The 98788-nt window shown below is 48.2% G+C and carries 93 protein-coding genes (1 of these 93 running past the window's edge); 52 read left to right on the top strand and 41 right to left on the bottom strand.

From position 1 onward, the window contains the following. The 7 genes from GWK09_RS11865 to GWK09_RS11835 form a co-directional block, all read left to right on the top strand. On the top strand, positions 1–221 hold a 221-nt coding region (locus GWK09_RS11865; RefSeq protein WP_204260440.1), incomplete at its 5' end, for a hypothetical protein. Positions 222–382: 161 nt separating this feature from the next. Beyond that, positions 383–1039, top strand: coding sequence for a hypothetical protein (locus GWK09_RS11860; protein ID WP_163693663.1), 657 nt, complete (start codon positions 383–385; stop codon positions 1037–1039). 13 nt (positions 1040–1052) lie between these two features. After that, positions 1053–1268 carry a YodC family protein gene (locus GWK09_RS11855; RefSeq protein WP_163693662.1) on the top strand — a complete coding sequence of 72 codons (216 nt, stop codon included), beginning with the start codon at positions 1053–1055 and terminating at the stop codon, positions 1266–1268. 138 nt (positions 1269–1406) lie between these two features. After that, positions 1407–1826: a tRNA (adenosine(37)-N6)-threonylcarbamoyltransferase complex ATPase subunit type 1 TsaE gene (gene tsaE / locus GWK09_RS11850; protein WP_163693661.1), complete on the top strand. Its 420-nt coding sequence runs from the start codon at positions 1407–1409 to the stop codon at positions 1824–1826. A gap of 747 nt (positions 1827–2573) precedes the next feature. Then, positions 2574–2837: a hypothetical protein gene (locus GWK09_RS15040; RefSeq protein WP_239530921.1), complete on the top strand. Its 264-nt coding sequence runs from the start codon at positions 2574–2576 to the stop codon at positions 2835–2837. A gap of 161 nt (positions 2838–2998) precedes the next feature. Further along, complete coding sequence (locus GWK09_RS11840; RefSeq protein WP_163693659.1) at positions 2999–4198, top strand: alanine dehydrogenase; 1200 nt, start codon at positions 2999–3001, stop codon at positions 4196–4198. 1 nt (position 4199) lies between these two features. Beyond that, positions 4200–4589, top strand: a complete 390-nt coding sequence (locus GWK09_RS11835; protein WP_163693658.1) for a DUF4258 domain-containing protein — start codon at positions 4200–4202, stop codon at positions 4587–4589. Here the strand turns inward: GWK09_RS11835 and GWK09_RS11830 are convergent. After that, positions 4586–5752 carry a proline dehydrogenase family protein gene (locus GWK09_RS11830; protein WP_163693657.1) on the bottom strand — a complete coding sequence of 389 codons (1167 nt, stop codon included), beginning with the start codon at positions 5750–5752 and terminating at the stop codon, positions 4586–4588. The genes GWK09_RS11835 and GWK09_RS11830 overlap by 4 nt on opposite strands. 106 nt (positions 5753–5858) lie before the next feature. On the opposite strand from GWK09_RS11830, the gene aroB reads away from it, so the two are divergent. Together aroB and GWK09_RS11820 are read left to right on the top strand one after the other, a co-directional pair. Next, the gene (gene aroB, locus GWK09_RS11825; RefSeq protein WP_163693656.1) at positions 5859–6920 is read left to right on the top strand and encodes a 3-dehydroquinate synthase; all 1062 of its coding nucleotides are present in this window, start codon (positions 5859–5861) and stop codon (positions 6918–6920) included. Between the two features lie 113 nt (positions 6921–7033). After that, on the top strand, positions 7034–7351 hold the full coding sequence (locus tag GWK09_RS11820; RefSeq protein WP_163693655.1) for a hypothetical protein: 318 nt from the start codon (positions 7034–7036) through the stop codon (positions 7349–7351). A gap of 2 nt (positions 7352–7353) precedes the next feature. On the opposite strand, the gene GWK09_RS11815 is transcribed toward GWK09_RS11820, so the two are convergent. The 3 genes from GWK09_RS11815 to GWK09_RS11805 form a co-directional block, all read right to left on the bottom strand. Next, positions 7354–7869, bottom strand: coding sequence for a DinB family protein (locus GWK09_RS11815; RefSeq protein ID WP_163693654.1), 516 nt, complete (start codon positions 7867–7869; stop codon positions 7354–7356). A gap of 36 nt (positions 7870–7905) precedes the next feature. Then, complete coding sequence (locus tag GWK09_RS11810) at positions 7906–8385, bottom strand: Lrp/AsnC family transcriptional regulator (RefSeq protein ID WP_163693653.1); 480 nt, start codon at positions 8383–8385, stop codon at positions 7906–7908. A gap of 81 nt (positions 8386–8466) precedes the next feature. After that, a complete protein-coding gene (locus GWK09_RS11805) occupies positions 8467–9594 on the bottom strand; it encodes a M14 family metallopeptidase (protein WP_163693652.1) in 1128 nt (375 codons plus the stop codon). A gap of 275 nt (positions 9595–9869) precedes the next feature. Between GWK09_RS11805 and GWK09_RS11800 the strand changes: the two genes are divergently transcribed. From GWK09_RS11800 to GWK09_RS11790, 3 genes are all read left to right on the top strand, one after another. Next, the gene (locus tag GWK09_RS11800) at positions 9870–10220 is read left to right on the top strand and encodes a helix-turn-helix domain-containing protein (protein ID WP_163693651.1); all 351 of its coding nucleotides are present in this window, start codon (positions 9870–9872) and stop codon (positions 10218–10220) included. Between the two features lie 72 nt (positions 10221–10292). Further along, positions 10293–10670 (top strand): DNA topoisomerase IV, encoded by a 378-nt coding sequence (locus GWK09_RS11795; RefSeq protein ID WP_163693650.1) that lies wholly within the window; start codon positions 10293–10295, stop codon positions 10668–10670. Between the two features lie 2 nt (positions 10671–10672). Continuing rightward, on the top strand, positions 10673–11524 hold the full coding sequence (locus tag GWK09_RS11790) for a TerC family protein (RefSeq protein ID WP_163693649.1): 852 nt from the start codon (positions 10673–10675) through the stop codon (positions 11522–11524). Positions 11525–11532: 8 nt separating this feature from the next. Here GWK09_RS11790 and GWK09_RS11785 read toward each other — a convergent pair whose 3' ends face one another. The 3 genes from GWK09_RS11785 to ychF form a co-directional block, all read right to left on the bottom strand. Further along, positions 11533–14181: a DNA gyrase/topoisomerase IV subunit A gene (locus tag GWK09_RS11785; protein ID WP_163693648.1), complete on the bottom strand. Its 2649-nt coding sequence runs from the start codon at positions 14179–14181 to the stop codon at positions 11533–11535. Positions 14182–14212: 31 nt separating this feature from the next. Then, positions 14213–16066: a DNA topoisomerase IV subunit B gene (locus GWK09_RS11780; protein WP_163693647.1), complete on the bottom strand. Its 1854-nt coding sequence runs from the start codon at positions 16064–16066 to the stop codon at positions 14213–14215. Positions 16067–16213: 147 nt separating this feature from the next. Further along, positions 16214–17308 (bottom strand): redox-regulated ATPase YchF, encoded by a 1095-nt coding sequence (gene ychF, locus GWK09_RS11775; protein WP_163693646.1) that lies wholly within the window; start codon positions 17306–17308, stop codon positions 16214–16216. A 123-nt stretch (positions 17309–17431) separates the two neighbouring features. Here ychF and GWK09_RS11770 point away from each other — a divergent pair, with 123 nt between their 5' ends. From GWK09_RS11770 to GWK09_RS11760, 3 genes are all read left to right on the top strand, one after another. Beyond that, positions 17432–20122 carry a TonB-dependent receptor gene (locus tag GWK09_RS11770; RefSeq protein ID WP_163693645.1) on the top strand — a complete coding sequence of 897 codons (2691 nt, stop codon included), beginning with the start codon at positions 17432–17434 and terminating at the stop codon, positions 20120–20122. A gap of 64 nt (positions 20123–20186) precedes the next feature. Then, entirely contained in the window at positions 20187–20972 is a 786-nt protein-coding gene (locus GWK09_RS11765; RefSeq protein ID WP_163693644.1) for an agmatinase family protein, read from the top strand. Positions 20973–21057: 85 nt separating this feature from the next. Next, positions 21058–22542, top strand: a complete 1485-nt coding sequence (locus GWK09_RS11760) for a carboxypeptidase-like regulatory domain-containing protein (RefSeq protein WP_163693643.1) — start codon at positions 21058–21060, stop codon at positions 22540–22542. Here the strand turns inward: GWK09_RS11760 and GWK09_RS11755 are convergent. Beyond that, positions 22539–22892 carry a 4Fe-4S dicluster domain-containing protein gene (locus GWK09_RS11755; protein ID WP_163693642.1) on the bottom strand — a complete coding sequence of 118 codons (354 nt, stop codon included), beginning with the start codon at positions 22890–22892 and terminating at the stop codon, positions 22539–22541. The genes GWK09_RS11760 and GWK09_RS11755 overlap by 4 nt on opposite strands. A gap of 117 nt (positions 22893–23009) precedes the next feature. On the opposite strand from GWK09_RS11755, the gene GWK09_RS11750 reads away from it, so the two are divergent. The 6 genes from GWK09_RS11750 (at position 23010) to GWK09_RS11725 (ending at position 27767) form a co-directional block, all read left to right on the top strand. Continuing rightward, a complete protein-coding gene (locus GWK09_RS11750) occupies positions 23010–24050 on the top strand; it encodes an acyl-CoA reductase (RefSeq protein ID WP_163693641.1) in 1041 nt (346 codons plus the stop codon). A 77-nt stretch (positions 24051–24127) separates the two neighbouring features. Beyond that, positions 24128–25192 (top strand): 3-phosphoserine/phosphohydroxythreonine transaminase, encoded by a 1065-nt coding sequence (gene serC, locus GWK09_RS11745; protein WP_163693640.1) that lies wholly within the window; start codon positions 24128–24130, stop codon positions 25190–25192. Positions 25193–25233: 41 nt separating this feature from the next. Further along, positions 25234–26190, top strand: coding sequence for a D-2-hydroxyacid dehydrogenase (locus GWK09_RS11740; protein ID WP_163693639.1), 957 nt, complete (start codon positions 25234–25236; stop codon positions 26188–26190). Positions 26191–26230: 40 nt separating this feature from the next. Continuing rightward, on the top strand, positions 26231–26863 hold the full coding sequence (locus GWK09_RS11735; protein ID WP_163693638.1) for a DUF937 domain-containing protein: 633 nt from the start codon (positions 26231–26233) through the stop codon (positions 26861–26863). A 73-nt stretch (positions 26864–26936) separates the two neighbouring features. Beyond that, positions 26937–27410: a DUF6146 family protein gene (locus GWK09_RS11730; RefSeq protein WP_239530920.1), complete on the top strand. Its 474-nt coding sequence runs from the start codon at positions 26937–26939 to the stop codon at positions 27408–27410. A gap of 30 nt (positions 27411–27440) precedes the next feature. Continuing rightward, positions 27441–27767, top strand: a complete 327-nt coding sequence (locus GWK09_RS11725) for a DUF6787 family protein (protein WP_163693637.1) — start codon at positions 27441–27443, stop codon at positions 27765–27767. Here the strand turns inward: GWK09_RS11725 and GWK09_RS11720 are convergent. Then, entirely contained in the window at positions 27764–28069 is a 306-nt protein-coding gene (locus GWK09_RS11720) for a hypothetical protein (protein ID WP_163693636.1), read from the bottom strand. The genes GWK09_RS11725 and GWK09_RS11720 overlap by 4 nt on opposite strands. Positions 28070–28139: 70 nt before the next feature. Then, positions 28140–28739 carry a GTP cyclohydrolase I FolE gene (gene folE / locus GWK09_RS11715; RefSeq protein WP_163693635.1) on the bottom strand — a complete coding sequence of 200 codons (600 nt, stop codon included), beginning with the start codon at positions 28737–28739 and terminating at the stop codon, positions 28140–28142. Between the two features lie 243 nt (positions 28740–28982). Here folE and GWK09_RS11710 point away from each other — a divergent pair, with 243 nt between their 5' ends. The 4 genes from GWK09_RS11710 to GWK09_RS11695 all read left to right on the top strand — a co-directional run bounded on the left by GWK09_RS11710 (position 28983) and on the right by GWK09_RS11695 (position 31627). Beyond that, positions 28983–29648, top strand: a complete 666-nt coding sequence (locus GWK09_RS11710; RefSeq protein ID WP_163693634.1) for an ABC transporter ATP-binding protein — start codon at positions 28983–28985, stop codon at positions 29646–29648. Next, positions 29645–30190: a CPBP family intramembrane glutamic endopeptidase gene (locus GWK09_RS11705; protein ID WP_163693633.1), complete on the top strand. Its 546-nt coding sequence runs from the start codon at positions 29645–29647 to the stop codon at positions 30188–30190. Before GWK09_RS11710 ends, GWK09_RS11705 begins: the two co-directional genes overlap by 4 nt. Further along, positions 30187–30966, top strand: a complete 780-nt coding sequence (locus tag GWK09_RS11700; protein ID WP_163693632.1) for a TIGR02757 family protein — start codon at positions 30187–30189, stop codon at positions 30964–30966. The genes GWK09_RS11705 and GWK09_RS11700 overlap by 4 nt, the downstream gene beginning before the upstream one ends. Positions 30967–31261: 295 nt before the next feature. Continuing rightward, positions 31262–31627 carry a hypothetical protein gene (locus GWK09_RS11695; protein ID WP_163693631.1) on the top strand — a complete coding sequence of 122 codons (366 nt, stop codon included), beginning with the start codon at positions 31262–31264 and terminating at the stop codon, positions 31625–31627. Positions 31628–31636: 9 nt separating this feature from the next. Here GWK09_RS11695 and GWK09_RS11690 read toward each other — a convergent pair whose 3' ends face one another. Continuing rightward, a complete protein-coding gene (locus tag GWK09_RS11690) occupies positions 31637–32761 on the bottom strand; it encodes a Gfo/Idh/MocA family protein (RefSeq protein ID WP_163693630.1) in 1125 nt (374 codons plus the stop codon). A 137-nt stretch (positions 32762–32898) separates the two neighbouring features. On the opposite strand from GWK09_RS11690, the gene GWK09_RS11685 reads away from it, so the two are divergent. From GWK09_RS11685 to GWK09_RS11655, 7 genes are all read left to right on the top strand, one after another. Further along, complete coding sequence (locus tag GWK09_RS11685) at positions 32899–34386, top strand: S10 family peptidase (protein WP_163693629.1); 1488 nt, start codon at positions 32899–32901, stop codon at positions 34384–34386. Between the two features lie 167 nt (positions 34387–34553). Further along, positions 34554–35414, top strand: coding sequence for a hypothetical protein (locus GWK09_RS11680; RefSeq protein WP_163693628.1), 861 nt, complete (start codon positions 34554–34556; stop codon positions 35412–35414). 109 nt (positions 35415–35523) lie between these two features. Next, a complete protein-coding gene (locus GWK09_RS11675) occupies positions 35524–36210 on the top strand; it encodes an SGNH/GDSL hydrolase family protein (protein ID WP_163693627.1) in 687 nt (228 codons plus the stop codon). A gap of 134 nt (positions 36211–36344) precedes the next feature. Next, a complete protein-coding gene (locus tag GWK09_RS11670) occupies positions 36345–38261 on the top strand; it encodes a BatA domain-containing protein (protein ID WP_163693626.1) in 1917 nt (638 codons plus the stop codon). Then, on the top strand, positions 38258–39520 hold the full coding sequence (locus GWK09_RS11665; RefSeq protein ID WP_163693624.1) for a dihydroorotase: 1263 nt from the start codon (positions 38258–38260) through the stop codon (positions 39518–39520). The genes GWK09_RS11670 and GWK09_RS11665 overlap by 4 nt, the downstream gene beginning before the upstream one ends. 7 nt (positions 39521–39527) lie before the next feature. Further along, on the top strand, positions 39528–39857 hold the full coding sequence (locus tag GWK09_RS11660) for a hypothetical protein (RefSeq protein WP_163693623.1): 330 nt from the start codon (positions 39528–39530) through the stop codon (positions 39855–39857). Between the two features lies 1 nt (position 39858). Continuing rightward, complete coding sequence (locus tag GWK09_RS11655) at positions 39859–40518, top strand: alpha/beta hydrolase (protein WP_163693622.1); 660 nt, start codon at positions 39859–39861, stop codon at positions 40516–40518. Here the strand turns inward: GWK09_RS11655 and GWK09_RS11650 are convergent. Together GWK09_RS11650 and GWK09_RS11645 are read right to left on the bottom strand one after the other, a co-directional pair. Continuing rightward, positions 40515–41009, bottom strand: coding sequence for a hydrolase (locus tag GWK09_RS11650; protein ID WP_163693621.1), 495 nt, complete (start codon positions 41007–41009; stop codon positions 40515–40517). The genes GWK09_RS11655 and GWK09_RS11650 overlap by 4 nt on opposite strands. A gap of 2 nt (positions 41010–41011) precedes the next feature. Then, the gene (locus GWK09_RS11645; RefSeq protein WP_163693620.1) at positions 41012–41776 is read right to left on the bottom strand and encodes an MBL fold metallo-hydrolase; all 765 of its coding nucleotides are present in this window, start codon (positions 41774–41776) and stop codon (positions 41012–41014) included. A gap of 86 nt (positions 41777–41862) precedes the next feature. On the opposite strand from GWK09_RS11645, the gene GWK09_RS11640 reads away from it, so the two are divergent. Beyond that, on the top strand, positions 41863–43314 hold the full coding sequence (locus GWK09_RS11640; RefSeq protein WP_163693619.1) for a TonB-dependent receptor: 1452 nt from the start codon (positions 41863–41865) through the stop codon (positions 43312–43314). Positions 43315–43368: 54 nt separating this feature from the next. On the opposite strand, the gene bcp is transcribed toward GWK09_RS11640, so the two are convergent. Beyond that, the gene (bcp, locus tag GWK09_RS11635) at positions 43369–43818 is read right to left on the bottom strand and encodes a thioredoxin-dependent thiol peroxidase (protein ID WP_163693618.1); all 450 of its coding nucleotides are present in this window, start codon (positions 43816–43818) and stop codon (positions 43369–43371) included. 35 nt (positions 43819–43853) lie between these two features. Between bcp and GWK09_RS11630 the strand changes: the two genes are divergently transcribed. After that, on the top strand, positions 43854–44516 hold the full coding sequence (locus GWK09_RS11630) for an endonuclease III domain-containing protein (protein WP_163693617.1): 663 nt from the start codon (positions 43854–43856) through the stop codon (positions 44514–44516). Between the two features lie 226 nt (positions 44517–44742). Here GWK09_RS11630 and GWK09_RS11625 read toward each other — a convergent pair whose 3' ends face one another. The 3 genes from GWK09_RS11625 to GWK09_RS11620 form a co-directional block, all read right to left on the bottom strand. Then, the gene (locus tag GWK09_RS11625; protein WP_163693616.1) at positions 44743–45327 is read right to left on the bottom strand and encodes an RNA polymerase sigma factor; all 585 of its coding nucleotides are present in this window, start codon (positions 45325–45327) and stop codon (positions 44743–44745) included. Positions 45328–45645: 318 nt separating this feature from the next. Beyond that, positions 45646–45789: a hypothetical protein gene (locus tag GWK09_RS14970; RefSeq protein WP_204260439.1), complete on the bottom strand. Its 144-nt coding sequence runs from the start codon at positions 45787–45789 to the stop codon at positions 45646–45648. Between the two features lie 69 nt (positions 45790–45858). Then, positions 45859–46440, bottom strand: coding sequence for a sigma-70 family RNA polymerase sigma factor (locus GWK09_RS11620; protein WP_163693615.1), 582 nt, complete (start codon positions 46438–46440; stop codon positions 45859–45861). A gap of 243 nt (positions 46441–46683) precedes the next feature. Here GWK09_RS11620 and uvrA point away from each other — a divergent pair, with 243 nt between their 5' ends. Both uvrA and GWK09_RS11610 read left to right on the top strand, forming a co-directional pair. After that, positions 46684–49464 (top strand): excinuclease ABC subunit UvrA, encoded by a 2781-nt coding sequence (uvrA, locus tag GWK09_RS11615; protein WP_163693614.1) that lies wholly within the window; start codon positions 46684–46686, stop codon positions 49462–49464. A 205-nt stretch (positions 49465–49669) separates the two neighbouring features. Further along, complete coding sequence (locus tag GWK09_RS11610) at positions 49670–50899, top strand: hypothetical protein (RefSeq protein ID WP_163693613.1); 1230 nt, start codon at positions 49670–49672, stop codon at positions 50897–50899. Between the two features lie 96 nt (positions 50900–50995). On the opposite strand, the gene GWK09_RS11605 is transcribed toward GWK09_RS11610, so the two are convergent. The 4 genes from GWK09_RS11605 to GWK09_RS11590 are packed head-to-tail and all read right to left on the bottom strand — an operon-like array spanning position 50996 to position 56444. Next, positions 50996–52456 (bottom strand): oligosaccharide flippase family protein, encoded by a 1461-nt coding sequence (locus GWK09_RS11605; RefSeq protein WP_163693612.1) that lies wholly within the window; start codon positions 52454–52456, stop codon positions 50996–50998. Beyond that, positions 52447–53727: a glycosyltransferase family 4 protein gene (locus GWK09_RS11600; RefSeq protein ID WP_163693610.1), complete on the bottom strand. Its 1281-nt coding sequence runs from the start codon at positions 53725–53727 to the stop codon at positions 52447–52449. The genes GWK09_RS11605 and GWK09_RS11600 overlap by 10 nt, the downstream gene beginning before the upstream one ends. Next, complete coding sequence (locus GWK09_RS11595; protein WP_163693608.1) at positions 53724–56162, bottom strand: YfhO family protein; 2439 nt, start codon at positions 56160–56162, stop codon at positions 53724–53726. The genes GWK09_RS11600 and GWK09_RS11595 overlap by 4 nt, the downstream gene beginning before the upstream one ends. A gap of 18 nt (positions 56163–56180) precedes the next feature. Beyond that, positions 56181–56444, bottom strand: a complete 264-nt coding sequence (locus tag GWK09_RS11590) for a DUF4834 family protein (protein ID WP_163693606.1) — start codon at positions 56442–56444, stop codon at positions 56181–56183. Positions 56445–56531: 87 nt separating this feature from the next. On the opposite strand from GWK09_RS11590, the gene GWK09_RS11585 reads away from it, so the two are divergent. Together GWK09_RS11585 and GWK09_RS11580 are read left to right on the top strand one after the other, a co-directional pair. Then, complete coding sequence (locus GWK09_RS11585) at positions 56532–57569, top strand: transporter (RefSeq protein WP_163693604.1); 1038 nt, start codon at positions 56532–56534, stop codon at positions 57567–57569. A 103-nt stretch (positions 57570–57672) separates the two neighbouring features. Further along, complete coding sequence (locus tag GWK09_RS11580) at positions 57673–58791, top strand: GTP cyclohydrolase (RefSeq protein ID WP_163693596.1); 1119 nt, start codon at positions 57673–57675, stop codon at positions 58789–58791. 28 nt (positions 58792–58819) lie between these two features. Here GWK09_RS11580 and GWK09_RS11575 read toward each other — a convergent pair whose 3' ends face one another. From GWK09_RS11575 to GWK09_RS11565, 3 genes are all read right to left on the bottom strand, one after another. Then, positions 58820–60079: an aminotransferase class I/II-fold pyridoxal phosphate-dependent enzyme gene (locus tag GWK09_RS11575; protein ID WP_163693594.1), complete on the bottom strand. Its 1260-nt coding sequence runs from the start codon at positions 60077–60079 to the stop codon at positions 58820–58822. 120 nt (positions 60080–60199) lie between these two features. Beyond that, entirely contained in the window at positions 60200–61240 is a 1041-nt protein-coding gene (locus GWK09_RS11570) for a PLP-dependent cysteine synthase family protein (protein WP_163693592.1), read from the bottom strand. Positions 61241–61306: 66 nt separating this feature from the next. Next, entirely contained in the window at positions 61307–63364 is a 2058-nt protein-coding gene (locus GWK09_RS11565; protein ID WP_239530919.1) for a S9 family peptidase, read from the bottom strand. Positions 63365–63498: 134 nt separating this feature from the next. Here GWK09_RS11565 and GWK09_RS11560 point away from each other — a divergent pair, with 134 nt between their 5' ends. Then, on the top strand, positions 63499–63825 hold the full coding sequence (locus GWK09_RS11560; protein ID WP_163693587.1) for a YbaB/EbfC family nucleoid-associated protein: 327 nt from the start codon (positions 63499–63501) through the stop codon (positions 63823–63825). Positions 63826–63842: 17 nt separating this feature from the next. After that, on the top strand, positions 63843–64166 hold the full coding sequence (locus GWK09_RS11555) for a YegP family protein (protein WP_163693586.1): 324 nt from the start codon (positions 63843–63845) through the stop codon (positions 64164–64166). Here the strand turns inward: GWK09_RS11555 and GWK09_RS11550 are convergent. Both GWK09_RS11550 and GWK09_RS11545 read right to left on the bottom strand, forming a co-directional pair. Next, a complete protein-coding gene (locus GWK09_RS11550; protein ID WP_163693584.1) occupies positions 64152–65183 on the bottom strand; it encodes a threonine aldolase family protein in 1032 nt (343 codons plus the stop codon). The two genes, GWK09_RS11555 and GWK09_RS11550, sit on opposite strands and share 15 nt — an antisense overlap. An 11-nt stretch (positions 65184–65194) precedes the next feature. Beyond that, on the bottom strand, positions 65195–67591 hold the full coding sequence (locus tag GWK09_RS11545; RefSeq protein WP_163693583.1) for a zinc-dependent metalloprotease: 2397 nt from the start codon (positions 67589–67591) through the stop codon (positions 65195–65197). Between the two features lie 195 nt (positions 67592–67786). On the opposite strand from GWK09_RS11545, the gene GWK09_RS11540 reads away from it, so the two are divergent. The 7 genes from GWK09_RS11540 to GWK09_RS11510 all read left to right on the top strand — a co-directional run bounded on the left by GWK09_RS11540 (position 67787) and on the right by GWK09_RS11510 (position 75700). After that, entirely contained in the window at positions 67787–69250 is a 1464-nt protein-coding gene (locus GWK09_RS11540; protein ID WP_163693581.1) for a circularly permuted type 2 ATP-grasp protein, read from the top strand. A gap of 4 nt (positions 69251–69254) precedes the next feature. Beyond that, entirely contained in the window at positions 69255–70202 is a 948-nt protein-coding gene (locus GWK09_RS11535) for an alpha-E domain-containing protein (RefSeq protein ID WP_163693579.1), read from the top strand. 25 nt (positions 70203–70227) lie between these two features. Further along, positions 70228–71085: a transglutaminase-like domain-containing protein gene (locus tag GWK09_RS11530; protein WP_163693578.1), complete on the top strand. Its 858-nt coding sequence runs from the start codon at positions 70228–70230 to the stop codon at positions 71083–71085. Positions 71086–71148: 63 nt separating this feature from the next. Beyond that, positions 71149–72247, top strand: a protein-coding gene (prfB, locus tag GWK09_RS11525) for a peptide chain release factor 2 (RefSeq protein ID WP_163693577.1) whose coding sequence is annotated in 2 segments (ribosomal slippage) — positions 71149–71211 and positions 71213–72247 — 1098 coding nt in all. Because the reading frame shifts where the segments join, the coding sequence is not laid out codon by codon here. A 3-nt stretch (positions 72248–72250) separates the two neighbouring features. Beyond that, positions 72251–72595 carry an arsenate reductase (glutaredoxin) gene (gene arsC / locus GWK09_RS11520; protein WP_163693576.1) on the top strand — a complete coding sequence of 115 codons (345 nt, stop codon included), beginning with the start codon at positions 72251–72253 and terminating at the stop codon, positions 72593–72595. 132 nt (positions 72596–72727) lie between these two features. Beyond that, the gene (locus GWK09_RS11515; protein WP_163693575.1) at positions 72728–73186 is read left to right on the top strand and encodes a hypothetical protein; all 459 of its coding nucleotides are present in this window, start codon (positions 72728–72730) and stop codon (positions 73184–73186) included. A gap of 45 nt (positions 73187–73231) precedes the next feature. Continuing rightward, on the top strand, positions 73232–75700 hold the full coding sequence (locus GWK09_RS11510; protein WP_239530918.1) for a TonB-dependent receptor domain-containing protein: 2469 nt from the start codon (positions 73232–73234) through the stop codon (positions 75698–75700). A 51-nt stretch (positions 75701–75751) separates the two neighbouring features. Here GWK09_RS11510 and GWK09_RS14965 read toward each other — a convergent pair whose 3' ends face one another. Next, positions 75752–75925, bottom strand: a complete 174-nt coding sequence (locus GWK09_RS14965; protein WP_204260438.1) for a hypothetical protein — start codon at positions 75923–75925, stop codon at positions 75752–75754. A 132-nt stretch (positions 75926–76057) separates the two neighbouring features. Between GWK09_RS14965 and fumC the strand changes: the two genes are divergently transcribed. Next, positions 76058–77458: a class II fumarate hydratase gene (fumC, locus tag GWK09_RS11505; RefSeq protein WP_163693572.1), complete on the top strand. Its 1401-nt coding sequence runs from the start codon at positions 76058–76060 to the stop codon at positions 77456–77458. Positions 77459–77511: 53 nt separating this feature from the next. On the opposite strand, the gene GWK09_RS11500 is transcribed toward fumC, so the two are convergent. Next, positions 77512–78399, bottom strand: a complete 888-nt coding sequence (locus GWK09_RS11500) for a hypothetical protein (protein WP_163693570.1) — start codon at positions 78397–78399, stop codon at positions 77512–77514. Between the two features lie 136 nt (positions 78400–78535). Here GWK09_RS11500 and GWK09_RS11495 point away from each other — a divergent pair, with 136 nt between their 5' ends. Together GWK09_RS11495 and GWK09_RS11490 are read left to right on the top strand one after the other, a co-directional pair. Further along, positions 78536–79015, top strand: coding sequence for a GNAT family N-acetyltransferase (locus GWK09_RS11495; RefSeq protein ID WP_163693569.1), 480 nt, complete (start codon positions 78536–78538; stop codon positions 79013–79015). Between the two features lie 61 nt (positions 79016–79076). Continuing rightward, on the top strand, positions 79077–79880 hold the full coding sequence (locus GWK09_RS11490; RefSeq protein ID WP_163693567.1) for an MBL fold metallo-hydrolase: 804 nt from the start codon (positions 79077–79079) through the stop codon (positions 79878–79880). A 9-nt stretch (positions 79881–79889) separates the two neighbouring features. Here GWK09_RS11490 and ettA read toward each other — a convergent pair whose 3' ends face one another. The 3 genes from ettA to GWK09_RS11475 form a co-directional block, all read right to left on the bottom strand. Continuing rightward, positions 79890–81581 carry an energy-dependent translational throttle protein EttA gene (gene ettA / locus GWK09_RS11485; protein ID WP_163693566.1) on the bottom strand — a complete coding sequence of 564 codons (1692 nt, stop codon included), beginning with the start codon at positions 81579–81581 and terminating at the stop codon, positions 79890–79892. A 58-nt stretch (positions 81582–81639) separates the two neighbouring features. Next, positions 81640–81822, bottom strand: a complete 183-nt coding sequence (locus GWK09_RS11480) for a CAL67264 family membrane protein (protein ID WP_163693565.1) — start codon at positions 81820–81822, stop codon at positions 81640–81642. Between the two features lie 67 nt (positions 81823–81889). After that, entirely contained in the window at positions 81890–82870 is a 981-nt protein-coding gene (locus tag GWK09_RS11475; protein WP_163693564.1) for a Gfo/Idh/MocA family protein, read from the bottom strand. Between the two features lie 78 nt (positions 82871–82948). Here GWK09_RS11475 and GWK09_RS11470 point away from each other — a divergent pair, with 78 nt between their 5' ends. After that, on the top strand, positions 82949–84577 hold the full coding sequence (locus GWK09_RS11470) for an acyl-CoA carboxylase subunit beta (RefSeq protein WP_163693563.1): 1629 nt from the start codon (positions 82949–82951) through the stop codon (positions 84575–84577). Positions 84578–84586: 9 nt separating this feature from the next. Here GWK09_RS11470 and GWK09_RS11465 read toward each other — a convergent pair whose 3' ends face one another. From GWK09_RS11465 to GWK09_RS11430, 8 genes are all read right to left on the bottom strand, one after another. After that, positions 84587–85723 carry a carboxypeptidase-like regulatory domain-containing protein gene (locus tag GWK09_RS11465; RefSeq protein ID WP_163693562.1) on the bottom strand — a complete coding sequence of 379 codons (1137 nt, stop codon included), beginning with the start codon at positions 85721–85723 and terminating at the stop codon, positions 84587–84589. Between the two features lie 6 nt (positions 85724–85729). Then, positions 85730–87481, bottom strand: coding sequence for a hypothetical protein (locus GWK09_RS11460; RefSeq protein WP_163693561.1), 1752 nt, complete (start codon positions 87479–87481; stop codon positions 85730–85732). A 208-nt stretch (positions 87482–87689) separates the two neighbouring features. Beyond that, on the bottom strand, positions 87690–89444 hold the full coding sequence (locus GWK09_RS11455) for a TonB-dependent receptor plug domain-containing protein (protein ID WP_163693559.1): 1755 nt from the start codon (positions 89442–89444) through the stop codon (positions 87690–87692). Between the two features lie 80 nt (positions 89445–89524). Further along, the gene (locus GWK09_RS11450) at positions 89525–91720 is read right to left on the bottom strand and encodes a TonB-dependent receptor plug domain-containing protein (RefSeq protein WP_163693557.1); all 2196 of its coding nucleotides are present in this window, start codon (positions 91718–91720) and stop codon (positions 89525–89527) included. Position 91721: 1 nt separating this feature from the next. Continuing rightward, positions 91722–93062 (bottom strand): M24 family metallopeptidase, encoded by a 1341-nt coding sequence (locus tag GWK09_RS11445; RefSeq protein ID WP_163693556.1) that lies wholly within the window; start codon positions 93060–93062, stop codon positions 91722–91724. Positions 93063–93205: 143 nt separating this feature from the next. Further along, complete coding sequence (locus tag GWK09_RS11440; RefSeq protein WP_163693555.1) at positions 93206–94297, bottom strand: AMP-binding protein; 1092 nt, start codon at positions 94295–94297, stop codon at positions 93206–93208. After that, positions 94281–95216 carry a CPBP family intramembrane glutamic endopeptidase gene (locus tag GWK09_RS11435; protein ID WP_163693554.1) on the bottom strand — a complete coding sequence of 312 codons (936 nt, stop codon included), beginning with the start codon at positions 95214–95216 and terminating at the stop codon, positions 94281–94283. The genes GWK09_RS11440 and GWK09_RS11435 overlap by 17 nt, the downstream gene beginning before the upstream one ends. Before the next feature lie 5 nt (positions 95217–95221). Continuing rightward, a complete protein-coding gene (locus tag GWK09_RS11430) occupies positions 95222–96259 on the bottom strand; it encodes an o-succinylbenzoate synthase (RefSeq protein WP_163693673.1) in 1038 nt (345 codons plus the stop codon). 52 nt (positions 96260–96311) lie between these two features. Here GWK09_RS11430 and GWK09_RS11425 point away from each other — a divergent pair, with 52 nt between their 5' ends. After that, positions 96312–97103: an SDR family oxidoreductase gene (locus tag GWK09_RS11425; protein ID WP_163693553.1), complete on the top strand. Its 792-nt coding sequence runs from the start codon at positions 96312–96314 to the stop codon at positions 97101–97103. Here GWK09_RS11425 and GWK09_RS11420 read toward each other — a convergent pair whose 3' ends face one another. Both GWK09_RS11420 and GWK09_RS11415 read right to left on the bottom strand, forming a co-directional pair. Beyond that, positions 97104–97784 (bottom strand): metal-dependent hydrolase, encoded by a 681-nt coding sequence (locus tag GWK09_RS11420; protein ID WP_163693552.1) that lies wholly within the window; start codon positions 97782–97784, stop codon positions 97104–97106. It abuts the gene before it with no gap. 24 nt (positions 97785–97808) lie between these two features. Next, a protein-coding gene (locus tag GWK09_RS11415) for a sensor histidine kinase (protein ID WP_239530916.1) crosses the window boundary here: on the bottom strand, positions 97809–98788 show its 3' portion. It continues 1063 nt past the right edge of the window; 980 of the gene's 2043 nt are visible here — the last part of the coding sequence; its start codon lies beyond the right edge, outside the window; it ends in the stop codon at positions 97809–97811.

Raw genomic sequence — 98788 nt, 5'->3', positions numbered from 1 at the left:
TTGAACGAAAAAGGATTGCAAAAAAATGGCTTTATAGAAAGGTTAGCCCGAAGAAGACCCTTCAAAACGGGATAGAAACTGGGACTACAGGAACTGTTATGGAGTTGATTGATAACAAAACTGCAATTGTAGAATTTTATGACCGAAATGGGGAATTAATTGAAATTGATAATGAATTAGCATTTAAAGTGGATTTGAAAAATATAAAACTTAAAAAATAACGTGTTACAACAACGGCTATGGTTTATCGCCCTCTGAGGTCTAGGATTATTTGCTATTTTAGAGATTAACAAAACAATACGGAAAGGTTGGCGCCTCCAGGCGTCAAACCATAGCCGAGACCGTTAGCAGTATTTTCTAAAACGACAGAGTTAAGACTAAAATGGACTATAGGATATTTATAAAACAACTTGACACATTGCTGGATATTCATCGTGATATGCAAAATAAATCAAAGCACAATGATTTAAGTGACTTACCAAAAACTGATAGACAGAGTTTGGTAACAAGAGCAATTTCAGCGATTAATAGGATTACAGGAATAAATTCAACATATAGCCAAGAAATAGAACGAATTATTATAAAAGACCCTCATTTGCATTTACATACATCATCTGTACTTGGTGTATTACTTGCTCTTCGTGACGACATTGCAGATGGTTATATGCAAAATCTTGCTGAGTTAGTTCACGCAGACATATTTGCTGACTTTTTAGAAATGGCTCAACATCTTTGCGATAACAAATACAAAGACCCTTCTGCTGTATTAGCAGGTTCAACGTTGGAAAGCCATTTAAAAAAGTTAGCTATAAAAAATTCTATTCCAGTTGAAGTTAATGGCAAACCAGTTAAAGCCGACAAACTAAACGCGGACTTAGCAAAAGCAAATGTTTACTCCGTGCTTGATCAAAAAAACGTGACGGCTTGGCTTGACCTAAGAAATAAAGCAGCTCATGGCAACTACAAAGAATACAATATTGACCAAGTAATATTATTAATTGCGAGTATTCGAGAATTCATTTCAAGAATTCCTGCATAGTAAAAGATAAAATATGCAATATAAAGCAGGCGACAAAGTTCAACTTATTTCTGGTGGACCAGAAATGACAGTAAAAGGCGTTTTAGGAACTGATGAACTAACAAAAATGGAAAATTTTGCCCTTAGAAATAGTGGTGGTAGCGATGGAGATGTATATTGTCAATGGTTTAATGGAACTAAATTAGAAGGTGGTGTATTCAAACCAAAAATGTTAAAGAAATTAGAGTAAAAACTACTGCTAACAATGGCTATAAGTAATTGCTTGTTCTTGACTATTTCTGAAAATCTGCGAGGATTTTCAGTTTGGTGTGTACTTGCAAAGCTAAGTACTAACCCACACAACTACTAATAGCCGAGACCGTTCTTAATGCAAAAAAAACGCTATACAAAAGGCGAGATTTCAACAATTACGGAGCAGATTTTTTCTCTTCTTCCTAAAATGAGCATCTTATGTTTTATAGGTGTAATGGGTTCTGGTAAAACCACATTGATAAAAGAGATGGTAAAGCACCTCGGAGGTCTTGAGGAGGGAAATAGCCCCAGTTTTGGCATTGTGAACGAGTATACCTATCCCGATGGGGAATTATTAGGATATCATTTCGATTTTTACCGGATCGAGAATACCGAAGAGGCTCTCGACCTGGGCCTTGAAGATTATCTTAATAAGGACGTTTGGATCTTTATAGAATGGCCGGAAAAGATTGAACCCCTCCTTCCTGAGGAGCGAACGAATATAAAGCTCGAGATCCTGGGCCCGGAAACCCGACAGCTCACCATCCTTCCCTGATCTTTTTTCCCCAACTGAAACCTCAAACAGTATCGACGAAATGCAGTTTTCTTCGGTGATCGGTAATTTTTTATCGATAAAATGTATTTTATCTCGGATCAATTCCCTATATTTGAATTGAAAATGAAATGATTCCTGAATTTTAACTCAGACTACGATGAACACTAAGAAGATCCTATTTGCTATTGCAGCTATGTTAATATTAGTTGCTTCTGCCTGCACTCCTAACACCGCCGAAGACGATCAACTCTACGAACAGGGAGTTAAAAAAGATAAATTGGTGAAAATTTAATTGCTATTAATTTTACCATCTTCACTCCCCTAAGGCCAATATTTTAGATCTTTTATCGTTAGGTTTTTAAAGATTCCTAACATATGAGTTCTAATAATAGTACCGCTAGGCGGAGATTCTTCCTGGAGTCCTTGGGTTTGATTCTCATTGCTCTATCCCCCTTTTTGTATAAGTTACATGACTATATTCCGGAAGACCCTGAGGCAACTATAAACCTATTTGGTTTTGTGCTCGACAAAAATGGGTTTGACGACGTCAGTACTTATGTTTGGTTTCTTCTGAGCAAACTCATCCCACTTTATTTATTTATTATTTGGTTTTTTACCTGTAAGCACTGGTGGTATCATATCATACTGATACCCTTATGTATGTACGCATTTCAAATTTTCGAAGTTGTCTACTATTACAGTGATTCTGTTGATACAGAAAATGTTTTGTGGTTATTACCAATATGTATGGTGGTCATTCCCTTCGTTTATTTTATTAGGATCAAACTCTACGATAAATACGTCCATGGGATCGACCTGGAAGCCATGGAGGCCGAATTGCAGGCCTTTAAGGAGAAAAATAACAAGTCCATCTTACCCAGGTCATTGGATGCTCAGCAAGACGTACCTGAAACTGAGGTCGATCTTTCTGAAAACGTCTCCAAAAGAACTTTGTCCAAACTATTCCGGGAATTTCGCCTGTCGCTTAAAAATCTTTTCAATTTTATGTAAGTCGGCATTCGATCTGAAAAGCATCGTTTTTTTTAATCGGATTTGTCTTGTATTCAACACTTTGGATTCAACCAAGTGAAGGAACCCAAAAGTCCCCCTTTATCTAAATTTATTGTATTTTTGAGTTCGGCAGGGAGACCATCTTCCCGCCAAAACAACGTATGAACCAGCCAAGATCCCCCTTCAGCAAGCAGGAACTTATCCCCCAGGAGGAGACCCTTGAGATCCTGAGACAAAAAGGGGAATTGTTTATAGGGATCCCCAAGGAGAACCAGTTCCAGGAAAAACGGGTCTGCCTGACCCCCGATGCCGTAAATGCCCTTACCGCCAACGGCCACCGCGTGCTCATAGAATCCGGAGCCGGGGATGCAGCCAATTTTACGGACCTCGACTATACCCAGGCTGGGGCCACCATCACCAAAGACACCAAAAAAGTCTTTTCCTGCCCCCTATTGCTTAAGGTGGAACCCCCTACACTTTCGGAGATACAGTTCATCAACCCCCAGACCACCATCATTTCTGCCCTGCAGATCAAGACACAATCCAAATCTTATTTTGAGGAACTGGCCAAGAAAAGGATCACCGCCATCGCCTTCGAATTTATTCGGGACGAGGACGGGAACTACCCCGCCGTTCGATCCCTCAGTGAGATCGCCGGGATCTCCAGCGTACTGATCGCGGCGGAGATCATGGCAGCCACCAACCAGGGCAACGGCCTGATGTTCGGGAATATCACCGGGGTTCCTCCCCTGGAAGTGGTCATCCTGGGTGCCGGCACCGTGGGAGAATTCGCCGCCCGTTCCGCGATCGGACTGGGCGCCAATGTGAAGATCTTCGACAATTCCATCACCAAACTGAGGAACGTCCAAAGCAACCTGCAGCAGATCGTCTACACCTCCACCCTCCAGCCTAAAAACCTGCTGAAATCCCTTAAACGCTGCGATGTGGCCATAGGCGCCATGAGGGGAAGAGACCGATCTCCCGTAGTGGTCTCACAGACCATGGTGGAACAAATGAAAAAGGGCTCCGTAATCATCGATGTCAGCATAGACATGGGCGGGTGTTTCGAGACCAGTGAGCTCACCACCCATGACAAACCCCTGATAAATAAATTTGGGGTGCTCCACTACGGGGTGCCCAACATCCCGGCCCGATATCCCAAGACCTCCTCGGTCTCCATCAGCAATATCTTTACCCCATACCTCCTTAAGATAGGGGAAGACGGCGGACTCGAAAATTCGCTGCGGTTCGACAAAGGCCTGAGGAACGGGCTCTACCTCTACCACGGGATCCTGACCAACAAAACGGTCGGGGATTGGTTCGACCTGAAACACAGCGACATCAATTTCCTAATCTTTTAGCATGGCATTTCTCAAACGCCTGGGGTATTACATGATCGGGCTTACCATAGGGATCATCTTTCTCGCTTTTTTCCTGAAGAAAAAGACCTCGGAAACGGGGACAGAATTCTGCTATTTCCCCAACTGCCGGGTGCTAAAAGAACTGCGTTCCAAACCCCTGGTTTTTTCCGAAGAAATGCAGGCAACCCTGCGCGACGGCATTGCAGATAGCACAGCGTTGAAATTGTTCTTAAGGGAAGGTTCCGTAAAATTCAGTGAGAGTGAAGCCCAGGGCAAACCCTGCCCCTGGTATGTGATTTATTATGAAGTAGACGGCAAAGACGCCTCCCTGAGGGCCACCAACTGTGAATCCCAGGTCACCCTCTCCGAATTCAGCTTCACAGAGGATTAGATCTTCCTTCTCTTTCGTTCCTTTTTAAGCAGCTCGAGTTCCCGGTTGGTTTGGCCGGCCACGGAAGTGTTTTCCTCGGCCCTGCGTATCAGATAGGGCATCACGTCCCTGACCGGCCCAAAAGGCAGGTATTTGGTGACATTGTACCCTTCAGCGGCCATATTGAAGGTGATGTGGTCGCTCATCCCGAACAACTGCCCGAACCATATCCTGGGATCTTTCCGGTCTATGTGGCGTTCCTCCATCATCTGCATCAGGAGGTAAGAACTCTCCTCGTTGTGGGTGCCGACGTAGACGGAGATCACGTCCAGGTGGTCCAGGATATAAGCGGCCGTCTTATTAAAATTGTCGTCCGTTTCTTTTTTACTGGCACAGATCGGGCTTTTGTATCCCATTTCTTCGGCCCGTTCGTTTTCCTTTTCGAGATAGGCGCCCCTCACGATCTTGATCCCCACCTTAAATCCATCCCTTTCAGCCCTTTCCACGAGGCCTTTTAAATAATCGAGTCGATCCCAACGGTATAATTGTATGGTATTAAAGACGACGGCCTTTTTCCTGTTGTACTTCCGCATCATCTCCTCTACCAGTTCATCGGCTGCATCCTGCATCCAGGTTTCCTCAGCATCGATGAGCAGGCTTACATCCAGGTCGTACGCCTTCTTACAGCTCGCTTCATATCTGCCTACTACCCTCCCCCATTCTTCCTGTTCGGCCCTGGTCAGTTTTTTTCCCGCCCCTATCTTCTCGTACAAATAAAAGCGGCCATATCCCGTGGGCTTGAAAACAGCGAAAGGAATTGCTTCCTTTTCCCTGACAAAGTCCAGGATCTTGAGGGTCATCTCCAGTGCATCATCCAGGGGATCCTCCGTATCCTTGCCTTCAATGGAATAATCCAGGACCGAACTCACCCCGGCCTGCCATAATTTATCTACGGTTGGCATACAATCCTTCTTGCTGATACCCGCGCAGAAATGGTCAAAGACGGTTGCCCTGATCAACCCTTCCACAGGGAGATGGGTTTTGATGGCGAAATTGGTCACAGCCGTACCTATCCTTACCAGGGGTTGATTCGCGATGAGTTTGAATAAAAAATACGCCCTTTCCAATTCAGCATCAGATTTCAGGGCGAAAGCGGTTTTCGTGTTCTCAAAGAGCTGAGGCATTGCCATTGATTTTATCAGTCCCAAAGATAATCACTGAATTCTTAACCAATTGCAGAAAAATTCCCTTTAATTTGTGTGGAGAATCACGCCAAGACACGGAACTTTCATGGATGCGATCATTACCGATACCTATTCTGTTTATTTCAATAAAGAGGGCTACAAGGCACTCAATCAACACCTTAAAAAAGAAAGGTATTCCAAATTGTTTCTGCTGACCGACGAGAACACCCACAGGGACTGCCTGCCTCTGTTCCTGTCTTCCCTGGAGACCGACCTCGAGGTGGAGATCATCGAAATGGAAGCCGGGGAAACCCATAAAACCATAGACACCTGCGTGCAGATCTGGTATGCCCTATCTGAGTTGGGAGCCGATCGAAGGAGCCTTATGATCAACCTGGGGGGTGGCGTGGTGACCGACCTTGGGGGATTTGTGGCCTGCACTTTTAAAAGGGGGATCCCTTTTATCAATGTACCCACCAGCCTATTGGCTATGGTGGATGCTTCGATAGGCGGCAAGACCGGGGTCGACCTCGGGAACCTCAAGAATCAGATCGGAGTGATCAGGCAGCCGGAAATGGTGCTGGTCATGGTCGACTTCCTAAAAACTCTGGAGAAAAGGCAGCTCAACAGCGGTTTTGCCGAGATGTTCAAACACGGCCTGATCAGCAGCGGGAAGTATTGGAGCGATCTGAAGGACCTCAAAGCCAACGATCCCCTGGAATCCCATATCTACCGGTCTGTCCAGATCAAGAATAAGATCGTCCTGGAAGACCCGACGGAAAAAGACATGCGGAAGATCCTGAATTTCGGGCATACCCTTGGGCACGCCATCGAATCCCATTTCCTGGATAAAGGGGAAAACAAAGCCCTCCTTCACGGAGAGGCCATTGCCGTAGGGATGATCCTGGAAGGGTATTTGTCTCACAGACTCAGCAGCCTGGGACTCCACCAGCTGGAGGACATCAAGAACACCCTTCTGGAGCGGTTCCGGAAAGTAGATTTTACGGAAGAAGACAAGCATGCCATCCTCGCCCTCCTGAAATTCGACAAAAAGAATTCCCACGGATCCATCAACTTTGTGTTGCTGAAACGGATAGGGGACGCGGTTATAGACCAGCAGGTTCCCGAAGATCTGTTCATGGAAGCCTTTACTTACTACGAGGAATAAAGGTTACGTATACTAAATCTCAGCTTTTACAACTCTTTCATACCCCGGGGAAAAAAATATTCTAGATTAGGATTGTGTATGTAGCGAATCCAACACGCTAAATCGACCAACCTATGAAACGAATATTGATTGACCACAAAAAACTGGATCACACCCTGGCCGCCAGACTCGTAGACACCTATCCTGATGGATACGGGGATGACGATATCATTTCATTCAGGAACCACAAGGGAGAGTACATTGAGGCCGTAGAGCTCAGGACAGAAGACGCCCTCTATCTGGTAAAGATCAGCCAGAGCCTGTCTCACTTCATCGCAAATTTCGAAGTGGAAGACGAGGATGAAGCCGATGAAATGGTAAAGCCCGTTACCGAAGAACCCGAACTGGAACTGAATCTGGAATCAGAACTGGAAGAGGAGGAATTTGATTGAGATCAGAGATAACGCTCTCTGATAATATTCCGATGGTGTTTCTGGTGACCACAGATTATGAATCCCAGTGCCCCTACACTCATTACCGAGTTACTGGCTACCCCTTTTCGTTTCAGGGTGCCTTCTTCAAACGACTCGTAAAGCGCAATGGTCGAATTCCTGATCGCCCTGTACTCCTCAATAATTGAACCGATACTCCTTTGATTCGCCCCAGAAGTGGGCACGTACTTGTCCTGGTCGAACCCGGGTAGCGGGGTCTCATCCCGCCTGGCGAACCTCACGGCCCTGTATTGAAAAACCCTTTCGGAATCCAGAACATGGAGCAGCACCTCGGCCACGGTCCATTTGCCTTCGGCATAGCTGTAATAGAGTTTCTCCTCAGGGATGCTCGCAAGAAACTGGGGGTAATTCTCCACCTGCTTCTTAAGCGCTTTCATAAGGTCGACTTCCCCAAGCGCCTCAATATAAGCCTTGTAATAAGGATTGTAATCTGAGGCTTTTAATTCAGAGGTCTTCATATGTGGTCCGCGGTAATGTCTGAAGGGTGTCCCTGATCAGAGTTCGTTGAATATAGTATGCATCAGCCTTTTCTTGTCGTTGATGCTCTCCTCCAGGGAGATCATGGTTTCGGTGCGACTGATCCCGTCTATGTCATCGATCCTGAAAATAATATTCTTGGCGTCATTGGTGTCCTTAGCCCTGATCTTACAGAATATGTTGAACTTGCCCGTAGTGATGTGGGCCACGGTTACGTTCGGGATCTGATTCAGCCGTTCGATCACGAATTTCGTCTGATGGGTCTTTTCCAGGAAAATACCCACATAGGCGATAAAGGCATATCCCAGCTTCACGTAATCTACTGTCAGGGAAGAACCCTGTATGATCCCAGCCTCCTCCATTTTTTTGACCCTTACGTGCACCGTACCGGCAGAGATAAGTAATTTCTTGGCGATGTCTGTAAATGGAGTTCTGGTATTGTCGATGAGCATATCCAGGATCTGGTGATCTATTTCATCCAATTTTACTTTTCCCATAGTAAGAATATTTTGAGCAAAAATAATCAATTAAGAAAATAAACGTAATAGATGAATGCTTTTTTTGAAAGATACGCAATATTATCCCGTTTTTTTGGGCTTCCCCTCAGCGAGGAGGGTTGTGATTTCCTTCATGGACCTCAATCTCTGCAGGTCGGCCTCCTTCAGGCAATCGAACTCCTGGTGGCCATGATAACCCTTCAGACCGCCTGTTTTCTCTATTTCGGGCCTGAAATGAACAGAGCCGTTCCGCAGTTCCTCCCTGAACAGGATCCCGGCATTATAGGGGGGTTTCTCCTCCCCCTTGACTTTCTGAGCGTTTCGGATCAGGATGTCGAAAAAGGTCTTCTGATTCTCGGGGATATTCTCGTACCCAGCAGACGCTTCTTCCTTGTAGCCACCGGATGCGATGTACTCCAGGGCCATCCACATGGCCATAAAAACGTATTTGCGGGTTTCTTCCCTCTCGTAATCCCCGGAGAAATGCCCGGCTTCTACAAGGATCGTCGGGGTAGAGAGCATCTGGAAGGTGTCTCCCACGCAATTGGGGTTAAAGGCGTCGTCATAGCGGCCGATCTGCCCCGGGATCAATCGCTGTAATTCCCTGTTGATTGCGGAAATGAGACTCATGGAGGTGAGCCGGCTTTCCGTCAGGGACCCGGGAGCGTCTGCAGCGGGAGCAAGGAAGGACAGGGTGGCCGGATGTGGTCCGGAGCCCGCACTAAAGATCGTACGTTGATCGTGGAGATTGAAACAAAATGCAGGGGCGTGTTTCCTAAAGGTCTCCCTCAATATTTTGCTTTCGGGCTGTGTAAGCGCCTGGGCATCCCGGTTCAAGTCGACCCCCGCCGCATTCTCTCTGGTATACGCCTGTGCCCCATCCGGGTTGAGTTGTGGAATAATGATCAGGGTTAGCTTCTGCAGTAGAGCATCCGATTTCCCATATCCATTATGAAAGGCGTTCATCAGGTCGAGTACCGCCTTGGTGGTCGTGGATTCGTTCCCGTGCATCTGGGACCACATCAGCACCGTGACCGGTCCGTTTCCTAAAACGAATTTTTCGATCGCCCTGCCTTCCACAGAGATCCCTGCCTTTTCGGCTGGAAATTTTTTTCCGAGCTGGTCGAGGAAAGGTCGAAGCATTTCGGGAGGGAGGTAGCGTCCCTTTACAGAACCCTCCTTTATCTCCTCATAGCTTTTTTCGATCATCGTGGTTTGCGCTTGGTCTCATTCACAAATGTAAGGGGTAAATTAATAACAATTGTCCTAAGTTTAATTACATTTGTAAATGAAATTTCTCCATCAGCAGGGGTCGATAATACACAATTGTATACAAATCTTAAAAAAATAGTAAAATATAATTTATATTACTCTATTTCAGTATTATAAAATAGATTATATCAAGTTTTAATTTTATATTTTATTGCAATTTCAAGATCACTATTCACAAAATTCAAAGGAGATCACCTAAGAATTAAATTACAATGGTAAACACTGGTGAATTCATTGCCCGACTCGAAAAGATCCTGGAATATTACAATGTTTCGGCATCAGTTTTTGCAGATAAGATCGGGGTGCAGCGATCGAGCATTTCTCATGTTCTCACCGGCCGCAATAAACCCAGCCTTGAGTTTGTGATGAAAGTAGTGCGCTCCTACCCCGATGTGAATCTGTACTGGTTGCTCAACGGCAAGGGGGAATTTCCCTCCCGAAACCCAAATACAGCTCCTGTGTCCATGGAAGAAGCGATGGACGCCTCAAAGGCCGGAAAAGGCAAGAAGATCAAAAGGGTGCTGATCCTTTACGAAGACGGAAGCTTTGAGGCCTTTGAATGACCTTCCGGCTCATACCCTTAACTTCCTCACCAGATATTACTCCTAATTTCCAGAATTCACTAATTTGCATTCATGTTAAAAAAATGGGTATTGCTGCTCAGTGCCTGCGGGATGACCATCGCCTGTTACAACCCCCCAAGGAATTGCGAGGATTTTAAGGTGGGTTCCTTCCGTTATACGGATATGATAGACGGAAAGGAACAAACAACCACCTTTGTGCGAAATACGGAGATCGAGATAGGTACTTTTGAAGGGAGGGTAGACACCTCCTCCATACGCTGGATCAACGATTGCGAATACGTGCTCAGAAATCTCAATCCCAAGTCCAGGGAGGAAGAAAAAGCAATACTTATAAAGATTCTCAGTACGACCGATAGTTCCTATACCTTTGAATTCGGCCAGGTAGGCAGCGCCAATAAATCAAGAGGAACAGCCATTAAAATGAACTGATCATGTTCGATATACTCTCAAGTCCGGATGCATGGGTAGCTCTGCTTACCCTTACCTTCCTGGAGATCGTTCTGGGTATTGACAACATCATCTTTATTTCAATAGCGGCGAATAAACTCCCGGAAAAACAGCAAAAGAAGGCGACTTTCTGGGGACTGGTGCTGGCCATGGTACAGAGGATCCTTCTGTTGTTCGCGGTTTCCTTACTCATAGGCCTGAAAAACCCATTCTACTTTGTAGAGACCACCTGGTTTACAGCCGGTATCAGCGGCCAGGCCCTGATCCTGCTTCTGGGAGGCCTCTTTCTCTTGTACAAAAGCACCACAGAGATACACGAAAAAGTGGAATTGCCTGAGCACGAAGAGGAACTGTTGGAAGCAAAAAATATTACGAGCTTGAGAAGAGCGCTCTTCCAGATCCTTATCATCGATTTCATCTTCTCCATAGACTCCATCCTGACGGCTGTGGGTATGACCAGCGGGATAGGTGACAAACCCCAGGACGCATTGGTGCTCATGGTCATTGCCGTGGTCATTTCCATCATCATAATGATGGTTTTTGCCAACGCGATACGGGTTTTTATCAACAAACACCCTTCCATGCAACTCCTGGCCCTTTCCTTCCTGATCCTGATAGGGTTCATGCTTATTGCCGAAGCAGCACACCTGAGCCACGCGAGCTTCTTCGGTTCGGAGGTAGGCTCAATACCGAAAGGATACCTTTATTTTGCCATTTCCTTCTCTCTCCTGGTAGAATTTCTCAATATGAAATACCGGAAAAAAGAGGAGATCATAGAAGACCTGGAAGAAAAAAAGGAGGTTCACAAAGTGAAACCCCCTGCTAAAGACCCCTAGTGTGAATGTCAGAACAGTTTGATCTGTCCATCCTTATCTTCGTCCTCGCTTTTCTCCCCCGCATTTGATTCTGCATCATTTTTATCGGCAGTAATGTCTTCCTCGTCCACAACCTCGATATCCTCAGCTTTGTTCTTAGAAGGTTCCTCGTAAGGCAGGGGATCCAGGGCATTGATCTCAAGGACTTTCTCCTTGGTCAGCTGGTTACCCATGGCAGTAATCCCTTTTACGGCGATGAATTCCTCGAGATTGACGACCATATTTTCCTTTCGCTCATGCCCCCGCTTCTTGGCGAAGACCACTTCTGCCATGGGACGGTAATCCGTAAAGATCTTTTCGAGGTACGATTTAGGATGGTCGGTGATGATGACCTCTTCCCTGTCGGGATTCTCAACCAGGAAACGCTTGACGTAGAAGAGCTCCTTTTCTCCTTCCCAGTAGATGGCTGAAAGGGGTTTTTCGGGTTTCCATTTTTCGAGAACGATCATATCGTCATCGAATCGCATGATCAGGTCGGGTATGGCTGTCTTTACCGCGCCTTTCTGGTTGATGATCAGCAAGCGATCCTCACTGGTGAATTCACCCAGCAATTCTCCCCTGCCGTCCACATTCAGTCTTTGTATGGTATCGTCGAACCAGATCTTCCTGGGTTTCAGGGTAGAGAGACCTTTTTCCTTGAGTTCGATCCGCTTGACGGGGTACTTGGTCACGATATTTCCTTTGGAATTCCTGCCCTTGATCAGCACATCCGCAAAATCGAGATCCCATTTCAACTTCTTAATACTGCCGGATTGTCTGAGGTTAACGGTGACCACTTCGGCCTCCCCATTGGGGTTTGCCGTAAAATATAGGACTTCTGACTGAGGTTTTCCGGCGGTGAGGTCGTACATCTTGTCCCTGGTAATTCCTGTGACATTAAAACGCTTCACATAGCTGGCCCCACCCCTGCCGTCCTTGTAGATCATGTTGTAAATAGTGCGTTTGTCCTTCTTTTTAAAGACCGCTACATGGATGATATTCTTTTCCACAAAAGTTTTGGCATCCACCTTGGTGACCATCATGTTTCCACTTTTTGTGAAAATGATGATGTCATCTATGTCACTGCAATCTGTCACGTACTCATCCCGTTTCAAGGAAGTACCAATAAATCCTTCTTCCCTGTTGACGTACAATTTGGTATTTCGGATCACCACCTTGGTGGCCTCGATCTCGTCGAAGATCCTGATTTCCGATTTCCGTTCCCGCCCCTGGCCGTATTTGCTCTTTAATTCTTTGAAGTAATCGATGGCATATTCTACCAGGTTCGCTAGGTTGTTCTTCGTCTGGGCGATCTTTTCCTCCAGGCTTTCGATGAGTTGCTGGGCTTTGTCGATATCGAATTTTGAGATCCTTTTGATCCGAATCTCGGTGAGCTTTACAATATCTTCCTCCGTGACCGCCCTCTTTAAATTCTTGACATGGGGCTCCAGACCCTTGTCTATAGCACTGATGACCCCATCCCAAGTCTCCTCCTCCTCAATGTCGCGGTAGATACGGTTTTCTATGAAGATACGCTCCAGGGAGGCGTAGTGCCACTGATCTTCCAGTTCGCCCAGCTGGATCTCCAGCTCTTCCTTTAACAGCTCAACCGTATGCTCCGTAGACCGCTCCAACATCTCCTGCACCCCGATGAAGAGGGGTTTGTTGTCTTCTATGATACATCCCAGGGGAGAAATAGAGCTTTCACAGGCAGTGAAGGCATACAGGGCATCTATGGTCTTATCCGGGGAAATACCCCCTGGAAGGTGGATGAGGATCTCGACTTCTGCTGCCGTATTGTCCTCTATCTTTTTGATCTTGATCTTCCCCTTTTCATTGGCCTTCAGGATAGAATCTATCAGGGAAGAGGTGTTGGTGCCATAGGGGATCTCCGTGATCATCAGGGTATTTTTGTCGACCTGGGAGATCTTGGCTCTGATCCTGATCCTGCCTCCCCTCATCCCGTCATTGTAATTGGTGACATCGATGATCCCGGCTGTGGGGAAATCGGGAAACAATTTAAACTTCTGCCCTTTCAGATGTTTGATAGAGGCGTCTATGAGTTCATTGAAGTTGTGAGGAAGAATCTTTGTGGACAATCCTACGGCTATACCCTCCGCACCTTGCGCCAAAAGCAGGGGGAATTTTACGGGAAGGTGGACGGGTTCCTTTTTTCTTCCGTCGTACGAGAGCTGCCATTCTGTGATCTTCGGGCTGAAAACCACCTCCAGTGCAAATTTGGAAAGACGGGCCTCGATATATCGGGAAGCGGCCGCCCCGTCACCGGTGAGGATATTCCCCCAGTTCCCCTGGGTGTCGATCAGCAGGTCCTTCTGCCCTATCTGCACCATGGCATCAGCAATGCTGGCGTCACCGTGAGGATGGTATTGCATGGTGTGGCCCACGACGTTGGCGACCTTGTTGTATCGTCCGTCATCGAGCTCCTTCAGAGCGTGCATGATCCTTCGCTGAACAGGCTTGAAACCATCTTCGATCGCGGGAACTGCCCTCTCGAGGATTACGTAGGAAGCGTAATCAAGGAACCAATCCTTGTACATCCCTGTGACCCTGGTAAGTGCCTCCTGTTGCCCTTCCTTGCCTTCTTCCTGTTCTAATCGCCCATCTTCATTCTCTTCCATATAAAGAGGCTCCTATTTACTTGATTTAGAATTATTCCTGATCAACCAGATCAACTTCAACTTTAAGATTATTTATAATGAATTCCTGCCGGTCAGGGGTGTTTTTTCCCATGTAGAATTGTAGGAGTTCCTCTATGGAGAGGGCCTTGTCCAGCATCACGGGCTCCAGCCTGATGTCGTCCCCTATAAAATGCTTGAATTCATCCGGTGAGATCTCCCCCAGCCCTTTAAATCGGGTGATCTCAGGTTTGCCGGACAATTTTGTCACAGCCTCTCTTTTCTCCTCCTCGCTGTAACAGTAAATGGTCTCCTTTTTGTTGCGTACCCTGAAAAGAGGGGTTTGCAAAATATACAGGTGATTCTCCTTGATGAGTTCCGGGAAGAATTGAAGGAAGAAAGTGATCAGCAATAGGCGTATATGCATCCCATCTACGTCAGCATCCGTGGCGATCACAATATTGTTATACCTGAGGTCTTCCATGGATTCCTCTATATTCAGGGCAGCCTGCAATAGATTGAATTCCTCGTTCTCATACACGATCTTCTTAGACATCCCATAGGAATTCAGAGGTTTCCCCCTGAGACTAAAAACGGCCTGGGTGTTAACATCCCTTGATTTGGTGATAGAACCGGAGGCCGAATCCCCTTCCGTTATGAAAAGTGTACTTTCCAGCCGCCTGTCGCTCTTCATGTCGTCCAGGTGGATGCGGCAATCCCTTAGTTTTTTATTGTGAAGGCTCGCTTTCTTAGCTCGCTCTCTGGCCAGTTTGCGAATGCCGGACAACTCCTTGCGCTCCTTTTCTGCCATCATGATCTTGCGCTGGATCTTTTCGGCCGTATCGGGGTTCTTGTGCAGGTAATTGTCCAGTTGCTTGCCGATGAAGTCATTGATGTAGGTCCGGACGGTGGGGAGATCCCCACCCATGTCTGTAGAACCCAGTTTGGTTTTGGTCTGACTTTCAAAGACGGGCTCCATAACCTTGATGGAGATGGCAGAAATGATGCTTTTGCGCACATCTGAGGCGTCGTAGTTCTTGCCGTAGAAATCGCGTATGGTCTTGACCAGGGCTTCTCTGAACGCCGCCTGGTGGGTCCCTCCCTGGGTCGTATGCTGCCCGTTCACAAAGGAATGGTATTCTTCGCTATACTGGGTTTTGCTATGAGTGATCGCCACTTCAATATCCTCCCCTTTGAGGTGAATTATGGGGTAAAGCATGTCCTCGGCACTGTTGTTGTCTTCCAAGAGGTCCTTCAGGCCGTTCTCGGAATAGAATTTCTCCCCGTTGAAAAGAATGGTAAGGCCTGGATTGAGATATACGTAGTTCCTGAGCATGCGCTCCACATACTCATTCCGGTACTTGTATTTCTTGAAAATGGATTCGTCAGGGGTGAAGATCACCTTGGTTCCCCTTCTCCGGGAGGTTTCCTCCAGGAATTCTTCACTGACAAGATTCCCGGTTTCGAAGTCGGCCGACTTCGACTTTCCGTCACGGGTAGATTCCACGCGAAAATAAGAAGACAACGCGTTTACGGCCTTTGTACCGACCCCGTTGAGTCCGACTGATTTCTTGAATGCACGGGTGTCATACTTACCGCCCGTGTTCATCTTGGAGACCACATCCACTACCTTTCCCAGGGGGATACCCCGTCCATAGTCCCTCACGATAACCTTATCGCCTGGGATGGATATCTCAATGGTCTTCCCTGCACCCATTACAAACTCATCGATACAGTTATCGATCACTTCCTTGAGCAGGATGTAGATCCCGTCATCCGCCGAGGATCCGTCACCCAATTTTCCGATATACATCCCAGGGCGCATACGGATGTGCTCCTTCCAGTCCAGAGACCGGATGTTATCCTCTGTATATTGTGTTTGCGCCATAGTTTTTGGGGTATATCCCTGCTAATATAAAATTTCAATGCAGAAATCAAAATGCACCAAAAAGAAAGTAATCAACAATGAAACAGGCGTATTGTTAATAGCTAAAATGGGGCCTGGAGCGGGAAATTAAAGGAAAAGTGGCTTCTTTCAGACATTGAAACGGAAGTGCATCACATCACCGTCCTTAACGACGTATTCCTTGCCTTCCACCCTCATTTTCCCGGCTTCCTTTACTTTGATCTCACTTCCAAAGGTAACATAATCCTCATAAGAAATGACCTCGGCCCTGATAAACCCTTTCTCAAAGTCGGTATGGATGACTCCTGCTGCCTGGGGAGCAGTAGCCCCGACCGGGATGGTCCAGGCGCGGACCTCCTTCTCCCCGGCCGTAAAGTACGTGTGAAGGTTGAGCAAATGGTATGCAGCCCGGATCAGTTTTGAAGATCCCGGTTCGTCTAGTCCCAGATCTTCCAGGAACAATTGCCGCTCCTCATAGGTCTCGAGCTCTGATATATCGGCCTCCGTCCCAACAGCTAGCACCAGGATCTCGGCGTTCTCCCCGGAAGTGGCCTTCTTTACCTGCTCCACATACGCATTTCCTGAAGCGGCCGAGGCCTCATCCACATTACAGACATACATGACTGGCTTGTCAGTGATCAGCTGCATGGGCGCGATAAATTCCTTTCGTTCTTCATCGCTTAACTCAATAGCCCTGACGGAAATACCGGATTCTAATTTCTGTTTTACTTTAAGAAGTATTCCTTCCTCCTTTATAGCATCCTTATTGCCCGTTTTGGCTGCGCGTCTTGCCTTTTCAAGTTTTTTCTCAACGCTTTCCAGGTCCTTGAGCTGGAGTTCAATATCTATGGTCTCTTTATCCCGTATCGGGTCCACGGATCCATCCACATGGACCACGTTGTCATCGTCAAAACAGCGTAAGACGTGCAAAATGGCATCGGTCTCCCGGATATTTGCGAGGAACTGGTTGCCCAGTCCTTCCCCTTTACTAGCCCCTTTGACGAGTCCGGCGATATCCACGATATCCACGGTAGCCGGGATAACGCGTTGGGGATTGACCAGTTCTTCCAATTTCTCCAGTCGCTTATCAGGCACGTTCACAACACCAATATTGGGTTCTATTGTGCAAAACGGAAAATTAGCGCTCTGGGCCTTAGCGTTAGACAAACAATTGAACAAGGTCGATTTGCCGACATTGGGGAGTCCTACGATTCCTGCTTTCATAGTGGATAGAATAATAAAGCCGCAAATATACGGCTATTGCTTAATTGATAATTCTAAATCTTTCAAGGAAGGCTGACCAGATTTTACATACATTTAACTCAACAACCTTAAAACCCTGAAAACATGAAAAATGTGTACTTACTGATTCTGATATTTGTATCAGGTGCGTTTTCCGTATTTGCCCAGAAAACGGTCACCGGGACCGTAACAGACCAGGAGGGCATTCCCCTGGTGGGTGTCAACATAGTTGAGAAAGGCACCAGCAAGGGGACTACGTCCGATTTTGACGGTAATTTTTCCATTACCGTTGCCGATTCAGCCACTCTCGTCTTCAGCTATATCGGCTATGTAACCAAAGAGGAGGCGGTTGCAGGCAGGTCATCCTTTGTGGTGGTCCTTTCAGAAGGTTTGCAACTCGATGAGATCCAGCTGGTAGGTTCCAGGAGCCCCAAGCGAACAGCCACCAATACGGCCGTGCCTGTGGATGTGATCGACGTGGCTGCCGTTACTACCCAGAGCGGTCGGATTGAGGTGAATGAAATGCTGCAATTTGCAGCTCCTTCCTTCAACGCGAACAAACAGTCGGGTTCTGACGGCGCAGACCATATAGATCCTGCCACTCTCCGCGGTCTGGGACCTGATCAGACCCTTGTGCTCATCAATGGCAAGCGCAGACATCAGTCGAGTTTGATCAACATTTTTGGAACCAGGGGAAGAGGAAATACAGGAACCGACCTGAATGCCATCCCGGCCACCGCTATAAAAAGGATAGAGATCCTGAGAGACGGAGCCTCCGCCCAATACGGTTCGGACGCCATTGCTGGGGTGATCAATATCGTGTTAAAGGACAATACGGACGGGGTTAGCGGTCTGATCAGCTATGGGGCCTACAGCACAAACGCGGATGTGGATACAAGGGATTTCCAGGCTGATAACTACGGAGTCTGGAATACGGATGGATTCCGACTCGACACCGAGAGGGACGGAAACCAGATAGGGGAAGATCAGAATTTTGACGGAGGATCCCTGAAAGCAGCCGTCAATTACGGAATTGGGATCGGGGAACGAGGTTATGTCAATTTCACGACAGAATACATCAGCAAGAACAAGACCCTGAGACCTGCCTTCGATTTTCGTAAAGGCTTTGGAGAAGCTGCCATAGACGGGTTTAATTTTATGGTCAATGCAGTGGTACCCCTGGGCGATAAGGCAGATTTCTACGCCTTTGGCGGAAGGAATTACAGGGATACAGACGCCTATGCCTTCACCCGTAATGGAGGGGCACGTGTAATCCCTTCTATTTATCCCGATGGGTTTACCCCCAGGATCACTTCCAATATCACGGACAACGCGATCACCGCAGGCTTCAGGACAGAACTGAACAATGGCTGGAAGGCAGACCTTAGCAATACCTACGGAAAGAACAACTTCCATTATTTTATCAAGGGAACCCTGAACGCTTCCCTCGAAGATGTTTCCCCGACCGACTTCGACGCCGGGGGCCATAGTCTAAGTATGAATACCCTAAACCTCGATTTTTCCAAATACTACGATGATGTTCTGAGTGGAATGAACCTGGCATTCGGTGCGGAGTACAGGACAGAGAACTTCATCATCTTTGCGGGAGAGGAAGGATCATGGGGCACCTATGATGTGAACGGCCTGCTGATCACTGACCCGGCCAACCAGGTGCAGCCAACAGACCCGGATTCCGGGGACGTCAGGCCCGGTGGATCCCAGGGGTTCCCGGGGTATAGCCCCGCCAACGAGGTAGACCGCAGCAGGAGTAACCTGTCTCTGTATGCCGATGGCGAATTCGACCTGTCAGAAAGCTTCCTCCTGAGTGCTGCGGCCCGTTTTGAAAATTACAGCGACTTCGGAAGCACTCTCAATGGCAAACTGGCCATGAGACTCAAGGCCACGGAAAATGTAAACCTAAGGGGGTCCATCAGCACAGGATTCCGCGCTCCCTCTCTGGCCCAGATCTACTACAATTTGAGGTTCACCAATTTTGTCGGCGGCCAGGCACTGGAATCCCTCCTATCACCGAACAACAGTCCGGTGACCGCCTCTTTCGGCATTGAGCAATTGACCGAGGAAAAGGCATTTAATGCCGGGCTGGGCCTAACTGCCAATTTCGGACACTTTTCCGCTACGGTCGACGGGTATTATATCGATGTAAAGGACAGGATCGTCTTGACCGGCAATTTTGACGCCCCACAAATTCCGAATGTGGAAGCTGCCCAGTTTTTTGCGAATGGGGCAGACACGAGGACGATCGGTCTCGATGTGGTCTTGTCCTGGAAGAAATATTTCTCAGACAGCAACCTCTCAGCCACGTTCACGGGAAATATCAACGATATGAAGATCAAGGATGTCAAAAATGGCTCCCTGGATGAGCAGACCTTTTTCGGGGAAAGGGACAAGGCCTTCCTGCTGGCGTCGGCTCCTGCCAGTAAACTGACGCTCAATGTGAACTACGACAAGAATTGGTTTGACGTCGGTCTGGCTTTTACCCATTTCAGCAAGATCGAACTCCTGGATTTCCAGATGTTCGAGGATCCTGCGGATTACGGGGGATTTGCCAATCAGGTGATCGCGGCCACCGACACTTATGATCCTAAGTTGGTCACAGACCTCGTCTTTGGTTTTGACCTGGATGAGGACCTCAAATTAAATATTGGTGCGAATAACCTCTTTAATGTATATCCAGATCAGCAGGACGACTGGACGGAAGCAGGTGGTTATTTCGACTCAGTGCAAATGGGATTCGGCGGGGCTTTCTTTTACGGCCGCCTTACCTTCTCCCTGTAGCCCAAATGATCAAATACCTGAAAAAAGACTGGTGGGAATCCACCGGTCTTTTTAATTTCACAATATGAAAATAGCAATACAAGGAATCTTATTCGACGAAAAATCCTCCTTCCTGCAAGGCGCTGCCAAGGCTCCTCCTGAGATCAGATCTGCCTATCACAGTTCTTCTGCGAATTATTTTTCAGAGAATGGGCTGGAAACAGACCCCGGGGTTTTTGAGGACAAAGGGGATTTCAGACCGGCGAGCTATTTTGAGATCGAAAGCATTACCTCAGGCAATTTACAGGGTCAGGACGGGATCATCAGCCTTGGCGGGGACCACTCGGTCTCCTACCCCATTCTCAAGGCGGTCTGCGCAGCATTTGGCCCTGTGGACATCCTGCATATCGATGCCCATGGCGACCTGTATGACAGCTTTGATGGAGACACCTACTCACATGCCTGTCCCTTTGCCAGGATCATGGAAGACAAGCTGGCCAACAGACTGGTACAGGTGGGTATCCGGACCCTGAATACGCATCAGAGGAGGCAGGCCGAAAAATTTGGGGTGGAGATCATAGAGATGAAGGACCTGGATCTCAAAAAGCTTCCCGAATTCAAGGCTCCCCTGTATTTGTCTGTGGATATAGATGCCCTGGACCCCAGTTGCGCCCCGGGAGTCTCTCACCAGGAACCAGGAGGTCTTTTGACTAGAGACCTGTTGCACATCATACAATCCATCAACGTTCCTGTCGTCGGTGCGGATATCGTGGAATACAACCCTGATCGGGACTTGAACCGGATGACGGCCATGGTCTGTGCCAAGATATTTCGGGAAATTCTATCAACCATGATCTCGAACCAGGCCTGATATAGTATTTATTGGTATGATACACTTTATAAATCATCGTAACAAAAGGATGCCCTGATCGTCTACTGACTAAACCTGCTCTGCATTGACAAAAAGAATTGCATTTCTATTGCTGTTATCCCTTTTGCCCGGATTATACCTCCAAGGTCAGACCCTAAGTGGTTATGTCAGGGATATGGACACCAAAGAAGCCATCCCTTACGCCACGGTGCAGATCGGGGCCTCTTACGGGACCATCGCCAATGAAGAAGGAGGATTCTCCCTCTCATTGACGGGTATTCCCAGGGACAGTGTACTGGTCTCATCCCTTGGATATGCCCAGAAACGCATCCCCTATCCGGATTCCGGCCTGGAGGTCGTGATCTACCTCGAACCCTCGGCCATCGCTCTGGATGAGGTCCTCCTGAGGGACCGGCAGCCTACCGCAGAGGAGATCGTGAGAGAAGTGCGAAAGGCCTATCCCGTGAACTATTCCAGTACCAACCAGAAATACCAGGTATTCTACAGGGGAACCTCCTATATGCACTTTGATGACCTGAAGGTGGAGATAGAAAAGGCGACCGGTATCCCCAGGGAACAGATCGGCAGGGCCAGTAAAAAACTTGACTCCCTGGCCAGGGCGGTCATGGAGAGTCGGCTGATAGAATTCAGGGACTACAGCGGGACGGTGCTGATGAGAGAAAGGGATTCGAGCAAGATCTCCATTGCGCGGGCGACCAAGCTACTCGACAGCCGTAAGGATTTCTCCATGGATGGAGTGCAAAAACAGGCACAAGGCATCATCCTTCAATACCTGGATACCAGCATGACTTACAAGTTAAAAACCGGGTTGTTCAAAATTGAGGATTCTCTTGCATTCGACCGGAAGGTTTTTATGAGGGATGAAAAGAAAAATGAGTTCTCAAAGGGTGAGATCCGATCCTCCGTCCTCCGCACAATAAAATTGTCGCAATGGCATGAGCTGTCATTCCTGGAAAAACTCCTGGATGGGGATGACTATCGCTATGCACTTAAAGGGGCATCCTATTTCCAGGGTACTCCTATCTATGTGGTCTCCTTCAGTCCGCGCAAAGCGAGTTCGAAGTACGCCGGCACCCTGTTCGTATCAGCACGGGATTTTGCGGTTTTGAAAGCAGATTATGCCTATGGAGAGGGAAAAAGGGGGAAAAAATTCAATATGAAGCTGCTTCTGGGCATCAAATACATCGAAAATAAGAACAGAGGAACCGTGATCTACAAGGCTTCAGAAAATGGAGTTTATCAGCCCTATTATATTACGAGGGAAGAAGGGAACTACATCTATCTGCACAGGCCGCTCAAATTTATAGAGAACAGTTCAAAGAGGGACAAGGTTCTTTTTGATTTTAGCCTGGAAGGTGAAGGACGTGAAAAGCAGGAACTGCTGATCTTATCTACACAGCAGTTAAACCCAGCCGAATTCCAAAGCCTGGTGGAGGCCGAGAAGGTGCCTTATACCCAACTGAAACAGTTTGAACCTTCCATCTGGCAGGACCAGCAGATCATTCAGCCATTGGAGGAAATGAAAAATTTCAGGGTTACGGAGAATTAGTCTTCCGGATGCATGAATCGCTGCTTGGAAAGAAGGGTTTCCTCACTCTCCACATGGTCCTCATCAGGCACGCAGCAATCTACGGGACAAACGGCGGCACACTGGGGTTCTTCATGAAAACCCATACACTCGGTACATTTATCGGGAGCGATATAGTAGATCTCATCACTGATAGGTTCCTGAACCTCATCCGCATTTACCTTGCGCCCATCAGGCAGGACCACTTCTCCTTTCAGGGAAGTACCGTCACTGTAGCGCCATTCATCGGCACCTTCATAAATGGCCGTGTTCGGACATTCAGGTTCACAGGCACCGCAATTGATACATTCGTCAGTTATAATGATAGCCATAATTCTCTTTTTCTTTTAGCGAATTGAATAAAATAAGTTCCGGGCCTAAGCCTTAGTATTACATTTGCCCTATTTTTGCCGCAAAGGTAAAAGGCGATCTTATTTTCTACAAATATAATGGGCTCACAGGAACAAAGAATACAAGCATTTGTTAAACTCGGCCAGTTGCTGAGGGATTTCAAATTCGATAGCCCTTCATACAACACCCAGGAATGCGAATTCCGGAACGCGGTACAGCGTGCAGGCAGCAAGAATGGGTGGTTCACCAGGGAAAACCTGGAATATGCCATTACTGCCTGGGGCCGGGAACTCACCGAAGACAAGCTGAGATCGTGGATCTCGGCCTATTCAATCCCCGAAAGGGATCCCAGATGTGTGGCTGTCATCATGGCGGGAAACATTCCCATGGTCGGGTTTCACGACCTGCTCTGCGTCCTGATGACGGGGCACAGGGCCCTGGTTAAGCTGTCTTCTGGAGATACCGAATTACTGCCTGCCCTCATCAGGAAACTCGTGGAATATGAGCCCCTTATGGAAGGCATTATAACTGTTTCAGATGGAATAATGAAAGGATTCGATGCGGTGATCGCAACAGGAAGCGACAATACTTCACGCTATTTCGAGTACTATTTTGGGAATAAACCCCATATCATCAGAAAGAACCGGAACAGTGTGGCTGTGCTTACCGGAAAGGAAACCCCCGAGCAACTAAAAGCCCTGGGAAATGATATTTTCATGTATTTTGGCCTCGGGTGCCGCAACGTAAGTAAATTGTTCGTGCCCCAGGGCTACTCGTTTGAGAGTCTTTTTACCTCCCTGGAACCTTTTGAGTCAATTAAGAACCACCATAAATACCACAATAACTACGACTACAACAAGGCCGTCTACCTTATGAGTGAGTTCCCGTTCTTAGACAATGGGTTTCTGATCCTGAAAGAGGATAAAGGGTATGCTTCGCCCATCGGTACTGTCTATTATGAGACCTATTCCACCTTGCAAGAGCTCGGAGGTAAACTGGAGGCCGAAAAAGAAAGGATCCAATGCGTGGTGGCAGATGGGTTCTCGGCCGGTGAGGTCCCTTTTGGACGAACACAAAACCCCTCCCTTTCGGATTATGCGGACGGGGTGGATACTGTTGAATTCCTGTTAAAAACCTGAAACAATTAATCCGGTTTTGCAACTCCTTTCTCAGGTTAATTTTCGACCTTTACAGCTGCAAAAAAGTACCCTGACATATGAAAAAACACAATTTTAGTGCCGGTCCATGCATCCTGCCTGCCGAGGTCATGAAGAAGGCTTCGGAGGCTGTCCTCGAATTGGACGGCATAGGGCTTTCCCTGATCGAGATCTCCCACAGGAGCAAGGAGTTCGTGGCCGTTATGGAAAAGGCCAGGTCCCTGGCCCTTGAACTCCTTGGACTGGAAGGCAAAGGATACCAGGCTCTCTATCTACAGGGAGGAGCCAGCCTGCAGTTCCTCATGCTGGCTTACAACCTGCTGGAGAACAAGGCAGGGTATCTGAATACAGGAACCTGGAGCTCAAATGCCCTGAAGGAGGCTAAGTTTATCGGGAATGCCATAGAGATCGCTTCTTCCAAGGATAAGAATTTCAACTACATTCCCAAGGATTTTGATATTCCGACGGACCTGGATTACCTGCACCTGACCTCCAACAACACTATTTTCGGCACACAGATCAAGAAATTTCCCAAAACGGGTGTTCCCCTTGTCTGTGATATGAGTTCCGACATCTTCTCCCGCCAGCTCGATTTTTCATCATTCGACCTTATCTATGCCGGGGCTCAAAAAAATATGGGTCCGGCAGGAACGACCCTGGTGGTTATCAAAGAAGACCTGCTCGGCAAGGTTAGCAGGCAGATCCCTTCCATGCTCAATTACAAGGTGCACATCGGGAAGGACAGTATGTTCAACACACCTGCGGTATTCCCGGTCTACGTCTGCATGCTCACCCTGCAGTGGTTAAAAGACATGGGAGGCATTGCTGCGATTGAGGAGATCAATGAGAAAAAGGCCAAGCTTATCTATTCGGAGATCGACCTCAACCCACTTTTCCAGGGATTCGCGAATAAAGAAGACCGTTCCAGTATGAACGCAACCTTTACCCTAACTGACGAAAAACTCAAAGACACCTTTGATGCCATGTGGAAGGAAGCTGGGATCAATGGCCTGAACGGACACCGTTCTGTAGGTGGTTACAGGGCATCCATGTACAACGCACTTACCCTTGAGAGTGTTGGCGTGCTGGTAGATGTGATGAGCGACCTGGAACGCAAGGCCTGAAAAGCCCCCCAAATGAAAATCGGAACTGAATCAAAGTATTTATGAGTAAAAAGATCCTTGCCAATGACGGCATTTCAAAAAGTGGCATTGAAGCATTGGAATCAGCCGGTTTTGAAGTACTGACCACCAACGTGGCCCAGGAGCAACTGGCGAAATACATCAACCAGGAAAACATCTCAGGCCTGCTGGTACGCAGCGCGACCCAGGTTAGAAAGGAGTTGATAGACTCCTGCCCCGGACTTAAACTCATCGGAAGGGGTGGCGTAGGGATGGACAACATAGACGTGGAATACGCCAGGGAAAAAGGTTTGCACGTGATCAATACACCTGCCTCCTCATCAGCTTCCGTTGCAGAACTCGTCTTCGCGCATTTATTTGGTGGAGTGAGGTTTCTCTATGACGCAAACCGGAACATGCCTCTGGAGGGGGACAAGAATTTCAAGAGCCTTAAAAAGAGTTATGGGAATGGATCGGAACTCAGAGGGAAAACCCTGGGTGTTCTCGGCTTTGGGAGGATAGGCCAGGCTACCGCTAAGATCGCCCTGGGTATCGGGATGAAAGTGATGTATTGTGACCCGAACTATGAGGAGACCGAACTGAGTATCTCCTTTTTCGACGGACAGATCACTACCTTTTCCCTCAAGTCGAGTTCCAAGGAAGAACTCCTGAAAGAGGCAGATTTCATTACGCTTCACGTGCCAGCACAGAAAGAATACGTGATCGGGAGAGCAGAGTTTGATATGATGAAGAACGGTGTGGGCCTGGTAAACGCCGCACGTGGAGGTGTCATCGATGAAGTGGCTCTTCTGGATGCCATAGACCGCGGTAAGATCGCTTTTGCCGGGCTTGATGTGTTCGAAAGTGAGCCTCATCCTGAAGTGCGTATCCTGATGCATCCAAAGATCTCCCTTTCGCCCCATATTGGAGCTGCCACAGGGGAGGCCCAGGACCGTATAGGTACAGAACTGGCCGAACAGATCATCAAACTCCTCAATTAGGGAGAAAAAACAGTATATTTCTACCAAAATTAATAAGACAATGTCAGGACTTTTAGATTTATTGGGTGGCCCGATGGGCAAACAACTTATTGACGGGGTTTCGGAACAGACCGGACAACCTGCTGATAAAACAGCGGATGTCCTGAGCATGGCGATGCCACTGCTCCTCGGGGCAATGAAAAAGAATGCCTCTGATCCTCAGGGTGCATCCGGTTTGATCAACGCATTGAATTCCAAGCACTCAGGAGGCATTTTGGATAACCTGGGCGGACTTTTCCAGGGTGGGGTGAACGATTCCGTTCTTGAGGACGGTGCCGGGATCCTAGGACATATCCTGGGGAAGAAACAGCCTTTGGTTGAAAATGCCTTGAGCCAGAAATCGGGCGTGGATGCGGGCACTGTGGCCCAGATCCTGAAGATCGCGGCCCCTATCGTCATGGGTTACCTGGGCAGACAAAAGGCCCAGAGCAATGTCAGTGATTCTGATGGTCTGACCTCCTTGCTGGGGTCCATGCTGGGAGGACAACCCAAGCAGAATCAAAGTCTGATCACCAGCCTGATCGATGCAGATGGGGATGGCAGTGTATTGGACGACGTGGCCGGGATGGTCCTGGGGACAAATAAGAAAAAAGGCGGACTCGGCGGTATGCTGGGTGGACTCTTTGGAAAATAACAGCCGGGATTACTTAAGGATTTTTAACAGGACCACCGGGACAACACCGGTGGTTTTTTTGTATCTTCTTAGTATGGATAAAAAGATATATAAAGGAACGATACGAACAGGGATGTTTCTTTTTTTCGGTCTGCTCATCCTCATTACAAGCTGTACCGGATCAAAGGTAAACACCCCTGTATCCGAACAGGAAAGAAAAGCTTTTAATACTTCGGAGGCAGATACCGTTGAAATATCCGATGAAGAATCGAACTATGAGATCATCATCATTGAACCCGGTTTCAATGTATGGTTGCAGGCTGTGGCCCGTCCTCCGGGATACTATTCAAAGTCTTTCCTGGAAAACCGCAACCGTTTGTTCGTGATCGAATGGAATAACCGCGTGATCAATAACCTGCAATTCGACCCCCAACTCTATCAACTCCAGATCGACTACGACCCGGCCATAGATTACGGGTATGACGTAAACTACAAGCTCTATAATTATTTCATTTATTTCCAGAGGAAATATAACCAGCGCCTGGGACCTTTTGCTCCCCGCATTTAATTTATAACTTTGCGGCTTTAAAAGAAGGACGTGACGGACAGGCTGAAAAAATACTGGGGCATCAGCTCCAACTGGCAATTACTAGTAATTTTCTGGGTTTTTGCGATCACCGGTTCGGCTTCGGTCTATGTGGCCAAGCCATTTTTGAACTTTATCGGTCTGTCCCGGGAGGCCTTCCCGGAGGTCTGGTGGAGCGGCTGGGTGTACTGGTGCCTGAGGATCCTGCTTATCTTCCCCTTCTACCAGGTCTTGCTGGTGTTATTCGGGTGGCTCTTCGGCCAGTTCACCTTTTTCTGGAATTTTGAAAAGAAAATGCTCACCCGTATGGGCTTAGGGCGCTTTTTTTCAGGAAGTTAATGAGATTCTCCGGACTCGACGACCTTCCCAGTCTTTTTTCTGGAAAGGACATAGGTATAGATCCACATCAGGGTAAAGCTGGGAACGATATCAAGGCCCGGGACCAGCTCCTCTATAAAAGTTACTACCCCGGCTATTTGCCCTATTCTGCCCTTGTACAAACGGGTCATCAGCCAGGCTGCCACTGGGGCCCAGATCACATCTGAAAATTCGCCAAGGCCGGGGATAGCAAAGGAAAGCATCCCTATTCCATCAAAGAGAAGCCCCAACAACAGGTATTTTATTTTGGATCCCTTTTTCATTTGCAGATAAAAATAAAGAAAACCCGTCTGTTCGCACAGACGGGTTCCTTATAAATATCGTTAAAATTCCTTAGGACAGCTTGGAACTAATCAATTTTAAGAACTCATTCCTGGTCTCTATCTTTTCGAACTGACCCCTGAAGCCGGAAGTAGTGGTTACGGAATTTTGTTTTTGAACTCCCCTCATCATCATACACATGTGGGAGGCTTCGATCACCACAGCCACACCTTTGGGTTTCAAAGTAGTATTGATGCATTCCAGTATATCGTGCGTAAGGCGTTCCTGAACCTGTAATCTTCTGGCGAAGACATCCACCACCCTGGGGATCTTACTCAACCCTACGATATACCCATCAGGGATATATGCAATGTGAGCTTTGCCATAAAAAGGAAGCATGTGGTGTTCACAAAGGGAATAAACCTCTATGTCCTTGATGATCACCATCTCGTCATAATCCTCAGCGAACATGGCGCTCTTCAAGATCTTCACTGCGTCCTGCTTATACCCCTGCGTTAAGAATAACATGGCTTTCGCAGCCCTTTCCGGGGTTTTCAAAAGGCCTTCCCGCTTAACGTCCTCCCCTATCTCATCGATGATCTTGGAGTACCGTTCCTTTACTTCGTTGGTAATTGTTAAGTTGTATTCTTCCAGGTTCTGATAAGGTGCCATAGGAAAGTTATTATGTAAAAACGCTCAGCGTTTTGATTTGTTTAGTATTTCAATTATAAACTTAAACAAAATTAAGCAATTCTCTAAGGCCACCTCGACTTTAACGTATAATTAGCAGAAGGAGGAACCATCAAATGGCATAGAAGCCATTTATGCCGCTAGTATTCTCTGATTACGTGGCGAATGGTTCCCATTTTGTAATGAACGCGCTTATGTGTACTTTCGACCTTTAAAAGGTTTGGGATGATCACCGCCAGAAATATTCAGAAATACTATGGGTCCCTGCAGGTTCTAAAAGGCGTTGACCTCCATATTAAGAAAGGAGAAATCGTCTCGATCGTCGGGGCATCCGGAGCCGGAAAGACTACCCTCCTGCAGATCCTTGGAACGCTGGACCACCAGTCAAATCCGGGCGAAAGCGACCTGGAGGTAAGCGGGGTCGAAGTGACCCGTCTCAACGATAAAGCTCTTGCTCAATTCCGCAACGAGCACATCGGTTTCATCTTCCAGTTTCATCAGCTTTTACCAGAGTTTACAGCTTTGGAAAACGTTTGTATACCTGCTTTCATCAAAAGAACACCCCCGGGGGAGGCCGAGAAAAGAGGGGCAGAACTTCTCACCTTTCTAGGCCTGGGAGATCGGCTGCACCACAAGCCCAGCGAGTTGTCGGGAGGTGAACAGCAGCGGGTGGCCGTCGCCAGGGCCCTGATCAACAACCCTTCGGTAATACTGGCAGACGAGCCCAGCGGTAACCTAGATTCGGAAAGTGCAGAGGTTCTCCACAAGCTCTTTTTCAGTTTAAGGGAAGAGTTCGGTCAGACCTTTGTCATCGTGACGCACAATGAAGAACTCGCCGATATGGCGGACCGCAAACTGACGATGATCGACGGACTTATCGTAAATCAATGATCCTTAAACACCTTTGGTCGTTTGCCCTCAAACCTGAATACACCGCGTACAGAGGAATTTCTACTGATGTCAGAATTAAAGTACTGGCCTCTGCGGTCTTTTGGAACCTCTTGTTAGGGATAGGCCTCGCTATTTTGGCCGAAGGCATTTTTATTTCTTTAGGCATAGAACAGGGAGAACATAAGACCGTTGAGATGTTCTCTTCATACTCCCTCCCACAGGTATTCCTCCTGATGGTGATCCTGGCCCCTCTGATCGAAGAAAGCCTCTTCCGTGGCCCTTTGGTTTTCTTCAGGAAGTCGCCCTACTTCCCTTTCGCCTTTTATATGTCCTGCATACTTTTCGGCCTGGTCCATCTTGGTAATTTTGAAAATAGCGATCATTTGCTGCCTTGGACGCCTCTGTTGGTGGCCCCCCAGACCCTGATGGGGTTCTTTTTGGGTTTCCTCAGGGTAAGGCTTGGCCTGGAATACGCTATCCTTATGCACATGGCACACAACGGGTTACTTTTTTTGCTGATTTCTTTTACCGAGCTGCCATGAAAAGCAAACGAAAAAAGATCGAAGGACTGAGGGATTTCCTGGATCTGAAGGTAGAGCAATACAACCGGCCCGAATTCCTGGAATCTGATCCCATACAGATCCCCCACCTGTTCTCTGACCGCAGGGATATTGAGATCAGTGGGTTTCTCACGGCTACCATCGCCTGGGGGAACAGAAAGAGCATCATCACCAATGCCAGTCTCATGATGGACCTCATGGACAGGTCGCCTTACCAATTCATCTCCCAGCACGAGGAATCGGACCTGAGCAGGCTGGACGGGTTTATACACCGCACCTTTAACGGTACCGATATCAGGTATTTTGTGAGGGCACTGCAGCATATCTATACCCACCATGGCGGAATGGAGGCCGTCTTTTGCAAGTATGCGGAGAAAGATTCACTGCAAAGGTCGATATCCAGATTCCGTACCCTGTTCTTCGGCCTGGATCATGAAAAACGTACGGAGAAACATATTTCGGACCCCCTGAAGGGATCGGCCGCTAAGAGGATCAATATGTTTCTGAGATGGATGGTTCGGGATGGGAAATCGGGAGTGGATTTTGGCCTTTGGAAGGGTTTGAAACCCTCTCAGCTTTCATGCCCGTTGGATGTGCACTCGGGCAAGGTCGCCAGAAAACTGGGACTTCTTACAAGGAAACAGAATGATGCAAAGGCTGTCAATGAACTCGATAGCAGCCTTCGCCTGCTCGACCCGAACGACCCTGTGAAGTACGATTTTGCCCTGTTCGGACTCGGAGTCTTTGAAAGGTTCTGAGTTGTTTTCCGTTTTGAGCTCTCAGTTCCTCTTCGGTCTATTATCCTCACACGCGAGGGTTGTCCCAGAGATCTGCCTCTTAAAATTCCCTATTCAGTTTCTTTAATAGTAGATACATTTGCAATGGGCAGCTGTATTATTTGACAACTCTTTAACCATTCACATTAAAACACAAAAATTTTGAAATGTTAAAATAAGACTAATAGACATGATTAGGCTTTCTCACTGAAGGAAAATTCCTATTTTTAAACGACAACCTGACTAATTACTATGGCCCTGATGCAACTCGGAGTGAATGGTAAGTAGTTACACTATCCTAAAAAAGAAAGAGTACCTTGAAATGACCGTTGAGGGTACCTATGATTACTGGGAATTCCTCGAATATCCCCGGTATATCAAAAACTCCTGTGAGGAACACCGTTGTTCAAGGATGTTGATCGACGTGACACCCGTGAAAGCTGAGGAGGTCTCCCTTATCGAACTTTTCTTCCTGGGTGAACAGATCGCCAAAGTGATCGGAGAAAAGATCATGATTGCACTGATCTGGAAACGCGAATCTCTTTCCGACTTCCTTGTGGATGTGGCCACCAACCGGCACGCCAACCTGAAAGTCTTTGACGATCCCAAAATGGCCCGTTACTGGCTTACCCAAAAATACTGAACTTACCCCCTATACCAGGCCCATATTTCCCAGATCCAGGGAAATGGATTTATTCCCCTCGGCAATAGAACGGTATATGGCTTCCACGATGATCAAATCCCGTTTGCCCATCTCCCCGGGTGCCCTGTTCTCGGTTCTATACAGGATGTGGCTGGCAAAATCATCCATCTGAAGTTTCTGTTGAGACTGGTGCGGGAATGTAAGGATCCCGTTTGCCGATTCCCCTGCCAGTGGCCCGTAGTTATTGGCAGGCTTCAAAGAAAACCATCCGCGGGTGCAGGAAGCGTAGAGGCTATTCGCATTCGCATTGTGGGAAGTGAAAATATTTCCTACCGCGCCACCTGGAAACTGAAATTGGGCCGTAATGGTCTCGTCCGTGTCCCTGAAATAATCGGGCCGGGTACTGAATTCCTGAGCGGTCACTGCCACCGGGTTCTGCCCTGTGCTGTAAATAGCGCTCTGAATGCTGTACACCCCCATGTTCATCAGGGCACCGCCCCCGGATAATTCCCTGTTCAACCTCCATTGATCCGGGTTGCCCACAGAGCGGTACGCCGCCTCTGCAGATACATACAAGACCTCCCCAAAGGTCTTTTCCTTCACAAATCGTTTTACTTCCTGGGTATACGGTTCCGAATGCAGTCGGTACCCAACGGCCAGTTTTACACCTGCGTCTGTACAGGCCTTTATAATCGCATCACATTCCTCCACCGATAAGGCCATGGGCTTTTCGCAGATCACATGCTTCCCTGCCCTGGCCGCCCGGATAGAAAACTCCGCATGCATGCTGTTAGGCAAGACCACATAAACGATATCGATGTCTTGGTTATCCCTGATCGTGTCAAAATTGTCATAATTATAGATGTTCTTCTCAGGAATACCGTATTTCTCTGCCCATATCTTCTCTTTTTCCTTGGTACCGGTCACGATTCCGGCGAGGTGGCAGTTGACCGTCTCCTGCAAGGCGGGAGCGAGCTGATAGGTACTGTAACTCCCAAGTCCCACAAGTGCGATCCCCAGTGAGCCTTTCTTTCCGCCGTCCCCTCCCATGGCACAGGCCAGAGGAACCGAGGACACCAGAGCCGTACCTGCCAGTCCCTGTGTCAATCTTTTGTTGAATTGCCTTCTGTTCATTTTATTTACTTTTAGAGAGATTCTCTAGTCCCTTGAATGTTGCCATTAAGATACTAAATCGTCCCGGATGAGCTCCCCGGATTTTCGCCTGTCTTACTCTTTTTATTTTGCTATTTTTAGAGGCTAAAATTGAAAACATGAAAAAATTACTACTCCTTATTGCGCTTTCAATAATTACTTTCTCAACGACCTATTCACAGGAACGCTCTATCCCTGTAGATACCACCGTGATCACACAGCACAGCGTTACCATCAACGGCACCAATTTCAGCTATACCGCAGAAACCGGGACACAACCCGTATGGGACGACCTGGGTAAGCCCATCGCTGCCCTTCACTACACCTATTACACCCGGAATGACGTCAAGGACAGAAAATCCAGACCACTGCTGATCTCATTCAATGGCGGACCCGGTTCGGGTTCAGTCTGGATGCACCTGGCCTACACGGGTCCCAGGATCCTCAATATAGACGATGAGGGCTATCCCGTTCAGCCTTATGGGGTGAGCCAAAACCCTTATTCCGTGCTCGATGTCACTGACATTGTCTATGTGAACCCAGCTAACACGGGCTATTCCCGCACCATTCCCGAAACAGGGAAAGAAGTGGACAGGAGTAAGTTTTTTGGGATCAATGCCGATATCGAATATCTGGCCGAATGGCTCAATACCTTTGTCACCCGCCACAATCGCTGGAGGTCACCTAAATACATTGTAGGTGAAAGCTATGGTGGGACGCGGGTCATGGGATTATCCCTGGCTTTGCAAAATGAGCAATGGATGTACCTGAACGGGGTCATTATGGTGAGTCCGGCCGATTACAAGGTCCTTCGCACGGGAGGGCCTGTAAGTGACGCCCTAAACCTGCCTTATTTCACAGCGGCCGCCTGGCATCACAAGGCGCTTCCCGCCCCACTTCAGAGCAAGGACCTGCTGGAGATCCTCCCGGAATCGGAGGATTTTACGGTCAATACACTCATTCCCGCCCTGGCCAAAGGAGGATTCATCGAGGAAGAAGAACGCAACAAGGTGGCAGAACGTATGGCCTATTTATCAGGCCTTTCAAAAGAGGAAATCCTCAACAGAAACCTGGTCATCCCTACCTCCTACTTCTGGAAAGCCCTGCTGAGGGACAGGGGATATACCGTAGGCCGACTCGATAGCCGATACCTTGGGATAGACAGGCAGATCGCGGGAGAAAGACCTGACTACAATTCAGAGATTACCTCGTGGTTACACAGTTTCACCCCGGCTATCAATTATTACCTGCAGGAAGAACTCAAGTTTAAAACCGACATCAAGTACAATATGTTCGGCCCGGTTAGACCCTGGGACAACGATAATGACAACACCAGGGACAACCTCAGGCAGGCCATGGCCCAAAATCCCTACCTGAACGTATTGATCCAAAGCGGATATTACGACGGGGCGACCACTTATTTCAATGCCAAATACACCATGTGGCAGGTAGACCCCAGTGGAAGGATGAAAGACAGGTTCGAATTCAAGGGGTATCGCAGCGGACATATGATGTACCTCAGGCGAGAGGACCTGAAACAGGCCAACGAGGACATCCGCGCTTTTATACTGAGGACACAGGCCAATGGAAAAAGTGCGAAGTACTGATGCCTTTGGGATGGCCCTGAAGCATTTCATTTGGTGATCGGAACATACAGTCAGGGGTACAGAAAACCGATTTTGGACCTCCTTACTGAGACCACTCCATTGAAGGACATACTTTTATTGGAAGGATTTCGTTATAACCAACGTAATCTTATATAAAAAATACCCCAATGAAAAATGTAAAGCTATCAGGTTTGATCCTGATGATGATGGCCCTGTTTGCTGTCTCCTGTGAAAAATCCTCTGAACCTTCGGAACAATCGCTCTCTCCTGAATTGCCTCCGGCAGAATCCATGGCTCTTGATCTGGACGCCTTTGAGGACAATGGAACCTCCGGGAAGTCGGCCAGTCTTCTCGATGCGGAAAAAGCCCCGAACGGAAACTGGGTATTCTCACGTGTGGTGGTGGGTGTTTGGAGTACTGCCCTGTATTCCACCTTATCCGTACCTGTTACTGCATTCCACGCAGCATTTACTCAAACTCCAGAAAAGATCTCCGAGGATACCTGGCAGTGGAGCTACAGCGTGGACGGATTCACGAGTGAATACACCGCAAGGCTTACGGCCCAATTGACTTCAGAGGCCGTGCTGTGGAATATGTATATCACCAAGAACGGCATAGAGGGATTCGATGAATTCCAATGGTTTTCAGGGAGTTCTGCTCTTGATGGAAACAGCGGATTCTGGATCCTCAACCAGGGACCCGACCGGCCTGATCCTATGCTGCGCATAGACTGGGAAAGGACGGGGGATGAGATCGGAAGCATCCGCTATACCTGGGTCAGGGAACTCGACGACCAGGGGAATGATGACCTGTTCCGAAACAGCTACCTGGAATACGGTTTGCAGGATGCTTATTTTGATGCCTATTTCAATGCGAATGTATACGACGTGAACATGCAGGCATTTGCCCAGGTCGACATCGAATGGAGCAGGACAACCTTCGAGGGCAGGGTGAGGTCATTCGCCTATTTTGAAGATGAAATGTGGCATTGCTGGGACGGCAATGGGGATGATGTGGCCTGTGAATAGCCCTGACCTAATAAACGATATGAACCCTGCCTTTAAAAAGCAGGGTTTTTTTATGGACCAGGGATCCTTATTTACTATCTTTTCAACCTTCTATTCATTGAAGTGTCCTATGAAGAGAACCCTTATTTTCATTACTCTGGCTGTACTCCTTTGCGGACATGTCTATGCCCAGGACTGGGCTCAACTGGAAAAGTTCAGATCTGCGAACCAAACACTGAAAGAAACCATGAAAGAAGAAGGCAGAGTCGTTTTCTTTGGGAACTCCATTACGATCGGCTGGTTGCACACCATGCCTTCCTTTTTTGAAGGAAAGCCCTACGTAAACCGCGGCATCGGTGGACAGACCACTCCCCAGATGCTCGTCAGGTTCAGACAGGATGTGATCGACCTCCATCCACAGGTGGTCGTCATTCTGGCCGGAACGAATGACATTGCCGGGAATATAGGTCCCATGACCCTTGAGGAGACCCTTGGAAATCTGATTTCCATGACAGAACTGGCCCGGGCCAATGGCATCGCGGTGGTCCTTAGTTCCGTTTTACCGGCCTCGGACTACCCTTGGCGTCCCGGACTGAGGCCCGATCTTAAAATCCCTCAACTCAACGCCATGATCCGGGAATATGCGAAGGAAGCCGGAGTGGTCTATCTCGATTATTTCTCCGCCATGGTCAATGAGGAACAAGGATTGGATCCGGAACTTGCTCGTGATGGAGTTCATCCCACAGCAAAAGGATATGAAGTGATGGCGCCACTGGCCGAATCGGCCATCCGGGAGGCCTTAAGCAATAAAGAATAAAGGGCAAAATCACTCTCTTAAAAAGCTTTGTTCTTTCTTCTTTTGCCGAATTTGCATTAGGCCCTTGTAACTGTGCAAAAAGACGAACAGGCACCTTGGAAAGATTGATTATATTTGTCAAATGAATTCAGGACATGCTGTTTAAATACCCGCAACTCCTCTGGTTTCTTTGGTTGCTCCTAATCCCTGTCCTTATACACCTCCTGCAACTTCGGAGGTTCAAGACCACCCCATTCACGAATGTCAGGCTCCTCAAAAAGGTACAGGCCAAATCTCAAAAGAGCCAAAATCTTAAGCGCTGGCTGCTTCTCCTCACACGGATAGCTCTTTTTACTGCCTTGATCCTGGCATTTGCCCAGCCCTTTACAGCCAGCGAATCGGCATTCAAAGAGCAGGAAATCGCAGTATACCTGGATAATTCCTTTAGTATGCAGGCGCGACAGGGACCAAGTTTACTCCTTGAGGAGGCCACCCAGGGACTCGTTCGTTCAGTTCCCGAGGGTCTTACCTTTTCCCTCTTCACCAATGATTCGGAATACAGGGAGGTGACGATGGAAGAAGTGAGAAATTCGCTCCTGCAAATTCAGTATTCCAGTGATCAGCTCACCCTGGAGGAGATCAGGCTCAGAGGAAAATCCTTTTTCAGCGGGGAATCGAATGTGGAAGCCAAAATGGTGATCCTCTCAGATTTTCAGGAATCTATGGGAACCTTAAACATCCCGGAGGATGAAGAGCCGGAGATATTTTATGTGCCCATGCGAGCAGATGAACTGATCAATGTCTCCATTGATTCGGTCTATTTCGATGCGTCTACTGGAAATGACAACGGACTTCATATCCTGGTTTCCGGGAATACGGATTTTGGATCTGTTCCGGTCTCCTTATTCAACAAAGGTTCTCTGATCGCTAAGTCGGCCGTAGCCTTTAATCCAAGCGGTGTTTCTGAGATCGTTTTTTCCCTCCCTCCCGGGGAGGATATTGAGGGCAGGGTCTCCCTGGAAGATACGGGTCTGTCCTATGACAATGATCTCTTTTTTAATCTCAGCACAAAGGAAAAGATCAGGGTATTAGGTATCGGGACACGAGACGAATTCCTTCAGAGATTATTCGGGGACGAAACTTCCGAATACCGGTCGGTGGCTTCCATAGAACAGGCTTTGTCTCTCCTGGCTAATCAGGACCTTGTTATTCTCAACGAACTGAGTTCACTTCCTGAGGTTGGGGTGCAGCCTTTAAGGGATTATATCGACCTCGGTGGCAGTCTGCTACTGATCCCCTCCTTGGAAATGAATGCAGGCGATTTTAACCGTCTCATTACCCCATATGGATTGTCCATAGCTAAAAAGATCTCAGCGCCTCTGGATATTACAGATATCAATTACAGACATCCTTTATTTACCGATGTCTTCAAGGATGAAGTAAAAAATTTCCAGTATCCCTCGGTCAGGGAATATTTTACCCTCAACGGTAATTCGGATAAAATACTCGGGTTTGCCAACGAGGCTCCCTTTCTCGCAGGTCGTGAAAAACTCTATGTATTCACTGCATCCCTACAACCTGAAAATACAAATTTCACGACTTCACCCCTGGTAGTCCCAACCCTTTACGCCATGGCTATGAGAAGCAGAAGCCTTCCCTCCCTCTATTATCTTCTGGGGTCTGACAGTTCAGAGGATGTCCCGGTACAACTGGAGGAGGATCGGATCCTCAGCCTTAGAAAAGGCAACATGGAAGTCATCCCCAGACAACAGGCTGTTGGACGAAACACCCGTCTCTGGTTTTCAGGCGGACCTACGGAAGCAGGCGCCTATAGCCTGGAAAATGCGCCTATAGGCAGGTCGTTCAGCTTTAATTTTACAAGGAAAGAAAGTGATCTCACCTACATCGATCTGGAAGATATGAACGACGGAGTGATCTTGGCAAGCTCTATAGAAGACTTGTTCTCGACGATTGAAAATGACCGCAGGGTAACAGGCCTTTGGAAATGGTTTGTTATTTTAGCGGTGCTGTTCTTACTGGCAGAGATTATCATTCAAAAGGCAATGAAATGAACATTCTCCTTAAATCAGCTCGCATCCTGGACGATCAGAATAAGAGCTTGCACGGAAAGGTCAGGGATATCTGGATCAAAAACGGGGTCATAGAGAAGATCGCCACCTCGGTTACCCCGGATTCAAGGACCAAGGTCATCGAATTGCCAAACCTCCATATTTCACCGGGATGGATAGACAGCAGTGTGAGCTTCGGCGAGCCCGGATATGAAGAAAGGGAGACCCTGGCCCATGGTGCCAGAGTTGCTGCCCTTAGCGGCTTTACAGACATCATCCTGAACCCGAATACAAACCCCGTACCTGATACAAGTGGGGATATCGTCTTCGTCAAAAAAACGGCTGCGGGAAAAGGGGCCCACGTCCACCCTTTGGGAACTCTGACCCGTTTGTCTGCCGGAACCGATCTGGCTGAAATGTACGACATGCAAAAGGCAGGTGCAGTCGCTTTTTACGACTTTAAGTCGCCCGTCACCCATGCAAACCTTCTTAAGATCGCCTTGCAATACGCTCAAGGATTCGGAGGTTTGGTGTTTTCCTTTCCCATGGATGCATCCATTGCCGCTACCGGGACAGTCAATGAAGGAGATACGTCCACCAAACTGGGATTGAGGGGTATCCCTGCCCTGGCTGAAGAGATACAGATCGCAAGGGACTTGTCTATTCTCGAATACACAGGGGGCAAATTGCATATCCCGACGATCTCCACAGCGAGAGCGGTTTCCCTGATAAGCGAGGCCAAAAAGAAGGGTCTGGATGTAAGTTGCAGTGTAGCCATCCACAACCTCTTCCATACAGATGAAGTCCTTCATGAATATGACACCCATTTTAAGGTCATGCCCCCCTTGCGAACGGCAAAGGACCGGGAAGCATTGCGCAAAGGGGTCAGAAATGGAGTGATCGACATGGTCACGTCTGACCATATGCCAATCGACATAGAAGAGAAACGAGTGGAATTCGACAGGGCGGCCTATGGGTCCCTCGGTCTCGAATCCTTCTTTGTGATTCTGAATTCGATTTTCGGTCCGGAATTGGCCGTAGAAATCCTTACCAGGGGTAGACAGCGATTTTCACTGGAGTCGCCGGTCCTGAAAGAAGGAGCTCGGGCTGGACTGAGCCTTTTCAATCCGGAAGGAGAATATTTCATTTCCAAAGAGGGACTCCTGTCCACTTCCAAAAACAGTATGTATATAGGCAAAAAAGGCAAAGGCAGGGTGTACGGAAGTGTGACAGAACATCAGGTTTACCTCCACAAAGCATAAGGAATTCATGGACCCGCAAGAAATCAACGAAGGCAAGACCACGGCTATAATTGCCTACATCACGATGGTAGGGGCCCTGATTGCGATCACCATGAATCTGGAGCCTAAGAATTCCTTTGCCAGGTTTCACATACGACAGGCCTTTGGGATCCATTTGCTGTTCCTCGGTGTGGCTCTGTTTCTAAGTGTATGGTTCTACGAATACGCACTCCTTGCCCTGTATGTCTTCTATTTTGTGATGTGGCTTTACGGTTTTCTGGGAGCCATAAGCGGGAAGGCCAACGCGATGCCTGTGATCGGGAATTACTTCCAGAAATGGTTCACCTTTATACAATAGCATGACCACACAGCACCTGAGTTTGGAGCATCTCATCAGGCCGCCTGCAAAGAGCACGGTCAAATCCCCGGCGATTTTTCTGTTCCACGGTTACGGGAGTAACGAGGAAGACCTTTTTTCCTTTGCCCCGGAATTACCCGAAGAGTTGTGCGTTATTTCTGCAAGGGCACCATACCGTCTTCCCCCCTATGGCTTCGCCTGGTACCAGATCGATTTTGATGCCAATTTCGGCAAATGGAGTGACACCGAACAGGCGCGTGCGTCAGTCCAGAAAATGATGCTCTTTATCAAGGAAGCCATAGATGCCTACTCCCTTGATGAGACCAGGATCAGTTTACTGGGTTTCAGCCAGGGTACGGTACTGAGTTTCGCCCTGGCGCTCTCCTATCCGGAAATGATTCAGAATGTGGTGGGATTAAGCGGATACGTAGATGAAAATATCCTTTCGGCGGGTTATGACAAAAAAGATCACAGCCACCTTAAGATGTACGTCTCTCACGGACAATTAGACCCTGTCATCCCCTTATCCTGGGCGAGCAGAACACCGGCCATTCTGGATCGGTTGGGGATCTCCTATGCCTTTGAGGAATTTCCCACAGGGCATGGGGTCTCAAGGGAAAATTTTTACTCCATGAACACCTGGCTGGCCAAACACCTCTAATTGCTGCGGGTATAGAGGAGATGGTCTAAGAGGGTGAAATCCACAGAAAGGTCATCCTTGAGCTCATATCTGATGAAGAGTTCTCCCCAGAATCTACCATCTGAAAAATCGGCAATGATCCATCTGTGGTTCAGGATCTGTATCTTGTTGATCTTGAAATTGCTCTCCATCCCTTCATAGGGGATCAGCGGATTGTCCCCTTTGCGCTCATTGGTCTCAAGCAGTTTATCGGCAATATAGCGGGAAGGATCTGCCAGGGAAAGATGATCGTAATACGCCAGGGCGTCATCGTTGTTCTCCAATGAGAAATACTGGAGGTCGAGTACTTTGAGCCTGGAGGTTTTTAGGGAATCCTCAAGCTGCTGCTTTTCCAACTCCAGAGATGATATCTTTTCCTTCCCCACCTCGACCTGACTCGAATAACTCACATAGATATACAAGGCGATCAGGGAAGAAAAAATAAAGAGGTATAAAAATATTCGTGCTTTCATTCTTAGAGATTTACCGTTAAATTGTCATAGGCCAGGTGTACGTGCTCCGGAAGGCTATTCTCCACTTCGTCGTGAAAGCCCATATGATGGCTAATGTGCGTAAAATACGCGGTTTGAGGCTGTACCTTTTCCACAAAGGAAAGGGCTTCCTCCAAATTGAAATGGGAGTGATGTGGTTCCTTTCTCAATGCATTAACACACAATACTTTAATGCCTTTTATCTTTTCTATTTCTTTATCTTCAATGCTTTTGACATCGGTCAGGTAGGCCACTCCGCCAATGCGATATCCGAACACCTGTAAGCGGTTGTGGAATGCCTCGATCGGATGTGCTTGCAGATCCCCCAGGGAAAAAGGTATTCCCTTCTCGACCACATTCACTTTAACAGCAGGGGCGCCAGGGTAACGGTTGATATCGGAAAAGATGTAGTCGAACCTCTTCTTCAGGTTGTCCACTACTCGCTGATGGGCATAGATAGGGATGTCGCCCTGTCTGAAAAAGAAGGGCCTGATATCATCTATCCCGGCGGTATGATCTGCGTGCTCGTGGGTAAATAGGATGCCGTCGAGTTTTGTCACCTCGTTCGTCAACATTTGCTGGCGGAAATCAGGGCCACAGTCGATCACAAAATTGTAATTCCCCCAGGAGATAAGAACGGAAACACGGAGCCTTTTGTCCTTGGGATTTTTACTCAGGCATACCGGATGCGTACTCCCGATTACGGGGATCCCCTGAGAGGTTCCGGTTCCCAAAAAAGTCAATTTCAACGGCTCGTCTATTTTATTCAAATTTATGACATATTTATTTAAAAGATGTCCCATTCTTATTAACTTTGAAGCGAAAACCCTGAGGAATGGCGTCCGTTTTAAATCAAGATCCTGCTTTCGAAAATATACCTTCCATCAAGGCCAAAACTCTTCGCATCAACCTGAATCCTGTGATCTATGGAACCTTTGCTGAAATTGGGGCCGGGCAGGAAACAGCGAGGCATTTTTTCAGATCAGGGGGCGCATCGGGAACCATTGCCAAGGCGATGAGCGCTTACGACAAGAATTTCAGTGACGCGATCTACGGCACCGAAAAGGATGGAAGATATGTGACCCAGAGCCGACTGAACAAAATGCTGAAGCACGAGATGCAACTGATGGAGGAGCGCATCAGCAGGAAGGACCATCCGGACCGCCTCTTCTTCACTTACGCCAACACGGTAGCCACCATAGATTTTTCCAAGCGGTACAAAGGTCATGGCTGGGTAGGGATCCTATTCCAACTCGACCCTAACCAGAAGGAATACGATGAGATCATCCTCCACCTTCGCTTCAAGCAGAACGAGGCACGACTTCAGCAGGAGACGCTGGGGATCGTCGGGGTCAACCTGATATACGGGGCTTTTTACAAATACAATAAACCCAGGAAATTACTGAAGTACCTGTACGACCATATCGACAAGGATACGGTTGAAATAGACATGGTGAATTTCTCGGGGCCCAATTTCAAGAATGTAGACAACAGGCTGATGAGCCTTCAGCTCATCAGAAATGACATGACCGACGCAGTGATGTTCGGTCCGGACGGGAACAACCTCCTCCCGGCTGCGGTCCTGTACAAGAAAAATATCCTGGCACTCAGGGGTAGTTTCCGCCCTGTGACCAAGGTTAACATGGACATGTTCCAGAAATCCTATGACATCTTCGTACGGGAACAGACCGTGGAGGAAGAGAATACCGTGGTCATGTTCGAGATCACCCTGGCTAACCTCAAGGCTTCCGGGGAAATAGACGAACAAGATTTTATGGACCGCGCGGAATTGCTGTGTTCCCTCGGTCATACGGTTCTGATCTCCAAATTCCAGGAATATTACAAACTCGTTGAGTACCTGGGCAACTATACCAAGGCGCGAATCGGCCTTACCATGGGGGTCAACAACCTGGTGGAGATCTTTGATGAAAAATACTACAGGCATCTGAGCGGGGGTATCCTGGAAGCTTTCGGAAAGTTGTTCTTCAAAGATCTGAAGGTCTATCTCTATCCCATGAAGAATCCGGAGACCGGGCAGATCATGACCAGCAACAATATCAAGGTACACCCCAGGATGAAGGAACTCTACAAGTTCTTCAAATACAATGGAAAGGTCATGGACATTATAGATTACGATCCCGAGATCATGCATATTTTCTCAAGGGACGTCCTCAAGAAGATCATGAACGGAGAAGATGGATGGGAAGAAATGCTGCCGGAAGGGATCGCAGATATCATCAAGAAGAAAAAGCTCTTTACACGACAGGAGGAGATCGTGGAGAAATAAAAGTCATAAAAAACCCTGATTCTGGTCAGGGTTTTTTCTTAACGATTAGAATCCTCAAAGGATCTGTGCCGCATGGTCCTTGGTATTCACCTTATCTATAACCTTTTCCACCACGCCTTTCTCATCTATGATAAAGGTCATCCGATGGATCCCATCGTATTCCCTGCCCATGAATTTTTTTGGCCCCCACACCCCGAAGGCATTGATGACCGTATGGTCTTCATCGGCCAGCAAGGGGAATGGAAAATCGTATTTGTCCCTGAAACTGGCCTGTTTTTTCTGGGAATCCTCGCTGACCCCTAAGAGGGAATATCCTTTTTCCTTCAAGGCGGTATAATTATCCCGGAGATTACAGGCTTCTGCCGTACAACCGGGAGTATTGGCCCTGGGATAAAAGAACACGATCAGCTTTTTCCCATTGTAATCCGAAAGCTTTATTTCGTTCCCATCTTGGTCTTTTGAGGTAAATTGAGGTACTTTGTCCCCTTCCTTAAGTGTTTTCATACGCATTTTTTTAGTGAGCATAAAAGTAATCATATATGACCAAATCTGAAAAGGTAACCTTTGCGATAAACACCCTGGGCGAACTCTATCCTGAGATCCCGGTTCCCCTGGAACACAAAGACCCTTATACCCTGCTTATTGCAGTCCTTTTGTCTGCACAGAGCACCGATGTGAGGGTGAACCAGATCACTCCCCTCCTCTTCAGTCGGGCTGATAATCCTTATGACATGGTCAAATTATCTGTGGAGGAAATCAGGGAGGTCATTAAACCTGTGGGCTTGTCACCCATGAAATCAAAGGGAATACACGGGCTTTCTCAGATCCTTGTCGATCAATACGGGGGTACGGTCCCCCAGGAAATAGAACTCCTGGAAGAATTACCGGGGGTGGGCCACAAAACGGCAAGTGTGGTGGTTTCCCAGGCATTCGGTATACCGGCCTTTCCCGTGGATACCCATATCCACAGGTTGATGTATCGATGGGGATTTTCCTCGGGTAAGAACGTGGTTCAAACAGAAAAGGATGCCAAACGCCTGTTTCCCAAGGAATTATGGAATGACCTGCACCTTCAGATCATTTGGTACGGAAGGGAATATTCACCTGCACGCGGATGGGACCTCGAGAAGGATGTGATCACGAGGACTATTGGCAGGAGGTCGGTTATAAATGAATACCTCAAAAAGAAAAAGGCCCGCTGATGCGGGCCGTGGTTTTTAATTCAGGATCAGATCAAAACTGAACTGCCTGTGTTTTGTGATTCTGAGTGCTCTCGAATAGTCTAGCAGAAACTTGATGGTTTCCGGCCCAGCTTTGGGGATCTCGCAAGCGTTTTTCTTTGTTGAGTAAATTTTTTCCATAGGATTGCGATGTCGTTATGATAAGATAACGCAAGGCCTATGGAAATATTGTGAAAATTGTTGCGAACTATGAATTTGTCAGAACTATATTATGCCTGTCAATGATCTTTCTGAGATTGATCAGTGCGTATCGCATTCTTCCCAGGGCTGTATTGATACTGACCCCTGTATTCTCTGAGATCTCTTTAAAGCTCATGTCCTTGTAAATCCGCATAAGCAGGACCTCTTTCTGGTCGTCTGGCAATTCCTCGATAAGGAGGGTAAGGTCGCTGTCTATCTGATCCTTGATCAGTTGCTTCTCGGCGTTGAGTTTATCGTCCCCGATCACAGAGAAGATATTAAAATCGTCGTTCCCTTCGAACTTGGGCATTCTTTTGTTCTTCCTGAAATGGTCGATGATCAGGTTGTGTGCGATCCTCATCACCCAGGGGAGGAATTTCCCTTCCTCGCTGTAATTGCCTTTTTTCAGGGTTTTGATAACCTTTATAAAGGTGTCCTGAAAGATATCCTCGGTAACATCTCTGTCGAGTACCTTGGAATAGATAAAACTGCTGATGCGTTGGTTGTGTCGGTTGATCAGAATCTCCAGTGCCTTTTCTTCCCCGCTGATGTAATCCTGAACTAGTAGTGAGTCGTCCCTTTGTGGTTCCATAGTTAGAGTATCTTTTTGGTTTTTGTTAGTTCGTCAGCCAGGCTAAAGAACTAAGGTTATCAGAACAATTTGAGTTACTTGTTTTTCAATGACATTCTAAAAGTACCCAAAGACCCTTCCTCGGGAAAAACATTGTTGTCAAATGCCCGATTCTTGATGTGAAAGTCGGAATTGGCCAATGGCAAGGATTTTAAGATCTTCTTAAGAGTCGTGCTGCCATCAATTTTGGAGAGTGGGAAAGGCCATAAAAAAAGCACTTTCCGAAGAAAGTGCTTGTACACATAAACAAATTTGGAACTTCCTAATTAAACGCCTTTATCAATTCAGGTTCTGCTCTATGGTCATGCCCTTGAATTCACGCATGTGAAGTGACCTGGAATAGTCCAGTAGGAATTTGACCGTTTCTGGCCTGCTTGTGATCAGCCTGCATTGAGTTTCCGGGCTAGAGTAAATCTTTTCCATATGATCTCTTGTTACATCTAAATAACGACAGAGATACAGGATTGATGGATTTCCTCGACCTAGGGCCGATTAATTCGTTAAAACTATTTGATTTTTCTCGATGAGTTTCCTCAGATTGATGAGGGCGTATCGCATGCGTCCCAGGGCGGTATTGATACTGACCTCGGTGTTCTCTGCGATCTCATTGAAACTCATATTCTGATAGATCCTCATCTTCAGCACTTCCAACTGATCCTTGGGCAGCTGTTCTATAAGAACTTCCAGGTCCTGGTCTATCTGGTCCTTTATAAGTTGCCGCTCCGCATTGGGTTTGTCATCAGTGAGAACAGAAAATATATTGAATTCCTGGTTCCCCTGATATTTGGGCATGCGTTTGTTTCTGCGGAAATGATCGATGATCAGGTTATGGGCGATGCGCATGACCCAGGGCAGGAATTTCCCTTCCTCATTATAGGTACCCCGTTTAAAGGTACTGATGACCTTGATAAAGGTATCCTGGAAGATATCTTCGGTTACCGTCATATCCTTCACCTTGGAATAGATATAACTGCTAAGTCGTTGATTGTGTTTGTTGATCAGGAGCTCAATGGCTTTCTCATCACCATTGATATAATTTCGGATAAGTGTGGCGTCGTCAATCGTCGTGTGCATACAATTACTTTTTTTGGTTCAATTCAGGGGTCGCGGGGGTTATTCAGAACGCGACAAAAAATCTAAAACTTCAAAAAGTAATGTTGCGGTATAGGCGTATTTCTTGACGATTAACACTTCAAAGATAGAAAAAATATGAGTCTTGCATCCCTTGATGGTTTTTTTAACATTTTTGGGGACGGGCCCAAATGAGGCTGGTTATTGGTGTTTTCATATCGTATCTTTGCTGCTTTCCAGAAGAATATGAACACGCTTGCGGAGGTCAGTCCGAAGACCAATATCATCATTAAAGGAGCCAAACTCCACAACCTGAAAGACATTGACGTGGTGATTCCACGCAACCAGCTGGTGGTGATCACGGGCTTGTCGGGTTCAGGGAAATCGAGCCTTGCCTTCGACACCCTCTACGCCGAAGGACAAAGGCGCTATGTGGAAAGTCTCTCCTCCTACGCGCGTCAGTTCCTGGGAAAACTGGACAAGCCCAAGGTGGATCAGATCAAGGGGATTGCCCCCGCCATCGCCATTGAGCAAAAAGTAAATGCCACTAACCCCCGCTCTACCGTCGGGACCAGTACGGAGATTTACGACTACCTCAAACTGCTTTTCGCCAGGATCGGAAGGACATTTTCTCCTATTTCAGGTGAAGAGGTAAAAAAGCACACGGTAACCGATGTAGTATCTTTTGTAAAAGGGTTCGAAGAGGACACAAAACTCCTCCTGCTGGCGCCTATTACCATCCCCGAGAACCGGGATAAGAAAAAAACGCTCCAACTCCTCTCTCTCCAGGGCTATGCGAGAGTGAAATACGGTGGGGAAGTACACCGGATCGACGAGGACCTGCATCAGGCTGTAGGGGACCAGTTGTACCTGGTGGTCGACAGGATCGTGAAGAAAGAGGACGAGGACTTTTATAACCGACTGGCCAATGCGGTTGATTCCGCCTTCTTCGAAGGAAAGGGTACCTGTATCATTGAGGAGATTGCCACAGGGGAACAAACCACCTTCAGCAATATTTTCGAGCTAGACGGCATGGGCTTTCTGGAGCCCAACGTACACCTGTTCAGCTTCAACAATCCTTACGGGGCCTGTCCTAAATGCGAGGGATACGGGGATGTCATCGGCATCGATGAGGACCTTGTGATCCCTAATACCTCCCTCTCAATATACGAGAATGCGGTTTTCCCCTGGAGGGGTGAAAGTATGAGCTGGTACAGGGATCAACTCGTCAACGCCGCCTACAAATTCGACTTTCCCATCCACAAACCCTGGTACCAGCTATCAGAGGATCAGAAGAACCTGGTCTGGGAGGGAAATAGCCATTTTATCGGGATCCACAAATTCTTTCAGCAGCTGGAGGATAAGAGTTACAAAATTCAGAACCGCGTCATGTTGTCGAGGTACCGCGGTAAGACCCGATGTTCCCTTTGCAAGGGGAAACGCCTCAGGAAGGAAGCAGATTACGTAAAGATCAATGGCATGTCCATTTCCGATCTCGTAGAGCAACCTATCACCTCTCTGATCCGCTTTTTCGGGGATCTTACCATCACGGATCACGAAAAGGCGATCGCAAGTCGATTGTTGAAGGAGATCAATACCAGGCTTGGGTTCCTGGAAAAGGTCGGGCTGGGTTATCTCACCCTGAACAGGAAATCGAATACCCTTTCAGGAGGGGAAAGTCAGCGTATCAACCTCGCCACCTCCCTGGGCAGCAGCCTGGTGGGATCCATGTATATACTGGATGAACCCAGTATTGGGCTTCATCCAAGGGATACAGAAAACCTGATCAGTGTGCTCAAATCTCTGAGGGATCTCGGAAATACGGTCATTGTTGTAGAACACGACGAGGACATCATGAAGGCTGCAGATCGGATTATCGACATAGGGCCCATGGCGGGAACGTTCGGTGGGGAGGTCGTGGCCAGCGGAACCTACGATGAGATCCTGGCAGCCGAAACCCTCACGGCGGCCTATCTTAATGGAAAGGAAAAAATAGAAGTGCCCGAAAAACGCAGGCGAAGCCCAAATTTTATCAAGGTATTAGGTGCCAGAGAGCACAACTTAAAGAACATTGATGTTACCTTCCCCCTCAACATGCTGACGGTGGTTACGGGTGTGTCAGGAAGTGGCAAGAGCACCCTGGTGAGGAAGATCCTATATCCAGCCCTTCTGAAGGAATTAGGGGGCTATGGCGACAAGGCCGGGCAGCATACCGGCATCGAAGGAAAATACAGGGACATCAAAAGCATTGAATTCGTGGACCAGAATCCCATCGGGCGGTCCTCAAGGTCTAACCCCGTCACCTATATCAAGGCCTATGACGATATCAGAAGTCTGTTCGCCTCCCAGAAACTCAGCAAATTAAGGGGTTACCAGGCCAAGCATTTTTCCTTTAACGTAGAAGGGGGCCGGTGCGAAAAATGCAAAGGCGAAGGTGAGATCACCGTTGAGATGCAGTTCATGGCCGATGTGCATTTGGAATGCGATACCTGCCAGGGCAAACGCTTCAAGAAAGATGTGCTGGAAGTGCGATTCGAAGGCATGAACATAGACGATGTACTGAATATGACCATCGACAACGCCCTGGAATTCTTTAAAAGACACAAACAAAATAAGGTAATAGCGAAACTCAAACCCCTTCAGGATGTGGGATTGGGTTATGTAACCCTGGGGCAATCTTCATCTACTTTATCCGGAGGGGAAGCTCAGCGCATCAAACTGGCCACGTTCTTAGTGAAAGGGGCGTCAAAGGACAAGGCCCTGTTCATTTTCGACGAACCTACCACAGGCCTGCATTTCCACGACATCAAAAAACTTTTGAATTCCTTTGAGGCCCTGCTGCAGGCAGGACATTCCGTACTGGTCATCGAACACAACCTCGATATGATCAAATGTGCCGATTACCTGATCGACCTGGGACCTGAAGGAGGGGAAAACGGAGGTTACCTCGTCTCCGAGGGTACCCCTGAAGAGGTCGTATCTGAAGGGAAAGGGCATACTGCCAGGTACCTCAAATCAAAGATCTGACCTCCCTTTAACACTCACCATTTATCCGTTTATTCATTGCCTGGCGCATCTAAGTTGCATAGACCTCGCTGCCCTGGTGATCTTTTAATGTTTATAACTATCTGTTTATCATTGTATTAAGTACGTCTCCTGATTTTTGGCACGCTGTTTGAATACTGAGTACATGAATGTAAATAGTTGCATTCAGAATTTAAATACTTGTGTCATGAAAAATCTTTTACTCATCTTAGGAGCTTTTGTACTGAGCAGCTCAGTAGAAGCCACAACGCTGGACAAGAACACGATGGTCAGCAGCGTGTTCGGGTATAACAATTCTGTCATCTTTGTAGAAAACGGAATTACATTTTCTGTATATCCGGATGGTGAGTTCGATTTTTACATCGACAACAGGGTAAATTTTGGAGCCAATATCAACTTCAGAAGGAGCAATATCACCTTCAACAGTGGATTTGATTACAGCCCCTTTGTACAGTACGACGATTACGGTGCGGTGATCCAGATAGAAAACGTGCCTGTCTATTACGACTACTACGGTCGTGTTTCACAGATCGGCGGGATCAATATCTGGTACAACAATGGCAGGCTGAGACGTGTTGGCGGACTCTACGTATACTATAACAACCGAGGGTTCTTCCACAGGTTCAACGGATTTGTGAATGTGTACAACAGACATTATATCTACAGCCCGTTCCACGATTACTTTGCCAGACCTGCCCTTGGATTCTGCCTGGTGTATAACAGGCCTTACAGAAGGTATTATGCCCCCATACGGTATACCTATTACGGGCCTTATATAAACAACAACAGGAGATTCTATGCCCAGGTGGGAAGGAGCTACCGATACAACTACAGACCGGAAAGGGAAAGAGTGTATCGAAATGACAGAAGGGTAGTTGCCCGTGATAACAGAGGACGAAGGGATAACGGATATACACGCGACAACGGTCAGTTCAGAAATTCCGGAAAAAGCGTAAGGTCTAATCAGGCCACACCTGTCTCGAGGACCAATACCCGGTCAGAAGGGTATCGCTCCAGCAGAAATACTGAAAAGGCCAGGGTTGGAGAGCGATCCGCAAACAGATCTACAGACTTTGCCAGAAATAATGAGAAGGCAAGAGTCAGTGAGAGGTCCAATGGCAGATCGACCGGTGTCACCAGAAGTGCGGCCCCTGCAGAGACAAAAAGGAGTACTTCCAGATCTTCTGATTACCGAAAAGACGGAAGGACTGTTTCGAGATCGGCGAACACCGGGAACGAAGTGCGAAACTCTCAGGGATCCAAGTCCTACAAGCGAAGTACTTCAGAGTCAAATCGCCCTAAAGTGATCAGCAGAACGCCGGTAACCCGAAAGGCGGTAAGTACGAGATCCGGTAAGGAAACAAAAGCAAGGTCCACTTCACGGACCGCTACAACCCGAAGCAAAAGGGTACAGTAAAGATAGTTTTTAGGTTGGTTAGTTGGTTAACCCCGCGGAGGATTCGTCCCCGCGGGGTTTTTCCATTCGAGTGCCGAGAAAAATGTCGTCCTAACTCTATCCTATTCTTTTGAAGTATCGGGACAGAAGCGCATACACATCCTCGGAGATCCTAAAGCGATAGAGTACCCCTACATATACCAAGGTGATCAGCAGGCTTTTCAGAGCGATATTGATCACGGGGTGAAATGGAAATTGCACGTACAAGAACAAAAGCACCACTCCGGCAAGGAGAAAAAATACCTTAAAGGTTTCCCTGCTGAATGGCTGTAATCCCAGTCTCGACCTTACATAAAGCAGCTTTAGCAGGTTATATAGAAAGACCGCCAGAAACGTAGCCAGGGCAGCCCCTGTGATCCCTGTGATTGGGATAAGCACCCAGTTGAGGATGATCGTAAGTACGGCCAATAGTACCCCGAGCCACAGAATGGCCCGGTAGTGGTCCGAATTGTACAGGATGGCATTGTTGTTCCCCAGGAGGGCGTCAAAAACCCTCGCCAGGCCAATAAGCAGTACGATGTAAAATCCTCCCCGGTAATTCTCCGGCAATAACAGGTAAAGGTCGCCCAGGTTCAGGAGGACAAGAATGAAAATCAGGCCAGAGACGATAAACAGGGTCAGGGAGCTCTTGCGATACAGCACGGCCAGTCCTGCATGGTCCTTATTGTTCAACAGGGAGGCGGTCATGGGATAGGTGATCTGGTGCATGGCCCTGGAAGGAACCGCGATAACTGTGGCGATAAAAACAGCCACCGTATAGTAGGCCACCTTCTCGATCTCTATGAACTGATTGATCATGAATTTGTCTACCTCCAGAAGAACCACGGCCGTGGAGCCACCCAGGATGATCAGCAGACTGTAGGTGAGGATGGATGAGAAATTAGAGGGAAACAGCAAGGACGGTTTCGGCATACGCAGGGAAAAGGCGTAGAATTTCATGATCAGGGTCCTTAGCAGGTATACCCCAACCAGGGCATGCATAAAGGTGATGACCGAAATATAGTTGAAGTGGACCGCAAAGAGGAGCAAAAAAATGACGAGTCGGCCAAAGATCTCCTTCATAAAATTCCCGAAGACCGACCTCATATGGATCCTGGACCAGGAATAGAATATTTCAAAATAGGCCATAGCCATGGCAATGAGGAATATATGCCACACATAGTCCTCCACGATAGCATTCTTTTGCCCGATAAATGAGCCAATCGCTTCGTTGGCGAGGTAACTGAAAAGACCCAAAGGAACGATAAAGGCCAGGGGCAGGAGCAGCATAAGAAAGAGGAAGCCGTCCTTCGACCTCTCGTCCGTGTAGGCAGAATAAAATTTGATCAGGGTATTGGGAACGCCCAGGGCCAGGAGAGGCATGAGAATGGCTGAGGTGGCCAGGATGACACCAACGAGGCCGTAATAGGTATCGGTGAGGAATCGCGCATACAGAAACAAGGTATTGACCGCCCCAATGGCGAAACCGATATAGGTTATGATCAGGTTACTGAAGGATTGTTTAAAGACTACGCCCATAGGACCTCCTCGGTTAGTTGCCTCGTTAGTGACTTTCGGCTGTATGGCTCTATGTCCGGGGAGGAAAGGACCAGTCTACCCTTCTGGAAATCCCCAAACCAATCCAAGACAGTCTTTTTCAGCTCTGCTTCCATTCCATAGGTAAACACCCTGCCCGAGCCCGTCTCTCTGACCAGCGTACCTGCCTCCCAGCCTTCAGGCCCAATGGCTAAAACAGGCCTTCCGGCGGCCATGTATTCAAAGAGCTTCCCGGGTATGATCCCCCTGGTATCTTCCGAGTTGATCTCGATCAGCAGCAGCACGCTTGCACTTTGCTGCATCATCACGGCTTTATTGTGTGGAAGATAGGGTAGGATTTCAAGGACCTCCTCCAAACCCTGTCCCTTGATCGCTTCCACGACCTCATCGCTAACGATGCCTGTCAACCTTATACGAAGGGCTTTCCGGAATTCCGGAATCTCACCTGCCAGTTCAGACAACACCTTCCATAGTACCCTTGGATTACGTTCTGACAGAAGGGAACCTATATGGGAAATGCTGAAGTAGGGATCCTTTTCAACAGAAAGTTCATTTCTTTTCTCAAACCCGTTGGTGATCACTTTTATGGGTTTACTGGTGAGTTTTCTAAATTCCTCAGCAGTGGTATTACTGGTAGTCAGGATCTGATCGGCCCCTGATAATACCCTTTTTTCCAAAAGAAGGTGTTTTTTCGCAGAAGCCCTCGTTAACTTCAGGGATTTGTGATAGCCTATGCTTGTCCAGGGATCCCGGAAATCGGCGATCCATCTTATGTTTTTCTTTTCCTTCAGGCCAAGACCGATAAGATGAAGGCTGTGAGGTGGCCCTGTAGTGATCACGGTACCGATGTCCTCCTTTTCCAGAATCTTTGTTAGATATTTCACAGAAGGGGTAACCCAGAATTTCCGAGCATCCGGGATAAACAGGTTTCCTCTGATCCACAAAAGCATCTTCTCCAGCAGTGAAGGACTGTCAGTCGGTACAATCCCGGAACTGATCCTGTTCGTTTTCTTCTTGGAAAGCCTGGAGGCCCATCCGTAAGGTTCCCATATCGGCCTCCGGTATATGGTAAGACCCTCCGGAACTTCCTCAGAAAGGCTTTGGTCTACTATGGGATAGTGCGGGTTATCAGGAATATAAAGGATGGGTTGAATCCCATACTCGGGTAGGTATTTGACAAAACTCAGCCATCGCTGTACTCCCGGCCCACCCGCCGGAGGCCAATAATACGTGACGATGAGCACTTTTTTCATTCCTGCTGATTCTTTCTCCTTCGCCTGAAAATCTCAAACAATCCGCCGCCTAGCAATACCAGGCCCAATAAGATGGATGCGGCCAGGCTGATCTTGCTGCCCTGGGCAATGACCTCAGGTTCAAAGGCAAAGACGATGCTATGCTGGCCGGCAGGGACCCTGATCGCCCTCAAACCGTAATTCACGCGGAAATAGGATGTTTTCTCACCGTCCACATAGGCATCCCAGCCTTTGGGATAATAGAGCTCGGAAAATACGAGGAGTCCATCGTGGTCGTTCCGGGTCCTGTAGGTAAGTCGGTTGGGCTTGTATTCCGTAAGACGTACTGACGAGGTGGAATCCACTGTAAAGCGAAATTGATTGATCAGGGGAAAATCAGACCGGTTGAAAACGGCCTCGCTTTTCAGATCAAGGCTGTCCAGGGCCATTATCTCCTCATCAGCAGACTCCTCAGGTAACAGCAGTTCCACGAACCAGGCATTGCCAAAAGCTTCCGGATTTACAGAAGCTACTTTTTGTCCTTCTTCATTTTGCTGAATGACGTATTTGACATTGAGCATATTGAGTACCTGGCGGTTGTTGCGGTAGATATGATAGTCGAACAAGTCCTGTATCACTGCCGGTTTTGCCGCGTGGTAACCGCCAATCGACTTGTGGAAATAGGAGGTCCTTGCCCCGTTCAGTCCTTCTCCAGTATCGTAGACGCGGTATACCGAAGTATCGGCCTGAATCTGTCTGTCGACATTCGTCAGCTGGAAGGGTTGGTTCATAATGCGCCTGGAGACAAAATCATCCGAATCCACATAGCGCAGCGCTACGCCAACCAGGTCAAAACAGATAAGAACGCCCATGAAAAGCAGGAAAAGATTTTTTTTCAATTTCCCTTTAACATAGAACCAAAGGACCCCGGCTGCCAGGATCACATAGACCATAGACCTGAGGGTATCATTGATGTATACAGCTTCCCGGTCTCTTTTGATCATGGCCAGTACTTCATCCCCGAAATAGCGCTGGTAAAGGGCATCATTGAGTCCATTGAAATCGAACATCCCCTTGATCAGGAAAATGACAACACCCAGTCCGGCGGTAATGAAAAAGGAGAGCTTCAGCGCCCTTATCTTCTCGGAATCCGTCCTATGAGTACCGAGCAAAGCCGCAAGCCCCATCACGCCCAGGACGGGAACGCATAATTCCAGGACTACCTGTATGGAAGAGACTGCGCGGAATTTGTTGTACAATGGAAAATAATCGATCATAAAATCCGTGAGTACCCCGAGGTTTTTGCCCCAGGACAGCATCAACGAAAGGATCACCCCTCCAAGCAACCACCATTTATTTCGTCCTTTGACCAGGAAAAGCCCAAGGATAAAGAGGAAGACGAGGATGGATCCTATATAGGCCGGGCCTGCCACTATGGGCTGAGAGCCCCAGTACAGTGGGAGTCCGCTTGCGAATTCAAGGGCCTGAGTGCGGGGAACTCCCTGTTCTACCAGAAAGGCATAGGCCTTGGAGCCCGTTCCGAGATCCTCGTTGTTCGAGCCTCCGAATAACCTCGGGACGAAGAGGTTCAGGGATTCCGAAAGGCCGTAACTGTATTCTGTTATATATTCCCGATCTAACCCTTTGGTAGCCTCTTTGGGGGAACCGTCCGGGTTTACCGTGAGTTGAGAAACACCCCTGGTACTCCAGTCGGCGTACTCCTTGGTTGCCAGCAGTGCCGTGGTGTTGATGGCTACCCCAATCAAGGCGGCTAAAATAAGGGTGCCGATTGATTTAAGGAAAGGCAGGTAGGTCCTTTGTCTGATCGCATCGACGAGCATCACCAGCCCGAGGACCATCACCAGAAGCAGGAAATAATAGGTCATCTGGTAGTGGTTGGCGTTGATCTCCAGGGCCGTGGCCAGGGCTGTGAGTACGAACCCCCAGAAATACTTCCCCCTGAAAGTGAGAAGGATGCCTCCCAGAACCATGGGCAGGTAAGCAATGGCGTGGGCCTTCGCATTGTGTCCCACTCCCAGAATGATGATGAGATAGGTTGAAAAACCAAAGGCCAGGGCCCCCAGTACGGCCAGTCGATAGTCTACCTTCATACAGCAGAGAAGGATATAAAAACCCAGGAAGTACAAGAAGAGATAATCAGCAGGTCTTGGAAGGAACCTAAGTATCCTGTCCAGTTTTTTGACGTAATTATGAGGGTAGTTGGCACCTAGCTGAAAGGTAGGCATGCCACCGAAAGCGGCGTTGGTCCAGTAGGGTTCTTCTTCGTTCTCCTGCCGGAAGTCGTTTTGCTCTTTGGCCATCCCGGTATACTGGATGATATCTGACTGGAGTATTACCTTTCCCTGTAGAACCGGATGGAAGTAAGCAAGGGCAACAACCACGAAAAAAGTGAGCGTAAAAAAATGGGTGAAAAAAGCTTTGGAGATTCCCCTCATAGAAAATGAAGTGCTTGTTTAGTCTATTTCCTCAAAATCTATATACTCCCCCACCTTATCCGGGGAATTTGGTTTTTGTTTTTTTTCAGGACCTCTGATCTCCCCATCCGACCCAGTAAAGCGGGCCTCTCCATTCTCACGGGCTTGTTCATATGCATGTCTGAATTGTTCTCCCGTCTTTTTCACTGCGTATCTGAAGAGCCAGGGGGCGAATAATCTCCCCAAAATACGCAAAAGGAAATAGACCCCGAGGATGATCAGCAGTGTCTTTAAAAAACCCATAATTTAAATTGTAATTATATCAAAAGTACAATTCCAGCGTTGTAATAGCAGTACAAATGTCATAAATCTTTGATAAAATAGCACCCGATGGATGCCGCCAGAAGAACCAACCCCCTACTCCGCTCTCTTATTTTCCTGAGTTTGGCCTTACCTGTTTTAGGCTTTTCCCAGTATACAGAAGTGATCAACTCTAACCGTCCGGGGCTTTCTGTAAGTGCCTATGCAGTAGGCAAAGGTGTATTTCAGATTGAGTCGGGATTCCTCTATGAACAAAGGGATCATTCCGACCTTTCTCAGGAATCTACCATCATGGGTGCAGAACTGGTCCTGCGATATGGTTTTTTCAAGGAAATGCTGGAGGTCACCTATGAAGGGACCTATGTACAACAGGATATCACCTTTACCGCTTTTGACCTGAATGAAAAGAGGAGCGATTTTTCGAGGAACCGCCTTGGGGTGAAGTATCTGCTCTACGATCCCTTTAAAAATCCGGAAAGGTCCAAACCCAACCTTTACAGCTGGAGGGCCAATAACAAGTTCCAGCTCAGGGACCTGGTACCTGCAGTTTCCGTGTATGCAGGGGCTACTTTTAACCTCGGTGACAATCCCTTCTATCCAGAAGACCCAATTGTAGCGCCCAGAGCTATGGTGGCAACTCAGAGCAGCCTTGGTGCCAGGCTGGTTTTGATCTCCAACCTGATCTACGACCGCATCGGAACGGATTACCCCGAAATGGAGTATCTGGTTTCCCTTTCTCATGCATTTAAGAATCCCAAATGGAGTGTCTTTGTAGAAAACCAGGGGATCAAGAGCGACCGGTATTCAGACATCCTCTTGCGGACAGGGGTAGCCCATTTGTTCAGCAAATCCTTTCAGGCCGACCTGAATGTAGGGGCCAGTTTTAAGAGTACCCCCAGCAGGATGTTCGGTTCTCTGGGCTTTTCGTATCGGTTCGACTTTCACCAGGACGAGATCATCTCCATAGACGACCAGAAAGCGGGGCAGAACGGGGCTTCCATCAAAAGAAACGCGTTCAAGGACGATTCCGACGCTGCCCTGCCGGGTATCTCCAAAAAGAAAATGCGAAAACTTCAGAGAAAGGCCAAAAAGAAGAAGAAAGACTGAAGCTGTCGCTTTCCCCTGAATCTAAATCCTCCTAAACTTAATCACTCTCGGGGTTTTTTCTGTGGCCAATTATTCCTATTATTGATCATGTAATTCCGGGTATATGATACATGTTGAACAGGCCGTCAATAAGTCTGATCTGAAGAAATTTGTCACTTTTCCCTTTTCCCTTTACAAGGACTCCCCTTATTGGGTACCCCCGTTGATTAAGGACGAAATGGAGACCTTCGATCCAAAGAAGAATCCGGTTTTTGAACACGCTGATGCCTGGTTTTACCTGGCCTATAAAGATGGAAAGATCGTAGGAAGGGTCGTCGCCATGATCAACTGGATCGAAGTCAATGAGCAAAAATTGAGGAAAATGCGCTTTGGCTGGTTCGATTTCATAGACGATACAGCTGTTTCAGAAGCCTTATTGGAGAAAGTAGCGGAATTGGGAAGAGAGCATAGGATGGAATATATGGAGGGACCTGTGGGATTCTCCAACATGGATAAGGTGGGGGTCCTCGTAGAGGGGTTCGATCATATCGGTACCATGATCACCTGGTACAATTACCCCTATTACCAGGCGCATTATGAGAGGCTGGGTTTTGTAAAGGAAAAAGGGTATGAAGAGAATAAGTTTCCGAGAAGCAACGTAGACCCTTCGCTTTTTGAGAGGGTACAACTACTAATCAAAAAGAGGTATGGCCTGCGGGAAATGAATTTCAAGAAGACTTCTGAGCTCATGCCCTGGGTAGACCAGATGTTCGACCTGTTTAACGACAGTTACGCCAAACTGGCCTCATTCGTTCCAATTACGCCCGTTCAAAAAGAATATTTCAAGAAAAAGTACATCGCTTTCATCAATCCGGAATACATCAAATTCATCCTGGATTCTTCGGACAGGATCATCGCCTTTGCCATCGTGATGCCTTCTTTTTCCGAAGCCTTGCAAAAAGCCCGGGGCAAGCTCTTCCCATTTGGATGGTACCATCTCCTTCAGGCAAAAAAGCACAACAAGGATGTCATTTTTTACCTTATTGGTATACATCCGGAATATCAGAACAAAGGGGTTACCTCCGTCATTTTCAATGAGTATCACGAGACCTTTGAGGAAAAGCAGATCGAGACCTGTTACCGAACACCTGAGCTGGAAGACAATTTCGCGATCAAACAGATCTGGAAACATTTCAGCCCTGAGGTCTATAAAAAAAGAAGGACCTATAAAAAGGCCCTTTAATTATTATTTACGCGGTATTTTTTCCGACTTATTCACCCATGGCGGCGGCAACGGCAGCTGACAATCGTTTGTAAGTGCCATTTTCCAGTCTTTCACGTATCGATGAGAAAGCGTCGAGAGTGATGGAAATGTCTTCCATGGTATGCGTAGCCGTAGGGATCATCCTTAGCAGGATCAAACCTTTAGGAATAACCGGATAGACCACAATAGAACAGAAGATACCGTAATTCTCCCGCAAGTCCTTTACAAGGGCCATGGCCTCAGGGATACTTCCGTTCAGGTATACCGGTGTAACACAGCTGGACGTGGTCCCTATATCAAAGCCTCTTTCCTTAAGACCTTCCTGCAAAGCCGTAACATTCTCCCAGAGCTTGGCCTTTAATTCGGGCATGGTCCTGAGCATCTCGAGCCTTTTAAGGGCTCCTTTTACATAGATCATCGGGAGGGACTTGGCGAACATCTGCGACCTGAGGTTGTATTTCAGGTAATCGATGATCTCCTGATCAGCCGCGAGGAATGCCCCAATCCCGGCAAGGGACTTGGCAAAAGTGGCGAAATACACGTCTATATCATCCTGAATTCCCTGCTCCTCTCCTGCTCCGGCACCGGTCTTTCCAAGTGTCCCGAAACCGTGGGCATCGTCTACCAGCAGCCTGAATTTGAATTTCTTCTTGAGTGCGGCTATTTCCTTGAGCTTGCCCTGTTCTCCCCTCATTCCGAAAACACCTTCGGAGATCACGAGGATACCGCCCCCAGTCTGTTCTGCCATCTTGGTGGCCCTTTCCAGGTTCTTTTCAAGGCTTTCAATATCATTGTGCTTAAAGGTAAACCGCTTACCCATATGCAACCTGACCCCGTCTATGATACAGGCATGGGAATCCACGTCATAGACGATGATATCGTCCTTAGACACAAGGGCATCTATGGCAGACATGATCCCCTGATACCCGAAATTAAGCAGGTAGGCTGCCTCCTTTTTAACGAATGAAGCCAACTCTTTTTCGAGTTGTTCGTGATGAACGGTATGCCCGCTCATCATCCGGGCCCCCATAGGATAGGCGGCGCCGTATTCAAGGGCGGCCTCGCCGTCCACTTTTTTAATCTCCGGCAGGTTGGCCAGCCCCAGGTAATCATTAATGCTCCAGGTAATGACCTCCTTGCCCTGAAATTTCATCCGGTTAGAAATCGGACCTTCTAATTTTGGAAAAACGAAATACCCTTCAGCCTGTGAGGCCCATCGTCCCAGAGGGCCCTTATTCTCTAAAATCCTGTCAAATAAATCTCTCATCTAACCCTGTTTGGTTTCTGCAAAACTATGGATTTTTGACCACGATTCATAACTTTATTTATGGGAACAAAAAAGGCAGCGGAATGGGTTCCGCTGCCTTTCAAAATCTATTCCTGTGATCTATTTTATAACCTCTACCTTCTTTTGTTCCTGTTCCTTCACTCCTTCCATAAATCCCTGAGCTTCCATCCATTTGTCACTGTACACCTTGCTCATATAACGGGATCCGTGATCCGGGAAAACCACCACCACTTTACTTTCACTATCGAACTCCCCGAGGTCGCTGAGCTGTTTTACGGCTTGCATGACGGCTCCTGAGGTGTATCCGGCAAAGATCCCTTCTTTTTTGGCGATCTCACGTGCCGTGTGGGCGCTATCCCTGTCAGTTACCTTGATAAAGGTGTCAATGATTTCGAAATCGGTGGCCTCCGGGATAAGGTTCTTTCCTAATCCTTCAATTCTGTAGGGGTAGATCTCATTCTTGTCTACCTTGCCGGTTTCGTGGTATTTTTTCAGAACGGACCCATAGGCATCTACTCCGATCACCCGTATCTTCGGGTTCATTTCTTTCAGATAGCGAGCGGTTCCTGAAATAGTTCCCCCAGTTCCGCTGCACGCTACAAAATGAGTGATCTGACCACTGGTCTGTTCCCAGATCTCAGGGCCTGTAGTTCGGTAATGGGCTTCAATATTCAGTTCGTTAAAGTACTGATTGATGTAGATCGAATTCTCGGTTTCTTGGTGCAGCCTTTTGGCCACTTCGTAATAAGACCTGGGATCATCGGCACTTACGTGAGCCGGGCAAACATACACCTGTGCTCCCATGCAACGAAGCATATCTATCTTATCCTGTGATGATTTGGAACTCACCGCCAGGATACATTTATACCCTTTTACGATGGCGACCATGGCAAGGCTAAAACCGGTATTCCCTGAAGTGGTCTCTATGATAGTACTTCCTTCCTTTAAAATACCCTTGCGTTCCGCTTCCTCTATGATAAAGGCAGCGATACGATCCTTGGCGGAGTGACCGGGATTAAAGAATTCCATTTTTGCATAGAAATCCCCTTCCAGTTCTCGGGTGATATGGTTGAGTTTTACCAGAGGAGTGTTTCCAATAAGATCTAGGATGGAATTACAGGCGTGAATCTTTTTTTCCATAAGATTGGTTCATGAGTCCCCGATCAAGATCGAAAACCCATGGGCAAAATTACTATTTTTTTTTAATTAACGCGTAATTCCCTCCAAATCTAACAGGAAAGCGTATTCCTTCGCAGTCTCCTTAAGAGCCTCAAATCGGCCGGATGCACCCCCATGCCCGGCCTCCAAATTGGTGTCCAGGAAGAGCAGGTTGTCGTCCGTTTTGAGTTCCCTGAGCTTAGCTACCCATTTGGCAGGCTCCCAATATTGCACCTGAGAATCATGCAGGCCGGTAGACACATACATATTCGGGTAGGCCTGTGCCTTTACGTTGTCGTAGGGAGAATAAGAGAGCATGTACTCATAGTAGACGGGGTCATTCGGATTTCCCCATTCGTCGTATTCGCCTGTGGTAAGCGGGATGGAATCGTCCAGCATGGTCGTCACCACATCTACGAAAGGAACGGCCGCGATCACCCCATGGTAGAGTTCCGGTGCCATATTGACTACCGCACCCATAAGCAGCCCTCCGGCAGACCCACCCCAGGCATAAAGGTGATCCGCACTGGTGTATTTCTCCTGGATCAGGAATTTGGAACAGTCAATAAAGTCGGTAAATGTGTTCTTTTTATTCAGCAGCTTGCCATCCTCGTACCATGGCCTCCCCAGGTACTCTCCTCCCCTCACATGGGCAATGGCATAGATAAAACCACGGTCGAGAAGGCTGAGTCGCGTACTGGAAAAAGAGGGGTCGATGGTACTGCCATACGAACCATAGGCGTACTGTAGCAAGGGGGAAGTTCCATTCAGGGGAGTGTCTTTATGATATACCAGAGAGATAGGCACCTTTGCCCCATCCCTCGCTGTGGCCCAGACCCTATCTGATCTGTAATTCTCCTCCATAAATTTTCCTCCAAGTACTTCTTCCTGCTTCAGCACCGTCTTTTCACCGGTGCCCATATCAAAATCGATGATGGAATAAGGGGATGTCATCGAAATATAGATATACCTAAGCAGTTTGGTGTCATAATCGAGATTTACGTAGGGAAAAGCCACGTAGGTCTCATTGTCGAAGGGCAAGTAATAGGAATCCTTGCCGTCCCATCGTGTCACCTTTATCTTGTTCAGTCCGTTGTCTCGTTCTGAGACCACCAGGAAGTCCTTAAAAATTTCAATATCCTCCAGGAGGACGTCTTCCCTGTGAGGGAGGTAATCCACCCAATGCTCAGAGGTCGTGGCATCTTTGGAGGTCTTCATCAATTTGAAATTAGTTGCCCCGTCCTTGTTGGTAAGGATGTAGAAGTCGGGCCCAAAATGATAAATTGAGTATTCCAGACCTCTGGTCCTGGGAGAAAAAACCTTGAAGTCGCCCCTTGGATCATCTGCATCCAGGATGCGGTATTCAGAGGTCAGTGTGCTGTTCGACCCGATGATGATATAGTCTTCCGACTTCGACTTATAAACATAGGTACTAAAGGTTTCATCCTGTTCGTGATAGACCAGTTCATCTTCCTCCGAAGGGGTTCCCAGGACATGCTTGTAGATCTTGTCAGAACGCAGGGTCACCGGGTCCTTTTTGGAGTAAAAAAACGTTTTGTTATCCTTGGCCCAGACCGAGCCCCCTGTGGTATTTTCGATCCTGTCTGCGTATACCTCTCCGGTTTCCAGATTCTTCACCCTGATGATGTACTGCCTCCTGGAAACGGTATCTGTGCCGAATGCGGCCAATTTGTTGTCCGGGCTCACAGAAATACCGCTTAGCCTGAAATACTCGTGCCCCTCGGCGAGTTCATTAACATTGAACATTATTTCCTCCGGCGCTTCTAAACTCCCTTCCTTCCTGGAATAGATAGGGTATTCCTTTCCGGTCTCATATCGGGTTATATACCAGTAGCCGTTTCGCTTGTATGGGACGGAGGTATCATCTTCCTTGATCCTGGACCTCATTTCCTTGAAAAGGGAATCCTGAAGGACCTGTGTATGGGCTGTTTTAGCCTGGTAATACTCGTTTTCCTGCTCCAGGAACCGGATCACCTCGGGATCTTCGCGATCATTCATCCAGTAGTAGTTGTCCACCCTTGCATCGCCGTGGATCTCGAGTTTTTTGGGCACTTTCTTAGCAACTGGTGGTGAGATGTTCGCCATTTCGTCCTTCTGATTCTGACAAGAAAAGGCAAAAATAAGGCTAATTAGGGGAATGATGTTTTTTTTCGACCAATACATAGATGTTCTTTAAAATCCGGGCAAATTAGTAAATTTGAGGTATTAAACAAGAAAGAATGTTCGGAGATATAATGGGAATGATGGGTAAACTCAAGGAGACCCGTGCCAAGGTAGAAGAAACCAAAAAACGTCTGGACACGGTCCTGCTCGATGAAAAAGCAGCTGACGGTTCTGTATCTGTCACCATCACGGCAAACCGGGAGATCAAGAGTATCTCACTGGAAGACCACCTTTTGAAGGATAAGGAGCAACTGGAAGACTACCTGGTCATCACGCTCAACAAGGCCATCGCAAAAGCCACAGGAGTGCAAGAAACAGAACTTGCTGCTGTAGCTAAAGAAGGTATGCCCAACATCCCGGGTATGGATTCCCTTTTCAAATAATCCCAAAGAACGCGTTCATGATCCGGATCCAAAAAGACAAAGACAATCAATACAGTTTCGTGGTCACGGCCAAGAGTGGAAATTCGCTTCTCCAAAGCATTCCCTTCGCATCCCGCAAGGATTTAGACGCTACGGTGAAAGAACTGCGGCCACTGGTCAAAAGAACATCCGTCTTTGAAAGGCAGACCAGTCACAGTGGAAAATTTCACTTCGCCCTGAAAAACAAGGAAGGTTCGGTAATCGCTATGAGTAAGCCCTATTCGTCTGAAGCGGGGATGGAGAATGGGATCACAAACCTGCGTAATAGGATTTCTTCCCTTGACCCCTCAGAGATCCCTTAGAGATCTGAGTATTTTGAGGGTGTGTTGATGCATGTCCCCGGTGTAATCCATATGGGTCACCATGCGAAGTTTGCCCTGCCCCATCCCGATGATCCTGATCTGCTTGTCCGTAAGTGCCTGGTGAAAAAGCTCACTGCTGCATTTCGTCTCGTCTACCTCAAAGATGATGATATTGGTCTCAATGGGTTCCACCTTTTTAACATACGGCAATTCCCTTAGCACATCCCCCAATTCCCTGGCTTTGATATGGTCCTCCTCCAGTCGGTCGAGGTGGTGGTCCAGGGCATAGATTCCTGCAGCAGCCAGATATCCAGCCTGGCGCATCCCTCCGCCCAGTACCTTGCGGACCCTCAAGGCCTTATCCATGAATTTCTTCTTGCCTACCAGGACAGAGCCCACGGGGCATCCCAATCCTTTACTGAGGCAAACACTGATGGTATCGAACAGGGCTCCGTATGAACGGGCTTCCTCCCCTTTGGCGACCAGGGCGTTCCAGAGCCTGGCGCCATCCAGGTGATATCCGAGATGGTGCCGGTCACAGACCTGCCTGATAGCCTTTAGTTCCTCAAAATCCCAGCATGCTCCTCCCCCTTTATTAGTGGTGTTCTCAATGCAGACCAGGGAGGTAAGCGGACTGTGGTAGAAGTCCGGCGGGTTCACTGCAGCCTCCACCTGGGAGGCCTTCATCAATCCCCTGTGACCGTCTACCAGTTTGCAGGAAACGCCACTATTGAAGCTCACCCCTCCCCCTTCGTAATTGTACACATGGGCATATTTGTCGCATATAAGCTGGTCTCCGGGATTCGTATGGATCTTGATGGCGGTCTGGTTGGCCATGGTACCACTGGGAAAGAACAGGGCTGAATCCATCCCAAAGAGTTCTGCCACCTTTTCTTCCAGTGCGTTGACCGAAGGATCTTCCTTGAAAACGTCGTCTCCCACTTTGGCAGACATCATGGCCTTGAGCATTCCCGGGGTCGGTCTCGTTACCGTATCGCTGATAAGGTTGATTTGCATATTTTCTCTTTCTAGAATTGGGTGCAGGCCATCCCAATAGGCGAGCCATCGGGGATCTGAGGGGATGCGATCACTTCAAAGTCGTCCCTCTCCTTATTGAATTCATCGATACGTCTGACCATCTCTCTCCTGTCTGGGTCCCCGGATTCTACCAGCCATGCCCTGAGTTGGTTCAGAGAGGCACCCGCGACCGCATTGACCTGCGGGTGTACGTCTTTATAAGCGGCCAGGTTCATGATATGCATGAGCACGCGGTAGTTCACGGATTTTTGCACCGCGGCGAGATAGGGATCCTTATGCGACCTTTTCACCGTACTACTGACGAGTTGTTCCAGCAATTCCTCCAGACCCAACTGCTTTTCATCCAGACCCTTTTGCTGTATGAGACGGGATGCCCTTTCCGGATGCAGGAGAAGGGACAATGTCATGTCTGCGGCGGTCTCGGCAGCAGAAAGGGCATCAAAAGAAACGCCCGTTTTACTTTTGAACGATTCGCGAGTCCGCTCATACCCTATAGCCCTCGGAGGGAAAAGGGACAATTTTGAAGGGGGAATACTTATGACGGAGGCATCCAGGGTCTGCAATATACTTTTGACGGCCTTTTTTTGTTCTGGAGCAGGCACAGTACTCACAACCTGCTGCCCGTCTCCTTTTACAGCATAGTTGTAATCCAGGCCGCCCACAGTCTTGGTAGCCGCTTCGGTTTGATAGCGATGAAAGAAATAAAGAGGCACGAAGACGTCCTCCAGCAGGGTATTGGATTCTCCTGTCCGGATATTGTCCATAGAAAAGTTTTCCATTGCTCTAGCCCGCACCTCCAACAACCGATCCAGTTCATCGCTGGCATTCTTTCCGCTATCCCACAAATGGCCCAGCACATGGGCGCTTCCCATGGGACGGGCATCCTGGTCCGAAATATACCTGAGCCCCTGCTGATGGGAACGTTCCAGGATGGTTCTCAGACCCTCTTTCTCTGAAATGCCTTCCGGAAAGTCGGTGTAGGAATAGGCTACAGTCACCTTGTCCCATTCGCCTATGCCCGTATCGTAGGCCTGGGAAAAATCGATTTGCCCATTTTCGAGTCGGATATAAGGATGGGGGTAATCCATTACGGAGGCCCGGTCATTCGTACTGGCCGCAAAGTTATGGGCAAACCCGAGGGTATGCCCTATCTCATGGGCAGACAATTGCCGGATGCGGGCCAGGGCTAGGTCGAGCATGGCCTGGTCGTTGTCATCTCTTTCAGCGTACGGTTTATTGCTCAGGGCCTGGGCGATCATGAAATCCTGACGGATCCGTAGACTCCCCAGGCTTACGTGCCCCTTGATGATCTCCCCGGTCCTGGGGTCCGTAATACTACTGCCATAACTCCAGCCTCTTGTGGACCTATGCACCCATTGAATGACATTGTACCGCACATCCAGGGGATCGGCATCATCCGGAAGTATTTTAAGCTGGAAGGCATCCTTGTACCCAATGGCCTCAAAAGCCTGATTCCACCACTTTCCTCCGTCTAGCAGGGCGCTGCGGACGGGTTCTGGCGTCCCATTGTCGAGGTAGTAGATAATGGGTTCCACAGCCTCACTCACCGCAGCATTCGGATCCTTTTTTTCCAGCCTGTGCCTCGTGATAAACCTCTTCACCAGAGATTGTTCCACGGGGGTGGCATAATCGTAATAGGAAAATGGATAGGAGCCCGACCTCGGATCGAATTCCCGTTTCTTATAGCCCGAATCCGGAAGCTCTATAAAGGAATGGTGTTGAGATACGGTAACCAGTTCCGGGTTCGGGGTCACCGAACGTATATAATTCCCTGTGGGTTCTCCTTTGAAGGTCAGCATCAAATCAAATTCCACATTTTTCGGAAAGGCCCTGGTGCGATCCAGATCGAAGGCGCTTTTAGTTTTGTCCAGACTGTAATTTCCCTGCTTGTTGCGTTTGAGCCGGTCGCTCACTCCATGGGCATCCTGCATCAGGAAATCGGTGAGATCTATAAAATAAGAACCGTTGACCTCCTCTTCAATCTTAAAGCCAAAAAGGATGGATTTGGCAAAGGCCTGCTCCACTGATTTCTTTTCCAGGGCGTTGTCTGTAAGGGCCCGGTATTTCAGGTTGGGTTGTATGAGCAGCAATTTATTACCCGCTTTTTTAAAATATACAACCTGTTCATTTCCAAGCTGTCCCCTGTCTAATCCTATATCATTACTTCCAATACCACTACTAAGGGAATAAACATACAGAAATTCTTCGTTGAGGTTCTTTACCTCGAGATATACCTTGTCACTGGACGCATCGTAATAAAAGGGAAAGAACCCCTCGTATTTCTTAAAATCCCCAAGTTTATCCGAAAGCTGACCGAAGCCTGATACAAAGGCTAGTAAGGCCAAAAGGCATAGTGTTTTTTTCATCTTCAAAGTTTAAGGGCTAAATTTAAAACAATTAGGAGGAAACCTGCTCATCGACCGCAAAAAACCTCCGAATGCCTCAAAAACGCTTTTTATTCCGTTGCCAAAAATGCAAAAATCGCCTCCAATTATTGTGGGATTCCAGTTTCGAATTCCCTTAATTTCTGTTATATTCCCCCCAACACTAATGAATGATCCATGGCTTCACAGGAAAATACGATATTCTCATCTTACCAAAGGGATCCGTCCCTCTTTGACGAGCTCTACGACGATAAAGGTGAGGTAAAAAGAATCTACAAAACCCTGTTCAACTTATACGGGGCACATTCCATTGAAGACTATATGCGGTTGAACGAGAAAGCCAAATCCTCCTTTTTCAACCAGGGGATCACTTTTCAGGTCTACGGCGACAAGGATACACAGGAGAAGATCTTTCCTTTCGACCTGTTCCCGAGGATCATCGACCCGGAAGAATGGGAGGTGATAGAGAAAGGAGCTATACAGCGCAGTCGCGCCCTCAACCTGTTCCTTTGGGACATCTACCACGAGAAAAAGATCCTGAAACAAGGCATCGTCCCCCTCGAACTGATCAGTTCTTCGGAAAATTATCTGCACCAGATGATGGATGTGGATCCCCCGGGCGGGATCTACAATCATATCTCGGGTACGGATATCATCAAACACAAGGATGGGAAGTACTATGTGCTGGAGGACAACATCCGGTGTCCATCGGGTGTGAGCTATGTCATCAGTAATCGAACAGCTCTCAAACGCGCCTTGTTCGGGGTATTTAACCATTACGAGGCCCATACGGTGACCAATTATGCGGAAAACCTGCTGGACCTGCTGGAGACCGTAAAGCCAAAAGGGGTGGATAGCCCGAATACGGTGGTGATCACCCCGGGAATGTACAATTCGGCCTTTTACGAGCATTCCTATCTCGCCAAGACCATGGGGGTAGAACTGGTGGAAGGCAGGGACCTTTACGTGGAGAATGATTTTGTCTATATGCGGACCATCAAAGGGCCTGAGAAGGTGGATATCATCTACCGGAGGATAGACGATCAGTTTATGGATCCTCTAGAATTCAGGGCCGATTCTGCACTGGGGGTACCCGGACTTTTCACGGCCTACAAAAAAGGGAATGTCACCCTGGCCAATGCTCCCGGAACGGGGGTGGCAGATGATAAGGCGGTCTATACTTATATGCCGGAAATCATCAAATATTATCTCGATGAAACCCCTATCCTTAATAATGTACATACCTATCACTGCAGCAGGCCCGAAGAACTGGCTTATGTCATGGATCACATCCCGGAACTGGTGGTCAAGCCCGTTGATGAAGCCGGGGGTTACGGCATTTCTATCGGGAATAAACTCACCAAGGAAGAAATTGAGACCGTTAAGAAACAGATCAAATCAAATCCCAGGAAATATGTGGCCCAACCCATAATGTCCCTTTCGGTCCACCCCACCTACATTGATGAGACGAATTCCTTTGAACAAAGGCACGTAGACCTCAGGACCTTCACCATCCTGGGCAAGGAAAGGGAATTCGTGCTGAAAGGAGGGCTCACCCGCGTGGCACTCAGGAGGGGTAATCTCGTAGTAAATTCCTCCCAGGGAGGAGGCTCAAAAGACACCTGGGTACTAAAACAATGAATATATGCTAGCAAGAGTAGCGAATAACCTCTTCTGGATGGGGCGTTATATCGAACGTTCAGAACACATCGCGAGGTACATGCACGTGAATTATTTCTCTTCCCTCGATGCTCCCCATGAGATCTCGAGATCAAGGCCCTTTGTGCTGAATTCCATGCTGAGGATGGCAGGACAACCTCCCGGGCAGGACGAAGAGGAGCTCACTGAAGAGAAGGTGCTTTTCAAGCTCGCACTCGACCCGTCCAATCCGTTTTCCATCATCAGCAACGTCCGCTACACAAGGGAAAATGCGAACAGTGCGCGCGACCTGATCTCCACGGAACTCTATGAATCCATTAACAAGTTCTACCATTTTGTACTGAAATACCCCGCAGACCACTACATTAAAAAAGGTCTCTACGATTTTTCCGTCAATATCATAGAAATGTCATCCATCCTCAGGGGCAGGATCCGGAGTACCCTGCTTCACGATGAGGTCTATGCCATCATCCTGCTCGGGGTAAATCTGGAACGGGCCAACCAGCTGATCCGGATGATCGACGCCAAATATCAGGATGCAAAGGAAGCCAGGGCAAGTTACGGAGATACCTTTTCGAAGAGCTTTGAATGGACCACCCTCCTCAAATGCATGGAATCCTACGATATGATGAGAAGGCATTACAAAAAAACACCGACCAGCCTCACTACCCTTGAATTCCTGATCCTCAACCCGAACTGCCCCAGATCCCTGATGAACTGCCTGAACCAGATTTACATGCACATACGGGTACTCGACAACTCATTTCGTTACAACAAGAATTCAACGGCCTTTTTGGTGGGCAGGGTCCGTTCTGAATACCAGTATAAGTACATCGAGGAGATCGAAGGGAATATACAGCAGTTTATAGACGGGATGTTGAGGAATTTAGCCGATATTGGCACCAAAATGGAAAATGAATTCTTCCACTATTAGATTCCGCCATTGACGGCACCCGCACATGTCCCTCGAATATAAGATCACGTATCACGCTGAAAACCAGTATGAAAACCCCGTTAAGGAAGCGCGGTGGCAATTCCTGATCATTCCCCACGAGGAAGAGGGGCAAAAGGTCACAGCGACTCATTTTGAGAATTCTCTGGATTTCCCTTACGAGGAATCGACCAATGCCTATGGGTTCAGGACCCTGCGAATACTGGCAAAGTCGGAATTCGAACGCATCGAATTCAAGGCGAGTTTTACGGTACTAAAAACGGCCGTTAACCCCTTTGATTTCGACCTTCCTCTGGATCCGCCCGAGGACCTGAAGCGATATCAGACCCTTGATTTCAAGGTGGAACACGAACCCTTCCTCCGCAAGACGCCGCTAACCACCCTCCTGGAGGAACACGCCAAATTCTTTGAATACCGAGGGGACAAGACCGTGTTTGAGAACCTTGTGGACCTCAACCAGTGGGTATACGAAAAGATTTTCTATACGCCGGGGGTTACCCATGTGAATACAACCCTTGACGAGATCGTCGAAAACAGGCATGGGGTCTGCCAGGACTTTGCCCATCTCTTTGCCGCAGTGGCCAGGCAATTCGGTATCCCGTGCAGGTACGTTTCCGGATATCTCCACCAGGGTAACGGGTACTTCGGGGATTCCCAGATGCACGCATGGACAGAGGCCTATTTACTGGATGTAGGCTGGGTCGGTTTTGACCCCACTAACAATATCCTTGCCAGCGAGAACCATATCAAGGTTGCCCACGGGAAGGATTATTCGGATTGTGCTCCTTTAAAGGGGATCCTGTATTCCAGGGGTGGTAACACTACCTCTCACTCCGTACAGGTACTCGGGCAACAACAGCAATAATTTTGTTTCGAAATATTCGCATCTGTTCAAAAGAGTGCTACTTTTACACGAAATTCAAGAGAAATGGTAACTACAGATCAGCAGAAGGATCTTATAGAACGCCTTGGCGCGTTAAGGAGGTATCTTTGACATCGATGCCAAGCTTATAGAAATAGAGAACGAAGAAGAAAAGACCCTGGCTCCTGATTTCTGGGATAATCCCCAGGTTGCCCAGGAGAAAATGCGCCTGCTACAGGGCAAGAAAAAATGGGTCTCAGACTTCAAGCAGGCTGAAGTCCTTTCCATTGACCTGGAAGTCCTTATGGAGTTCCAGAAAGAAGGAGAGATAGATACAGCCGAAGTAGAATCTCAGTACGTTAAAGCCCTGGATGCCATTGAAAAACTGGAATTCAGGAACATGCTCTCTGAAGAAGGCGATGATATGACGGCCGTGCTTCAGATCACAGCAGGAGCAGGAGGCACGGAAAGTTGCGACTGGGCGTCCATGCTGATGCGCATGTACCTCATGTGGAGCGAAAAGAACGGGTACAAGGTCAAGGAACTCAACTATCAGGAAGGAGACGTGGCTGGTATCAAGACGGTGACCCTGGAGATAGAGGGAGACTTCGCCTTTGGCTGGCTCAAGGGTGAGAACGGGGTACACCGACTGGTACGCATCTCCCCCTTCGACAGCAATGCCAAGAGACATACTTCTTTTGCATCCGTGTATGTGTATCCCCTTGTGGACGACAGCATCGAGATAGAGGTCAACCCGGCCGACATAGAGATCACCACGGCCAGGTCCAGCGGGGCCGGAGGCCAGAATGTAAACAAGGTCGAGACCAAGGTGCAACTATACCACAAACCCACAGGAATACAGATCTCCTGCTCGGATTCCAGGTCACAGCACGACAACAGGGCCACTGCCCTTAAAATGCTTAAATCCCAGCTTTACGAGATCGAATTACGCAAAAAACAAGAAGCCCGGGCAGAGATCGAATCCTCCAAAAAGAAGATCGAATGGGGATCTCAGATACGCAATTATGTCATGCATCCCTACAAACTGGTCAAGGACGTAAGGACCGGGGAAGAAACCGGGAATGTCGATGCGGTCATGGACGGAGAATTGGACGATTTTCTAAAAGCATACCTGATGATGATGGGCCAAAAACAAGAAAGTTAAACCATGGTAAAGATCTATCACAACCCCAGGTGCAGAAAATCACGGGAAGGACTGGCCCTGGTCCGGGAGAGCGGTAAACCCCACGAGGTAGTGCTCTACCTGGATAACCCCCTTTCCAGGGAGGAATTGCGGAATCTTCTTAAAATGCTCGATATCAGCCCCATGGCACTGGTCAGGAAACAGGAGGCTATTTGGAAAGAGGAATACAAGGGAAAAGAGTTAGACGATCGAATGATTGAAGACGCTTTGCTCAAACATCCTAAACTCATGGAAAGGCCTGTCGTAACTTTCGAGGGTAAAGCGGTCATCGGAAGACCCCCGAAAAAGATTGGCGAACTCCTCAACTGACCCGCTATTTCCCAATTTTCGCCCAAAGGTTTCTTAAACTTTTCTGAAATGTTTAAGGAGCTTTTTTCTTTTAACAAACATTTAACCGGACTCTGATTTCCTTCCCTTTACTTTTGAATTTGAATCAGAGTTATGAGAGCCAAACAACACTTCCTTACCATACTCTTTTCTATTATTTTCCTAATCCCCTCACTGGAAGCCCAAATCGATCCGCGTTACGGGAACATGGGAAGAAGAAGGATTACTCCACAGACCCAACAGGCTCCTGAAAAGGCGGAACCCATGACCGCTGAGGAGATGGTTGAAGCCGAAATGCCAAAAATTCAGGAGGCGATAGAACTATCAGACTTTGAAGAGGCGGTCTTAAGGTCTATCCTCACCAAATATGTACAGCAGCGGATAGAGGTCCAGATCCTGAACCTGGGACCCGACAAGACAAGAGAAGCCTTCGAGGATATCAATATCAAACAGGATGAGGAATTAAAGGCCAGCCTGCCGGAAGACAAATATCTGGCTTTAAAGGAGTATCGCGAGAATGGCGGTAAAAAACCGAAAGAAAAGAAAAAGAAGAAGAAAAAGAATAAATCCTAGATGAGAAAATTTACCGTTTTGCCATTATTCCTAATGGCTTTTTTAATGTCATTTTCACAGGTCCCAGCCGGAGCAGGTCAGCAACGGATCACGATCTCCGGTACCGTATTTGACAAAGATACAGGTCAGCCCCTGGAGTATGCCACCCTGGTGCTCCAGAGCGTACGGCGGCCTGAAATGGTCACCGGAGGGATCTCGGATATAGACGGTAAATTCTCGGTGGAGACCATGCCCGGCCAGTACAACGTACGTGTGGAATACCTTTCATACAAGACCTTTACACTCAATGCACAGACCTACAGAAATTCCGTGGACCTTGGCAGGATAGAACTCGAGATCGATGCCCAGATGCTGGAAGACGTCGTGGTAGTAGGAGAAAGGACCACCGTGGAACTGCGTTTGGACAAAAAGGTCTACAATGTGGGTCAGGATCTTACCGTAAGGGGAGGTTCTGTAACCGATGTTCTGGATAATGTCCCGTCCGTTACTGTGGACGTGGAGGGAAATATCAGCCTCAGGGGAAATGAAAGCGTTCGTATCCTGATCAACGGGAAACCCTCTGCCCTGTCCGGCCTTAGTCCGCAAGCACTACAGCAACTGCCTGCGGAATCCATAGAGAGGGTCGAAGTCATCACCAACCCTTCTGCCCGATATGATGCCGAAGGTACCGCAGGGATCCTGAACATTATCCTGAAACAGAGCAAGACGGCCGGAGTGAATGGCTCTGTCAACCTCTTTGCGGGTTATCCCGACAATTACGGGACGGCGGTGAGCCTGAATCTCAGGCGGGAGAAATTCAACATCTTCACCACGACAACCTACCGCTACAGGGATGCGCCCGGGAATGCCCTGTTCGAGCAGGAAAATTTCGATGAAAACGGGAATACCGTCAGTTTCCAGGATGAGATCCGGGACTATCAGAGGCAGGACAACAGCTTCAATACCAATATAGGATTTGAATACTTTTTCAGTGAGACCAGCAGCATCACGAATTCCTTGGTAATACGCAATTCGGATGGAGAAAATACGGTGGACATCGATTTCTTCAACTTTGACGGTGCCCGGAACCCGACCATCAGGAGAAACCGGTTCACACGGGAAGGGCAAACCGATGAGAATGTGCAGTATTCTGTGAACTACAAGAAGACCTTCGACAAGGATGGGCATGAGTTCACTATGGATTACCAATACTCCAAAGGGAATGAGATCGAGAACTCCATCATTGATGAGATCATCCTGGGTGAAGCCATAAACCTGCCCACAGAGCAGACCATCAATGATGAAACACAGGTGAACCAACTGGTGCAGTTCGACTACGTCCTGCCTTTTGGAAAGGACAATCAGAGCCAGTTCGAAATGGGATATCGGGGGACCTTCAATAATTTCAACACCGATTTCGATTTTGGGGTTTTGGAGGACGGCGTTTTGGACCGAAACCCGGATTTCAGCAATGAACTCAACTATAAGGAATACGTAAATGCTGCCTATGTACAGCTTGGGACCAAGGTCAATAAATTCAGTGTCCTCAGCGGACTCAGGATGGAGGCTTCGGATATCGGAATTGAACTGGTGGAAACCCGTCAGGTAGACGACAAGGACTATGTGAACTGGTTCCCTTCCCTGTTCCTGGGATATGAATTCTCGGAGACCGAACAACTGACCATCAGTTACAGCCGGCGATTGAGGCGGCCCAGGACCCGGTTTATCAATCCCTTCCCCTCCAGGTCGAGTAATACCAACCTCTTCCAGGGGAATCCGGACCTCGACCCCACCTTTACGGATGCCTATGACCTTGGATACCTCAAGAGATGGGATAAGTTTACCTTAACCACATCGGGCTACTTCAACAGATCAACCGGGGTGTTTCAATTTATTACTCAGGAGACAGGGGATTTTGTGGAAATAGAGAACCCTGAGGACCCTGGCAATCCCGTATTGGTTCCTGTACAGGTTCGGACGCCTATCAACCTGGCTACCGACAGTCGGTATGGGATGGAATTCACCACCACCTATACACCCAAGCGCGACTGGAGGCTCACCTGGAACCTCAACCTGTTCCAACAGCAGCTCAGGGGAGATTACACCTACACCAATTTTCAAAACGAGGTGATCACCCAGAATTTCGATGCGGACAACTTTACCTGGTTTACCAGGTTCAGCGCCAAGGTACCCCTGCCGGGGGCAATCGACTTCCAGACGAACCTGTTTTACAGCGGGCCGAATAAGGATGCTCAAAATGCCAACAAAGGCATCCTTAGCACAAACCTGGCTTTTAGCAAGGACGTGATCAAGGACAAAGCCACCTTGTCCTTTAACGTAAGTGACCTGTTCAACTCCCGGAAAAGGAGGACGGAAACCACTACCAATACCGTTTCTACCTACAGTGAATTCCAATGGAGGGAAAGGCAGTTTACACTTTCCTTCCTCTACCGGTTCAACCAACAACAAAATGACAGGAACCGCAACGGCAGAAGGGGCGGTCAGGAAGAGGACTTTGAATTTGAGGGGACCTGATCAGACAGGAGAAGGGAGAAAAATAAAAAAGAAGCCAATCGGCTTCTTTTTTTATGAGTTGCGCTTGGCCCTTCTGGCTTCGCGTTTTTCTTTAAAGAATTCCATCAGGTTACCCCCTACCCAGTAAGGTACCACAAAAAGCAAGAGGAAGATCATCAACCAGAAACCGATGGTTACAATGGTGAGGAAGGCGAGAAATCCGAGGTATTGATCAAAATCGAACATATTCTTTGCTTTACGGCACAAAGATACTTGGAAATTCCCAAAAGATGCAAGTGCGGGACCATAAAATTATCCCGATTGAAAAGGGAATTTATGGCCCAAGCCTTACCTTTGTTAGGCTAAAACCTTTTAGAGATGAAATTCAGGATTGAAAAAGACACCATGGGAGAGGTCAGGGTCCCAGCAGATAAATACTGGGGGGCACAGACCGAGCGTTCGAGGAATAATTTTAAGATAGGACCACCCGCCTCTATTCCGCTGGATATAGTTTATGGCTTTGCACACCTGAAGAAAGCCGCGGCTTATGCCAACTGGGAGTTGGGAGTCCTCGAAGAGGAGAAAAGAGACCTTATCTCAAGAGTATGTGATGAGATCCTGGAAGGAAAACTCGACGATCAATTCCCACTGGTGATATGGCAGACCGGTTCCGGTACACAGAGCAATATGAATGTCAATGAGGTGATCGCTAACCGGGCGCATGAACTCGCAGGACATACCGTAGGAGATGGAAAGAAAAGCATTCAGGCGAATGATGATGTCAACAAATCCCAGTCGTCTAACGACACCTTCCCTACAGGGATGCATATCGCAGCCTACACCAAGATATCCAAAGTGACCATCCCCGGAGTGACTCAACTCAGGGACACCCTTGATAAAAAGGCAAAGGAATTCGAAAAGATCGTTAAGATCGGTAGAACGCATCTGATGGATGCCACTCCCCTGACCCTGGGACAGGAGTTTTCCGGCTATGTGTCTCAGCTGGATCACGGCCTGAAAGCTCTGCGGAACACCCTGGACCACCTCAGTGAGTTGGCGTTGGGCGGAACAGCGGTGGGAACAGGGCTGAACACGCCAAAAGGGTATGATGTTCTGGTAGCCAAGTACATTGCCCAATTTACAGGCCTGCCCTTTAAGACCGCACCCAATAAATTTGAGGCCCTCGCTGCCCACGATGCGATGGTGGAGAGCCATGGGGCCCTGAAACAACTGGCGGTTTCCCTGAACAAGATAGCAAACGATATCCGAATGATGGCCTCCGGGCCGAGATCCGGCATTGGAGAGATCACCATTCCCGCCAATGAACCGGGCAGTTCCATCATGCCTGGAAAAGTGAATCCCACTCAATGCGAGGCGCTGACCATGGTGTGTGCTCAGGTGATGGGCAATGATGTGGCCATAGCGGTAGGAGGAGCGCAGGGACATTACGAATTAAACGTCTTCAAACCCCTGATGGCGAGCAATTTCCTCCAATCGGCAGAACTCCTCGGTGATGCCTGTGTGAGTTTTGACATCCACTGTGCGGTGGGGATAGAGCCCAATCACAAGGTGATCAAGCAGTTGCTCAACAATTCCCTTATGCTGGTCACAGCCCTGAACACCAAGATCGGGTATTACAAGGCGGCAGAGATTGCCAATACGGCCCACAGGAATGGTACGACCCTGAGGGAAGAAGCGATCAATCTGGGCTATGTCACCGCCGAGGAATACGACGAGTGGGTAAAACCGGAAGATATGACCGGTTCCCTGAAAGACTGACATAAAAAAAGGGCCTTCGCATGAAGGCCCTTTTCATTTATATGGATCAATTCTTACTTCAGGGTGAATTTAGAAGTACCGAGAAGCTTCAGATTGTCGTCATAAACATTTACCATATAATTACCTGACTGGAATGCTCCCGCAGGGTTGTTGATAAAGTCACATACGTCCAGGTCCTGGTTCTCGTAGTAGAATTCGGTGGCCTTTGTATAGGTTACAGAAGCGCCTTCATCGGTAGATTTTGTGCTTCCACCTCCAAGTACGTTCCCCTGTGGGTCTAACACTTCGATCAGGAACTGCCTGTCTCCGGCCTGGGCGATCACGTTGTCAGCAACGGTAAAGCACACTTTCAGTTTATCGGTGTTCCTCGCCCTTGGGGTAGAGACCAAACGGCCACTGCTACGCTCTTTTACGGCATCAACATTGAAATCAGAAAGATTCAAAGCTGAACCTCTCTCAACGGCCTCAGCCAGTTGGGTGTTCTGTACTACCAGGGAGTCATTAAATACTGCTTGTTTTTCCAGCTCTACGAAAGTACTGTCGCGCTGCATGGCGAGCAGTGTATTGGAACGGGTAAGGGAATCGACCTGCTTCAACAGCTCTTCTCTTTCCTGTCTCAGGACAGCAACCTGATTCCTGTAACGCCTCAGCGTGGAAAGATCGGCTTTCATAGTCTGTACAGAATCGATGTATTTGGCGATCCTGTCACGAGCCTCTACGAGTTCCTCGTTGGTCGCATTGCTCTCGAGGATGGCCTTGTCATACTCAGATTGAAGGCTCCTCAGGTCTTCAACGACCAGTTCCTTCTCTGCAGTAAGTTCACCCTCCCTTTTCTTTTTGTCCTGGTAAAGACTTACGGTATAGATGATGGTACCCAAAAGTACCACAGCCAACAGACCGGCGATTACCTTTAATCCATTATTGTTTTTAGTTTCAGTCATAGTGTAAAGATTTAAACGTGTATTAGTTAGTAACGTGTTTACATGCTATATACGGGAAAAGTCTGCTTTTAGATTTTTTGGTTTAAAATATGTTGTAAATTTCTTTGGCAGTTATTGATCATTCTGATTCAGTAGGATGAAACAAACCGGTCCTATACAGGTCGACATTATCGATTTCAGCCCTGATCTGGCCTTTGAATTCAGGGAGATGAATCTATCCTGGCTCGAACGTTATTTTTATGTGGAGCCCAAGGACGAAGACCTACTCAACAGGGCAGAGGAAGTGATCATCGATCAGGGAGGTAAGATCTTTTTTGGGAAAGTGAAGGGGGAGATCGCCGGGTGTTTCTCTCTCCTGCCCGGTGAAGACATGTGCTTCGAACTGGGAAAAATGGCTGTAAAGCCGCAATTCCAGGGGCAGCAGATAGGACAGAAGCTTCTGAGATTCGCCATTGATTATACGAGAGAAAGAGGAATGCATAGGCTCTACCTGTATTCCAACACCATCCTGACACCAGCTATTCACCTTTACCGTAAATTTGGCTTTGTGGAGATCGAAATGGAAGACCCTCCCCCCTATGCCCGAAGCAATATTAAAATGGCGTTAAACCTCTAGGAATTCCGGTACTTTCCTATCTATTTTTATTGAATATCGGAACAGAAACAAAATAAATAACATGAGAACATACATTACATTCATAGGCCTTTCAGTTCTTTTTTCTCTGGGCTGTAAGGAAGGGGAAAAGGGCAAAGACATGGCTGCAACAGAATCTGAAACAGCTGCCCAATCCGAGACAACCAGCCCGTCGAAGGCCATTGAGATATACCCGGTAGAGCATGCCACGGCTGTGATCCGATGGGGAGAGGTCACCCTCTATGTCGATCCCGTTGGCGGGGCTGAGACCTTTTCCGCCTATCCTTCACCAGATCTCATTCTGATCACCGATATTCACGGAGACCATTTCAGTGCAGAGACCCTGGAAGCACTCGACACGTCCGACGCAAAGATCATAGTCCCTCAGGCCGTGGCCGATAAATTGCCTGTAGTGTTTGCCCCTCAGGTAGATGTATTGAACAACGGAGACACCAAAGAACGGCTTGGTATAAAGATAGAGGCCATTCCCATGTATAACCTGAGGGAAGAAGCCAGGGATTTTCACGTAAAAGGCCGGGGCAACGGCTATGTGCTCACCCTGGGAGAGGAAAGGCTTTATTTCTCAGGCGACACAGAAGACATTCCGGAAATGAGGGCGCTGAAGAATATCGATAAGGCATTTGTCTGCATGAATCTCCCGTATACCATGACCGTAGACCGGGCGGCGGACGCTGTGCTTGAATTCAAACCCAAACAGGTATACCCATACCATTACCGCGGAAGGCCCGAGGTGAGTGATGTTGCAAAATTTGCAGAATTGGTGAGTTCGAAATCTTCGGATATCACCGTGGTACAGCTAGACTGGTATCCTTCCGATCCCTTCTGACCACACTGCTTAACGAATCAGTTTTTTGTATTTAAGACGCTTGGGAGTAAGATCAGTGCCCAGGCGTTTTTTCTTGTTCTCCTCGTACTCCGAGAAGGATCCTTCAAAGAAATACACCTGTGAATCCCCTTCGAAAGCTAGCATGTGGGTGCAGACCCTGTCCAGGAACCACCGGTCGTGTGAGATGATCACCGCACAGCCGGCAAAATTTTCAAGCCCCTCCTCCAGCGCCCTCAGGGTGTTGACGTCCAGGTCGTTAGTGGGCTCATCCAGCAGGAGTACGTTCCCTTCTTCTTTCAGGGTCATGGCAAGGTGCAGCCGGTTCCTTTCACCTCCGGAAAGCATACTGACTTTCTTGTTCTGTTCACTTCCGGAGAAGTTGAACCTGCTGAGATAGGCCCTCGAGTTTACCTGACGGCCTCCCATAAGGATCAGCTCCTGCCCGTCGCTGAAATTCTCCCAGATGGTCTTGTCAGGGTTGATATTGGAATGACTTTGGTCTACGTAGGCGAGTTTGGCTGTTTCCCCAACTATGAATTCTCCCTTGTCCGGGGCGATCTCCCCCATGATCATCTTGAAAATGGTGGTCTTTCCCGCTCCATTGGGACCGATGATCCCGACGATGCCCGCCTGGGGCAATTTAAAATTCAGGTCTTCGTACAGCAATTTCCCATCATAGGCCTTGCTAACCCCGATCGCCTCGATCACGTTGGTTCCGAGCCTGGGGCCGTTGGGAATGTAGATCTCCAGTTTCTCATCCAGCTGCTTCTGGTCCTGGCTGAGCAACTTGTCGTAATTGTTCAGACGGGCCTTTTGTTTGGTCTGACGCCCTTTGGCGCCCTGTCTGACCCATTCCAGTTCGCGTTCCAGGGTTTTCTGACGTTTGGAAGCCTGTTTGGTCTCCTGCGCCAGACGCTTGGACTTCTGATCTAGCCAGCTGCTGTAGTTCCCCTTCCAGGGAATGCCTTCCCCTCTATCCAGTTCCAGGATCCATCCAGCCACATTGTCGAGGAAGTACCGGTCGTGAGTTACAGCGATCACAGTACCCTTGTAGGTCGCCAGATGGTGTTCGAGCCAGTGCACGGATTCGGCATCCAGGTGGTTGGTGGGTTCGTCCAGCAGAAGCACATCCGGTTCCTGCAACAGGAGCCTGCAGAGGGCCACCCTCCTTCTCTCCCCTCCCGAAAGAACACTGATCTTCTTGTCGGGTTCCGGGGTCCTGAGCGCGTCCATGGCGATCTCCAGCTTGGTGTCGAGTTCCCACGCATTGGCAGCATCGATCTGATCCTGGAGGGCTGCCTGCTTATCCATGAGTTTCTGCATTTTGTCTGCATCCTCGTATACCTCAGGCAGGCCGAACATATCATTGATCTTGTTGTATTCATCCAGGATAGCCACTGTATCGGCCACCCCTTCCTTTACTACATCTAGGACCGTTTTGGACTCATCCAGCTGGGGTTCCTGTTCAAGGTATCCCACCCTATACCCGGGGGAGAATACCACATTTCCCTGGTAATTCTTGTCGGCCCCTGCTATGATCCTCAACAGGGTTGATTTCCCTGAACCATTGAGACCGAGGATACCGATCTTCGCCCCGTAAAAGAAGCTCAGATAGATGTTCTTCAGTACCGGAGTATTCGCATTTTTATAGGTCTTGGTCACCCCAGACATGGAGAAAATGACCTTTTTATCGTCTGACATGCTTTAAAAAATAGGTTTTGAGATTTTTGTTAAGGGTTCCGAGAGGAAGACTGTCTCCTTAAACCCTTCCTTTAAGGGCATTGAAGACCCAGGCTATTGCAAAAAATCCGATCCCGACCGATGCAAATCCCCAGCCCGCGACATCGTCATATCGAAAGGCACCCAGGGCGATCAATCCACAACCGACAAAGATCATGATAAAGGTGGCCCATGCAAGGACGGTATTTTTGTTCATTCCCATTTGAGTTCGTTTAGTTGCTCCAAATATCGTAAAAACTGCTTAAATGAATTCCATCCCGGGAACTTTATCACTCGAAGGGAAATCGGATCCCTGTGATCTCCCTCACCCTGTCCAGCAGTCCGATCAGGTCGAGGCTGTTCTGATGCGACCAGAGCGGGCTCTCCAGGAGGGATTCTGAAAGACAGCGGTGGACCTCCTCGATCTCATACGTATAGCCCTTCCCTACCTTTGGGAAGTCGAATTCTTCGCTTTCCCCATCCGAAATAAGGGCGAACCCTTCCGCCTCATGCCAGCGAGGATGGATCACAAAAGTGCCATCGGTCCCCGAAATGGTCGCTCTCATCGGGCTGTTTGTACCCAAACTACTGAACAACAGGGCATGGGCCCCGGGATAGGAGAACGTCATGGCCACCTGTACTTCCGTGCCCGATTCCAGGAATTTGGCATTGGCCTCGATGCTATCCGGAATGCCCAGGATCAGATAGGCCAGGAATACCGGATAGATCCCAATGTCCAGCAGGGAACCGCCTCCAAGCGCGGGGTTGAGCAAACGACCCATCGGATTCCGGTCCAAACCAAAAAAAGTAAAGTCGGCATGCAGGTAGACAATCTCGCCTACCTCCCCTGCATCGATGCTTTTCTTGATCTCCTGAATGGAAGGGATAAACCGACTCCAGAGGGCTTCCATAAAGAATACCTTATGCTTGCGCGAGGTCTGGATCATACTTTCCACCTGGGACCTGTTCATCCCTGCAGGCTTTTCACACAGCACGTGCTTGCCGCTTTCCATGGCTTTCAGGCTCCATTCCTGGTGCTCGGTATGCGGTAAGGCGATGTAGACCACTTCAACCTCTTCACACCGGAGCAGTGATTCGTATGAATCAAAGGAGTAAGGCACTTTGTATTCCTCCTTAAAGGCCTTGGCCTTTACTAGGGATCTCGAAGCTACTCCCATCAGCGCCGCATCGTGCACCAGGGAGAGATCTTTGGCGAATTTATGGGCGATATTTCCCAATCCTATGATCCCCCAACCCACGCTGTTTGCCATATATACAAGGTATTTTTGACAAAGTTAATGAATATAACTCCTTATCTTTATGCGATCAAAAGAAACAAGCCGGCTCATATGGATCTAAGCTTCAATATCAACGAAGACCACAACAAATTACAAAGATCAGAACTCAAGAAAACCCTTGCCAAAATAGCCCTGGGAGGCGGTAAAGGCCGGATTGAAAAACATCACGCCCAGGGAAAGATGACTGCCAGGGAGCGCATCGATTACCTGCTGGACAAGGGTTCGGAACGAATTGAGATCGGCGCCCTGGCAGGACTGGATATGTATGAAGAGCACGGAGGCTGTCCTTCGGGTGGTGTGGTGGTGGTCATAGGGACTATCCAGGGAAGGCAGTGCATTGTTGTGGCCAATGACGCTACGGTCAAAGCAGGTGCCTGGTTTCCCATCACTGGAAAGAAAAACCTCAGGGCCCAGGAAATAGCCATCGAAAATCGCCTACCCATCGTGTATCTCGTAGACAGTGCCGGGGTGTACCTGCCTATGCAGGAACAGATCTTCCCGGACAAGGAACACTTTGGGCGGATTTTCAGGAACAATGCGGTGATGAGCAGTATGGGCATTCCTCAGATCGCCGCAGTGATGGGTAGTTGTGTAGCCGGAGGGGCCTATCTGCCCATCATGAGCGATGAAGCCCTGATCGTCGAAAAGACCGGGAGTATTTTCCTGGCTGGCAGCTACCTCGTAAAAGCGGCCATAGGAGAAGACATAGACAATGAAACTCTGGGCGGGGCCACCACCCACTGTGAGATCAGCGGGGTTACTGATTACAAGGCCAAGGACGACCAGGATGCCCTGGACACGATCAGAAACCTGATCGACAAAATTGGTGAACCCCTGTCTGCCGGATACAATAGAACCAAATCTGTCCCACCAAAGGAGAAAGCAGAAGAAATTTTTGGTATCCTTCCCAAATCGAGAACGGACCAATACGACATGCTGGAGATCATCAAACGGCTGGTAGACGATTCGGAATTTGAGCAGTACAAAGAGGGGTATGGAAAAACACTGCTCACAGGATATGCGCGTATAGACGGCTGGGCAGTAGGCATCGTGGCCAACCAGAGGAAGGTGGTAAAGACCAAGAAAGGGGAAATGCGTTTCGGTGGGGTCATTTATTCTGAGTCTGCCGACAAAGCCACCCGCTTTATTGCCAATTGCAACCAGAAAAAGATACCCCTGGTTTTTCTGCAGGACGTTACCGGCTTTATGGTAGGGAGCAAAAGTGAGCACGGGGGCATCATTAAGGATGGTGCCAAAATGGTCAACGCTGTCAGTAATTCCGTTGTGCCAAAGTTCACCGTGGTCATCGGGAACAGCTACGGTGCAGGTAATTACGCCATGTGCGGCAAGGCCTATGACCCGAGGTTGATCGTAGCCTGGCCCAGTGCTGAGCTCGCCGTGATGAGCGGTAATTCCGCTGCCAAGGTCCTCTTACAGATAGAGACCGCCTCCCTGAAGAAAAAAGGAGAAAAGATCACAGCGGAAAAAGAGAAAGAACTCTATGACCGGATCAAAAAGCGGTATGACGACCAGATCTCTCCCTATTACGCTGCGGCTCGACTGTGGACGGATGCCATTATAGACCCTATGGATACCCGCAAATGGATCTCCATGGGCATTCAGGCCGCAAACCACGCCCCTATCGAAAAGCCCTTTAATATGGGAGTGCTCCAGGTTTGAGAAGACGCTTCAGGATCTTTCCAGCGCAATATTCACAAATTTCTTTTCCAGAATCTCGATGGTGATCGGTTTCATGCCCACGGCTGAAATTTTTAAGAGATCCCCTTTTGCAGCATTGATCTGATAGTGTCCCTTTTCATTCGTGACAGTATCAAAACCCGTACTTAGATTCTTTATTTCTGCGCCGGGTAGAGGGTTCATTCCGTTGAAAATATAACCTGAAGTAATAGGCCTCTCTTCGTTCATTTTTATTCTTTTGACCTCGGACCTTGTCGGATTCTCCCTAAAAACAGTGGTTTTAACCTGATAAGCCATAGCCGAGTTCTTCAAAATCTTCCATTCGTCCTTACTGGCGTATTTTTTATAGGAATGGGTATATCTGTCCTGAGAAGCGGCCAGAATCAGTACAATCTTGCCATCACCAAAGACCTTTACCAGCTCAAGGCTAACCACAAAATCATCCCTCACATATAGATTGTATTCTGCGAGAGGTAAGATCACTTTAGACGTATTCTGAGTGACCGTGAATAAGATGTTCTTTCCACTTTGGTTGATATTGGTTCCCGGGAAGTCCTGTTTGCTGTCTGCCTTGTAAAAATTAACCCTCAGGAGTACGCTGTCTGAAATATTGCCCAAAACCTCAAAAGTGAATTGGTCCAGCCTGCGCAATCCCTTCCGCATTTTGATCTTTGTGGCGAGTTCTCCCCCCAGTGCAATATTGTCCTTCCAGTAACCGTAATTTCTTCTGTCTCCACTTTCGTATCCGACGAGCTCTTCACTTTCAAACATCCCCGCATTGGTAACCACCACCTCATTTAGTTCCTCCACTTGTGGCGTCATAAAATATTTGGGGGTGTGATCATTCCCACTTCGGAGATCGGCCACAGGAATGTTGATAGGCCTGTACCCCAGGGATGAAAACTGAACCATATCACCCTGTCCGAGTTTTTCCGGAAGCCATTCCAGGTAGAACATCCCGGCCTCATCGCTTACCGTTCCAATTCCTTTGCCGATCACCCCGATATTGACATAGGGTATGGGCTCTCTGGACTGGGCATCGAGGACCACCCCTTTGAAATCATTTTGAGGATGAAGAATCGAAGGGATTAACCATACCAATAAAAGGTTCAGACAGATTTTAGGCACGATCATCTAATCTGCTGCAACGGCCTGAGAACTGTTCACGCTGAACAGTTCCTGGTAGACATCCTTGAGTTGCAGCTTGAACACTTTGACTTCTTTCCGCTGGGAAGGAGTCCCGTAATTGTAATAAATGGTCGCCTTCAGATACGTGGGGGTCAGGCTTTTGTTTCCGAGGTATTTCAGGTTGACCTGCCAGGTACCCGGAAGGCTGCCGTCTATGAGGTATTCCTCACAAGAATATCCTTTGAGCTTCTCGTCCCGGATGCGGTCGCCGTCCGCCAGCAGACTGTGTTCCCAATTGAAGTATTTGTTCTGCGGATTGACGAACTGCAATTGGAATTCCGCTTCGCTGTCATTCCATTCAAACACCAGGCGGGTACCCTCAAAATCACTGTTCAGGGATTTGCCCTTCCGCCGGTCTGTTCCTATAAGTTCACTGGCGTGAAGTTCCAGCAGGTTGCTGAATTCACGTTCCATCAAAGGGGTGAAATTGAGGTCTTCGGCCCGGATAAAACCTTCGGTAATCAGGTAATCATACCGGGCATACATGGCCGCTGCCTTTCTGCGATCCCGAACGTCTGAATAGCTCAGCGCCAGGTCGCGGTAAGACTGAGCGTAATTCGGCCTCAGGATAAAGACCTCCTTGTAGAGCTCATGCGCTTTTTCCTCTTCACCAAGTACCTCGTATAGGTATGCAAGAGCCTTAAGGCCTACCGGATTCTCCTTGAACATATACCAGTGCTCCTCAATGATCTGATCGGCAAAGTCCGTGTTCCGCCACTTGGCTGAAAAATATCCAAAGGCATCCAGGAAATAGTACATGGAACCACTGTACATCCCTTTCTGTCGTTCATAGATCTCCCTGGCCTCCCTTTCCGAACTACTCGCGTAGAGCTCTTTGAGGTAGGTCGGAACGTTCTTGCTGATCTGGTCCTTGCTCAGGGCGTTGCCTTCGTATATGTTGTTGCGAAGCAGGGCCTGGTCATAGGGCTTTCCATTCTCTACGCCAAGAAAACTGGAACCTCCTTTGGTATTGATAACGATGACCCCTCCGTTGGCTTGAAAACCATACCTGTTGACCAGACCAAGGCCCCTCATTACCGCTATGCGCTCGATATTTTCTACCATGATAAAGCAGGGAGGTTCAGTAAAAATCAATCCATCTACATCGTAGATGGCTGGTAGAAATCCGACTCCTGCGGCTCCTCTTAGATAAATATTGGGACATGGGATGCCAGCGTTTCTTTCTACACGCATGCCTGCAACCCGTCCTTGTAAGGCATATGCGAAGTCAATGTTACCCAACGGCAGGTCTTTACCCTCTATAATCTTCATGGAAAAACTAGTGGATTCCTTATCCCTCATACCGAAAGCCGTGAAGATCAGATTTTTGTTCGTCCTATATGTCCCCCGTAGTTGCTCTTCTGTAGGCCGTCTCATTTTTTTCAGTACCACTTCATCTAATTGAATAACTTCAGGATTCAGATCCACATTCAGAAAAGAGGTGACGTCTTCCACAATAATCTCCACATCAGAAAGACCGGGATAGGTGAAGGTGACCAGGTCCCCGGCGGAGGTCTGCAAAAGGTACTTGCCCTCTTTGTTCGTTTTAACCGTTTCCCCAGTCCTTTCTGAAGTGACCTCAGCATTTACCAACGGGCTGTTGAGGTTAGTCACCTTACCCTGGATGGTTACTTGTTTTTGGGCCTGGAGGGCCAAGGCGAAAGCAAGGAGCAGCGCAATTGTAAGTAACTTTTTCATCTCAACTTAAATTAGGTCCTTTTTAAAAATAATAAAGAACCGCGTTACTCTTAAGCAAATTGAGTGTTTTTTAACAATTTCCTGCCTCTATTTTCGTCAGCACTTTGCGTAGGTAAAATGGAGAATTCACTGAGGTGTCAACCGGAAGAAAACCCCAAAAGATATCAAGTCAAAAAGGAAAAGTCCATGGTAAATTTGTCAAGACTGCCTAGTTGGAGGTCAAATTCATCGAATTTTGAATCTTAAATAGTTCTTGATTTATGTCCTTCATCTGCAGTTTAAAGACTTTAACCTCCTTACGCTGGGAAGAGGTGCCATAATTATGGTAGATCGTGGCCTTGATAAAAGAGGGGGTCAGGCTTTTGTTCCCCAGGTATTTCAGGTTGATCTGCCAGGTGCCCGGAAGGCTGCCGTCTATGAGGTATTCTTGACAGGAATATCCTTTGAGCTTCTCATCTCGGATACGGTCGGCATCGGCCAGCAGGCTGTGTTCCCAGTTGAAATACTTGTTTTTGGGATTGACGAACTGAAGCTGAAACTCAGCCTCGCTGTCGTTCCACTCAAAGACGAGTCGGGTTCCTTCAAAATCGCTGTTCAGCGACTTCGTTTTCCGCAGGTCGGCACCAGTGAATTCCCTGGCGTGCAGCTCCAGTAAATTGCTGAACTCCCGTTCTATGAGGGGCGTGAAATCCTTGTCCTCTGCCCTGATAAAACCTTCGCCTATGAGGTAGTCATAGCGCGCATATATGGCTGCGGCTTTCCTTATATCACCTATTTCCCGGTAGCTGAGTGCAAGGTCGCGATAGGACTGGGCATAATTGGGGCGCAGGATAAAGACCTCCTTGTAGATCTCATGAGCCTTTTCGTCTCTTCCCACTGCCTCGTACAGGTACGCCAGTGCCTTCAGGCCCAATGGATTATCCCTGAAAAGGTACCAGTTGTTCCGGATGATCTCATCCGCAAAGTCGGTGTTGCCCCATTTGGCAGCAAAATACCCGAAGGCGTCCAGGAAATAATACATGGAACTTCTGTATTTTTCAGACTGACTCTCATACAGGGCCTTGGCCTCTTTTTCAGATGAGCTCGCATACAACTCCTGGAGGTAGGAAGGGAAATTCTTGCTTACCTGGTCCTTGCTCAGGGCATTGCCCTCGAAGATATTGTTTCTCAACTGAGCCTGGTCGAAGGGCCCACCGGTCCTGGGATCCACATAGGCATTGGCACCTTTGGTATTGATCACGATCACCCCTCCGTTGGCATTACCCCCGTATTTGTTCACCAGTCCCAGACCGCTTAAAATACCTATTCTTTCCACGTTCTCAATGAAAATAAAGTCCGGGAATTCATTCATGACCAGACCGTCCACATCATAAATGGCCGGAAACAACCCTTGAGATGCACCCCTGAGATAGATGACAGGCTGACCAAAATTAGTAGACAGCCTTTCCACCCTGACCCCGGGAAAACGAAAGGCGATGGCAGCAGCCAGATCCTGGTTACCAAACAGCAATTGGGTCTTGTCGATGATCCTCACCGAAAAGTTGGTAATATCCTTGTCCAGGATGCCGAAAGCCGTATTGATCAGGTTTTTGTTGACGTTGTACTCCATCCGCAACTGTTCCTGGCTTTTGATTTTGGTCTTTTCCACCACTACCTCGTCCAGTACGTTTACGGCAGAATTCAAATTGACGTTCAGCACGGAACTTACATCTTCAACGATGATCTCCATATCGGATAGGCCCGGATAGGAAAAGGTAACGATATCACCCGGGGAGGTCCGCAGTTCGTACTTCCCGTTGCGGTCCGTTTTAACGGTTTCACCGGTCTTGCCGGAAGTGACCTCAGCGCTGACCAGGGCAGCATCCATAGCAGATACCTTGCCTCTGATGGTAATTTGTTTTTCCTGTGCATTCAGGTAGAAGGAACCACACAGGATCAGCAGAATACATACTTTCTTTATCATAGCGTTTTTTTTATAGCATTTACCTCAGGTCCTGTCAAATACAAGACCTCAGATATCCTAAAAATACGAAATTTTCCGATTTAATCCACCAGGACTTCTGCAATGGTTTTGGTCTCATTCGGGGCTGAGAAAGAAAGTACGATCTCTTTGGAAGTCTGATCCGGATATCCAAAATTCTGGTAAAGGGTACATTTCAGGACCAGAGGCACCTGGTTGGTGATATCGACATGCCCCAGATAGGTCGCGTTCAATATCCACTTTCCCTGTACACCTTCCCCGTAGAACTCGAATTCCTCAGAACTGTACCCGTTGAGGATCTCGTCCTTCATCCTTTCCGTGGCACTCAGGGTATTGTGTTCCCAGTTGAAGTAACGGTTTTGCGGGTTGACGAACTGCAGGTCGAACTCCGCCTGAGGATCATTCCACTCAAAGACCAGTCGCACATCGTATTTAAGATTGTTCAGAAGTTCAGGGGGCAAAACTGAGGTATTTAATGCCCCTTTGTGAAGAAATACGAGGTTTTTGATCTCTCTGAGCACGGTTTTAGAAACGCTACCGGTACTTACGGGAGGGGTGATGGTGTTATTTCGAAGGGCGAGGAGATCTTGCAAGGCCTGTTGGTATTCCCCCATCCCCTTCCGGGCAAGAGCGATGTCTAGATATGCTTGCGCTTGTTTGTTATCGATCTCCAGGATCTCCTCATTGATGCGGATCACATCCCGGTATTTATTGACACCTGACAGGGCCAGGGATACTGCTTTCAGGGCATTGATGTCTTTGGGAAATAACTCCAGGATCCCGGAGGCGATCACGCCCGCCTTTTCGGGATCGTCTTTTTTGAAATAGTCGTAGGCATCGAGAAAGAATCCGACCCCAACATCCGAGTCGGATCTCAACCTGATATATTCCTCATAGGCTTTTTCTTTGTTGCCGGAAAGTTCCAAAATCTTCAGCAATTCTGATTTTGTACCTTGGGCTTGCTGATCTTTCCCGGTGTAGACATTGTCCCTGAGCCTGGCCAGGTCCACCGGTTCACCAGAGGTTTTTGCGGCTGCGGCGCTTTTGGAGGTGATGAGGATCACCCCGTTGGCACCCAGGCTTCCGTAGCGGTTGGTGGCGGCATACCCTTTTAGGACGGAAATAGAGGCGATATTATCTGGGTTGATGTAATCAAAAACGGCCTGACTGGAAGAGGAAGCGCCCTGGGAGGAATCCGATTGGCGCTGGGGCACCCCGTCAATGACCACCAGGCTGTAATTATTGCCCAGAATGGAGGTATTGGATCGCATGGTCGCCTTACTGAGATCGTCCGTATTTCCCAGATTTACGTTGGAGAATTTGTTCAGAACAGACTGGGAAACATTGGTCTGTATAGGCGTGATGGATTTGTCGTCAATGGACTGGACCGCGTACCCGATTTTCTCAGAGTTTTCTTTGCCGTAACCGGTGATGGTCTCAACTGCTTCCTCCTGTCTTTTTTCTACCAGGACCACCTCCTCCAGGCTGACCACGTTCGCATCCAGAAAAATATTCATTTGCGTACCTTCCTCTACAGGAACGTACCTGTAGGTATTCCGGCTGCGGCTGCTTACGAGAAGGCTGTCCCCTGGTCGGGCTTCAATGGAAAAGCTGCCGTCCAGCACGGTCCTGACACCTCCGGCCTCCCCTTTTACGGCGATCACCACGTCGGGTACAGGCACGTTGTCAATATACACCTTCCCTTTGACCACATTCTTTTCTGCTGTCCTGGTATTTTTAAGGCTGCCGATATTCTCCGGTAAAATAGCCGCAAAATCCATGAGGCGGTACCGGTTGATCAAAGCGGTCCTTTTGAGGAATTCCTCGTCCCGGAAGGGAGAACTGTTGATCAAAAAACTTTTGGCAGGCAGATCGGGAAAATCACTCTCATAAATTCTGTTTCCGTCTGTGAAGAGATAGATATTGGGGTGCTTTGCCAGGCCTTTAAGAAGAGAGTAGTCGTTGGCCCCATCATAGCGCACAGATTCCAAATCTTTTTTCAGGGCTTCCCATTGGCCTCCTTTAATCGAATAGGACCTTTCCAGGGCATCGATGTTGAATAATACGAGTTGTATCTCCTGATCCGGTGTCCTCTGGAAGACCTTGTCGAGTATGGATAGGTCCTTTTCCAGGTCCCTGTCCTTCATGGAAATGGAAACGTCCCAGAAAATGGTCGTATTTCTGTTGACATCCTCCTGAGCGGAGATTGACAAACCGCAGAGAATACAAAAGAGGAGCTTAAACGGGATCTTTTTCATATCACTGGCCCTGATGAGTTAAAGGTCTTGGAATAAGTAGTAATTCGGTTTGTCTTCCGTTTACATATCTGAAGCCGTCCTTCCCGTAAAATCCGGCTTCCTCCAGCATGATCCTGATATCCCGCTTCCATTGAGGGAGATAGACCGTCGTATTGAGTTCGATGGCGTAGACCGTATAGGGGTTCAGGGGGTAATTCTCCCCATCGTCCTTCATAACACCGCCCTGGGAGTCCCACATCCCGATCGTGGTACCGGCCGAATGCCCGTACATCCCAAGGGGGTGGGTGTAAATGGCCGGCCTTAACCCTTCTGCCCTTCCGGCTTCCAGCGCCCTGGAAAGGATCTCGTTCCCGCTAAGGCCCGCTTTCATATTCTCTGTGAGATGGTCCTGCACCCGGTTGCCCTCCCGAAGGGCATCGAGGAGAAATTCAGGAGCAGTTGTTTCCCCGGGTTTTAAGACATATGCCAGTTCCTGGCAGTCCGTGTTGAGCCTTAGGTAGGTGATCCCGAAATCGCAGTGGAGAAGATCCCCGGGCAGGATCAACATATCCTCCGGCCTGCCTGAAAAGGAATAGAGATGCCCCACCAGGGCTTCTTCAGAGCGTTGAATATCGACCGTGGGGTGAAACCAGGTCTCCAGACCCAGGTCCGTGACCTTTTGCCGCATCCACCATTCCACGTCTGAGGTGGTGGTGATTCCAGGGGTGATGACCTTTTCCGAAAATGCTTCAGCGATGATCTCGTGGGTAATACTGACTAACTGGGAATATATGACCATTTCCCGTTCGGTCCTGGTCTCTATCCATGCCACAGCCAATTGTTCGGCGGAGACCACCCTTTTGTGATAGGATTTGGGGAGGTAGGCCATAAATTCGTCATGGTCCGTTTTATCCAGGCCGTCTGCGATGTTGTGATCTTTGGAGAAATTGAGCCCGATTCGTTGGGGGTCCCTGGATTGAATGATCTCCATCAGCCGTTTCCATTGGTCGGGTTCCTGCTCCTTATCCCAGGCCGAGACGATGTTTTTGCCCACATTATAGCGGGCTACCGCCAGTTTTTCAATGCGGTTGTTCTGCTGGTCCCTGTAGAATACGAGGATGGTCCTCCGCCTTGCATTGAGCCAGGTAGCCGGCAACATGGTTTTCAGCACCGGGTCCTCGTTGTACTCCCTCGAAATCAGGATCCACATGTCGATTCCCGTCTTGTCCATCAGGCCGGGTAACACGGTATTGAATCGCTCGTCAAGGATCTGATCGACTACGGCCGCTCTTTCTTTTTCGGGCAGAATATGTTGTCCAAAAGCAGAAGAAAGACCGGCTGCTAAAGAGATAAAGAATACCATTCCATATCCCTTAATTAAACATTTGAAGAGAGAAGAGTTTGAGAAATCCACGTGATATTATATTTAAATTGATAATAATTAAATGTAATCAGAGCCTGTTTCTTTGGTTGCCGCACTTTTTTCATAGAAGTGAATGTCGCAGTCTATTGGAGTATTTCCTTTCGGATGGCATCTCGTTTAACTTTCCCTGATTTAGATTGTGGAAAATGATTCAGGTAGTAAACCTCTTTGGGCTTCTCATACTTTTCCAGTTTTCTCATCCCAGATATCTTATCCAGCAGGTCTGAGGTCCTGCCCTCCCCCTCCAGCACCAGGATCAGTTTCTCCCCAAGGGTATCATCCGGTTTAGAACTAATGATAAACCTGCCTGAGATTACAGTTCTCAGTTTTTCCTCAATCTGTTCCGGAATGAGCTTAACTCCCCCAGAATTGATCATATTGTCCCACCTTCCAAGCCAGTCGAATTCCGTTTCTGAGACCAGGCTGACCAGGTCATTGGTCTTCAGGTTATCCAGCCCGAGTTCTGGAGCATGGATCTGCAGGCAACCGCGATCGTCGGAGGAGACGGTTATTCCCGGCAGGGTGTGGAAATGTTCGGACATGCCTTGCTGTGCCTGAGGTTTTTCTCCGTCTACGAAGCGCACGGCTATGTGTGAACAGGTCTCCGTCATTCCGTAGGTCTCATAAATCCGCGTCTCCAGACCTTTCAGCCTGTCTCTGAGTTTACCGGGGATGGGAGCCCCGCCAACAAGTATGGTCCCAATTTTTGAAAGATGCCTGATCGATTTCTCGAGCTGCAGGGGGACCATGGAACACAGATCGTACTGTTTACTGATTCCTGCAAGAGGTGCGGAGGAAGGGGTCACCGTGTCCAGGGATAATCCAAGGACCATGGCCCTGACCAGCATCATCTTTGCGGCTATATGATCTGCAGACAAACACAGAAGGGCCGTAGATCTCTCACGTATCCCGAAATAGGAACCCGTTGCCAGAGCAGAATTCACCATGGCCTGTTTTTTCAGGGAGATCGACTTAGGCCTGCCGGTAGAACCCGATGTTTTTACCACGATTTCTTCCCGAGGTGAGATCCAGTCCATCAGGAAATCGCCTATAAGCCTCTCCTCCCTGTCACCTTCCTTGATAAGGCTGTAAGCCACGTCGTTGAGTTCGTGAAGGGAATAGTGAAATCCCTGCAATTTGAAGTGAGGATGTATATCGTTAAAGTGTCTCTGCATGGGTTTGATTTTCTAGGAATTCCTCTTTGGACATAACTTTTCCTGTCAATTTATCCCTCCAGTCTTTCCAGCCATACTTTTTTGCAAAGAACAACAATAACAGGGGAAAGAGAATAAGAACAGGCAGCAGGATATTCCATCCCAGGGTGGGTTCTGACACATCCTTGTAAATGGAATCTACCTGAAATGCTGACCAATCGGAGGTGAGCAGGAGAGCTCCAAAGAGGTTGTTGGCAGCGTGGAAACCGAGAGCGAGCTCCAGGCCTTCATCCATAAGGGTGGTGATCCCCAGAAAAAGTCCGGTACCTATGTAAAAGATCATGACCCCCGGCCCCAGTTTGTCTACTTCAGGGTTCCCCAGGTGCATTAGCCCGAAAAGCACGGAGGTCAGAATGAGAGGAAACCAGCGATTGCGAACCAGTAGTCCCACGCCTTGCAACATATGACCGCGGAACATGTATTCTTCGAAACTTGTCTGCAAGGGCATGAGCAATATGACGATGGCTGCCAGCTTTAAAAAGGGAACCAGTTGGAAGTTCCACCTGTAATCTTCCGGGGAAAAATAGACATCTGTCATCGTCAGCAGCACCGTGATTCCTCCCCATAGGAAAAAGGCGAACCAAATCCGGTTCCAGTCCACTTTCCTGCGCGAAGTCGTAAAGGCCGTTAAAGGTTGCTGTTGCACTAATTTTACCCATCCCAGCAGAAAGAAGAGACCTAAAGCCAGTGGGGAAAGCAAGAGGATGAGTACCAGGTTGGAGCCTAATTGCTCGATCAGGCCTGCCATCATCTGGTCCACACTTACGGGGGAGTAAATGATGGAAATATAATTCATCACCATAAAGGCGATAAATCCAAGTGGGAGAATCCAAAACTTCCATTGGGCATAACTCCCTTTGTATCCTTGTTCTATATACATGTCTTTCAAATAAAATTCGTTTTCCAGGTCTTGTCCTTCCTGTACCAAAGCTCGCCATAGGTGACCTCCAGGGGGCTCTCCACATTGTTGGAGAACAATTGCCCCGTACCAAGGCCCTGGGGCATGGGATTTTGAAGGGTAAAGGTCCACTGTGCGATGGCATTGAGGCCGATGTTGCTCTCCAGTGCACTGGTGACCCACCACCCTATCTCGAACTCCCTGGCTAAGGTAATCCATTCCCGGCTTCCGCGAAATCCTCCCACCAGGCTGGGCTTCAAGATAAGGTAATGCGGCTTTACTATCTGTAGCAATTCCCTCTTTTTTGTTTCAGCAGTTAGTCCGATGAGTTCTTCATCCAGGGCGATGTCTACCAGGCCCGCCTCACAAAGCGACTTCATAAGTTGGTATTGCCCGGGTTTTACCGGCTGTTCAATAGAATGAATATCGAGGGTTGCCAGTTGTTCCAGTTTCCGGAAAGCGTCTTCCGGGCCGAAGGCACCATTGGCGTCAACCCTCAATTCGATCTCATCCTTTGAATAATCTGCCCGTATCCCCCTCAGTATGTCGAGCTCTGTGTTGAAATCGATGGCCCCGATCTTGAGTTTCAGACAGTGAAAACCCATGGCCACTTTTTGCCTGAGCTGTTCCTCCATAGACTCTCGGTTACCCATCCAAATCAGGCCATTGATTGGGATCGGTTCCACCGCATCCGTGAAGGCTGAAGGGTACAGGAGAAAGGGATACTCTGCTTCCAGCGACCTGAATGCCTGTTCCAGCCCAAATTGTATACTGGGATAGTCCCGGAGTTCCCCGAGCAGGAAGTCGAGTCCCTTTCCGATGTGAAGGCATGCCCACTGTAGCCTCTGCTCGTAGTCGGGCACGTCGTCATAGCTCAAACCCCTGAACATTCCGCATTCCCCAATGCCTGTCTTATTCCCATCCCTCAACACAAGGAACCAGGTCTCCTTAGTGGTAAGGATACCCCTGGAAGTGCCACCGGGGCTGATGAACTGGAGAACGTGTTTTTTAAAGGATGCCTTCATAAGGAAATGCTGCAAATTTAGCTATATTTTGACTCTTATAAAGATCATAATCATGAGGATTAAAGACAAGGTGATTTGGATCACGGGGGCATCTTCCGGAATAGGGGAAGCCCTCGCCTATGCATTGAGCGAGTCCGGGAATACCCTGATCCTATCCTCCAGGAATGAGGCAGAACTGTTGCGGGTCAAAAAGGCCTGCAACCCACTTTCTAAGGTGATGGTCCTTCCGATGGACCTGGGCGACTCAGGAATGATGGAGGAGCTGGTGGCCAGGGCCATAGAGATGAGCGGACCTATCGATATGCTGATCAACAACGCCGGGGTGAGCCAGCGTTCCCTCATTGCCGACACCACCCTGGAGGTCTACCGGGAACTTATGGAAGTAAATTACCTGGGAACCCTGGCCCTTACCAAAGCGCTTCTGCCTCATTTTATCGCTCAGGGTGGCGGTCATTTCATAACGGTGACCAGTCTGATGGGCCGTTTCGGCAGTCCGCTCCGATCAGGGTATTGCGCTGCCAAACACGCCCTCCACGGTTTCTTCGATGTGCTGAGGATGGAACATGAAAAAGACGGGATAAAGGTCACCCTGATCTGTCCTGGCTTTGTAAGGACGCGAGTTGCCTATAACGCCCTAACCGGCGATGGCAGTTCTCAGGGTCTCAATGACACGGCCACCGCTGAAGGCATGTCGCCGGATGTTTTCGCCCGGAAGATGATTAAGGCGATAGAAAAGCAGAAATTTGAGGCATACATCGGAGGGAAGGAGGTTTCGGGTGTCTACCTCAAGCGGTTTTTTCCGAGGCTTCTCCTCCGGGTGGTCCTCAGGAGCAGGGTGGTCTGATCAGAGTTTCAGGGTCTCCCCTATCCCCAAAAGGTGCAATTTTTTTCCCGCATTCTCAAAGGTCTCCTGGGCCACCTTGTGATCGATCTCAATATATCCGAAGGTGTCATAATGGTACCCCAGCACTTTATCGCACTCCACAAAGTCTGAAGCCCGGACAGCATCATCGATGCCCATGGTGAAATTGTCCCCAATGGGAAGCACGGCAAGGTCCAGTTTGAATTGCATGGGGATGAGCTTCATATCCATGGTGAGGGCCGTATCCCCGGCGATATATACGTTCTTTCCTTCTGCGCTGATAATAAAACCACCGGGTTGCCCCCCATAGGTACCGTCCGCAAAGGAAGAGGTGTGTACGGCCTGAACGTACTTTAAAGTACCGAAGGAAAAGGTCCAGCTACCCCCGTGGTTCATAGGGTGTACTTCACACCCTTTTTCCTGGAAATACATGGCGATCTCGTAATTGCTGATGATCTTGGGCTTGCATTGTTTTGCGATCTCTTCCACATCGAGTACGTGGTCCTGATGCGCATGCGTCAGCAGGATATAATCGGGTTTCAGCCCCTTGAGGGAGATGGTATCCTTGACCATAGGGTTACCCGTGATAAAAGGATCTACGAGGAGGGTGTGTTCTGCCAGTTTTATGGACAGGGTGGCATGTCCCAGGAAGGTGATTTCCATACAATTCGATTTAGAGGTCCTAATTTATTTAAAATTGAACCAAAATCGAACCCCTTCTGTGGTTTTATCGATATTTAAAGTAGACTGAAGCTGGTTGACCAGGCGGTTCATAAGTCGGATCCCCATAGAGGAGTTGGCCCTGTCCTCGGAATCTTCCGGTAGTCCGACCCCATTGTCGGTATACTCAAAATATCCCTGTTCCCCATTCTTACGCAGGTGGATATAGATCTTGCCGTTCTCACTGTCATCCGGAAAGGCGTATTTAAAGGAATTGGACACCAGTTCGTTCAGGATCAGGCCAAAGGGTATGGCCCGGTCTATGTCGAGTTCCACCCCTTCGGCATCTATGGTGATATTGATATTGTGCCCTCCCTTCTTAAAGACGGATTGTACACTGTTGATAAGGCTTTCGATATAGCCCTGCATCTCGATGACCGAGAGGTCGTCGTTCTGATAGAGTTTCTGATGGATCAGCGCCATGGCCTTTACCCTGCTCTTTCCTTCCTCCAGGGCTTCAATAGCGGCCTTGCTTCGAGTGTTCTTGGTCTGAAGGCTCAGCAGACTGGATACCATCTGAAGGTTGTTCTTCACCCTGTGGTGGATCTCTTTCAGGAGGGAGTCCTTTTCTACCAGCGCGTTCTCAATGATGTGTTTTTGTTCGGCAATCAACCGCTGGTTCTTGATACTTTTCAGATACGCAAAGACCAGTCCGGCAAAACCGAGGAGGGTGAAGATCAGGGAGATGAAGATCAGATTACTGCGTTCATCCATAGCGGCGATCTCGCTCTTTTTCTGTTCCATCTCGAGGTTTTGCTGGTTGATCTTCCTGCGGGAATCCTCCACGATCTCCTCCGAGATGATAGAAGCCAATTGCTGCCTTTTAATGGCCGATTCATTGGCCTCGAGGGAATCCTGTATACGCATATTCCGCTTGAGGTATTCAGCAAGCCTCTCGTAATTCCCTTGTCGGTCATAATAAGCAGCGAACAGCCTGTTCTTTTTGA

The organism is Muriicola jejuensis, assembly GCF_010671595.1.
GTDB lineage: Bacteria > Bacteroidota > Bacteroidia > Flavobacteriales > Flavobacteriaceae > Muriicola > Muriicola jejuensis.
The sequence above is the reverse complement of the archived record's forward strand: the minus strand, read 5'-3'. Positions and strand labels throughout refer to the sequence as shown.

Bases quoted from the DNA above. Each gene is read 5' to 3' on its own strand.
- GWK09_RS11860 (WP_163693663.1), top strand. From the start codon at position 383: ATGGACTATAGGATATTTATAAAACAACTTGACACATTGCTGGATATT.
- GWK09_RS11855 (WP_163693662.1), top strand. From the start codon at position 1,053: ATGCAATATAAAGCAGGCGACAAAGTTCAACTTATTTCTGGTGGACCA.
- tsaE (WP_163693661.1), top strand. From the start codon at position 1,407: ATGCAAAAAAAACGCTATACAAAAGGCGAGATTTCAACAATTACGGAG.
- GWK09_RS15040 (WP_239530921.1), top strand. From the start codon at position 2,574: ATGGTGGTCATTCCCTTCGTTTATTTTATTAGGATCAAACTCTACGAT.
- GWK09_RS11840 (WP_163693659.1), top strand. From the start codon at position 2,999: ATGAACCAGCCAAGATCCCCCTTCAGCAAGCAGGAACTTATCCCCCAG.
- GWK09_RS11835 (WP_163693658.1), top strand. From the start codon at position 4,200: ATGGCATTTCTCAAACGCCTGGGGTATTACATGATCGGGCTTACCATA.
- GWK09_RS11830 (WP_163693657.1), bottom strand. From the start codon at position 5,752: ATGCCTCAGCTCTTTGAGAACACGAAAACCGCTTTCGCCCTGAAATCT.
- aroB (WP_163693656.1), top strand. From the start codon at position 5,859: ATGGATGCGATCATTACCGATACCTATTCTGTTTATTTCAATAAAGAG.
- GWK09_RS11820 (WP_163693655.1), top strand. From the start codon at position 7,034: ATGAAACGAATATTGATTGACCACAAAAAACTGGATCACACCCTGGCC.
- GWK09_RS11815 (WP_163693654.1), bottom strand. From the start codon at position 7,869: ATGAAGACCTCTGAATTAAAAGCCTCAGATTACAATCCTTATTACAAG.
- GWK09_RS11810 (WP_163693653.1), bottom strand. From the start codon at position 8,385: ATGGGAAAAGTAAAATTGGATGAAATAGATCACCAGATCCTGGATATG.
- GWK09_RS11805 (WP_163693652.1), bottom strand. From the start codon at position 9,594: ATGATCGAAAAAAGCTATGAGGAGATAAAGGAGGGTTCTGTAAAGGGA.
- GWK09_RS11800 (WP_163693651.1), top strand. From the start codon at position 9,870: ATGGTAAACACTGGTGAATTCATTGCCCGACTCGAAAAGATCCTGGAA.
- GWK09_RS11795 (WP_163693650.1), top strand. From the start codon at position 10,293: ATGTTAAAAAAATGGGTATTGCTGCTCAGTGCCTGCGGGATGACCATC.
- GWK09_RS11790 (WP_163693649.1), top strand. From the start codon at position 10,673: ATGTTCGATATACTCTCAAGTCCGGATGCATGGGTAGCTCTGCTTACC.
- GWK09_RS11785 (WP_163693648.1), bottom strand. From the start codon at position 14,181: ATGGAAGAGAATGAAGATGGGCGATTAGAACAGGAAGAAGGCAAGGAA.
- GWK09_RS11780 (WP_163693647.1), bottom strand. From the start codon at position 16,066: ATGGCGCAAACACAATATACAGAGGATAACATCCGGTCTCTGGACTGG.
- ychF (WP_163693646.1), bottom strand. From the start codon at position 17,308: ATGAAAGCAGGAATCGTAGGACTCCCCAATGTCGGCAAATCGACCTTG.
- GWK09_RS11770 (WP_163693645.1), top strand. From the start codon at position 17,432: ATGAAAAATGTGTACTTACTGATTCTGATATTTGTATCAGGTGCGTTT.
- GWK09_RS11765 (WP_163693644.1), top strand. From the start codon at position 20,187: ATGAAAATAGCAATACAAGGAATCTTATTCGACGAAAAATCCTCCTTC.
- GWK09_RS11755 (WP_163693642.1), bottom strand. From the start codon at position 22,892: ATGGCTATCATTATAACTGACGAATGTATCAATTGCGGTGCCTGTGAA.
- GWK09_RS11750 (WP_163693641.1), top strand. From the start codon at position 23,010: ATGGGCTCACAGGAACAAAGAATACAAGCATTTGTTAAACTCGGCCAG.
- serC (WP_163693640.1), top strand. From the start codon at position 24,128: ATGAAAAAACACAATTTTAGTGCCGGTCCATGCATCCTGCCTGCCGAG.
- GWK09_RS11740 (WP_163693639.1), top strand. From the start codon at position 25,234: ATGAGTAAAAAGATCCTTGCCAATGACGGCATTTCAAAAAGTGGCATT.
- GWK09_RS11735 (WP_163693638.1), top strand. From the start codon at position 26,231: ATGTCAGGACTTTTAGATTTATTGGGTGGCCCGATGGGCAAACAACTT.
- GWK09_RS11730 (WP_239530920.1), top strand. From the start codon at position 26,937: ATGGATAAAAAGATATATAAAGGAACGATACGAACAGGGATGTTTCTT.
- GWK09_RS11720 (WP_163693636.1), bottom strand. From the start codon at position 28,069: ATGAAAAAGGGATCCAAAATAAAATACCTGTTGTTGGGGCTTCTCTTT.
- folE (WP_163693635.1), bottom strand. From the start codon at position 28,739: ATGGCACCTTATCAGAACCTGGAAGAATACAACTTAACAATTACCAAC.
- GWK09_RS11710 (WP_163693634.1), top strand. From the start codon at position 28,983: ATGATCACCGCCAGAAATATTCAGAAATACTATGGGTCCCTGCAGGTT.
- GWK09_RS11705 (WP_163693633.1), top strand. From the start codon at position 29,645: ATGATCCTTAAACACCTTTGGTCGTTTGCCCTCAAACCTGAATACACC.
- GWK09_RS11700 (WP_163693632.1), top strand. From the start codon at position 30,187: ATGAAAAGCAAACGAAAAAAGATCGAAGGACTGAGGGATTTCCTGGAT.
- GWK09_RS11695 (WP_163693631.1), top strand. From the start codon at position 31,262: ATGGTAAGTAGTTACACTATCCTAAAAAAGAAAGAGTACCTTGAAATG.
- GWK09_RS11690 (WP_163693630.1), bottom strand. From the start codon at position 32,761: ATGAACAGAAGGCAATTCAACAAAAGATTGACACAGGGACTGGCAGGT.
- GWK09_RS11685 (WP_163693629.1), top strand. From the start codon at position 32,899: ATGAAAAAATTACTACTCCTTATTGCGCTTTCAATAATTACTTTCTCA.
- GWK09_RS11680 (WP_163693628.1), top strand. From the start codon at position 34,554: ATGAAAAATGTAAAGCTATCAGGTTTGATCCTGATGATGATGGCCCTG.
- GWK09_RS11675 (WP_163693627.1), top strand. From the start codon at position 35,524: ATGAAGAGAACCCTTATTTTCATTACTCTGGCTGTACTCCTTTGCGGA.
- GWK09_RS11670 (WP_163693626.1), top strand. From the start codon at position 36,345: ATGCTGTTTAAATACCCGCAACTCCTCTGGTTTCTTTGGTTGCTCCTA.
- GWK09_RS11665 (WP_163693624.1), top strand. From the start codon at position 38,258: ATGAACATTCTCCTTAAATCAGCTCGCATCCTGGACGATCAGAATAAG.
- GWK09_RS11660 (WP_163693623.1), top strand. From the start codon at position 39,528: ATGGACCCGCAAGAAATCAACGAAGGCAAGACCACGGCTATAATTGCC.
- GWK09_RS11655 (WP_163693622.1), top strand. From the start codon at position 39,859: ATGACCACACAGCACCTGAGTTTGGAGCATCTCATCAGGCCGCCTGCA.
- GWK09_RS11650 (WP_163693621.1), bottom strand. From the start codon at position 41,009: ATGAAAGCACGAATATTTTTATACCTCTTTATTTTTTCTTCCCTGATC.
- GWK09_RS11640 (WP_163693619.1), top strand. From the start codon at position 41,863: ATGGCGTCCGTTTTAAATCAAGATCCTGCTTTCGAAAATATACCTTCC.
- bcp (WP_163693618.1), bottom strand. From the start codon at position 43,818: ATGAAAACACTTAAGGAAGGGGACAAAGTACCTCAATTTACCTCAAAA.
- GWK09_RS11630 (WP_163693617.1), top strand. From the start codon at position 43,854: ATGACCAAATCTGAAAAGGTAACCTTTGCGATAAACACCCTGGGCGAA.
- GWK09_RS11625 (WP_163693616.1), bottom strand. From the start codon at position 45,327: ATGGAACCACAAAGGGACGACTCACTACTAGTTCAGGATTACATCAGC.
- GWK09_RS14970 (WP_204260439.1), bottom strand. From the start codon at position 45,789: ATGGAAAAGATTTACTCTAGCCCGGAAACTCAATGCAGGCTGATCACA.
- GWK09_RS11620 (WP_163693615.1), bottom strand. From the start codon at position 46,440: ATGCACACGACGATTGACGACGCCACACTTATCCGAAATTATATCAAT.
- uvrA (WP_163693614.1), top strand. From the start codon at position 46,684: ATGAACACGCTTGCGGAGGTCAGTCCGAAGACCAATATCATCATTAAA.
- GWK09_RS11610 (WP_163693613.1), top strand. From the start codon at position 49,670: ATGAAAAATCTTTTACTCATCTTAGGAGCTTTTGTACTGAGCAGCTCA.
- GWK09_RS11605 (WP_163693612.1), bottom strand. From the start codon at position 52,456: ATGGGCGTAGTCTTTAAACAATCCTTCAGTAACCTGATCATAACCTAT.
- GWK09_RS11600 (WP_163693610.1), bottom strand. From the start codon at position 53,727: ATGAAAAAAGTGCTCATCGTCACGTATTATTGGCCTCCGGCGGGTGGG.
- GWK09_RS11595 (WP_163693608.1), bottom strand. From the start codon at position 56,162: ATGAGGGGAATCTCCAAAGCTTTTTTCACCCATTTTTTTACGCTCACT.
- GWK09_RS11590 (WP_163693606.1), bottom strand. From the start codon at position 56,444: ATGGGTTTTTTAAAGACACTGCTGATCATCCTCGGGGTCTATTTCCTT.
- GWK09_RS11585 (WP_163693604.1), top strand. From the start codon at position 56,532: ATGGATGCCGCCAGAAGAACCAACCCCCTACTCCGCTCTCTTATTTTC.
- GWK09_RS11580 (WP_163693596.1), top strand. From the start codon at position 57,673: ATGATACATGTTGAACAGGCCGTCAATAAGTCTGATCTGAAGAAATTT.
- GWK09_RS11575 (WP_163693594.1), bottom strand. From the start codon at position 60,079: ATGAGAGATTTATTTGACAGGATTTTAGAGAATAAGGGCCCTCTGGGA.
- GWK09_RS11570 (WP_163693592.1), bottom strand. From the start codon at position 61,240: ATGGAAAAAAAGATTCACGCCTGTAATTCCATCCTAGATCTTATTGGA.
- GWK09_RS11565 (WP_239530919.1), bottom strand. From the start codon at position 63,364: ATGGCGAACATCTCACCACCAGTTGCTAAGAAAGTGCCCAAAAAACTC.
- GWK09_RS11560 (WP_163693587.1), top strand. From the start codon at position 63,499: ATGTTCGGAGATATAATGGGAATGATGGGTAAACTCAAGGAGACCCGT.
- GWK09_RS11555 (WP_163693586.1), top strand. From the start codon at position 63,843: ATGATCCGGATCCAAAAAGACAAAGACAATCAATACAGTTTCGTGGTC.
- GWK09_RS11550 (WP_163693584.1), bottom strand. From the start codon at position 65,183: ATGCAAATCAACCTTATCAGCGATACGGTAACGAGACCGACCCCGGGA.
- GWK09_RS11545 (WP_163693583.1), bottom strand. From the start codon at position 67,591: ATGAAAAAAACACTATGCCTTTTGGCCTTACTAGCCTTTGTATCAGGC.
- GWK09_RS11540 (WP_163693581.1), top strand. From the start codon at position 67,787: ATGGCTTCACAGGAAAATACGATATTCTCATCTTACCAAAGGGATCCG.
- GWK09_RS11535 (WP_163693579.1), top strand. From the start codon at position 69,255: ATGCTAGCAAGAGTAGCGAATAACCTCTTCTGGATGGGGCGTTATATC.
- GWK09_RS11530 (WP_163693578.1), top strand. From the start codon at position 70,228: ATGTCCCTCGAATATAAGATCACGTATCACGCTGAAAACCAGTATGAA.
- arsC (WP_163693576.1), top strand. From the start codon at position 72,251: ATGGTAAAGATCTATCACAACCCCAGGTGCAGAAAATCACGGGAAGGA.
- GWK09_RS11515 (WP_163693575.1), top strand. From the start codon at position 72,728: ATGAGAGCCAAACAACACTTCCTTACCATACTCTTTTCTATTATTTTC.
- GWK09_RS11510 (WP_239530918.1), top strand. From the start codon at position 73,232: ATGTCATTTTCACAGGTCCCAGCCGGAGCAGGTCAGCAACGGATCACG.
- GWK09_RS14965 (WP_204260438.1), bottom strand. From the start codon at position 75,925: ATGTTCGATTTTGATCAATACCTCGGATTTCTCGCCTTCCTCACCATT.
- fumC (WP_163693572.1), top strand. From the start codon at position 76,058: ATGAAATTCAGGATTGAAAAAGACACCATGGGAGAGGTCAGGGTCCCA.
- GWK09_RS11500 (WP_163693570.1), bottom strand. From the start codon at position 78,399: ATGACTGAAACTAAAAACAATAATGGATTAAAGGTAATCGCCGGTCTG.
- GWK09_RS11495 (WP_163693569.1), top strand. From the start codon at position 78,536: ATGAAACAAACCGGTCCTATACAGGTCGACATTATCGATTTCAGCCCT.
- GWK09_RS11490 (WP_163693567.1), top strand. From the start codon at position 79,077: ATGAGAACATACATTACATTCATAGGCCTTTCAGTTCTTTTTTCTCTG.
- ettA (WP_163693566.1), bottom strand. From the start codon at position 81,581: ATGTCAGACGATAAAAAGGTCATTTTCTCCATGTCTGGGGTGACCAAG.
- GWK09_RS11480 (WP_163693565.1), bottom strand. From the start codon at position 81,822: ATGGGAATGAACAAAAATACCGTCCTTGCATGGGCCACCTTTATCATG.
- GWK09_RS11475 (WP_163693564.1), bottom strand. From the start codon at position 82,870: ATGGCAAACAGCGTGGGTTGGGGGATCATAGGATTGGGAAATATCGCC.
- GWK09_RS11470 (WP_163693563.1), top strand. From the start codon at position 82,949: ATGGATCTAAGCTTCAATATCAACGAAGACCACAACAAATTACAAAGA.
- GWK09_RS11460 (WP_163693561.1), bottom strand. From the start codon at position 87,481: ATGAAAAAGTTACTTACAATTGCGCTGCTCCTTGCTTTCGCCTTGGCC.
- GWK09_RS11455 (WP_163693559.1), bottom strand. From the start codon at position 89,444: ATGATAAAGAAAGTATGTATTCTGCTGATCCTGTGTGGTTCCTTCTAC.
- GWK09_RS11450 (WP_163693557.1), bottom strand. From the start codon at position 91,720: ATGAAAAAGATCCCGTTTAAGCTCCTCTTTTGTATTCTCTGCGGTTTG.
- GWK09_RS11445 (WP_163693556.1), bottom strand. From the start codon at position 93,062: ATGGTATTCTTTATCTCTTTAGCAGCCGGTCTTTCTTCTGCTTTTGGA.
- GWK09_RS11440 (WP_163693555.1), bottom strand. From the start codon at position 94,297: ATGCAGAGACACTTTAACGATATACATCCTCACTTCAAATTGCAGGGA.
- GWK09_RS11435 (WP_163693554.1), bottom strand. From the start codon at position 95,216: ATGTATATAGAACAAGGATACAAAGGGAGTTATGCCCAATGGAAGTTT.
- GWK09_RS11430 (WP_163693673.1), bottom strand. From the start codon at position 96,259: ATGAAGGCATCCTTTAAAAAACACGTTCTCCAGTTCATCAGCCCCGGT.
- GWK09_RS11425 (WP_163693553.1), top strand. From the start codon at position 96,312: ATGAGGATTAAAGACAAGGTGATTTGGATCACGGGGGCATCTTCCGGA.
- GWK09_RS11420 (WP_163693552.1), bottom strand. From the start codon at position 97,784: ATGGAAATCACCTTCCTGGGACATGCCACCCTGTCCATAAAACTGGCA.